Here is a 115343-nt window from a genome sequence, read left to right as displayed (position 1 = left end):
TCGGCTTCGACACCGCGGTCAACATCGCGATGGAGGCCATCGACCGGCTGCACACCACCGCCGAGTCGCACCACCGCACGCTGATCGTCGAGGTCATGGGCCGCCACGCGGGCTGGATCGCGCTGCACGCCGGCCTCGCCGGTGGCGCCAACGTCATCCTGCTGCCGGAGCGCGAGTTCGACGTCGACCAGGTCGCGGCGTACGTGGAGAAGCGCTTCCAGCACGAGTACGCGCCGATCGTGGTCGTCGCCGAGGGCGCGCAGCCGCTGGAGGGCCAGATGGTCCTGCAGAACCAGCAGCTGGACAGCTTCGGCCACGTCCGCCTCGGCGGCATCGGCCAGTGGCTCGCCGAGCAGCTGGAGGCGAAGACCGGCAAGGAGGCCCGCACGGTCGTGCTCGGCCACATCCAGCGTGGTGGCACGCCGACCGCGTTCGACCGGGTGCTCTCCACCCGCTTCGGCCTGCAGGCGATCGACGCGGTGAACGAGGGCGACTTCGGCAAGATGGTCGCGCTCCGCGGCACCGACATCGTGCGCATCCCGCTGATCGAGGGCACCGGCGAGCTCAAGACCGTCCCGCTGGAGCGCTACACCGAGGCCGAGGTCTTCTTCGGCAGCTGATCGACCACGTGGTGCGCGTCCCGGCCGGGACGCGCACCACGACCGTGTTCAGGGAGGTACGGGGTGAGCGAGCGGACCGTCGCGGTGCTGGGCGCCGGGACGATGGGTGAGCTGGTGCTGGCCGGACTGCTGCGCGGCGGTCACCCGGCCGGTCGTGCGCTGGCCACCGCGCGCCGCCCCGAGCGCGCCGAACAGCTGCGCGCCACGCACGGCGTCCGGGTGGTGGGCAACGCCGCCGCCGCGGCCGAGGCCGACGTGCTCGCGATCGGCGTCAAGCCGCAGGACGCCGACGCGCTGCTGACCGAGATCAGGGACAGCGTCCGGCCCGGCACCCTGGTGATCTCGCTCTGCGCGGGCCTGACCACCGCGTTCTTCGCGCGCCGGCTGCCCGAGGGCACGCCCGTGGTGCGCGTCATGACCAACACGCCCGCGCTGGCCGGCGCCGCGATCTCCGCGATCTCGCCGGGCGCGCACGCGACCGACGAGCACGTGGCACTGGCCGAGGAGCTGTTCCGGCCGCTCGGCGCCGTGCTCCGGGTGCCGGAGAAGCAGCAGGACGCGGTCACCGCGGTCTCCGGCTCCGGCCCCGCGTACGTCTACCTGTTCGTCGAGGCGATGATCGAGGCCGGGGTGCTGCTCGGCCTGCCCCGGGCGACCGCGCGCGAGCTGGCGGTGCAGACCGCGCTCGGCTCCGCGACCATGCTGCGCGAGTCCGGCGAACATCCGGTCACGCTGCGCGAGGCGGTCACGTCGCCGGGTGGCACCACCGCGGCCGCGCTGGCCGAACTGGAACGCCACGGACTGCGCGCCGCCGTGCTGGATGCTCTTGGTGCGGCCCGAGATCGCGCGACCTCGCTGGCGCAGCAAAACACCTGATCAGGTGGGTGTGGAACCTGCACGGCGGGAAGATGCACGACCATTCACCGGACCGTTTATTCATTCATCTGTGCGGGGCTATCGCACCCTCACTCCTCCCCGTTACGGTCAAATGACAGCGAGTAATTGACTGCTGACTGGGGAGGTGCACCATGCGAGCAACCGGACGATCCCTGGCCCTCGGTGGCGCGACCGTGGGCGCGACGGCCGCGATGCTCTGGGTGGCGACCCCGGCATCTGCGTTCGCCCACGACAAGGTCGCGAACCCCTACCTCCACACGCTGCTGGACGTGCTGAGCCTGGCCGTCGTGATCTCACCGGTCGTCTCGGCGTACCTCTGGGGCGCCCGGCGCCGGGGCCCGCTGATCGCCCTGGTCGCGCTGGTCCAGATCCCGGTGGCCGTCATCGCGTTCGTGCCGATCGTCCCGCCCGCCGTGCACCTGGTGCTGTTCGGCGTCGCGATCGGCCTCACCATCGGTTCCATCAGGTTCGTGCGCGGATCCGTCCCTTCCCCCGCGGCCGCGACCGAACCGTCCCGTGGGTGAGTGACCGGCTGCCACCGATCACTCACCGGCGAATTCCGGGGTTGAGGGTCCCGGAGTGAACCCCGCTGTCGGCTGCGGAGGCCGGCCAGTCCCTGGGCATCGGCTGGTCAAAAACCTCTGTGGCCGGCGGCGGCACGTCCGGACCGGAACCGCACCGGTCGGCGGCGGGCGAGTCACTGAGGTCCATGGGGAGCACGTGATCCCCGACCGTGAGGGCAGTGACCCGCCCGCCGTCCCGGTGCGCCCGGACCGGCGGGCACCCCGGCGCCGGCTCACCCCACCGGCCACCCGCGTCCCGGAACGCGGTGAAGCGGCAGTGCGCCTCCCCGACGTACCCCCAGGCCATGAAGATCGTCTCGCCCGCGTAGCTGTAGACGCCGACCGACTCGGTCCCGCCCGCCACCGGACGCCGGTGGAACTCGGCGCGCAACCCCGGCACGACCACCCCGTCGAGGTCCGCGTCCGGCACGACACGATGTGGGGAGAAGAGGGATAGATCGGGCAGCCGCATGTGCTGATCAACGAATGCCCCATACTGAGGGTCGTGTTCACACTGGCCGAGGCCCGGCAGCTGATCGCCACCCTGCGTCCCCGCATCGACGAACTGGTCACACTCCGCGCCGACCTGGCGGAGCTGAAGGCCGACCTGGCCGACGGCCTGGAGAGCCCGTTCGGCGGCGTCGCCGAGATCAAGGCACTCGACGCCCGGATCTACGCCACCGTCGAACTGCTCGAACAGCACGGCATCCAGATCAAGAACCTGGCACCCGTGCTCCTGGACTTCCCCGGCGAACTCGACGGCCGCCCGATCCTCTGGTGCTGGCTCGAGGGCGACCGCAGCATCGACTGGTACCACCGGCTCGAATGCGGCTTCGCCGGCCGCCGACCGACCGGAGCTTAAGGGCGGATATGCCCGCTTCCGGCGGGTGAAGTTCCGCATGCTCCCGCGGGCACCGGTCGTCGCTGGCGCTCCTCCCTGCGGGATCCGAGGCCGCACGATCCCGCCTCCACCCGCGTTGGTGGTGGCGTTTTCGAGCTGGGGGTTCGGGCTGCCTCCCGTTGGGTTGGTGGTGGGGTTTCGGGCTGCCTCCGGCGGGTCTCGGGCTCCGGTGCATAGCGGGGCTTGCTGGGTGTCGGGGGTCCGTGGGGCCGGCTGTTTTTTTCGTGGCGGGTGTGGGGGCCCTGCCGAAGATCTGCACCCCAAGGGTGGTCGACGGCAGACGGTGCATCCCGGCGATGCCGGTTCCGTGCTGGCGCACCTGAGCGAAATCGCCGCGACTCGCCGCTCGGTATGGCATCAATTCACCGAGTCGCGTCATCGGAAGTCTATCCGAGTCGTGGTGTGCAAGTAGGTGGAATGTGCGTCGGGTCGGGAGGGCCCCTTATCGCGAATGGCGCAATCCGATGTGGGCCGGCGCCCGCCGATCGGGGTCGGTGGTGATCTCCCTTTCGTGGGAGGCTTTCTCTATGCGTCAGGGGTCATTGTTCATGTCTTCGGAATTGGCCGTGCTGCGGGATCGGACCGCTTCCCGTAATTATTCTCCCGAGCGGGACGAATTTCGTCGTCTGCATCAGGCGCGCCGTTATTGGGGAAAGCGTCGTGGCCATATAGACCGCCTGCGCCGGATCAGGGGCTGCTCCTACGCCGAGGCGGCGGCCATCGTCGACGGCGTGAACCGCGAGGCGCCACCCGACCCCCACCACCCACTGACCCCGCCGCGGCCACCTTCACGCTCCTCACCCGCCCGGCCCTCCGCCACACCGCAGCCACCCTCACGTGACGACACGCCCACTACGCCGTCGACACCTCCACAGAGCGAGACACCTCCCGCACCGCCCATGTGTTCACATGCCGGAACGGTTCCCGCGCCGCCGGTGCTTGCGCGTGTCGGGACGGTTCCTGCGCCGCCGGTGTCTTCACGTGGCGAGGTGGCTTCCGCGCCGCCGGTGCCGCCACGTGAACAGGTGTTTTTCGGGTTCACGGGGCTTTCGTGTGACGGGAGTTCTGTCGTGCCGCAGAAGTCCGTGCGTGACCCGGTGCCGGTCGCGCCGGAGGTATCGCGTGACCGCGCGGCTGCCCTGCCGGAGACGCCTGCACGCGACCGGGCGGCCGCCGAGCCGCGGGTGCCTTCGCTCGTCCACATGCCCGTCACGCGCCGGGTGACCTCGCGAAGCCAGACGCTCATCGCGTTGCGAGTCCGGCCGCGCCGCTCGCGGTGGCCGCGTCGCTGCGGGCCGCGTCGCCCGCGGTGGCCGCACCGCCTTGATCGGCTGCCGGGAAAGGCGGTTCGTCGTGGGTTGTGCCGGGTGCAAGGAGGATGCAGAAACCGGATGCGTTCTGGCTGGGGATAAAGCGGTTGTCGTCACTCGGAATTCGACGTGCGTCGGCCATGTCGCATCAGCGCATGATGGCATCGTGTGACTTGACGTGATATGGCGTCGCCGGAGCCGGATTGTGGTGTGATGGCAAGGCCGCGCTGAACGGGAGCCTACCGGACAGAACCCATTGTGGCAGCTGTGCCGGAGTCGCACCGATGTGTGCCTGTTGGGTAGCTCGCGGCTGACATGCGTCGGTCGGCAGGCGGAGCGGAATTCGGGCGGCTGCGTCGCGTCGCCGTACCAAATGGTTCATTCATTGCTTGCGGGTGGCGCGAGGTCGAAAAGCGAATGTGTTTCGTTGTCGCATGCCGCGTTGTCGCTCGAACCAGCCCGCCTCGGTGTGGGTGGCGGGGAGCGTGGGTGTCGGCTCGGCGGGGTGGTGGGCTCAGTGGGGGAGTGCCTTCTCGATGGCCTCGCGGACCTCGGGGGCGTCCGGCCGGACCGGGGTGCGGAAGCGGGCGGCGACCGTGCCGTCCGGGGTGACGAGGAACTTCTCGAAGTTCCAGCGGACGTCGCCGGCGTCGCCGTCGGGGTCGGGGGTGCCGACCAACTCGGTGAAGAGGGGGTGTCGGTGGGGGCCGTTGACGTCGAGTTTCTCGGTCATCGGGAACGTGACGCCGTAGGTGGTGGCGCAGAACTCGGCGATCTCCTCGGCGGTGCCGGGTTCCTGGCCGCCGAACTGGTTGCACGGGGCGCCGAGGACCACCAGGCCGCGGTCGGCGAACTCCTCGGCGAGGGACTCCAGCGCGCTGTACTGCGGGGTGGAGCCGCACTTGGAGGCGACGTTCACGATGAGCAGGGCTTTTCCGCGGAAGCGGGCGAGGTCGGCGGGCTCGCCGGAGAGCGCGTTGATCTCCACGTCGAAGACGGTCATGGGACTGGACAATACGCCGAGTAGGCGGCCGGAACGTCCGTTGCCCTAAGAAATTGATAAATCCATGTATCCGCATCTTGACGGAAACCCGACACCGGCCTTCACTCTTAGGAAAGTTTCCTAATCGATCTGGAGACGCCATGAGAAGATCCGTCCGCCGCGGGCTGCTGGCGGGTGCGGTCGTCGCGGCCCTGGCCGCCACCGCAGTCCCGGCCGTCAGCGCGATGGCCGCGGGCAGCATCGCCGCCACCTTCACCGCCAGCTCCGACTGGGGGACCGGCCACGAGGTCGCCGTCAAGGTCGTGAACGGCTCCGATGCCGCCGTCGCGAACTGGAGCATCACGTTCACGCTGCCGGCGAGCACCTCCATCAGCAGCTCCTGGGACGCGGACGTGACCCGGAGCGGCAACACCTACACCGCCGTCAAGAAGAGCTGGGCCGGCAGTCTCGCGCCCGGCGCGTCGGTGACCTGGGGCTACGTGGGCACCGGCGCGTTCGCGGCGCCGACCGCCTGCACGATCAACGGCGTGTCCTGCGGCGGTGGCACCACGCCGCCGACCACGGCCCCGCCCACCACCGTGCCGCCGACCACGACGCCGCCGACCACCCCGCCGCCCACGACCCCGCCGCCGAACCCGGGTGGCAAGAAGGTCGTCGGGTACTTCGCGGAGTGGGGCGTGTACGACCGGCAGTACCACGTGAAGAACATCGACACCAGCGGGTCGGCGGCCAAGCTGACCCATATCCTCTACGCGTTCGGCAACACCACCGGTGGTCGTTGCTCGGTCGGCGAGACGTTTCCGGCGTACGAGAAGTCCTACACCGCGGACCAGAGCGTCAACGGGCAGGCGGACACCTGGGACCAGCCGTTGCGGGGGAGCTTCAACCAGCTGCGTCAGCTCAAGGCGAAGTACCCGCACCTCAAGGTGATCTACTCGTTCGGCGGGTGGACCTGGTCCGGCGGCTTCACCCAGGCGGCGCAGAACCCGGCCGCGTTCGCCGAGTCCTGCTACAACGTGGTCGAGGACCCGCGCTGGGCGGACGTGTTCGACGGCATCGACATCGACTGGGAGTACCCGAACGCCTGCGGTCTCACCTGTGACTCCAGCGGGCCCAACGCGTACAAGAACGTGATTGCGGCACTGCGGGCGAAGTTCGGCCCGAGCGCGCTGATCACGTCGGCGATCACGGCGGACGGCAGCAACGGCGGCAAGATCGACGCCACCGACTACGCCGGTGCGATCAACAACCTCAACTGGCTGATGCCGATGACGTACGACTACTTCGGCGCTTTCAACGCGCAGGGCCCGACCGCCCCGCACTCGCCGCTGACCGCGTACAACGGCATCCCGACCGCGGGCTTCAACTCCGACGCCGCGATCCAGAAGCTCAAGGCGAAGGGCATCCCGGCGGACAAGCTGCTGCTCGGCGTCGGCTTCTACGGCCGCGGCTGGACCGGTGTGACCCAGGCCGCACCCGGCGGCTCCGCGACCGGCCCGGCGCCCGGCAAGTACGAGCCCGGCATCGACGACTACAAGGTGCTCAAGAACTCCTGCCCGGCGACGGGCACGGTCGGCGGCACGGCCTACGCGTACTGCGGCGGCAACTGGTGGAGTTACGACACCCCGGCCACGATGACCGGCAAGATGACCTACGCGAAGCAGCAGGGTCTCGGCGGCGCGTTCTTCTGGGAGCTGTCCGGCGACACCACGAACGGCGAGCTCATCACCGCCGTGAAGAACGGTCTCAACTAGGTATTCCCTTCGCAAGGACGCCTGCCCTCACCACCGTCCACCCGGTGGTGAGGGCAGGCCCTTTTTATGGGGTGGCGGGTCGTCATTTCCCGCGCTAATGTCTTGCACATGTTCGGCATGAATGGGCTTGAGGTGCGCACCGGCGGTGGCCGGTCCTGCGCGCTCGCCGCCATGCCTCGACGACTGGATAGCTGACCCTTCTCCCGCTCCAGCAGGACCGGAGGAGAAGGGTGCTCTCGTCGTACCCCGGTGGCTCGTCATGAAGCCGGCATCGTTCGGTGCCGGGGTATCGCGCGGTTCTGGCGCGGAAATCACCATTTCCATTCTGTCGATGAATGGTGCGCGGAGTGGCGTCCGCCCGCGTTTTACTGCCTGCTTTCAAGTGCATTCTTGAGTCTTTGGGAAAGGTCATGGCGAAGAGCCAGTTCGTGCGGACGAAGCCGCACCTCAACATCGGGACGATGGGTCACGTCGACCACGGGAAGACCACGCTGACCGCGGCGATCACGAAGGTGCTGGCCGAGCGGTACCCGCAGGTCAACAGCTACGTGTCGTTCGACGGGATCGACCGGGCGCCGGAGGAGGTGCAGCGGGGGATCACCATCAACATCGCGCACGTGGAGTACGAGACGGCCACGCGGCACTACGCGCACGTGGACATGCCGGGCCACGCCGACTACGTGAAGAACATGATCACGGGGGCGGCGCAGGTGGACGGCGCGATCCTGGTGGTGTCCGCGCAGGACGGGTCGATGCCGCAGACGCGCGAGCACGTGCTGCTGGCCCGCCGGGTCGGCGTGCCGCACCTGGTGGTGGCCATGAACAAGGCGGACGCGGTCGAGGACGCGGAGTTGCTGGACCTGGTCGAGCTGGAGGTGCGGGAGCTGCTGTCCGAGTACGGCTTCCCGGGCGACGAGGTGCCGGTGGTCCGGGTCTCCGCGCTGCGGGCGCTGGAGGGCGACCCGCGCTGGACGCAGTCGATCGTGGACCTGCTCGACGCGGTCGACGGCTACGTGCCGGAGCCGCCACGGGACCTGGCGGAGCCGTTCCTGATGCCGATCGAGAACGTGCTCACCATCTCCGGGCGCGGCACGGTGGTCACCGGCGCGGTCGAGCGCGGCACGCTGCGCCTCGGCGAGCCGGTCGAGGTGGTCGGGCTCGGCGAGTCGATCCAGACGGTCGCGACCGGCATGGAGACGTTCGGCAAGAGCCTGCTCGCGGCCGAGGCCGGGGACAACGCGGCCGTGCTGCTGCGCGGCGTCAAGCGGGACCAGGTCGCGCGCGGCCAGGTGGTGGCAGTGCCCGGCTCGGTGCGGGCGCACCGGCGATTCCGGGCCGAGCTGTACGCGCTGACCGCGGCCGAGGGCGGGCGGCACACGCCGTTCCTGGCCAACTACCGCCCGCAGTTCTACTTCCGGACCGCGGACGTGGCCGGGGCGATGGACCTCGGCGACGCGCAGATGGTCATGCCGGGTGACACGGTGTCGCTCGGTGTGGTGCTGGACCGGCCGGTCGCGATGGCGGTCGGCCTGGGCTTCGCGGTGCGCGAGGGCAACCGGACGGTGGCCGCGGGCACCGTGACTGAGCTGCTGGATTAACCGACCGGGGCCGCGCTTCCCAGACAACAGGAAGCGCGGCCCTCCGTTTTCCGATGATCAACCGGCCGCCGTAATGTGGTCGCCATGCGCCAGGAGTGGCATCAGCTCAGTCATCCCGCCGTCGGCTCGGTCGCCCTGCAGACCAGCCGCCCCACCACCGACGCGGAGGAGGCCGAGGCGCTGGGTCTCGACCGCTGGCGCACGCTGCCACGCGTGCAGATGCCGCCGTGGCCGGACATGGACGAGGTCGCCGAGGTCTGCAAGGTCCTCGACACCGTGCCGCCGATCGTCGCGCCGTACGAGGTGGACGACCTGCGCGCCCGGCTCGCGCTGGTCGCCGAGGGCAAGGCGTTCCTGCTCCAGGGCGGCGACTGCGCGGAGACGTTCTCCGACAACACCGAGGCGCACCTGCTGGCGAACGCGCGGACGCTGCTGCAGATGGCGGTCGTGCTCACCTACGGCGCGTCGCTGCCGGTGATCAAGGTGGCCCGGGTCGCCGGGCAGTACACCAAGCCCCGCTCGGCCGCGCTGGACTCGCTGGGTCTCCCGGCGTACCGCGGCGACATGATCAACTCGCTGGAGGCGACGCCGGAGGCGCGCGTCGCCGACCCGCAGCGCATGATCCGGGCGTACGCGAACTCGGCCGCCGCGATGAACATGCTGCGCGCCTACCTCAGCGGTGGGCTCGCCGACCTGCACGCGGTGCACGACTGGAACAAGGACTTCGTGAAGTCGTCCGCGGCCGGTGAGCGCTACGAGGCCATCGCCCGCGAGATCGACCGGGCCATGTCGTTCATCCGCGCCTGCGGCCTCCGCGACGACGAGGCGCTGCGCACGGTCAACCTGGCCTGCTCGCACGAGGCGCTGGCGCTGGAGTACGACCGCGCGCTCACCCGCGTCTCGGACGGCAAGGCGTACTGTCTCTCCGGCCACTTCCTCTGGGTCGGCGAGCGCACCCGCCAGCTCGACCACGCGCACATCGACTTCATCTCCCGGATCGCGAACCCGGTCGGCGTCAAGCTGGGCCCGACCACCACGCCGGAGACCGCGATCGAGCTGTGCGAGCGGCTCAACCCGGACAACGTTCCCGGCAAGCTCACGCTGATCAGCCGGATGGGCAACCACAAGGTCCGGGACGCGCTGCCGGCCATCGTCGACAAGGTCACCGCGGCCGGCGCGAAGGTCGTCTGGCAGTGCGACCCGATGCACGGCAACACGATCGAGTCGTCGAACGGTTACAAGACCCGCCAGTTCGACCGGATCGTCGACGAGGTCCTCGGCTACTTCGAGGTGCACCGCCAGCTCGGCACCCACCCCGGCGGCATCCACGTGGAGCTGACCGGCGAGGACGTCACCGAGTGCCTCGGCGGCGCGCAGGGCATCGCGGACCTCGACCTCCCCAGCCGGTACGAGACCGCGTGCGACCCGCGGCTGAACACCCAGCAGTCGCTGGAGCTGGCGTTCCTGGTCGCGGAGATGCTGCGTGGCTGACGCCCCGGTGGTAGTCGACCTGCGCTCGGACACGTTCACCAAGCCCACGCCCGAGATGCGGGCCGCGATGGCCGCGGCCGAGGTCGGCGACGACGTCTACGGCGAGGACCCGACCGTCAACACGCTGCAGGACGAGGTGGCGGCGCGGCTCGGGCACGAGGCCGGGCTGTTCACGCCGACCGGCTCGATGGCCAACCAGATCGGCCTCCAGCTGCTCGTCCCGCCCGGCGAGGAGCTGCTGGCCGACGCGGACGCGCACGTGCTGATCTACGAGATGGGTGCGGCGGCGGTCTACGGCGGGATCTCGTCCCGTACCTGGCCGGCGGTGGGCGGTGGGCTCGACCCGGCGCTGGTCGAGCGCATGATCCGGGTGCCGGGCGGCTACGACACGAACGCGACCCGGGCGATCGCGGTCGAACAGACCCACAACCGCAGCGGCGGTACGATCATCCCGCTCGACACGCTCCGGCAGCTCCGCGCGCTGTGCGACCGATACGGCCTGGGCCTGCACTGCGACGGCGCCCGGCTGTGGAACGCGCACGTCGCCACCGGCGTGCCGCTGGACGTCTACGGCCGGCTCTTCGACTCGGTGTCGGTCTGCCTGTCCAAGGGCCTCGGCGCGCCGGTCGGCTCGGTACTGGTCACGAACCGGGCCGCGATCGCCCGGGCCCGCGTGATCCGCAAACGGCTCGGCGGTGGCATGCGCCAGGCCGGCATCATCGCGGCCGGCGGCCTGTACGCGCTGCGCCACCACATCCCGCGGCTCGCCGAGGACCACGCGCACGCGGCCCGGCTGGCGACCGCGCTGGCCCCGGCCGGCGTGGTCGACGCGGCCGCGGTCCGCACCAACCTCGTGCCGCTGGACCTGACCAAGACCACGTTCGACGCCGCCGGTCTGGCCGCGGCGGCGCGCGCACACGGCGTGCTGATCTCCCAGGTCAGCCCGCGCGCCGCCCGCCTGGTCACCCACCTGGGCGTGGACTCGGCCGGCGTCGACCACGCCGCCCAGGTCCTCCACGACCTGCTGATCTAGGTGTTCTGTCCCGTGAGGTGGGGAACGCGGCGGGTGGTTGGCCGGTGGTGCCGTCGACCGCGGACGGGTCCGGTGGTCAGCGCAGGGCGTCCGCGACCGGTTCCCGTGCCGCGGCCAGTGCGGGAGCCGCGGTGAGCAGGGCAATCACGGACAGCACCCCGGCCGCCACCGCGACCATCCAGGACGCCGGCGGATAGATCGCCGGGTAGGCCTCGTTGAAGAACCGGTACAGCCCCATCCCCGCCGGGATTCCGAACACCACGCCCGGCACGGCCGGCAGCAGTTGTGCCACGGCCAGCGCCACACCGGCCTGGCCCGGGGTGGCGCCGAGCGCGCGGGCGACCGCCAGGGGGCGGCGGACGTCGAGCGCGGTGGTCCAGGTGTTCACCACCGTGTTGAGGAGCGCGAGCGCGCACGCCAGCCCCAGGAGGAGCGACAACGCCCCGTCGAGGCGCGTGTGGGCCGGGTCCTCGATGATCATGCCGCCGATGTCGTCCAGTTCGGGAGCCTGCACCATGTGGCTGAGGACCGCGGCGAGCGCGATCGTGGTGATCAGCGTGTTCGCGGTGACCAGCCGGGCACGGCCGGGCCGGCGGGCGTGCAGGCGGACGCCGATCAGCAGCGGCGTGGGCAGCCGGCGGGACAGCCGGAGGCGCCACGGCCGCCGGCCGGGTGGTGTCGCGGCGTCGGTCAGCGCGCGCACGGCGTCGGTCGCGGCCGCCCGCAGCACCTGCCCGAGCGTGGCGACGAGCGCGACCGTCACCGCGACGATCAGCACGGTGAGCACCAGCCGGGCCGGTGGGGGCGTGGTGCCGACCGAGCCGATCAGCCCGACCGACGGCCGGAACAGCACGGGCGCGGCCAGCCAGCCCGTGACCAGCCCGAGCCCGGCGGAGACCAGCCCGATCACCAGGTATTCGGCGAGGTGGACCGCCGCGATCATGCCGGGCCCGGCGCCGACGGCCTTGAGCAGGCCGACCCGGCGGCGCTGCGCGATGACCCGCCCGCCCGCGATCCCGGCGACTCCGGCGACGGCGAGGCCGGTCAGCAGCCAGCTGCCGACCATCAGCGCCTCGAACACCGGGCCGTTGCGCCGGCCACCGGAGTCCACGAAGGACTGCCAGGGCCGGATGTGCCAGCCGCGGAAACTCGGGTCCTTCTCGCCGGAGGGCAGGCGCAGGAACTCGTACCCGAGCCGTGGGTCCTCGATCGTCAGGTTGAGCGCGTATGCGGTCGGCCGCCCGCCGGCCAGCGCGGGGATGTCGTCGCGATGGACCCAGACCGCGCCGCCCTTCTGCGTCGCGATGTCGCTCGGCAGGTGCCAGTCGGCGCCGGGGAACGGCGCCCTGGCGGCGGAGACCGCGACCCCGTCCACCCGCAGCTCGTGGCCGTCGATCGTGACCGTCTCCCCGACGGAGACGGCGAGCGCGTCCGCGAACGCCCGCTCCATCACCACGCCGCCGGACCGCACCCAGCTGCCCTCGGTCACCGCGGGCTGGTCGACCGTGGCCGGTGCGGCGTCCCGGCCCTGCACCACGACCCGGGCCGTCATCCCGTGCGCGCCCAGCGTCGAGAACACCAGCGGGTACGGCCCGCTGAAGCCGGTCACGCCCGGCCGGGTGGTCAGCGGCGCCAGCCGTTCCAGCGCCTCCGTGCCGGTGGAGGGCGGCTCGAGCACCAGGTCGGGTCCGGCGGTCGCCGCGCGGGTCCGCTCGTACGGCCGGGTGACCAGCTCGTTCAGCGTGAGCGCGAGCGTCAGCGTCGCGGTCGCCGTCATGATCGCGACCAGCAGCAGCGCGGTCTCGGCCTTGCGCCGTCGCAGGTCGCGGACCAGCAACCGGAGCAGGAGCAGGAGTCGGCCGGCCACGTCAGCGCGTCCCGGCCAGCATGCTGTCGTCCGCGAACGCGCCGTCGCGCATGGAGATCACCCGGTCCGCGACCGCGGCGATCCGCGCGTCGTGCGTGACGACGACCAGGGTCTGGCCGCTCGCGCGCAACTCGTCGAAGAGCCGCAGCACGTCCAGTGACGCGGTGCTGTCCAGGTTGCCGGTGGGCTCGTCGGCCAGCACGACCTGCGGGGAGTTGCTGAGCGCGCGGGCGATCGCGACGCGCTGCCGCTGGCCGCCGGACAGCTCGGACGGCAGGTGGTTGCCGCGGTCGGCGAGTCCGACCCGGTCGAGCAGGTGCACCGCGCGACGGCGGGCCGCCCGGGGTGACGTGCCGGCCAGCAGCGCGGCCATCTCGACGTTCTCGACCGCGGTGAGCTCGTCCATCAGGTGGAAGGACTGGAAGACCAGGCCGATGTGGTCGCGGCGCAGCCGGGCCAGCGCGCGCTCGCTCATCCGGTCGATGCGCCGGCCGGCCACCCACAGCTCGCCCTCGGTGGGGCGCAGCAGGCCGCCGAGCAGGTGCAGCAGCGTGGACTTGCCGCAGCCGCTCGGTCCCATGATCGCCAGGGACTGGCCGGCCGGCACGTCGAGGTCGACCTCGTCGACCGCGCGTACCAGCGAGTCGTTCCAGCCGTACCGTTTGGTCAGCCCGCGGGCTCGCAGCGCGATCATGCTCGCCGTCCGGTCCACATGCGCTCGCACGCCTCCAGCCACTCCAGGTCGGCCCGTAGCCGCAGCACCACCCCCTCCATCAGCAGCGCGGCGACGGGGTCGGCCGACCGGTCCAGTGCCGCGCGCTGAGCGTCGCGGATGCGGCGCAGCACCTCGCGCCGCTGCGCGTCGACCAGGTCCACCGGGTCGGCGAGCCGGGCCGCCGCGGCGGCCACCAGCTTGAGGTGGAACTCGGTGATGTCCGGTTTCGGCCAGGTCACCTCGGTCAGCCAGGCCGCGACGCGCTGCTGCCCGGCCGGCGTCAGGTGGTGCACGCGACGGTCGGGCCGGTCGGGCAGTCCGTCGTCGTGCTCGGCCGTGACCAGCCCGGCCTTGGCGAGCCGGGCCAGCGTCACGTAGATCTGCCCGGCGTTCATCGACTCGCCGAGCGGGCCGAGCGCGTCGCGCAGCCGGGCACGCAGCTCGTAGCCGTGTGCCGGTTCCTTGGCCAGCATGGCCAGCACCACGTCCTGCATGCGTCATAGATAACGGTTATCTAGAAAAACGTCAACTCGGCCGGGGGTACGCGGATCAGGTCAGGGGGCGGCGGCGGCGCGCAGCGGGCCGGCGGCGCGGCGGCCGGTGAGCCCGGTCGGGTCGACGCTCCAGGCGGTGGCGACGCGCAGCACGTCACGCTCGGAGACGATCACGGTGGTGTCGTCCTCCAGCTCGGCCGGGAGACCGGCCGCGCGCTCCGCCTCGTCCGGCGTGCCGTGCCAGGCCGTGACGTCGCCGGACTCGCCGATGTAGCCGAACGCGCGGACCAGCGTGCCCTTCACCGCGCGGCGCCACGAGTGCACCTCGCCGACCCGGTGGGTGGCGAACGACTGCACCTCAGTGCCCAGCGACTCGGACAGGTCGGCCAGGTCGAGCCCGGCGCGGGCGGCCGGCGTGAGCAGCCAGCGGCCGGTGACCAGCGTCCAGGCGGCGGCGTCCGCGCCGGGCAGCGGTGGCGTGATCACCAGGCGGTCGTCCGTCAGGTAGGCGAGGTCGACACCGTCGCGCCAGGGGACCGGACCGAGGTCGCGCAGCTCCATCGCATTGATGATCTCGGCGGCTTCGGTGTCGCGCACGGCCAGCCAGGCCTGTTTCGCGCCGAAACCGACCATGGTCTGGTCGCTCATGCCACCAACCGTACCGATCCGCGTGCTCCCGGGTAGGTCGCGTCCAGGTTCAGGCATTACGGTGTACCGAGAAATTCAAGCTATTCGCCGTACGGGCCGCAGCCGCGCCCTTGTCCATCGGGAGTCGACAGACAGATGAGCGATCCGGTCGGAACGGAGAAGTCCGAGACGACGGCGCCGAAGCAGGCGGACGTCATCGACACGGCGGACAAGGACCAGGCCGAGGGTGCGGCGCCGGCCGCGGCCGACGGCGACAGGGCTGCCACGGCCGACGACGCCGGTGCCGGCACCGCCGACAAGACCGTGGCCGCCGACAAGACCGCGGCCGCCGAGGGTGCCGACGCCGCGAAGGCCGACGTAGCCGGCGGGGCCGAGGACGCGGACGGCGAGAAGACCGCGGCCGGCGAGAAGGCCGCGGCCGGCGACGGCGAGACGGCCGAGGACGGCGACGCCGACAAGGTGGAGGGCGCTGACAAGGCGGAGGAAGCGCGTCCGCTGACCAAGGCGGAGAAGCGCGAGCTGCTGCGCATACAGACTCAGCGGGCGCGGGCGCGCAAGGCCGGCCGGCAGGCGTTCGGCCTGGCCGTGATCGGTCTGGCCGTGGTCGCGGTGATCGTCGGTGCGGTCTACTTCGCGGACAGCCGCTCCGAGGACCCGGTGGCCGAGGCGAGCGCCGCGCCGACCGCGCCGGCCGAGGAGCCGTCGCAGCCGCCGGCCGTGCCGTTCCCGCCGGTCCCGGCCGGTGCCGACCCGGCGCTGAGCACGAAGCCGGTGGTGGAGAAGGGCGCGGGCAAGCTGGAGGCGGGCAAGCCGAAGATCACCTACGTGATCAAGGGGACCGGCCCGGCCACCAAGGAGGGCGACCTGATCACCGCGAACTACGTGGGCGTGCTGTACGGCACCGGCGAGGAGTTCGACTCGTCGTGGAGCCGGCAGGAGGCGATCGAGTTCACGATCGGCATGGGCCAGCTGATCGACGGCTGGGAGCAGGGCCTGATGAACGTGCCGGTGGGCAGCCGGATCATCCTGGACCTGCCGCCGGACCTGGCCTACGGCGACCAGGACGACGGCAGCGGCCGGCCGACCGGCGACCTGCGTTTCGTGGTCGACGTGCTGAACGCGCAGGGGCAGTAACCCGGCGAACGGCGAACGGGCGGGGACTCATCGAGTCCCCGCCCGTACCCGTTGATGAGGTGTTATCCGGCCTCGGGGTGTTCCGTGACGTTCTGCAGGTAGAGCGCCTCGCCGAACTTCTCGATCAGGTGCAGCTGCGTCTCGAGGTAGTCGATGTGGTGCTCCTCGTCCGCGAGGATCTCCTCGAAGATCTTGGCGGACGTGATGTCGCCGATCGAGCGCATGTACGCGGCCCCCTCGCGCAGCCGGTCGACGGCCTCGCGCTCGATCTTCATGTCGCAGTCGAACTGCTCCTTGACGGTCTCACCGATCCGCAGCGCGAACAGCTTCTGGTAGTTCGGCAGGCCCTCCAGGAAGAGGATCCGGTCGGTCAGCACCTCCGCGTGCCGCATCTCGTCGATCGACTCGGCCTTGGTGTGCTTGGCCAGCACCGTGTAGCCCCAGTTGTCCTGCATCTTGGCGTGCAGGAAGTACTGGTTGATCGCGGTGAGTTCCGCGGTGAGCTGCTCGTTCAGGAATTCGATGACGCGTGCGTCGCCGTGCATGGCTTCATACCCCCCACGTTCGTTGCCGTGGAGGGGAGCCTAGCAATATGCCCGATTAAGGCGATTTATTAGGAAACACTATGTTAGGGCAGGGTTAGGAGGCCTGGCTGAGCACCTGCGCGCCGGTCTCCTCGTCGATGAGCTGGCCGATCCGGCGCACGCACATGCCGCAGCTGGTGCCGGCGCCGCACGCCTCGGCCACCGACCGCTTCGTCCGCGCGCCGCCCTGGATCACGGACCGGACCTCGCACTCGCGAACCCGCTTACATATGCACGCGAACACGTACGCCCTCCGGTCTGGTAAGCCTTGCCTTGGTTAGGGTGCCCTAAACACCCAGGCCAGACAAGGCCCATCACCCGAAGGACGCTCAAATTCCCTAAAGATCACACCGGGGTACGGAGGCGCTTGAGCGTCGCCACGTCCGCGGCGTGCCCGACCGTGCCCTCGGACGCGGTCTCCACGACCACCGGGACACCGGCGGTGGCCGGGTGGCGGAGCAGCTCCGCGAACGGGTCCTCGCCGATCGTGCCCTTCCCGATCGACTCGTGCCGGTCCCGGGTCGAGCCGCACGGGTCCTTCGAGTCGTTCGCGTGGACCAGCCGCAGCCGGCCCGGGCCCACGGTCGCGACCAGCGTGTCCAGCGTCGCGGTCATGCCGCCCGGCACGGCCACGTCGTGCCCGGCCGCCCACGCGTGGCAGGTGTCGAAGCAGACGCCCAGCCACGGGTGGTGGTCGACCGCCGCGAGGTACGGCCCGAGGTCCTCCACCCGGGCCGCGAGCGAACGCCCGCCGCCCGCGCTCGGCTCGACCAGCAGCCGCGGTCCGCCGGCCTCCGCCGCCGCGTCCAGCAGCGGCAGTAGCGACTCACGCACCTGCTTGAGCGCGGTCTCGGTGTATTCCGCGTCGACCGCGCTGCCGGCGTGGAACACCACGCCGGAGGCGCCGATCGCCCGGCCGCGCAGCAGCGCGTGATCCAGCGTCGCGACCGACTTCTCCACGGTCGCGGCCGTGGGCGAACCGAGGTTGACCAGCAGCGCCGCGTGGATGAAGACCGGCACGCCGCGCTCGGCGCACCCGTCCCGGAACAGCTCGTCCTGCGCCGGGTTGCCGGCCGGCAGCGCCCAGCCCCGCGAGTTCGACACGTAGACCTGGACGGCCTCGCCGCCGATCGCGTCCAGGTGCGGCAACGCGGCCTTGGCCAGCCCGCCGGCGGTCGGGGAGTGCGCGCCGATCGGGCGGTCTGTCAGAAGCACGTGAGCACAACCTCGGTGTTCGGATCGACCGGGGTGTTCTCCCCCGGGTTCTGGAAACGGACCGTCGCGTTCGGGTTGACGTCGGTGCGCACCCGCAGGCCCAGCGCCTCCAGCTGCGCCTTCGCGGCCGGGCAGGGCTGGTCGACCACGCGCGGCAGGGTGAGCTGCGGCGGGCCGTTGCTCACGGTCACCCGGATGTCCGCGCCCTCCTCGACGCCGGTGCCGTCCGCCGGGTCCTGCGCGATGACCTCGTCCCGGGCCCGGTTCGGGTCGTCCTTGCGCTCCTCCAGCAGGTTCAGCCCGAGCGCGGCCAGCTCGGAGCGCGCCTGGTTGACGTTCTTGCCGATCAGGCTGGGCACGGTGATCGGCGCGCGGCCCTTGCTGACCGTGACCGTCACCCGGTCGCCCGGCTTGACCTCGGCGTTCTCCTTCGGCTCTATCGCGACGACGAAGCCCTCGGGAATCGCGTTGTCGAACTTGTCCGGGCCGCGCTCGACCGCCAGCCCGCGGTTCTCCAGCTCCAGCTTGGCCACGGCGAAGTCCTTGCCGACCACGTCCGGCACGGTGAACCGCTCCGGGCCGAGCGAGAGGATCAGCGTGACGACCGAGCCCTTGGTCAGCCGGCTGCCGCTCGGCGGCTCCTGGGCGACGACCGAGTCCTTCGGCACGGCCGCGTCGTAGCGCCCCTCGCCGATCTGGACCACGAAGCCGGCCTGGGTCAGCGTGGTCTGCGCGTCCGCCTGGGTCAGGTTGGTCGCGGCCGGCACGCTCGTGTAGCGCCCGAAGCCGAGCCACCAGCCGCCGACCAGCAGCACGGTCAGCACGACCAGCGCGCCGGCGATCAGGGCGATGCGGGTGCGCTGGTTGTCGACCGGTGCCGGGCGCCGGGGCGTTCCGTACGCGTTGCCGCCGGACGCACCGGGCGCGCCGGACGAGTAGGTGCCGCCGGTGGACGCGTAACTGCCCGCCGAGTACGTCTGCGGTCGGGCCCGCTCCGGCTGGCCGGGCAGGCGCGACCAGGACGGGCGATCGTCCGTCACCGGCTGCTGGACCTGCGTGACCACCTGGGTCGGATCGGTGATCGGGCGCATGCGCGCGGTCGCGGCCTCGGCGGCGCGGTGCGATGCGGCCGCCGGCGGGACCGCGGGTGGCGCCGCCGGGGTGCTGCCGAGCTCGTCGCGCACCGCCTGCACCGCGGTGAGCAGCCGGCCCGCGTCCGACGGGCGGGCCGCCGGGTCGCGCCGGGTGGCGGACCGGACCAGCGCGTCCACGGACGCGGGCAGGCCCGGGACCAGCGAGGACGGTGCGGGGACGTCGTTGTCGACGTGTGCCCAGGCGATCTCGATCGGCTGGTCGCCGTCGTACGGCACGCGGCCGGTGAGCATCTCGAACAGCACGATGCCGGACGCGTAGACGTCGGTGCGGGTGTCCGCCTTGCCCTCGGAGACCAGCTCGGGTGCCACGTAGGCGACGGTGGCCATCAGCTGGCCGCCGCCGGACTCGTCCTCCGCGCTGGCCTCGACCGCGCGGGCCAGGCCGAAGTCCGCGACCTTGACCACCGCGTCCATCAACCCGCCGCTCGGCGGCTCGGCGACCAGCACGTTCTCCGGCTTGACGTCGCGGTGCACCAGCCCGGCGCGGTGCGCGGCGGCGACCGCGGCCAGCATCTGGTCCAGGATCGTGAGCGCCTCGCCCGGCTCCAGGCGGCGCCGCTGGGCGAGTATGTCGCGCAGCGTGCGGCCGCGCACGTACTCCATCACCAGGTAGGGCAGGCCGCGGTGGACGCCCTGGTCGTAGACGGCGACCACGTTGGGGTGGGTCAGCCGCGCTATCGTCTTCGCCTCGTCGGTGAACCGCTCCAGGAAGCGTGGATCCCGGCTCTGCGAGGGATGGATGATCTTGAGCGCTACCGTGCGCTCGAGGCGCTCGTCGGTAGCGGTGTACACGGTCGCCATGCCACCACGGGCGACACGACCGCGAATGCGGTAGCGCCCGTCGACAAGCGAGCCCAGAAGTTCGTCGGCGACCTGAGTATCCATCGGCCTGAAGTCTAAGTGTCGTTGTATAACCGGCAGACCAGGATGCCATAGCGAATACGTCACGGGCACCCTCCGTACGGAGAGTGCCCGGTTGATGACTCCGCTATGCCCGGTGTCGGCCGGCTAGTAGCCGCTGCCGCCGCCCGTCACATTCGCCCGTTGATTCATGATATTTCCGGAACTGCCGGGCGGATCCCCGATTGGGTCCGCGCTCCCCGGCCCGGTGTCGCCCACGCCCGGGGTGGGCGTCATCGACTCGGGAACCTCCGTGGGCGCGGTCGGAAAATCCGGCGGTTCCGGCCAATCGGGCCAGTCGGGAATCTGATCCGGCCCGTGACCGTGCCAGTGCGGCGGCCGGTCGTCCGGCGGTGAGGTCGGCGTCGGCACCGGCAGGTCCGGCCGGTCCGGCGCGCCCGGCGACCCGCTCGTCGACGGCGAGCCGGGCAGGCTCGGCACGCCGGGCGAGCCGGTCACGCCGGACCACCCCGGTGACCCGGTCAGCGACGGTGCGCCCGGCGTCGGCGCCGCCTCGACCGTGCGTCCCGGCCGGGCGGTGACCGGCGCGACGCCCCGCGCGGTCGCGGTCGCGGTGGTGACCTGCGGCGGCGGCACCGGCCGGCTCGCCGACGTGGTCCACGGTTGTGCGGTGTGCGGCGCCGCCGGCGCGGCCGGGAGCAGGCCCGGTCCGGGAGACGGCGCGGGCACCGGCCGGCCGGGGATCTCCGGCGAGTTCCGCCGCGCGGCCGCGTCCGTGTTCAGCACCGAGTCGAGGCTGTTCGCCACGGTGACGTAGGTGCCCGCGGCGCCGACCAGCGCGAGCACGCCGAACGCGCCCGCGGCCAGCAGGCGCCGCGGCGGACGGCCGTACCCGGAGAGGTCCTCGGCGTCCGGCTCGTGGCCGTACCCGACGTAGAACCGCGGCGCCTCCGTGCCGCGCCGGTCGAGGTCGTACCGCAGCGATCGCCAGGCGCCCGCCGCCTCGTCGCGGACGATCCGCAAGATGCTCACGTGTGGTTGCTTCCTTTCGCCGGGGCAGGGCGAGCCGGCCGGCCGATCCGGTGGGGGATCCGCTGACTCGCCGCGACCGCGGCATGCGAGGGTGGGGTGGTGACCGAACCCCGTGATGTGAATGCCGGTGAAACCCCGGGTCCCGCCGAGTGGCTGACCCTGCCGGACGTCGCCGAGCGCCTGGATCTGGGCATCAGCAAGGTGCACCAGATGATCAGAGACCGTGCGCTGCTGGCGGTCCGTCGTGACGGCATCATGCGGGTGCCCGCTGAGCTGGTGGCCAATAGCACCGTGCTCAAGCACCTCCCCGGCGTCCTCACGTTGCTGCACGACGCTGGGTACAACGACCAAGAGGCTTTGGAGTGGCTCTACGCCGAAGATGACACTTTGCCCGGTTCGCCCGCTTCGGCGCTGGCCGGACCGCGGGCGACCGAGGTCAAGCGGCGCGCCCAGGCCGCCGGTTTCTGAGGGGTCACCACCCGGTTCCCGGCGGTGCCCGAGACATGACCGAGGCGTCCCACGCGCTGCCGGAGCAGCGGGCGGGACGCCTCGGTCGCGAGGTCAGATCGTGCGGCTGGTGGCCGCGGCCGCGAGCGCGGTGAGCGTGTCGTACGCCTCCGGCTCCAGTGGCACGGCGGTCAGCGCGGTCAGCGCGGCCGAGGTCAACGTGGTGATCCGCTCCTCGGCCCGGGCCAGCGCGCCGGTCTCCGTGATGATCGTGCGCAGCCGGTCCACCCCGGCCGTGTCCAGCGCCGGGTCGCCGAGGCCGGTCAGCAGCGTCTCCCGGTCCGCCGGGCCCGCCTCGCGCAGCGCGGCCGCGATCAGGAACGTGCGCTTGCCCTCGCGCAGGTCGTCGCCGGCCGGCTTGCCGGTCTGCGCCGGGTCACCGAACACGCCGAGCACGTCGTCGCGCAGCTGGAACGCCTCGCCGAGCGGCAGACCGTACGCGGAGTAGGTGGCCAGCACCGGCGCGGGCGCGTCGGCCAGCGCGGCGCCGAGCAGCAGCGGTCGCTCGACCGTGTACTTCGCGGACTTGTAGATAGCGATCTTGGCGGCCCGGTCCGCGGACGTGTCACCGTCGTTCTGCGCCAGCACGTCGAGGTACTGCCCGGCCATCACCTCGGTGCGCATCTCGTCGAACGCGCCGCGCGCCCGGGTCAGCACCTCCGGATCGAGCCCGGCGCCGTGCAGCATCTCGTCCGACCAGGCCAGGCACAGGTCGCCGAGCAGGATCGCGGCGGAGGCGCCGAAGTCGTCCGGGTCGCCGTGCCAGCCGGCCGCACGGTGCCGGGCCGCGAACCGGCGGTGCACCGACGGCTCGCCGCGCCGGGTGTCCGACCGGTCGATCAGGTCATCGTGGATCAGCGCGCTGGCCTGCACCAGCTCCAGTGCGGACAGGCCGGTGACCACCGCGTCCGAGTCGATGCCGCCGGCGCCGCGGTAACCCCAGTAGCCGAACGCGGGACGCAGCCGCTTGCCGCCGCGCAGCACGAACGCCTCCAGCGCCTCGATCACGTCGTCGAGCGCGTCGTCGATGCCGTGCATGCGGGTGCGCTGGTGCGCGAGGAACGCGGCGAGGGCCTTGTCGACACGGGCGCGCAGACCGTGGCGGTCGACCGGGGAAGCGGTGCTGGTCACCACCAGAGGCTAGCGCCTGTGCCGAAGCGGGAGCCGGGCCGCGGTGCGGCCCGGGGCCCGGTGGGCCGCCCGATCGAGTGCCGGGCAGCCCACCGTGACCGGGCATGCGCGTCACGCAGTCGGCCGGACGTCCGCGAGGAGGTCGCGGGCCGCCGCGAACTCCTCGCGGTACCGCCGGGCGGCCGGGTGCCGCGGGTGTGCGCGGAGGCGGGCCTGCAGGCGGCGCACCTGCGTGGCGGCCCGCACGGACCCGGCCCGGATCGCGTCGTGCAGCGCGGTGGACCCGGCCGCGCAGGCGCGCTCCACGTCACCGCCGTCCGCGAACGCGCGGGCGAGCCAGGCGCGGTGCAGCGCGGCGGTGCGCGGGCCGGGTGCGGCCCGCGCGGCCAGCAGCAGCGGGCCCACCGCCCGCATCGGCCGGCCCAGCGCGGCCTGGCAGCGACCGGTCATGCCGGCCAGCTCCTCGGGAGTCAGCCAGTACAGCCAGGCGGGGTCGTGCCCGGGATCGGCCCGGTCGGCCGCGCGCCGGGCCGCGGCGAGCGCGACGTCGGCCTCCCGGTGCCGGCCGGACAGCGCGCAGGCCAGCGCGGCGCGGTGGAGCAGCAGCGCCCGGCCGGTCGCGCCGCCGGAGCGGGCGGCGCCGGACCAGGCGGTGCGGGCCAGCAGCAGGCCGGTGCCGGGATCGCCGGCCTCGGTGAGCAGGTGGCTCGCGGAGGACAGCACGTAACCGGCGAGCGGTCGGGCCCCGGCCACGTGCGCGGCCTGCAGCGCCACCCGGTGCGCCGCGACCGCGGTGCGCCACCGGCCGGCGTCCGCGGCCACCCAGCCGAGCAGTTGCGCGCCCTCGGCAACCGACGTGAGCCCGGCCGCCTCCGCCAGGCCGGGCTCGGCGTGTGCGGTGATCAGCCGTCGGCCCAGGGTGGCGGCCAGGTCCGCGCCGCCGACCAGATCGTCCAGCCGGCGCAGACCGGGCAGCTCGGCCGGGCCGGTCGCGCCCGGACCGGTCACCACGGCGCCGGCCAGCCGGAGCAGCCGTCGGCGCAGCGCCGGTGCGGCACGTGCGGCCGGAAGGTCCGCGCCGGACGGCGTGGCCAGCCAGGCGTGCGCGGCGCGGCGCAGCCGGGCGGTCTCCGCGGCCGGGGCCCCGGTGGACCCGGTCGGCCGGGTGACGGCGCGGCCCGGGAGCGCGGCGGCCGGACCGGGTTCGCCGGGCAGCGCGCGGCGGGCCGTGGCGGCGGACCGGGCCAGGTCGGCCGGGTCCGCGCCGAGGACGGTGGCCAGCCAGCGGCGCCAGAACTCGCTGGGCACCCGCTCCGCACGCTCCCAGCGGCTGATCTCGTGCCGGGTGACCGTGTGCCGACCGGACGCGGCGCAGAGCTGCTCCGCGACCCGGTCCTGACTCCAGCCGAGGCCACGGCGCAGCGCGGTCAGCAGCGGGCCCAGCGGACGGGCGTCGGGTGGGGGATCGACCATGGACATGTGCACTCCCTTGCCGGACGGAACCGATGGAGCTGACCCCCACCCGGGCGGGTGCCCGGGCTCGGCCGCACCGGGCCGGCCCGTCGCGGAGGACCGGGGACCGGTGCGGGAACGCGGGTGGTGGCGGGGTGCGTTCGACCGTGATTTATACGCTGGGGGTACGACGGTTCTGCGGGGGTGACGGTGTGGGGGAGACTGCATCCATGATCCCGTTACCGGTTGCTCCCCGGTTGGCTGCGCTGCGTGGTGTCCCGCACGCGATCCCGTACCAGGGGAGCAAGCGGGTTCTGGCCCACGCGATCGTGCCGCTGCTGCCGGAGGGGACCGCCGACCTGATCGAGCCGTTCGCCGGGTCCGCCGCGGTCTCGATCGCGGCGAGCCACCTCGGCATCCCGCGCCGGGTGCGGCTGCGGGACGTCAACGAGCCGCTGATCGCGCTCTGGCGGCGGATCCTGGACGAGCCGGACGCACTCGCCGACGACTACGCGGCACTGTGGGAGGCGCAGCGGCCGGACCCGGCCGCGTTCTACCGCCGGGCGCGCGACGACTTCAACGCCGGGCACGCGCCGCACCTGCTGCTCTACCTGCTGGCCCGCTGCGTGAAGGCGTCCGTGCGCTACAACCGGCACGGCGAGTTCAACCAGGCGGCCGACCGGCGGCGGCTCGGCGCCCGGCCGGCGCTGATGCGGGCCCGGATCCGGGCCACCTCACGCGCGCTGGCCGGCGCGGACGTCGCGGCCGGCGACTACCGGGCACCGCTGACCGGCGCCGCCGCCGCGGACGTCGTCTACCTGGACCCGCCGTACCAGGGCGTCTCGGCGAGCAAGGACCATCGGTACATGCGTGGCCTGCACCGGGACGAGTTCTACGCCGCGCTCCGGGACGCGGTCGGCGCGGGCGTGTCGTTCCTGCTCTCCTACGACGGCAGCACCGGCGGGAAGCGGTACGGCCCGGCCGTACCCCCGGATCTGGACCTTCTCGCCCTGGCCGTGCCGGCCGGGACGTCCGCGCAGGCCACTCTGAACGGCTGTCCGCTGCCCACGGTGGAGTCGCTCTACGTCTCACCGGCGCTGCGCGACCGGCTCGGCGGCACCGCGCGCGTGCTGGACCGGCTGTCGGGTGGCCGACCGCCGGTTCACCCGGCGCGAACCGGCGAGCCGGCCCGGGCGGCCGGTAAAGTGCAGGGGTGAGAGGCGCATGACCTGGGATGATCATGACCTGGGATGAGTACGCGACGGCCTGGGCCGGACTGCACGGTGGCTTCGACCCGAGGCGCGCCTCCGTCCTGGTGCGGGGCTGGCTGCGGCTGGCGTTCGTGCTCGGCCGCCCGCTCGGCCGGCTCGGCGTGCCGCCCACCGCGGTCACCGTCGTCGGGCTGCTGATCTGCGCCTGCGTGCCGTTGGTGGTGCTCGCCGACCGGACCGTCGGCCCGCTCGCCGGTGCCGCGCTGGTGCTGCTGGCCGGCGTGGCGGACAGTGTGGACGGTGCGGTCGCGGTCACGTCCGGGCGCGCGTCCCGGCTCGGTCACCTCTACGACTCGGTCGCCGACCGGCTCGGCGAGGCCGCCTGGCTGGCCGCGTTCTGGGCGGCCGGCGCGTTCGGCTGGCTGGTCGTGGTCGCGGGCGCGCTCTCCTGGCTGCACGAGTACGTCCGGGCCCGGGCGAGCGTCGCCGGCATGCGCGAGATCGGCGTGGTCACCATCGGCGAGCGGCCCAGCCGGGTCTCGATCGCGCTGGTCGGCCTGCTGCTCACCGGCGCCGGTGCGCTGATCACCACGGAGCTCGCGGCCGGGACCGCCACGCTCGCGACGGTCGTCTGGGTGCTCTTCGCCGGTTACGGCATCTGCCAGCTGCTGGCCGCGGTGCGCCGCGCGCTGGCCTGACGAACCCGCCACGGGACGGAGGGCGCGGATGCGCCGCATCGGAGCCTGCCTGCTCACGACCGGTCTGCTCGCGCTGGCCGCCTGCGCCTCGCCGACGGAGCCGGAGCCGGCGCCACCACCGGTCAACCCGCTGGCCGGCGTGCGGTTCTTCGCCGCCACGCCGAACGTGGCCACCCGGCAGGCCGACGAGTACGCCGCGGCCGGGCGCCCGGCGGACGCGGCCGCGATCCGGCACATCGGCGAGCAACCCACCGCGGTCTGGTTCACCGGCGCGTCCGCGGACACCGTGACCCGCGCGGCCACGCTGGTGGCGGACGCGCGGGCGGCCGGGCACCTGCCGGTGATCACCGTCTACAACATCCCGGGCCGGGACTGCGGGTCGTTCTCGGCCGGCGGCGCCGCCGGCCGGGACGAGTACACGGCGTGGGTGCGCGCGCTCGCCGGTGCGCTGGGCCGGGAACCGGTGCTGATCGTGCTGGAGCCGGACGCGGTCGCCCAGGCCGTCGACGGCTGCGCCGGGCCACCCGCCGAGCGGTACGCGCTGCTCGCGGCCGCGGTGGACGCGTTCGCGGCGAACGAGCGGGCACACGTCTACCTGGACGCGGGCAACGCCAGCTGGATCGCCGACCATGCCCGGCTCGCGGAAGCGCTGCGCGCGGCCGGGATCGATCGCGCGGCCGGGTTCGCGCTCAACGTCTCCAACTTCGAGACCACGGAGGCGTCGGTCGCGTACGGCACCCGGCTCTCCGAGGCGCTCGGCGGCACCCACTTCGTGATCGACACCAGCCGCAACGGCAACGGACCGAACCCGGCGTCCGGCGTCGCCCGCTGGTGCAACCCGCCCGGCCGGGCGATCGGCGCGGACCCGACCACGGACACCGGCGTGCCGCGGCTGGACGCGCTGCTCTGGGTGAAGCGCCCGGGCGAGTCCGACGGCGAGTGCGACCGCGGCGACCCGGCCGCCGGCGTCTGGTTCCCGGAGTACGCGCTGGCGCTGTCCGGCCGGTGAGCGGGCGGCCCGGCCGGCCGGTGTGCCGGTCGCGCCCGGGCCGGGTCCCTCGTGCGGACGTGGTGGGAGGGCCCGTGGCGTACCCTCGCGGCTATCGGGTCTTGTTGATCTGCGCCGCGGCGATCCGGGCGGAGAGCGCGACCATCGGCAGGCCGCCACCCGGGTGCGCGGAGCCGCCGACCAGGTGCAGGCCGTGCACGGGACCACGGTTCGCCGGGCGCAGCAGCGCGTGGTTCGCGGTGCCGTAGATCGCACCGCCCGGCGCGTGCGCGGACGCGGCCAGGTCCGCGGGCGTGCGGACCTCCCGGAACACCAGCCGATCCCGCACGTCGGCACCGCGCGCGGCCAGCAGGTCCAGGATCCGGTCCGCGTACGCGTCCGCCAGCCCGGGCCGCCGCCAGTCCACCGCGTCCGCGGCCAGGCCGTGCCGGGGCGCGTTGACCAGCACGAACCACGCCTCGTGTCCGTCCGGCCGGACGCTCGGGTCGTTGGCCACGGTCACGAACACGGTCGGGTCGGCCGGGGGCCGGGCCGGCACGCCGCGGCCCGGATCACCGAAGACCGCGTCGAACTCCGCGTCGTAGTCGCGCGGGAAGAACACCGTGTGGTGCGCCAGGCCGGACTCGCCACGCACGCCCAGCAGCAGCACGAAACCGGCCAGGCTGCGGTCGGTCAGCGCGGCCAGCCGGCGCGGCGACGGCAGCAGGTCACGGTAGAGGGTGAGCGCGTCCACGTTCGCCACCACGGTGGACACCGGCACCCGGTGCGCGGTGCCGCGCGCGCCGCGCACCCGGATCGCCTGCACCCGGCCGCCGGTCGCCTCGATCCGGGTCACGGTCGCGCCGGTCTCCACCACCACGCCGAGGTCCAGGCAGAGCGTGAGCAGCGCGTCGGCCAGCCGCCCGAGACCACCCCGCAGATACCAGCCACCGAAGGCCAGCTCCGCGTACGGGACCGCGACCAGTGCGGCCGGGGCGCGCCGGGGATCGGCGCCGGCGTACGTGGCGTAGCGGTCGAGCAGCATGCGCAGCCGCGCGTCGCGCAGGTACTCGCGGCCCAGCCCGCGCAGCGTGCGGCCGGGCGCGATCGCGGCCAGGTCGCGGACGTGCCAGGCGAGCTTCGCGAGGTCGGCGGGGCCGTCGAACGGGTTGCGCAGCACGTCGCGCCACGAGGCGTGCCAGACGCGCTCGGCGCGGGACCAGAGCCGGGACCAGTCCGCCGCGGCCGCCGGCCCGAACGCGGTGCCGATCCGCCCGGCGAACTCGGCCGGGTCGGCGCACGAGTCGAGCGCGGTGCCGTCCGGGAAGTGATGCCGCACGATCGGGTCGAGCCGCACCAGGTCGAGGTGGTCGTGCAGGTTCGCCCCGACGTCCGCGAACAGCTCCTCGAAGACCTGGGGGAGCGTGAACAGGCTCGGCCCGGTGTCGAACGTGAAGCCGTCCCGGGAGTAGCGGGCCAGCTTCCCGCCGACCGTGTCGGCCCGCTCGTAGATGGTGACGGAGTGCCCCGCCGCTGCCAGCCGGGCCGCGGCCGCCAGACCACCGACTCCCGCTCCGATCACCGCTACCGCCGTCACCTGCCCTTTATAGGGCATCGCCGTGCGCACGTGACCGGCGGCGTACCGCTCAGAAGGTGTTGTGCTGGGTGTTGTGGTCACCGATCTGCACACCCCGCGCACCACGCACGTCGACGCCCGGGACCGGGGCGGGGACGGGGGCGGGGCTCGGAGCCGGTGCCGGAACGGCGGCCGGGGCCGGCTCGGCGGGGGCGGGGCGGCGCCAGGCGAGCCAGGACACCGTGAGGCCGAGACCGCTCAGCACGACCGACGCGGTCACGCCGACGATCGACACCCACTTCTCGGCCCGGTCCAGGCCCTCACCGCCGAGGAGGACCACCAGGCCGGTGATCCCGGTGACGAGCAGCATCACTGCCAGGATCATCTTGACTGTCCGGCTCATCCGGTCATCATCGCGTGTGCCGGCAACCGCGCCAAGTCACCCGTCGATGAACGGGTTCCGGGCCGGTCAGCTGACGGTACGGCCGCGCCAGCTCAGCCGGCCGCGGCGGCGCAGGTGGTGGGAGCGGAGCGTCAACCAGGCGAGCAGCGCGATCGAGACCGGGTGCGCGAGCGCGTCCGGCCAGGCCCGGCCGCCGGTCGCGTGCGCGGACCGGACCCGCCCGGCCACGCCGGCCAGCGTGGCGAGCGCCGCGAGCCCGGCCGCGGCGGCGTGCCCGGTGAGCGCGGCGGCGAGCGCGGTCAGCGGCGACAGCGTGTAGCAGAACAGCAGGAACAGCAGCACGGGTACGGCCGTGGGCAGCGGCCCGAGCGAGGCCCAGAGTGACTTGCCGTACCCGTCGGCGAGCTCCCGCCAGCCGGTGTACATCCGGCACCGGGCCACCGGCGTACCGTCCGCCAGCGCGATCCGGCCGCCGGCCCGCTTGACCGCGCGGGCCAGCGCGATGTCCTCCAGGATCTCCGCGCGCACCGCCGCGTGGCCGCCGGCCCGGTGGTAGGCGGTCGCGTCCGCGACCAGCAGCTGACCGCCGGCGGCGGCGAGCGACGGCCGGCGCGAGCGCTCCATCGCACGCAGCGGCAGGAAGGTGAGCCAGGTCCACTGCAGCAGCGGCTGTACGAGCCGCTCACCGGCGCTCACCGCCTCCAGCCGGGGGTACGGGCTGAGCAGGTCCGCCCCGAGCCGGCGGAGCAGCGCGGCGACGCCGGTGATCGCGTGCGGGTGTTCCAGGACCACGTCCGCGTCGATGAAGACGATGACCGGCGCGTCCGTGGCGGCGGCGAGCCGGTGGCAGGCGTGCGGCTTGCCGAGCCAGCCGGGCGGCGGGGGCGCGCCGGTGAGCAGGCGGACCCGGGGGTCGTCGCCGGCGATCGCGCGGACCACGTCGGCGGTGCCGTCGGTGGAGCCGTCGTCCAGGACCACGATCTCGGCGACGCCCTCCTGGGCGAGCAGCGCGCGCAGGCAGGGCGCGACCCGGCCGGCCTCGTCGCGCAGCGGGAGCAGCACGGCGACCGGCTCGGCGGTCGCCTCGACCGTGGCCGGCTCCGCGGTGGTCTCCACCGTGGCCGGCTCCGCGGTCGCCTCCACCGTGGCCGGCCGGTGCAGCAGCCGCGCGTTGATCAGCGTGTGCAGGGTCAGCGCGCCGGCCGTGGCGGCCTGCGCGGCGGCGAGCACGAGCAGCGGATCGGGCACGGCGTCAGCGGCGGGAACCCGGACGGGCCCCGGGGACGCGCGCGTCGCCGGGTGTGGCCGCGTCGCCGGGCGTGGCCGTCTTGCCGGGTGTGGCCGCGTCGCCGGGTGTGCTCGTGGCCGGGCGCCGGCCGCGGAGGAGCGTGACCGCCAGCGGCACCGCGAGCACCGCCATGCCCACGCCGCCCCAGACCGCGGACGAGGGCAGGCCGAGGAAGACCGCGTGAGCCATGATCGAGGAGCCGTAGGTCCACAGGTAGAGCGCGTACATCGGCTGGTCCGCCGCCGTGACCGACCGGTCGGTCACGGCCGACAGCAGCGCGGCCACCACGACCGCGAACATCAGCCAGCCCAGGTAGTTCGTCACCGGGATGCCCGGCACCCCGGGCAGCGCCGGCTCCGGGTCGTGCCAGGACCAGTGCCCGGCCGCGACCATCTGCGGGTCGAGGAAGAGGTCCCACGCGGCCAGCCCGGCCGCGGCGAGCAGCACCCGCGGCACCGGTCGGGAGACCACCCGGCCGGCCGACAGCCACGCCGGCCACGTCATCCAGGCCCAGGCCAGCGGGATGATCAGGGGTACGCCGAGCACCTTCGGGCCGAGCTGGCCGGAGTAGTCGTACCCGCCGAACGGGAACCCGGTGTGCACGCCGGTCGCCTCGATCAGAAACCCGCCACCGGCCGCGATCGCCACCAGCGCCACCGCGGTCCGGGCGCCCCGGGTCGCGGCCGCGTGCCCCACGGAGATCACGAAACCGAGCACCACCGTGGCGACGGTCAGGCCGTTGCGCACGTCACCGCTGGTCAGCGGGTAACAGATCTGCGCCAGGACCAGGACGGCCAGCGGCAGCCAGCGGGCGATCACAGCTTCTGGTCGGCGGGCAGCGGCAGCTCCCGGCCGAGTACCGCGAACGCACGCTCGTCGCCCGGGAAGTGGAAGTCGCGCAGCACGTCCACGTACCCGAAGCGGCGGTAGAGCCGCCACGCGCGTGACTCCTGCTCCGGCGCCTCGGGCGTGGAGAGCAGCGTGGTGCCGCCCTCGGCCATGGTCAGCAGCGCGCGCAACTGGCGGGCACCGATGCCGTGGCCCTGCGCGGGCGGGCTGACGTGCAGCTCCACCACCTCGAAGCAGTCACCGAGCCAGGTCTTGCGGTCGGTGTCGGCGAGCGCGCCGCGCACCTGGTCGTGCCACCACTGACCGGACGCGGACGTGTAGCCGTAGCCGAACCCGGCGAGGTGCCCGTCCGTCGTGAGCGTCGCCACCGCGCGGAAGCCGGGGCGCCGGGCGTGCGTCGCCACGTAGCCACGCCGGGCCGCGAGCAGCTCCGCCCGGTAGCCCATCGCGTCGCCGTACACGGTGATCACGTCGTCGATCCGGCGAAGCAGGTCGTCCGGCGTCCACGGCACGAGCCTCATCGTCCCCCGCTTTCCTTCCCGCCGTCGTCCGCCCATCCCAGCACCGCACGGTCGCCGGCCAGGTCCAGCACCGCGAATCGGGCGAACAGTTCCTCCGCATACCACCGGGCTCCGGGGGTACGCGCGATCGCCGCGCGGTGCTGCGGGTGACGGTACGCGAATTCCAGGAGATGTGCCGTGCTCCGCCACACGCTGATGGTGCCCTGCCACCCGATCGGTGCCTCGCCGACGCCGAATCGGCTGAGCACGCCGTCCGCGTCGTGCAGCGCGGCGGTGACCGGCGGGATCGCGCGCCAGAACGTGAGCGCGCGGGCCGGGGCGAGCCGGGCGCGGGTCAGGGCCAGCACCGGGCCGTCCGTCTTGGAACCGTTTTCCACGGCGAAGGGGGTACGGCCGGACCACGTGCCCCGGCTGTGCAGCGGTCGCAGGTCCACCCGGACCGACGACGTGCTCACCCGGGCCCACGCGCGGCCGACCGCGGACGTGTCGAACGCCGCCGCGGCGGCCGGGTCGTCCCAGACGGTGACCGCGGCCCACCGGGTGAGATCGGCGTCACCCGGCCCGAACGTGGTGCCGGTCCCGGTGCCGAGCAGCTTCGCGAAGCGGACACCGGGCAGTGCGCGCAGCCGGCGCCGGTCCACGGCCATCCGGGTCAGCACGCCGCCGAGCGCCCGCCGGGGCACCCGCCAGACGTGCAACGTGGTCAGCGCCGTCAAGGCTCAGGCCGTCTGTGAGTAGAGGTTCGGGTCACTGGTGGAGAGCACCAGCCGGTCCCAGCCGCTGGTGGTCCGCAGTGTGCCGCTCGCGTCCACGACCAGTGCCTCGTACTCCTCCAGGCGCATCAGCCAGTCGAGGCCCTCCGCACCGCGGGCGACGGCCGCGATCGCGAACACGTCCGCCCAGAGCAGCGACGGCCCGGCCACGGTCACCGACCGCAGCTCGGTGGCGTCCTGCCCGGTGTACGGATTGACGACCAGCCCGCCCCGGTGCGCCGCGCCGGCGGTGGCGACCGCGCCGGTGGCGATCGCGCAGACCCGGAGCATCCGGTTCGGCTCGGCCGGGTCCTCGATGCCGACCCGCCAGACCGGGTGGCCCGGCACCGTGGTCAGCACCACGTCACCGCCGGCGTTCAGGCAGAGGTCGTGCCCGTCGAGGTCGGCCAGCCGGTCCGCGATCCGCTGCACCGCCCAGCCCTTGACCAGGCCGGACGGGTCGTACCGATAACCGCCCTTGGCCTCCGGGTCGGGCAGCCACGGGTTGAAGAAGCCGTCGGTGCGGGTGTGCGCCTCCTCGCAGAGGCCGTGCACGGTCCGGATCGCCGGGTGGCAACCGGAGAAGTCGATCTCGCCACGGTTGAGCCGGGCGATCTGGCTGTCCGGACGCGCCGGGTTGAACATCGCGTCCACGGCCCGCAGCTCCACGAAGACGCCGGCCACATGCTGGGCGACCTCGTCGGAGTCCACTCCCGGGCCGCGCAGATGGACGCTCACGGGCATGCCCATGATCTCTTCCACCCAGGCACGTCGCGGAGGGGTGCTGGTGCTCATCCCGCACACGATATGCGCCACGACCGCCCGCACAACAGGGGGCCGCCCCGGCCCCGTCCGGTGATCCAGGCGTTCCGCACGTCGTTCCGCCGGCATGCGGGACGGCTGGATCACCGGGTGCGGGCGGCCGGGTCAGACGGCGGCGCCGGTGATCTGGGCGATCACGGTCTTCGCGGTGTTGACCGGGATCGCGAAGCCGACACCGATGTTTCCGGTGGAGTCACCCGTGGTGGCGATCGCCACGTTGATGCCGATCACCCGGCCGGCCGTGTCGACGAGCGCGCCGCCGGAGTTGCCGGAGTTGATCGCCGCGTCCGTCTGGATCAGGTCGGAGAGCGTGGTGGTCCGCTGCTGGCTCTGCGCGCCGCCGAACGGGCTCTGCGGCTCCTGCTCGCCGGTGTCCTCGCTGGTCTCGCGGTGCAGCGCGGAGACGATGCCGGAGGTGACCGTGCCCTCCAGGCCGAGCGGGCTGCCGAACGCGAGCACGGTCTGCCCCGCGGTCAGCGAGTCGCTGTCGCCGAGCGCGGCCGCGGTCAGGCCGGAGACGTCCTGCAGCTGGATCACCGCGAGGTCGTGCGACGCGTCCGTGCCGACCAGCGTGGCGGACACGGTACGCCCGTCCGCCAGGTCCGCGGTGATCGTGCCGCCGTCCGCGACCACGTGGTTGTTCGTCAGCACCAGCCCGTCGGAGCTGAGGATCACGCCGGAGCCGAGCGAGGTGCCGCGCCCGCTCTGGATGTTGATCGTCACGATGCTGGGCGCGACCGCCTCCACCACGCCGCTGAGCGTGCTGATCGTCCCGGTGCTCGCGGCCGTCACGGTGGCCGTGGTGGCCGCGGACGTGCCGGCGGGCGTGCCGTCGGCACCGAGCGCGTTGCCGATCACGCCGCCGGTGGTGCCGGCCGCCAGGGCCAGCGCGAGCGCGGCGGCGGCCAGCGTGCGCCGGCGCCGGCGCGGGCGCCCGTTGCCGCCGGTCGAGCCGCCGTGCAGCGGCGGGTACACCGGCGGGGCTGGGGGCGCGGGCGGTGCCGGGGGCGCGGCGGGCAGCCCGAGCGGCGACAGCGCGACGGGCGCGTAGGCGGGCGCACCGGAGATCCCGCCGCCGTGGTGGGAGAGGCCGGCGGGGAACGCGCCACCGTAGGAGAGGCCGACGGAGGGCGCGCCGCCGTGGGACGGGCCGGCGGGGAGCGCGCCGCCGTAGGGCGGCCGGTGCGCGACCGGGTGGGCCACGTCGCGGGGGCCGGCGGGCGCCGTATGGGCGACGGGCGCCGGGTGGGCCACGTCGCGAGGGCCGGCGGGCGCCGGGTGGTGGGCGCTCTCCGCGTACCGCTGAGGGGTGTTGATCTGCTGCTCTGGGCTGTGCGTCGCGTCGGTCATGTCATTCACGGTGCGCCCGGAGGATCTGCCCCGGCTTGGTCTCGGCTGTGAGTAGTCTGAAGATGGTTGATCTAGAGGCGCGGGTCGGCCAGCCGGATGCCGGGCACCGCCGGGCGATCCATCGTGGTGAGCGCGTCCGCGGCCGCGGCCAGTCCCATCGTGTCCGCCACCAGCAGGTCCGGGCGCAGCGCACCGGACGCCACCAGCTCCAGCAGTGCGGGATACGCGTGTGCGGCCATGCCGTGACTGCCCCGCAGCTCCAGCTCCCACGCGATGACCAGATCCATCGGTACGGGCGGCGCCCCGGCCACCGCGGGCAACAGGCCGACCTGCACGTGCCGGCCCCGGCGGCGCAGGCTGCGCACCGAGCTCACGCAGGTCGCGGCGCTGCCCACCGCGTCGATCGACACGTGCGCGCCGCCACCGGTCAGGTCGCGGATCGCGGCCGCCACCGCGTCCTCGCCGGCCATCGCCTCCAGCACCACGTCCGCGCCGTGCCGCCGGGCCAGCTCGCGGGCGCCCGCCGAGGTGTCCACGGCGACCACCCGCGCGCCCGCGGCGTGCGCGATCATGACGGCGGACAGGCCCACGCCGCCGCAGCCGTGCACCGCGACCCACTCGCCGGCCGCGACCCGGCCCTGCGTGACCACGGCCCGGAACGCGGTGGCGAACCGGCAGCCCAGCGACGCGGCCGCGCTCGCGGACAGCTCGCCGGGCAGCCGGATCAGGTTGATCTCCGCGTTCTCGATCGCGACGAGCTCCGCGAACGAGCCCCAGCCGGTGAAGCCGGGCTGCGTCTGCCGCTCACAGACCTGCTGGTCGCCGGCGAGGCAGGACGCGCACCGGCCGCACGCGCAGACGAACGGCACGGTCACCCGGTCGCCGGGCGCCCAGCCGGTCACGCCGTCGCCGACGTGCGCGATCACGCCGGCGAACTCGTGACCGGGCACGTGCGGCAGCCGGATGTCCGGGTCGTGCCCGCGCCAGCCGTGCCAGTCGCTGCGGCACAGGCCGGTGGCCTCCACCCGGATCACCACGCCGCCGGCCGGGGGCACGGGGTCGGGGACCTCGTGCACCTCCGGTCGCGTGCCGAACTCCTCGAAGACGACCGCCCGCATGCGCGTGCCGTCAGACGGACTCGGCGGCCAGCGCGGCGGCGCCGATGATGCCCGCGTTGTTGAGCAGCTGCGCCGGGACCACCGGGGTGCGCAGGTCGATCAGGGGCAGGAACTTCTCCGCCTTCTTGCTGACGCCACCGCCGATGATGATCAGGCCGGGCTGCAGCAGCATGTCGATGTGCCGCAGGTAGCGCTCGACCCGCGCGGCCCAGTCCGGCCAGGACAGGTCCTCGGCCTCGCGGGCCCGGTCGGCGGCGCGGGTCTCCGCGTCCACGCCGTCCAGCTCCAGGTGGCCGAGCTCGGTGTTCGGCACCAGCGTGCCGTCGACGAAGAGCGCGGTGCCGATGCCGGTGCCGAACGTCAGCATCAGCACGGTGCCGGTCACGCCGCGGCCGGCACCGAAGCGCATCTCGGCCACGCCGGCCGCGTCCGCGTCGTTGAGCACCGTGACCGGGCGGCCGACCGCCTCGGTGAACAACCCGGCCGCGTCCGCGTCGATCCAGGACTTGTCCACGTTCGCCGCGGTCTTGGTGACGCCGCGGACCACCACGCCGGGGAACGTCACGCCGACCCGGTCGGTGTCGCCGAACTTCGCGGCGACCTCGCCGACCACGGCGGCCACCCGCTCGACGTCGGCGGGCTGCGGGGTCTCGATCCGGAAACGGTCCGCCAGCAGCGCGCCGGCCTCGATGTCGACCGGCGCACCCTTGATACCGGAACCGCCGATGTCGATACCCAAGATCACGATGACTCGTCTCCCACGATGCGTCAGTGGCCCGCGCGGGCCGAGCCGTGCGGGGTCTGGAACCCACAGCCTAGTTCTCCCGGGCATGCCCGTCGGTGCCCGCCGCTTAGTTTCAACCTGGACTTATATAAGAGCGTCTTGCTAGCTTTCGGTACGTGCACGCGTTCGACATCCTGGGTGATCCGGTCCGCCGCCGGATCCTGGAGCTGCTCGCGGACGGCGAGCGGGCCGCCGGTGAGATCGGCGCGGTGGTGCAGGCCGAGTTCGGGATCAGTCAGCCGGCGGTCTCCCAGCACCTGAAGGTGCTGCGGGAGCACGGCTTCGCCCGGGTGCGCGCGGAGGGGACGCGCCGGCTCTACGCGGTCGAGCCGGCGCCGCTGCGCGAGGTGGACGCGTGGCTGGAGCACTTCCGCGGCTTCTGGGCGCAGCGGCTGGACGCGCTCGGCACCGAGCTGGCCCGCGGGCGTCGTGCCCGCCGCCGCGAATCCGGGCCCGACGCCGGTTCCGAGGGCGGCGCTTCCGCCTGATCACGGCCCGGAACAGCCCGGCGCCGCACCGTTGCGTTTTTGTCGGACCCAGGGTGTACTGTCTCAAGGAGTTAGAACATGCGTTCTAACTTGATCGGGTGAGGCGATTCGCGGCGCCGATCCCGGTCGCGGTCCCGCGGAGACCGCGGCGATCCCGGAAGTCGCGAGCCGGGTTCGCAGCACAGGCAGGGCCGCCGTCCGACACCCTCGACCCCCGGGTGGCGGGCGGCGGACCAGCCGACGCGGGTGCCGGCCGGACGTGGTGTGGGGAAGCAACGCGTTCGGCCGGCTCGCCGGACCGGTGGTGCGCAGTCCGGAGCAGTGAGCAGGCGAGAGAGGTCGCGTCACTACACGCGGAGGTCAGACCCATGGCGAGCAACGCAGACCAGGTGCCCACCGTCCCGGCGCACATGCTGCCGCACCGCACTCCCGCACAGCTGCTGGCGACGGCGCGCCGCGGGCTGGCGGAGGCGGCGCAGACCCGGCCCGACGGCCTGCGTTACGCGGCCGCCCACCTCGCCGCGCTGCGCGCCGCCGCGGCCGTGCTCGCGGCCCGTGCCCGCCCCGCACCGTCCCGGCGCAACCGGGTGACCAGCGTGTGGGAGCTGCTGGTGCTGGTCGCGCCGGAGCTCGGTGAGTGGGCGACCTACTTCGCGCTCGGCGCGTCCAAGCGCGCGGCCGCCGAGGCCGGCATCCCCCGGGTGGTCACCGCCCGCGAGGCGGACGATCTGCTGCGGTCGGCCGAGCAGTTCGTGGCCGTGATCGAGGCGGCGCTCGGCATCGCGCACCAGCCCTCGCTCGACGGCTTGGCCGCGGCCTGACGCGCCGCACGGCACGCGCCGCACGGCACGCGCCGCACGGCACGCGCCGCACGGCACGCGCCGCCCGGCACGGGCCGGGCGGCTCCCGCCCGCGTACGGCCGCGGCGGGACGGACGAGTGACATGGGTGGGCCGCCGGCGGGGTGCGGTCCGGGAACGACGCGGAAGAACAGCTGAGGGTGACATGGCGGGCCGGATGGTGCTCGGGTCTGCCCTGGCGCAGCTGGTGCGGCCGGCCAGCGAGATGGACGAGTCCGGCGCGCACCGCCTGTTGCCGGTGGCGCCCGAATTGGGCGGATTGCTGCCGAATCGTGGGCTGCGCCGGGGCAGCACGGTCGCGGTCGGCACGGCCCGGTCCGCCAGCGGCGGCACCTCACTGATGCTGGCGCTGCTCGCCGAGGCGTCCCGGGCCGGTTCCTGGTGTGCGGTGGTCGGCGTGCCGGCACTGGGCCTGCTCGCGGCGGCCGAGGCCGGGATCGCGCTGGACCGCCTGGCGCTCGTGCCGTACCCCGGGGCGGAGTGGCCGACCGTGGTCGCCGCGCTGATCGACGGCGTCGACGTGGTGGTCGCGGCCGCGCCGGACGGCGTCTCCACCGTGGTCACCGACCGGCTCGCGGCCCGCGCCCGGCAGCGTGGCTGCGTGCTCGTCCCGTACGGCGCCTGGACCGGCGCGGACGTCACCCTGCAGATCACCGACGGCGCCTGGGACGGTCTCGGGCCCGGCCACGGTCGCCTCACCCGCCGCCGCCTCACCATCTCCGCCCGGGGCCGTGGCGCCGCCACCCGGCCGCGCGAGATCCGCGTCTGGCTCCCCGCCGCCTCGGACCGCTTCGCCGCGGTTGTCGCCGGCACCCCCGGCGCGACCACCGTCACGCTCGTCGACCCGCCCGCCACGGCCACGCCCCGCGCACCGCTCACGCTGGTCGGACCGTCGGCCGAGCCGGCATGAGCGGCGCGGACACGCTCCGGACGCTGCTGCTGTGGTGCCCGGACTGGCCGGTGGTGGCGGCCGAGATCACGGAGGGCGTGGCCGTGGGCGGGCCGGTGGCGGTGCTGAGGGCCAACCGGGTGGTCGCGTGCAGCGAGGCCGCCCGGGTCGAGGGCGTACGCCGCGGGCTGCGCAAACGGGAGGCGGAGAGCCGCTGCCCGGGCCTGACCGTGGTCGAGTGGGACGCCGGGCGGGACGCGCGCGCGTTCGAGCCGGTCGTCGCCGCGATCGAGGAGAAGGCGGCCGGCGTCGAGGTGCTGCGCCCGGGCGCCGCCGCGCTCGCCGCCCGCGGCCCGGCCCGCTACTTCGGCGGCGAGGAACCGGCCGCGGAGCTCATCGTCGAGCACGTCGCCGCGTCCTGCGAGGTGGAGGCGCAGGCCGGCATCGCCGACGGCACGTTCGCGGCCGGCCTCGCGGCCCGGCGCGGCGTCATCGTCCCGCCCGGCGGCACCCCGGAGTTCCTGGCCGGACTCGGCGTGGAGACGCTCGACCGGCCGCAGCTCACCGACATGCTGCGCCGGCTCGGCGTCCGCACGCTCGGCGCGTTCGCCGCGCTGCCCGCCTCGGACGTGCTGGCCCGCTTCGGCTTCGACGCGGCGCTGGCGCACCGGCTCGCCGCCGGCCGCGACCACCGGCCGCTCGCGGTCCGCCGGCCACCGCCCGGCCTGGAGGTCACCGACACCTACGACGAGCCGCTGGACCGGGTGGACGTGGCCGCGTTCGCCGCCCGGACGCTCGCCGAGCGCCTGCACGACCGGCTCGCCGCCCACGGCCTGGCCTGCACCCGCCTCGGCATCACCGCGGTCACCGAGCACGGCGCGGAACTGCACCGGGTCTGGCGCCACGACGGCCTGCTCACCACGGCCGCGATCGCCGAACGCGTCCGCTGGCAGCTCGACGGCTGGCTGACCGGCACCGGCCGCCGCACCGCCGCCGGCCTGCGCGCCGCACCGCCGCGCCCGACCTCCGGCATCATCCGCCTCACGCTGACCCCGGAGGGCATCCTCGCCCACGCCGGCCTGCAACCCGGTCTCTGGGGCGAGACCGGCGAGGAGCGCCGCCGCGCCCACCGCGCCCTCAGCCGCGTCCAGGGTCTCCTCGGCCCCGACTCCGTGGTCACCCCGGTCCTGGCCGGCGGCCGTTCCCCGGCGGACGCGGTCACCCTGGTCCCCTGGGGTGACGAACGCGTCCCGGCCCGTCCCGGCCCGCTGACCCCCGGCCCGGCCCCGGTGCCCACCCGCCGCCGGTCCCGCAAACCCCCGCCCCAGCCCGTCCCCGAGTCCCTCCGGCCGCCGGCACCCCTGTCACCCGCGTTCCGGCCCGCCGGGCCGCCGGGTTCCGCGTCCGTGCCGGTCGAAGCCGTGCCGGTCGAAGCCGTGCCGGTCGAAGCCGTGCCGGTCGAAGCCGTGCCGGGGGGTTTCGCGTCCGTGTCGGGTGAGGCCGTGCCGGTCGAGGCGGGGCCGGGCGGGGCCGTGCCGGTCGGTGACGCCGGTGCGGCCGCACGGGAGCCGGACCCCGCCTCGGGTGCCGGCCTGGCGGAGGTCGTGCCGTTGCGCCGCCGGGCCTCCGGAAACCCGGGCGGCTCCGTCGAGGCTCCGGCCGGTGCGGGCGCGCCGGCCGGAGCCGGGGGCGGACCGGTGGCCGGGCCACGGCGGCGGACCGCGCGGGACCGGACCCGCCCGGCGTGGCCGGGGAGCCTGCCGGCGCCGGCGCCCGCGTTGGTGCCGGTGCGTCCCGCCCCGGCGCGGGTCTTCGACGCGGCCGGCGAGGAGGTGCGGGTCAGCGCGCGGCTGGAGCTCAGCGGTGCTCCGGCCCGGCTGGCCGCCGAGGGCGACGAGCCGGCGGACATCGTCGGCTGGGCCGGTCCGTGGCCGGTGGACGAACGCTGGTGGGCCCCGTCCGAGGCGCACCGCCGCGTCCGGTTCCAGGTGACGCTGGCCGGCGGTGCCGCGCTGCTTCTCTCGCTGGCCGGCGGCCGCTGGTTCGTGGAGGCCCGCTACGACTGAGGACGCACGCCCCGCCCGCCGTCACGAGGGGCGCCCGCGGGGGACACGCCGGGAGCAGGAGGAAAAGATCGGAAAGGGTTTCGGGTGGGGTTCAGCAATCCGGATGTGCCGTGGGCGGAGCTGGAGCGGAAGCTGTCCGGCGGGTACGTCGTGGACCCACTGGCGGTGGAGCCGGACGGCGGTGACTCGCCGGCCTGGACGCGGAAGCGGCGCGGGTACGAGGCACCCGAGGGGATCGCGCGCGGCGCGGGCGAGGTCGAGTACGCGGAGCTGCACTGTCACACGAACTTCAGCTTCCTGGACGGGGCCAGCCATCCGGAGGAGCTGGCGGAGGAGGCGGTGCGGCTGGGGCTGAGCGGCCTCGCGGTGACCGATCACGACGGGTTCTACGGCGTGGTGCGGTTCGCGGAGGCGGCGAAGGAGCTGGGACTGCCGACGATCTTCGGTGCGGAGCTGTCGCTGGACCTTCCGGGGCCGCAGAACGGGGAGGCGGATCCGGCGGGGGAGCACCTGCTGGTGCTGGCGCACGGGCCGGAGGGGTACGCGCGGCTTGCCTCCTCGATCAGCCGGGCGCACCTGCGCGGTGGCGAGAAGGGACGGCCGGACTACGGGTCACTGGAGTCGGTGGCGGCGGAGCTGGCCGGGAACGTGCTGGTGCTGACCGGCTGCCGGAAGGGCACGGTGCCGTCCGCGCTGCGGTACGACGGCGTGGACGCGGCGCGCTGGGAGCTGGACCGGCTGGTGAGCAACTTCGGCCCGGACAACGTGGCGGTGGAACTGATCGACCACGGCGACCCGTTCGACGGCGTGCGGAACGAGGCGCTGGCGTCGCTGGCCGCCGAGCTGCACCTGCCGACGGTGGCGACGAACAACGTGCACTACGCGACGCCGGGCCGGCGGCGGCTGGCGACCGCGCTGGCGGCGGTGCGGGCCCGGCGCAGCCTGGACGAGATGGACGGCTGGCTGCCCGCGGCCGCGACCGCGCACCTGCGCGGCGGTGCGGAGATGGCGGCGCGGTTCCGGCACTTCCCCGGCGCGGTCCGCCGGACCGTGGACTTCGCCCGGGACCTCGCGTTCGACCTGAACCTGGTGGCGCCGGAGCTGCCGGACTTCCCGGTGCCGGCCGGGCACACGGAGATGAGCTGGCTGCGCGAGCTGACCTGGCGCGGGGCGCTGAAACGGTACGGCCCCCCGGAGGCGGCGCCGGACGCGTACGTGCAGCTGCACCGCGAACTGGACATGATCGAGCAGCTCGACTTCCCCGGATACTTCCTGATCGTCTGGGACATCGTGGACTTCTGCCGGCGCAACGACATCTACTGCCAGGGGCGTGGATCGGCGGCGAACTCGGCGGTCTGCTACGCGCTCTGGGTGACCAACGTGGACGCGGTGCGCTGGCAGCTGCTGTTCGAGCGGTTCCTGGCGCCGGAGCGGGACGGGCCGCCGGACATCGACGTGGACATCGAGTCGGACCGGCGCGAGGAGGTCATCCAGTACATCTACCGGCAGTACGGGCGGGAGCACGCGGCCCAGGTGGCGAACGTGATCTCGTACCGGCCGCGGTCCGCGGTGCGGGACGTCGCGAAGGCGTTCGGGTTCTCGTCCGGGCAGCAGGACGCGTGGAGCCGGCAGATCGACCGGTGGGGCTCGGTCGCGACGGTGGACGTGGCGGAGATCCCGGAGCACGTCGTGGAGTACGCGAACGCGCTGCAGACGTTCCCCCGGCACCTCGGCATCCACTCCGGCGGCATGGTCATCTGCGACCGCCCGGTGATCGAGGTGTGCCCGGTCGAGTGGGGGCGGATGGCCGGCCGCAGCGTGCTGCAGTGGGACAAGGACGACTGCGCGAGCGTGGGCCTGGTCAAGTTCGACCTGCTCGGGCTCGGCATGCTGTCCGCGCTGCACTACGCGTACGACATGATCGAGCTTGATCTTGATTTGAGCACGATGGCGCTGGACGACCCCGAGGTCTACGACATGCTGTGCCGGGCCGACTCGGTGGGCGTGTTCCAGGTGGAGAGCCGCGCGCAGATGGCCACGCTGCCGAGGCTGAAGCCGCGCGAGTTCTACGACCTGGTGATCGAGGTGGCGCTGATCCGGCCCGGGCCGATCCAGGGCGGGTCGGTGCACCCGTACATCCGGCGCAAGAACGGCCGGGAGAAGGTCGACTACCCGCATCCGCTGATGCGGAACGCGCTGGAGAAGACGCTGGGCGTGCCGCTGTTCCAGGAGCAGCTGATGCAGCTGGCGATCGACGTGGCCGGGTTCGACGCGGGCGAGGCCGACCAGCTGCGGCGCGCGATGGGCTCGAAGCGCTCGGCCGAGCGGATGGAAAGGCTGAGATCCCGGCTGTACGCGGGGATGGCCGAGCGCGGGATCAGCGGTGAGCTGGCCGACGACCTCTACGTGAAACTGTCCGCGTTCGCCAGCTTCGGCTTCCCGGAGAGCCACGCGATGAGCTTCGCCTACCTGGTGTACGCGAGCGCGTGGCTGAAGCGGTACCACCCGGCCGCGTTCTGCGCCGCGCTGCTGAACGCGCAGCCGATGGGCTTCTACTCGCCGCAGTCGCTGGTCGACGACGCGCGGCGGCACGGCGTGGAGGTGCGCCGGCCGGACATCAACGAAAGCGGCGCGATGGCGACGCTGGAGTCCACGCCGCGCACGGTCTGGGACGGCGGCGGTCCGGGCGCGCCACCGCACTCGTGGGGCCTGGGCGGCCCGGTGGTCCGTCTCGGGCTGTCCGGCGTGCGGTCGGTGTCGCCCGAGCTGGCCGCCGCGATCGAGGCGGAGCGCCGCCGCAACGGCCGGTACACCGACATCTCGGATCTGTCGCGCCGGGTGGGTCTGAGCGCCGGTCACCTGGAGGCGCTGGCCACGGCGGACGCGTTCGCCGGGTTCGGCATGGACCGGCGCGCCGCGCTCTGGGCCGCCGGCGCCGCCGCGCAGGACCGGCCGGACCGGCTGCCGATGGGCGCGCCCGAGGCCCCGCCGCTGCCCGGCATGGAGGCGGTCGACCGGCTCTACGCGGACGTCTGGGCCACCGGCCTCTCCCCGGAGAGCCATCCGGTGCGGTTCATCCGCGAGCGGCTGACCGCGGCCGGTGCGGTGCCGATCGCGCGGCTCAAGCGGATCGACGCCGGCACCCGCGTGCTGGCCGGCGGCATCGTCACCCACCGGCAGCGCCCGGCGACCGCGGGCGGCGTCACGTTCATCAACCTCGAGGACGAGACCGGCATGCTCAACGTCACCTGCTCGCCGGGGCTGTGGGCGCGGTACCGGAAGGTGGCCCGGACCAGCTCGGCGCTGCTCGTGCGCGGTGTCCTGGAGAAGGTCGAGGACGTGATCAACCTGGTCGCGGACCGTCTGGAGGCGGTCGAGGCGCCGGTCGCGCCGCCATCCCGCGATTTCCGGTAATAGACACATGCAACACAATCGCTGTCTCAGCGGTCTATATAGGTGAGGGCAACTGCCATCCACCTCTCGGGGGAGACCGCATGCGACGTCTGATCGCCGCGCTGTCCGTGTCCGCCGCGTTCGCCGCCGTGCTACCCAGCACGGCGGCGGCCGCCCCAGCCGAAGTTCCCGGCAAGTCCGGTAAGGCCGCACAGACCGTCACGCTGATCACCGGTGACCGGGTCACCGTCCACCCGGGTGACCGGCTGGAGCTGACCCGCGGCGCCGGCCGCGAGCACATCCGCTTCGCCACCCGCACCGTCGACGGGCACACCTCCGTCATCCCGTCCGACGCGGCGCCGCTGCTCGGTGCCGGCCGCCTCGACCCGCGGCTGTTCGACGTGACCACGCTGATCGACTTCGGCTACGACGACCGTCGCGCCGACCTGCCGCTGATCGTCGAGGGCGGCAGCCCGGCCGGTGCCCGCACCGCGCAGTCGCTGCCCGGCGGCCTGTCCGCGGTGCGCGCGGACCGGGCCGGCGAGACCTGGAAGTCGATCGCCGGCGCCGACGCGGGCGCCCGCCGGGCCACCGGCAAGGTCTGGCTGGACGGCATCCGCACACCGTCGCTGGACGTCAGCGTGCCGCAGATCGGCGCGCCGGCCGCGTGGCAGGCCGGGCTCGACGGCACCGGCGCCACGGTCGCGGTGCTGGACACCGGCGTCGACGCCACCCACCCGGACCTGGTCGGCCAGGTGGCGGCCGCGCAGAACTTCACCGAGGGTACGGAGGACGACCTCGACCGGGACGGCCACGGCACCCACGTCGCCTCCACCATCGCCGGCACCGGCGCGGCGTCGGACGGGCGCTACCGGGGCGTCGCACCCGGCGCGAAGCTGCTCGACGGCAAGGTGTGCGTGCAGGGCGGGGCCTGCGCCGAGTCGTGGATCCTGGCCGGCATGAAGTGGGCGGCCGAGCAGGGCGCGGACGTGGTCAACATGAGCCTGGGCGGCCTGGACCAGCCCTCGGTCGACCCGTTGGAGCAGGCCGTCCAGACGCTCACCGAGCAGTACGGCACGCTCTTCGTGATCGCGGCCGGCAACGCCGGCGGGGACCGCACGGTCGGCAGCCCGGCCAGCGCCGACTCCGCCCTCGCGGTCGGCGCGGTGGACAAGCGGGACGCGCTGGCGGACTTCTCCAGCCGCGGGCCGCGCACCGGCGACTCCGCGATCAAGCCGGAGATCACCGCGCCCGGCGTCGGCATCATCGCCGCGAAGAGCACGACCGGGCAGATCGGCGGGCCCGCGCCGGTGCCCGGCTACACGTCGCTGTCCGGCACGTCGATGGCGACACCGCACGTCGCCGGTGCCGCCGCGATCCTGGCCGGTCAGCACGACGACTGGACGGCCGAGCTGCTCAAGTCCACGCTGACCGCGTCCGCGAAGCCGAACCCGGAGATCGCGGTGGCCGCGCAGGGCGCCGGCCGGGTGGACGTGGCCCGCGCGATCAACCAGACCGTGACCACCAGCCCGGCCGCGCTCAGCTTCGGCCTGCAACGGTGGCCGCACGCGGACGACGAGCCGCGCACCCAGGAACTGGTGTACCGCAACGCCGGCACCGCGGCGGTCACGCTGAACCTCGCGCTCACGCCGGTCGGCGGCGAGATCCCGGCCGGGCTGGTCACGTTGTCCGCGACCACCGTCACCGTGCCGGCCGGCGGCACCGCCTCGGTGACCGTCACGGTCGACACGTCGCGCGAGATGCCGGACGCGTTCCACGGCGGCGAGATCACGGCCACCGCGGGCGACGTGGTGGTGCAGACGCCGTTCGGCGTGGACCGCGAGGTCGAGAGCTACGACGTCGACCTGAGCGTGCTGGACCGGACCGGCGCCGCCGCCACCGTCGGCTTGCTGGTCTTCATCAGCACCGACGGCCGGACCGGCGTCGACGTGGGCCTGCCGGTCACGGAGGCGCGGCTGCCGAAGGGCACCTACTCGGTCATCTCGCTGCTGTTCGAGGAGTCCGGGGCCACCACGATGGCCGTGCACGCGCGGTTCACGGTGGACGGCATGGAGACGTTGACCATCGACGCCCGGCAGGCGAAACCGCTGTCGATCCGGGTGCCGGACCGGCAGGCCGCGGAGACCGGCGTGGAACTCGTCGTGACCGGGCCGGCCTACGGGTTCGGTCTCGCCACGGACACGTTCACGAACCAGTACACGCTGGACCTCGGGCCGGGCGTGCCGGTCGAGGGCTTCTACTCGCACATCGCCGCGTCGTTCGCGCGGAGGGACGCGAACGGCACGTTCCTGGACAGCCCGTACAGCTACTCGGTGTTCTACCTGACCGAGGGCCGGTTCTTCACCGGGTACGACCGGACGGTGCGTCAGCGTGAGCTGGCCACCGTGCGCGCCACGCACGGCCGGCAGGCCACCACCGCGGACGCCGGCGCCAAGGGGGCGTACCCGGTGCACCCGGACACGTTCGGCGGCTTCTTCGTGCAGACGCCGTACTCGACGCTGCCGTTCGACCGCACCGAGTACTACAACGCGGACAGCGGCGTGGCGTGGATCCCGGTCTTCACCGAGCTCGCCGGCGGCGGTGAGACGGCCACGTTGCAGGAGTACGGCACGCGCACCGTCTACCAGCCGGGCCGCACGGTGCGGGAGCAGTGGAACCGGGCCGTGTTCGGTCCCGCGTTCCCGGATGCCGGGTTCACGTTCGCCGGCCGGTTCCAGGACATCATCTTCGCGGGCCCGTCGCTGTTCGGCGACGGCGGCGGCCGCGAGGGATACACGGTGGAGGGGCTCGGCGACGTGTCGCTCAAGCTCTACCGCGACGGGCAACCGGTCGGCGAGGCCGCCGGCACCTACGGCGAGTTCCAGGTGCCGCCGGGGAAGGCGACCTACCGCCTGGACGCCACGGCGGCCCGGGGCGCGCCGCACCGGCTCTCCACGTCCGTGGTCGCGAGCTGGACGTTCACCTCGGAGAACACCGGCGTGGACGCGATCGTGCCGCTGCCGCTCTCCGCGGTGGTGTTCACGCCGCCGGTCGACGCCACCAGCGTGGCGCCGAAGGGCCGGACGATCTCCGTCCCGCTGACCGTGGACGTGCAGGAGCGGTCGGCGGCGGCCCGCAACCGGTCGCTGACCGTGGAGGCGTCGTTCGACGACGGTGCCACCTGGCAGCGGGTGCAGGTCCGCGACGGCGCCGCGCAGCTGCGGCACCCGAACCGGGCCGGCTTCGTCTCGCTGCGGGCCACCGCGGTCGACCGGGCCGGTAACGCGGTGACCGAGACGATCATCCGGGCGTACGAGATCCGCTGATTCGACCCGGTACGGGTGGGGAGCTCCCCACCCGTACCGGCAAAATCTTTATATGGGAATTTGTCACCGGAAGCCGGGCGGACGCGTCTATCGGGCGTGAGACTACACATTCGGCGAGCGATCGCCGCGCTGTCCGTGTCTACCGCGGCCGTCGCCCTGCTTCCGGGCACGGCGACGGCCGCGCCGCTCTCTCCGGTCCACAGTGGCCGGACCGTCACACTGATCACCGGGGACCGGGTGACGGTCCACGGGAACTCGGTGGAGGTGCGGCGTGGCCCCGGCCGCGAGCACGTCCGCTTCGCCACCACCCGCCACGACGGGCACGTGTCCGTCGTACCGTCCGACGCGGCGCCGCTGCTCGGTGCCGGCCGCGTCGACCCGCGGCTGTTCGACGTGACCACGCTGATCGAGTTCGGCTACGACGACCGCCGCGCCGGCCTGCCGCTGATCGTGCGCGGCGGCACCGGCACCGCGCGGGCCACCGGGGCACTGCCCGACGGGCTGTCCGCGGTCGAGGCCGACCGCACCGGCGAGACATGGAAGTCGCTGACCGGCGCCGCTGCCGCGCGCCGGGCCGGCCACCCGGAGATCTGGCTGGACGGCATCCGCAAGCCGACGCTGACCACCAGCGTGCCGCAGATCGGCGCACCGGCCGCCTGGCAGGCCGGGCACGACGGCACCGGCGCCGTCGTCGCCGTGCTCGACACCGGCGTCGACGGCAACCACCCCGACCTGGCCGGCAAGGTGACCGGCGCACAGAACTTCACCGAGGGCGAGGAGGACGACGCCGACCACGTCGGCCACGGCACCCACGTCGCGTCCACGATCGCCGGGAAGCAGGGCGTCGCCCCGGGCGCGTCACTGCTCAGCGGCAAGGTCTGCGCGACGTTCGGCTGCAGCGACTCGTGGATCCTGGCCGGCATGAAGTGGGCGGCCGAGCAGGGCGCCGACGTGATCAACATGAGCCTCGGCGGCCCGGACACGCCCGGCCTCGACCTGCTCGAAGAGGCGGTGCAGACGCTCACCGAGAAGCACGGCGCGCTCTTCGTGATCGCGGCCGGCAACTCGGGTGAGCTGGGCGACCAGACCGTGGACAGCCCGGGCAGCGCGGACGCGGCGCTGACCGTGGGCGCGGTCGACCGGAACGACGGCCTCGCGGTCTTCTCCAGCAGGGGCCCGCGCCGGCACGACCACGCGCTCAAGCCGGAGATCACCGCGCCGGGCGTGGACATCGTGGCGGCCGAGGCCGGGACCACCGGGCACGTGGCCATGTCCGGCACGTCGATGGCCACGCCGCACGTGGCCGGCGCGGCCGCGATCCTCGCCGGGCAGCACGACGGGTGGACGGCCGAGCAGCTCAAGTCCACGCTGGTCGGGTCCGCCAAGCCGAACCCGGGGATCGCGGTGACCGCGCAGGGCGGCGGGCGGGTCGACGTGGCCCGCGCGGTCACCCAAACCGTGTCCACCTCGCCGGCCGTGCTCAGCTACGGCCGGCAGCTGTGGCCGCACCAGGACGACGCGCCGGTGGCGCAGACGCTCACGTACCGCAACTCGGGCACCGCCGCTCTCGATCTCGGCCTGTCCGTCTCGGAGGTCCCCGCCGGGCTGGTCACGCTCTCGGCCACGACCGTGACCGTGCCGGCCGGCGGCACCGCCACCGTGACCGTCACCGTCGACACGTCCGCGGAGATGGCGGACCGGTTCTACGCCGGCCACGTCACGGCCACGGCCGGTGACCTGATGGTGCGCACGCCGTTCGGCGTCGACCGCGAGGTGGAGAGCTACGGCGTGACGATCGGGGCGCTCGACCGGGCCGGCGCGCCGGCCGCGAACGGATACGTGACGCTCGCCGACCTGGACCGGCAGACCGCGCAGCGGATCTTCCTGCCGGTCACCGAGCCGGTGCGGCTGCCGAAGGGCCGCTACGCGCTGACCGCCACCATCAACGGCACGGCCGACACCACGTTCGCGGCGCACCCGCTCCTCGACGTGCGCGCGGCCGCGACCGTGACGATCGACGCGCGCGCCGGGAAGCCGGTGTCGCTCACCGTGCCGAATCCGGCCGCCGAGGCCACGCTGGCCGAGGCCGGGGCGGAGTGGCCGGAGGGGTACGGCGCGTCCGTCGCCGCCGACGACTTCGCGGCGCTGTACAGCCTCAACATCGCCCCCGGTGTCACCTACCGGGGCTTCCACTCGGTCGTCCACGGCAGCTTCGCCAAGCGGCACGCGGACGGCACGTTCACCGACAGCCCGTTCTCCTACGACGTGCAGTACCTGGTCGAGGACACGATGATCACCGGCTACCGGCACGCGGTCCGGCAGGCCGAGCTGGCCACGGTCAAGGCCCGGCACGCCCGGCACGGCGCCGGCGCGAACGCCGCGGTGAAGGGCGCGTCACCGCAGCACGACGCGGTCTCCGGCAGCTTCACCACCGCGCAGGAGTACCGGACGCTGCCGTTCACCCGGACCGAGTTCTACAACGCGGACCACGGTGTGCGGTGGGGGTCGTTCTTCCAGGAAGGCATCATGGAGGACGGCTTCCCGAGCCACTACTACCTGCAGTTCGGGCCGCCGGTGGCGTACCGGCCGGGGCACACCGTCACGGAGCAGTTCAACAAGGCGGTGTTCGGCCCGTCGTTCCCGGACATGGGCTACCCGCAGGCCGGGCGACGGGGTGACGAGATGTTCATCGCCCCACCGATGTACGGCGACGGCGCGGGCCGCGAGGGCTACTCCGCCGCGCGGACCGCGTCGAGGACCACGCTCTACCGGGACGGCCAGCCGGTCGGCTCGGAGGAGAGCACCGGCGGCGCGTTCCTGGTGCCACCGGCCGCGGCCGACTACCGCGTGGAGATCACCAGCACGCTCGGCGCGCCCGCCCGGCTCTCCACGTCACTGGCCGCGACCTGGACGTTCGCGTCCGCGCACACGGACCCCGCGACGTTCACCGCGCTGCCGATGTCCGCGGTGGTGTTCACCCCGGCGGTGGACGACGAGAGCGTGGCGCCGAAGGGCCGGGCGTTCTCCGTACCGGTGCGGATCGACCGGCAGGAGGGCTCCGCCGCGGCGGCGAACCGGTCGCTGACCGTGGAGGCGTCGTTCGACGACGGCAGGACGTGGACCCGGGTGCCGGTGCGGGACGGTGCCGTGCAGCTGCGGCACCCGGACCGGGCCGGGTTCGTCTCGCTCCGGGCCGTCGCGGTCGACCAGGCGGGGAACACGGTCAGCCAGACCATGATCCGCGCGTACGAGATCCGCTGATCCGCTTCTGATCCGCTTCCGGCGGGGTGCGGGGAGGGGCCGCGGTGGCCCTTCCCCGCTCAGAGCCGCTGCCGGACGTCCATCAGCGCGAAACCGAGCAGGTTCAGGCCGCGCCACCGCCGCGGGTCCGACGCGCGCGGGTCGTCCGCGGCCAGGCCGATGCCCCACACGCGGTCCAGCGGACTGGCCTCCACGAGCACGCGGTTCCCCGTACCCACGAGGTATTCGCCCATCGCCGGGTTCTGCCGGAACTTCGCGACGTTGCCGTCGACGACGATGCCCGTGCGCGCGGCGACCCAGGCCTCCTCGTCGAAGCCGCGCACCTGACGGCCGATGTCCTTGGCCTGCTTGGGATGCGTGGCGTCGAGCACCCGGGCGGCGGTCCGGTCGTCGCCGAACAGCATCGCCTTGCCCCACATCATGTAGTGCTCCGCGGTCGCGAACCGCACGCCGTCGACGGTGAACGGCGACGGTGCCCACTGACTCAGGCAGTCCGCCCCGTCCCGGCGCGGCTGATGCCCCCAGAAGAACACGTACTTCACCCGCTCACCCGCGGCCGTCCGGCGCTTCAGCTCCTCGATCACACGATCATTCTCCGCGCGGTGTCGAACCCTTTCCCGGTGCGAGCGTCTCTGCGGGTGCGAGCGTCTCTGCGGATGCGAGCGTCTTTCTGTGTACGAGCCGGTCCAGGCCGAGCAGGAGCGCCGCGAGGACCGCGAACTCGAGCGCGAGGATGCCGAACTGCTGGGCGACCCAGCCGTAGCCGTTCCGGGTGGGATCCAGGAAGAAGTAGGGGTACGGGTTCGGGTAGTCCGGGTAGACGAACGCGCGGAACTCGGCGAAGAGGCCGTAACCGAGCGGGAAGAGCAGCCAGAGCGGCAGCCGCGACCACGGGGTCACGCGGAACGGGCGGACCAGGAGCCAGTCGGCCAGCGCCAGCGCGGGGACCAGGTAGTGCAGCGCGAAGGTGCACCACTCGGCGATCAGGTCGTCGCCGCCGACCAGCGGTGGGAACGGGTTGGCGCCGTTGTTGAGCAGGAAGTGGGCGACCAGGCCGGTGATCGCCAGCCAGTAGACGACCGGACCGCGCAGGCGGGGCGCCGGTGACGTCACCGTGCCGGTGGTGATCATGTGGCGGACCGCCCACCCGTAGTAGGCGAGCGCGACCAGGTTGCTCTGCACGGTGAAGTACGTCAGCGAGTTGTCCATGAAGAACAGGCCGTACGCCGCGGCCAGCGCGATCGCCACGCGCAGCCACAGTTCCGGGCGTATCCAGATGGCCATTACCGCCGCCTTCCCTGATCACGGTGGTTCGCACGGTAGATCAACCGTGGGGAGGAGGCCATCCGGGGCAGCGGTGATCACATAATGTGGCGATGGACGGGATGCAGTTCGGCGACGCGCACGGCGTCGCCCTGGTCGGACGCGTGCTCGAGTCGGTCCGGGCGGACCCGCGGCGGTCGATGCTGAGCCACCGCACGGTGCCGTGGGTGGCCGGTGGCGACCCGCGGCCGGTGACGGATCCGCTCACCGTCCCGTCCGGGCGGCCGCTGTCGCCGAGCCTGCGGGCGTGGCTGGCGTTCGACGCGAGCCTGATGGAGCGCAACGACTGGTTCGACGAGGACGGCGGCCTCGCGCCCCGCACGCTGGCCGAACTGGTCGGCGACGAGCTCGGCGAGCCGTGGGGCACGCTGTTCGCGCCGGTCGCGGACCGGTTCCCGGAGTGCTTCCTGCTGCCCGGCGGCTCCGACTCGCGGCGGGTGCTGGTGGTGACGGAGCCGGACGCGGCCGGGGAGTACCCGGTCCTCGCGGTCGACGTGGACGACCTGCCGTGCGCGGTGCTGATGTACCCGGGGTTCGACGTCTACCTGGCCGCGACCGCGGAGCTGATCCCGGCGGTGGACGGCGGCGGATACGACGCGATCATGAAGGACCCGGTCTACGGCGACCGCATGCGGGAGCACGCGGAGCGGCTGTTCGGCGGCGCGATGTCGATCGGCTACCCGTTCGACTGAGGCGCCAGGCGGCTCGCGGCCGCGGTCAGGGCGTGCCGGGCGCGCTGCTCCGTGCGGAGCACCATCTCCGCGTCGGTCGGGGTCCGGCCCGGCTCGCCGGAGACCACGTCGTGCGCCTCCCGCACCGCGGTGAGCAGCGTGGCCACCCGGCGCGCGGCCGGCAGCGGGTCGGTGGCCGGGTCGGCCAGGCGGTCGCGCAGCTCACCCACGGCGGCGCGGCAGGCCGCGGTGACGGACTCCAGACGGCGTACGGCCGCGCGGTTGCGGATCAGCACGGCACCGGCCAGGCCGACCACGGCACCGAGCACGGTCAGCAGCAGCCGGTCGCGGACCAGGCCGGTGACGGGCGCGGGCCGGGCCAGCTCGCCGACCAGGATCGCCAGCGGCGTCACCGCCAGCATCGCCAGGCCGTAGTTGCGGACCACCAGCAGCTCCGCCGCCACCTGCAGCACCACGATCGCGGCGACGACCGACCACTGGCCGGGCAGGAGCAGGACCGCGGCCGCGGCCACCGCCACGCCGAGCACGGTGCCGACCGCGCGCTGCACGGTCCGGTGCACGGAGCCGAGCAGGTTCGGCGTCTGCAGCACCGCGACCGCGGAGACGGCGGCCCAGTAGGCGTGCCCGACGCCGGCCTCGCTCGCCAGCAGCGTGGCGAGCGCACCGGCGACCAGCGCCCCCAGCGTCACCCGCGCGGCGACCGGGATCGCCGGCCCACCGAGCCAGGTCTGTCGCGGGTCGGCCGGGTCGGGCCGCAGGAAGTGCGGGCGGCTGCTCAACCTCGCGGCGAGATGCCGTCCGGCGACCCGGGCGATCTCGGCGTGACTGCGGCGGATCCGCGGGATCGGCCCGCTCCGGCCCACCCGCGCGGCCAGCGCCCGCAGCTCGGCCCAGTCCACCGGCGCACTGCCGCCACCCCCGCGCGGCGTGCCACCGGGATCCCCGCTCGGCGGGCCGCCGGGATCTTCGCTCGGCGTACCGCCGGGATCTTCGCTCGGTATGCCGCCGCCGGGCGCCCAGGACGGTGCGCGCCGGGCCGCCTCGCCCTCCACGTGCACCGACGCGAACGCGCTCTCCGCGTGCGCGACCAGCGCTTCGAGATCGGCGATCAGCGCGCCGCGCGCACCGGCCGGCGGAATCGCCGGAAGCGCTCGCCAGGCCCGCTCCACCGCCACCGCCGCCCGGTGCCGCAACACCAGCCCGGACGTACGCGGCGCGACCTCCTCCAGCGCCGCGACCGCGCGCAGCGCCCGGGCCACCGCCAGCCGGCGTGGCGCGTCCCGGTCGACGACCGCACCGATCATCGCCACCAGCCACGCCCACGCCGCCGCACCCGCGGCCAGCGCCGCGTTGCGGCCGATCGAGTGCGACGTGACCGGCAGCGCACCGGCCACCGCCGCCGCGAACGCGAACATCAACCCGGCCGGTGGCCCGACCCGGTAGGCCGTGCAGAGCCACGTCGCGACGCCACCGACCAGCGCCACGACCAGGATCGGCGCGACTCCACCCAGCATCGCGGCCACCGTGCCGGCGACCACGGCCGCGACGAGGCCCAGCCCGACGAGCGCGAGCTGCCGGGCGCGCGGCCGGTAGAGCTCGTCCCGCGCGTAGAGCGCCGTGAACGACCCGAAAGCGGCCGTCGCCGCCCACTCCGGCCGGCCCGCAGCGACGAGCACGACCATCGGTACGGCCACCGCCAGCCCCGCCCGGCACGCGAACGCCCAGGCGGCATCGACGGACCGGACCCGCACCGCGTCGCGCAGCGCCGCGCCGACCGGGCTCGCGGGGGACGTCACGGCAGCTCTGAGCGGTTGTTCAGCGGCACCGGGCAAGCCTAGTCACGCGGCACCGCCGCCCGTCCCAGGGTGCGCCGCGCCCAACGCCCATAGGGATCGCGTCCGGGCCCCCGCACGGCCGCGGCGGCCGCCTCCGCGATGTCGACGGCGACACCGGCGAGCACGTACACCCTGGTCGTGGCGTTGCCCCTGGGTGCCAGCAGGCCCGCACGGCTCAACGCCTGGATGTCACGGACGGCCTGGTCGCGGCTGCCGACGACGCAAGTGGCGTGGGTGGCTCAGGAGTCGTCGCCGGACAGTTCCTCGAAGAGGGTCAGCTGCAGGCCGGCGGGGGCGGACAGCCGGGCGTTGCGGGAGTTCCACGGCGTGACCGTGGGTGGGGCGATCAACTCGGCGCCGGCGTCGGTCAGGGTGGTGGTCATGGCGGTGGCGTCTGTGACCTCGAAGGCGACCCGGATGTGGCCGGCGACCCGCTGACCCACCTCCACCTCGTCGATGTAGGCGGCGTGGCCCGGATCGGTGATCTCCAGGGTGGCGCGGCCGGCGTCCAGGATGGTGACGTGGCCGTCGGGGGAGGAGAACGCGGCCTGTTCGGGCAGGCCCAGCGTGTCCCGGTAGAAGCGGAGCGCCGCCTGGTAGTCGGCGGCGGTGACGACGAGACGGAGCTGGCGGACGGGCTGTCGGTCGGTCATCGGGCCACGGTATTCGTACCCTAGGCTCGGTGAGGTGGAGCGCACACCGACGATGACACCTCGCACCGCCGCCGTCTGGGAGGCGCTGCGCCGTGAGCTGGGCCGGGCCGACGGCCGCGAGCTGACCGTGCTGGACGTGGGCGGTGGCACCGGCGGGTTCGCGGTGCCGCTGGCCGAGCTGGGCCACCGGGTGACCGTGGTGGACGCGAGCCCGGACGCGCTGGCCACGCTGGTCCGCCGGGCCACGGACGCGGGCGTGGCCGACCGGGTGCGCGCGGTGCAGGGCGACGGCGACGCGCTGGCCTCGCTGATCGGTGACGAGTCCGCCGACCTGGTGCTCTGCCACGCGGTGCTGGAGGTCGTCGACCGGCCGGCGGCCGTGGTGGCCGCGGTCGCGGCGGCGCTGCGGCCGGGTGGCGCGGTGAGCCTGCTGGTCGCGGGCCGGGCCGCGGCCGTGCTGGGCCGCGCGATCAACGGTCACCTGGACGCGGCGGCCCGGGTGCTGGCCGACCCGTCCGGCTGTGCCGGGCCGAAGGACACGCTGCGCCGCCGGTACGACGCGGCGGGCGCGACCGCGCTGCTGGAGGCCGCGGGCCTGACGGTGGAGCAGATCCACGGCGTGCGCGTCTTCGCCGACCTGCTGCCCGCCGCGGTCGCGGAGGCGGACCCGCAGGCGCTGCTCGACCTGGAGCTGGCCGCGGCCGCCCACGCGCCGTACCGGGATCTCGCCGCCCAGCTGCACCTCTTCGCCCGCAAATGAGCGTCGACCCGTTCGGCGTGGTCCGGCCCGCCTACGGCCGGGCCAGCCTCGCGGACGTGCTGCCGTCCGCGCTCGCGGTCCTGGGCGTGCCCGGCGCGCCGGACCCGCTGACTCTCCGGGCACAACTGCCGGGGGTACGCCGGATCGCCGTGCTCCTGGTGGACGGCTTCGGCACGTTCCAGCTCCCGGCCGCGTCCGCGATCGGGAGCACGATCGCCGACCTGAGTGCCGGCCGGCTCGGCCGGCACACCCAGCTGACCTCGGGTTTCCCGTCGACGACGCCGGCCAGCCTGGTGACGCTCGGCACCGGCGCGCCGCCCGGTGAGCACGGCGTGCTCGGCATCTCGCTGCACGTACCCGGGACGGACCGGGTGTTGCAGCTGCTGCGCTGGGCGGACGACCCGGACCCGGCGACGTTCGCACCGATGCCGACGCAGCTGGAGCGCGCGGCCGCGGCCGGGGTGCGGGTGACGTCGGTGACCCGGCCGGAGTTCCGCGGCTCGGGCCTGACCACGGCCGCGAACCGGGGCGGCGTGTTCCGGGGCGCGTCGGAGGTGGACGAGCTGGTCACCGAGATCCTCGGCGCGCTCGCCGGCGACGAGCCGCCGGTGCTGGTCTCCGGGTACATCGCGGACCTGGACAAGGCCGGTCACCGGTACGGGCTGACGTCGCCGGAGTGGGCCGCCGCGGCCGCGGACGTGGACGCGCTGATCACCCGCCTGGCCGACGGCCTGCCCGACGACGCGGCGCTGCTGGTCACGGCGGATCACGGCCAGATCGACGTGCCACCGGACCGGCGGTACGACCTGGACGCCGACCCGCGCCTGGCGGCCGGCGTGCGTTTCGTGGCCGGTGAGCCGCGGGTCCGCTACCTGCACGTGGAGCCGGGCGCGGCGGACGACGTGATCGCGGCCTGGCGCGCCGTGCTCGGCGCGGACGCGGACGTGGTGTCGCGGGCCGAGGCGGTGGCGGACGGCTGGTTCGGCCCGGTGACCGAGGCGCACCTGCAGCGCGTCGGCGACGTGGTGGTGACCATGCGGGACCGGGCCGTGGTGCTGGCGACCGGGCACGAGCCGCCGGCGGTGTCCACGCTGATCGCGTTCCACGGCGCGAACACGGCGGCGGAGATGTCCGTCCCGCTCTTCGTGCTCACCAAGAAGTAGGGGCCGGGCGGATCCGCCCGGCCCCGACGCGGGACGTCAGTGCACCATCGACGGCGGGGCGGGCGTGTTGTTGCCCTCCTCGGCCAGGCGGTCCAGGCCGCTCGTGGTCTTGAGCGGCACCTCCTTGATGAAGATCACCGTGAGCAGCGTCAGCACCGCGAACGGCACCGCGACCAGGAACAGGTCGCCGATCGCGTCGCCGTACGCGTTCTGGATGATCGTCACCAGCTCCGGCGGGAGCGTGGACAGGTCCGGCACCGCGCCGTGTCCACCGCCGCCGGGCGCGGTCGCCGCGGCCGGGCCGAGCGCGTTCTCCATGTTGGCCGTGACCCGGTTGGCCAGGATCGCGCCGAGCACGCTGACGCCGACCGAGCCGCCGAGGCTGCGGAAGAACGAGATCACGGACGTGGCGGCGCCGAGCTCGTGGGCGGGCACGTCGTTCTGCGCGGCGAGCACCAGGTTCTGCATGAGCAGGCCGACGCCGACGCCGAGCACGGCCATCTCCGCGCCCAGCACCCACAGGCTGGTGTCCGCGCCGATCGTGCTGAGCAGCCCCAGGCCGGCGATCATGATGATGCCGCCGGCGACCAGGTACATCTTCCACTTGCCGGTCTTGGTGATCATCGCGCCCGCGATCGTGGACGAGACCATCAGACCGAAGATCATCGGCAGGCTGAGCAGGCCGGCCTCGGTCGGCGACTTGCCGAGCGAGAGCTGGAAGTACTGCGACAGGAAGACCGTGCTGCCGAACATCGCGACGCCGACCAGCAGGCTGCCCAGCGTGGCGAGGCTGACCGTGCGGGACCGGAAGATGCCGAGCGGGATGATCGGTTCGGGGACCCGGGACTCCACCACCAGCGCCACCGCGATCAGCGCCAGGCCGCCGGTGACCAGGCCCGCGGTCCAGGTGGACAGCCACTCGAAGTTGTTGCCGGCCAGCGTGACCCAGATGAGCAGCGTGGACACGCCCGACATGATCAGGAACGCGCCGAGGTAGTCGACCTTGACCTTGCGGCCGATCGTGGGCAGCTTGAGCGTCTTCTGCAGCAGGAAGATCGCGAGCAGCGCGAACGGTACGCCGAAGAAGAACGTCCAGCGCCAGCCGAGCCACTCCGTGTCGACCAGCAGACCGCCGATCAGCGGGCCGGCCACGGTGCCGGTGGCGAAGACCGCGCCGAAGATGCCGGAGTAGCGGCCCAGCTCCCGCGGCGGGATGATCGCGGCCATCACGACCTGCACGAGCGCGGTCAGGCCGCCGGCGCCGATGCCCTGCACGACGCGGCTCGCGATGAGCACCTCGGGGTTCGGCGCGAAGCCGGCCACCAGCGAACCCACCACGAACAGGCCCAGGCTGGCCTGGATCAGCAGTTTCTGGTTGTAGAGGTCGGCGAGCTTGCCCCAGAGCGGGACGGTCGCGGTCATCGCGAGGAGTTCCGCGGTGACCACCCAGGTGTAGACGGACTGGCCGCCACCGAGGTCGGAGATGACCCGCGGCAGCGCGTTGGCCACCACCGTGGAGGCGAGGATCGAGACGAAGATGCCCATCATCAGGCCGGTGAGGGCCTCGTTGATCTGGCGCTTCGTCATGCGCGGAGCGGGAGCGTCGCCGGTCTTGGCGACCGTCTCCGCGGGGACGGTGGTCATGGATTCTCCAGGTGCGGAATCGAGTGGCAGACCGCGGCGTCGAGGTCGGCGATGGTGATCGGAGGTTCGGTGATCGGGGTGTGACCGTGGGCGCGCAGGCCGTCCAGCGTGATCCGCAACTGGCGTCGCCACAGGCCGGGCCGGCCGGCCTCGGTGAGCTCGATGATCTTGCCGATCGCCATCATGGTGAGCGCGATGTCCGCCTCGCCCACGTCCGGCCGCAGCTCCCCGGCCGCGCGTGCCCGGTCGAGGAGCAGGTTGATCACCTCGCTCATCCGGGACCGGCAGTCGTCCAGCAGGGACGTGGTGGCCAGCACCCGGAACACGCCGTCCATCAGCGCGCGGTCCGCGCACTGCCGGGCCAGTGCGTCCTCCAGGAACGCCGCCAGCCCGGCCCACGGCTCGCTCTCCCGCGCGGCCTGCAGCGCCTCGTCCATCCAGGCGTCGAAGTCGGCTTTGATCACGGCGCCGAGCAGCTGGTCCTTCGTGGCGAAGTGCCGGTAGAGCGTGCCCATGCCGACGCCGGCGGCACGAGCGATCTCCCGCACGTCGACGTTGGCACCACGCTCGGCGAACGCCGCGGCGGCCGCGGACAGGATCTGCTCGCGGTTGCGTACGGCGTCCCGGCGCAGCGGCCGGGAGCTCGCGGTGGTCGGAACGGTCACGCGGCAACGGTAGCGGCCTACCGGAGCAAGTGCTCCGCATTTCGCAGTGAACCGGAGCACATGCTCCTGTTAAGAATCTGTCGGAGGGTGCGTCTAGCGTGTGCACCATGGGGCGAAGCCAGGCCGTGGGCCGCGAACGGGACCCGCGGTTCGGCGCGGACGCGGACGACACCGGTTGCCCGATCCTGCACGTCGACATGGACGCGTTCTATCCGTCCGTGGAGATCCGCCGGCGTCCCGCGCTGCGTGGCCAGCCGGTGATCGTGGGCGGCCTCGGTAACCGTGGCGTGGTCAGTTCCGCCAGCTACGAGGCCCGCGAGTTCGGCGTGCGCAGCGCGATGCCGATGGCCCGCGCCCGGGCGCTCTGCCCGCACGCGGTGTTCCTGTCCCCCGACTTCGAGGCCTACACGGCCGCGTCCCGCGCGGTCATGCAGATCCTGCGGGACACGACGCCGCTGGTCGAGCCGCTGTCGCTGGACGAGGCGTTCCTCGACGTCGGCGGCGCCCGGCGGCTGCTCGGCCGCCCCGTGGAGATCGCCGCGAAGATCCGTGCCCGGGTCGCCGGCGAGTTGGGGCTGACCTGCACGGTCGGCGTCGCGCCGACAAAGTTCCTGGCCAAGCTCGGCTCCACCCGGGGCAAGCCGGACGGCCTGATGGTCATCCCGTCCGCGCTGGTGCTGGATTTCCTGCACCCGCTGCCGGTCGCCGCGCTCTGGGGCGTGGGCGAGCGCTCCGCGGAGGCGCTGCAGCGACTCGGCCTGCGCACGGTGGGGGACCTCGCGCACGCGCCGGTGTCGCTGCTGCGCTCCGGGGTCGGCGAGGCGGCCGCGGCCCACCTGCACGAGCTGTCCTGGGGCCGGGACCCGCGCGGCGTCCAGCCCGAGCACGTGGACAAGTCGATCGGGGCCGAGGTGACGTTCGACACTGACTTGGTCGATCCCGACGGGATCCGGCGGACCCTGCTGGAACTCTCCGGCAAGGTGGCGTCGCGGCTGCGTGCCGCCGGGCACGCCGGCCGGACCGTCTCGATCAAGATCCGCCGGGCCGACTTCCAGACGCTCAACCGGTCCCGGACGATCGCCTCACCGACGGACGTGGCTCGGGAGATCTTCGATACCGCCTGGGCGCTTTACGCTGCTATGCCGCATACCGGGCCGCTCCGGCTCGTCGGGGTGCGGGTCGAGGGCCTGGTCGACGGCGCGTCCGCGGCCCGCCAGCCGGAGCTGGGCGCACCGGAGCACGGCTGGCGGGAGGCCGAGACCGCGATCGATGCGGTGCAGGCCCGGTTCGGTGGCGCGGTGATCCGCCCGGCCAGCCTTCTCGGCGGCGGCGATCCGCGGCGGCCGGAAAATCCCTCCCGACCGTGAGTCGTCCCGCTTTCCGCATCGCGACACCCCTCGTAGACTGGCGGGTAAGCAGCCCTACCGGGCTGCCACGGTCTGTCGGCCCACCCCGGGCCGGCACAGCTGACCGGGGAGGAGTGCCGTGCCGCTCTCGGAGCACGAGCAGCGGCTGTTCGATCAGATCGAGCGGTCGCTGGCCGAGGACCCGAAATTCGCCTCGGCGGTGCGCGCCAGCGATCCGCGCTTTCAGGCGCGACGTCGTCTGATCGTCGCCGCTGTCGCGATCATCGCCGGGCTCGCTTTGCTTGTCTATGGTGCGGTGAGCAAAGTTCCGCTGCTCGGCGTGGCCGGTTTTGTGGTCATGCTCGGTGCCGCGGCGTTCGCGATGACGTCGTACCGTAAGTCGCAATCGCCCGACCTGCACGTCGTTGGCGGCACCGCCAGCCGGCGGACCAGGCAACGACGTCTGTCGTTCATCGACCGGCTGGAGGAGCGCTGGCGTCAGCGCCCCGAGGGGCATCGCTGACCGACGCCCGACGACACCCGCAGGCGACGAGACCGGGCCGGTGCGAACCGGCCCGGACGCCTGTCCGGGCACGGCCGCACGGGTAGATCCGGCCGTGCCACGCGCGCCCGCCGCCGGATGCCGCACACCCGCGCCGTCGGATGCCGCGCGCCCGCCGTCGGATGCCGGGGCGGCCGTCGCGGTTCGGTCCACCGTTCTTGACTTCCGGTCATCACGCCTCTTGACTTCCGGTCATCACGCCGTGGATTCCCTGCCTGCCGCCGCCCGGTCGGTGTCGGTCGACGGTGGGCGGGATGACGTCCGGGCCGGGGGAGTGCGGGCGTGGCGGGGGAGTCCTTCGCGTACCCGTGTCATGGGATTCGTGGGTTGACGCCGATCATCCTGACGCACGCGGGCGTATCGCGGCTGACGGATGGCTGAAGTTCCGGAGACGTCGACGTTCCGGATACGACGAGGGCCCGGGTCGTCGGACCCGGGCCCTCGTCGCGCCTCAGCGGGAGCGGGCGAGCAACCGTCGTGGGCTGAGCCGCAGCGCGGCGTCGCGCCAGCGGCCGAAGAGGCCGACCACGGCGGCGTACCGGTCGCCGATCGCGGTCTTCCAGTGCCGCAGGACGGACGGCGGCATCAGCGCCGCCCGCAGGCGCGTCCGGCGGCCCGCGTGCACGGACAGGCCCTGCCGCAGCTGGGCCAGCGCGCCACCCAGGTCACTGCCGGTCAGCGGCGTCCGGGCGTAGCGGGCGTGCTCCTCCGCGCTGCCGAGCACGGCGGCGGCCGAGGCCGCCTCCGGGGACAGCGACTCGCTCCGGGTCAGCCGATCCACCGTGTTGCGCGGCGTCTCGGCCGGATTCACCTCGACCCGGAAGTCGATCATGGTGTCCAGCATCTCCGCCCAGGCCGCGTGCGCGTCCCGCCGGGACTTCTCCAGCTCCGGCGACGGGCCCAGGATGGTCATCCGGCCCGTCTCGTCCCCGGCGCCGCCGGCCGCCGCGACCGAGGCCACGGACGCCGGTGCGGAGCGCCGCCGGCGCGTCGCCGAGCGCAGCACCGCGGGCACCGCGAGCAGCGCCAGCAGCACGATGGTGGCCGCGGCCAGGTACCAGGGCCAGCGCGGGCCCGCCGGCGCGCTCGGAGCGCCCCCGATGGGGAGCTCGTCGGTCTCCCGGTCGCCGCGCTCGCCCGGTGCGGTGCTGGGCGCGGGTCCCGCCGACGTGCTGGTGGTCGGCGCGGCGGACGCGGTCGGCGTCTCCGTCGCGTCCACGTCCGGCGCCCAGTCGCCGCGCGCCGCACCGGCCACGTCCGAGGCCGGCGTGGCGTCGAACGGCACCCAGCCGAAGCCCTCGAAGTAGACCTCGGTCCAGGCGTGCAGGTTCTGGTTCGTCAGCGTGTACGTGCCCGGTTCGGCCGACTCCGCGCCCCGGGTGAACCCGAATGCGACCCGCGCCGGGATGCCCGCCTGACGCACCAGCCAGGCCAGCGCGGTGGCGTACTGCTGGCAGTAACCGGTCTTGTTGGTCAGGAAGTCCAGCAGGTCGGACCCGGTCGAACCGGTCTTGGTCTGCACGCTGTACGTGAAGCCGTTCTCCTTGGCGAAGTACTCGTACAGCGCACGGACCGCGTCGTACTGGTTGGTCGTGTTGCCGGTCCGGTCGTCGACGATGCGCTCGACCGCGGCCTGCTGCTCCGCGGTGAGGTCCGGTCGCTGCGTGTACTGCTGCCGGACGGTGCTCTCCGGCGCCAGGTCGGGCGCCCGGCGCAGCGCGTCCGCCGTGTACTCCGCGGAGATGTACGTGAACGAGTACTCCGCGTCCTCCGCCGTGCGCCGGTTGGAGTAGACGATCTGCAGCGACGGGTCGTAGAACCAGGCCGAGTCGACGTCCGCGACGGCCGTGGTGTTCGCGTAGACCGGCAGCATCGGCATCTCGAACCGCTCGGAGACCTTGATGCGCGCCGAGTACGTGTTCTGCGGCAGCCGGGAGCTGGCCACCTGCGGTGCCTGGATCTCCGTGTTCGCCGGGCGGCCGTTCGGCGCCTGGTTGCGGAAGCCCTCCGGCGTCAGGTTGTCGGCCACGCCGAACCGCAGGTAGTACGGGTTCGGGTCGTTCGTGGTGACGGTCAGGTAGGGGACCGTCTCGGTGCTCTGCAGCTGACCGCTGAGCGCGGAGAACAGGTCGACCTTGCCGGCGCCGCCCGCGCCGCCGGGACCGTTGCCCGGTCCCGCGCCGGTGGTCTGGGTGAGCCGGGTCAGCAGGCCGCCGCTGAACGTCGGCACGGCCAGCGGGATCGCCACGGCCGCGACGACGCCCACCACCGCGAGCCGGCGGCCGGCCGCGGCCAGCGGGGACGGCGCCCAGACGTCCACGTCCCGGCCGTCGCCGGTGAACCGGCGGCCGAACCGCCGGACCCGCTCGACGTTGTCCGCGACCAGCAGCCACAGGTAGCCGACCGCGCCGATCACGAACGGCAGCGTGGGGACGCTGTCCGGGTAGATCGCGACCGGCACCGAGTAGATCGCCAGCATCGGCAGGCCGGCCAGCGCGGGCCGGCGCAGGCCGACCGTGAGCAGGTCGACCACGATCGCGACGCCGCCGACGCCGAGCACGGTGAAGAACAGCAGGCCGTCGCGGTCCGGCACCGGGATGCCGTACCCGCGCATGTCCTCCACGGCCTGACCGCTGAGCGCGCCGAAGTGCGCGAACGTCTCCGGCGAGGGCAGCAGCCCGAGGAACTCGTCGCCGCTGCGGAACATCCACGTGGTGATCAGCAGCAGGCCGGCCGCCATCGCCAGGGCCTGCACCCAGACCGGTGCGCGCAGCGAGCGGGCCGCGGTCGCCGCGCCGCACACCACGCCGACCGCGACGACGCACTGGATAAGCCAGGTCCAGGACGCGTAGATGGTGGAGATCGGCGCGGCGGCCATCATCGTCGCCGCCGCGGCCACCAGTCCGAGTCGTCGCCGCCCGCTCATCGCCGTCCTCCCGCCACGGTCTCGGCCATCGTCGCCCGGTAGGCGAAGCCCTGCGTGCCGCGGCCGATCTGCGGCCACAGCCCGGCGAGCTTCGCGCCGTGGTGCACGCCGACCACCCGCCAGCCGCTGCGGGTCAGGCTGAGCGCGGCCGAGTTCTGCGCCGCGTCCGCCTCGGCCCGCGCCTCCGGCGGCAGGTTCACCCAGGTGGAGCTGTCCACCAGGAAGCCGATGCAGGTGGCGTTGCTGCCCCGGAGCCGGGCCAGCACCTCCGCCTCACCGGCGGTCAGCGAGCCGAGCAGCGCGATGACCAGGCCGCCGTCGGAGCGGCCGCGCACGTTCTCGATCAGTGAGGCGATGTCGCCGGTCTGCGGCTTGACCTCGGCCAGGTGGTCGAGCAGCACGCCGTCACCGGACGCCTCGGACGCGTCGATGTCCGCGCCGGCGCCGGTCACCAGCCGCAGCTTGTACCCGGCCTGGCGCAGGTGCAGCGCGATGCTGGCGGCCGCGGAGACCGCGAACTCGAAGCTGGCGGTCGGGCCCTCGCCCCGGTACGCGCCGGCGCGCGTGTCCAGCACGACCGTGGCCCGGCTGTCCCACGGCTGCTCCTCGCGGCGGACCATCAGCTCGCCCTTGCGCGCGGTGGACCGCCAGTGCACGCGGCGCAGGTCGTCGCCGCGCCGGTACTCCCGGGTGGCCGCGTCGTCCTCGCCGTGCACCGCGACGGACCGGGCGCGGCTCTCGCCGGTGCCCGCGTACTCCCCGGTCAGACGCACCGCCGGCAGCGGGGTGACCTGCGGGATCACGGTGAGCCGGTCGGTGCTGGGGAACGCGCGGGTCAGCTCGCACAGGCCGAACGGGTCGGTGAGCCGCACGATCAGCGGGCCCACCTGGTAGCGGCCGCGCAGGTCGGCGCGCACGGTGTAACCCACGGAACTGGCCTGGCCGGCCGCCAGCCGCTCCAGCACCACCCGGGGGCGGCTGCCCAGCGCGTACGGCAGCCGGTCCTCCAGCAGCAGCGTGCCGGTGGGCAGCCGGGACATGTTCTGCAGGCGCAGCACCACGCGGGCGTTGCCGCCGACCGGCGTGCGCTGCGGGTCGAGCGAGCGGGTGCAGGCCAGCCGGTACCGGTTGCGTCCCACGTAGACGGCCGCGATCAGCGGCAGGGCTATCAGCAGGATCGCGACCCGCAGCAGGTCCCGCTCGCCCAGCACCACGGCGGAGAGCGCCGCGGCGAGGCCGGCCGCCAGGAACGAGCGGCCACGCGTCGTCAGTCCGCGCAGGGCTTCGCGCATAAGCTACAGCCCTCGCGGTTCGTATCGGCTGCGGTCGTCGCCACCCGGCACCTGGGGGCGCGTGTCGTACGGCGAGCGGCCCCGGTCGTGCGGCAGCGGCAGCCGGCGGACCAGGTCGGCGAGGATCGCGTCGGTGGTGCGGCGGGCGAGCTGCGCGTCCGCGGTCGGGATGATCCGGTGCGCGAGCACCGGCACGGCCAGCACCTGCAGGTCGTCCGGGAGCACGAAGTCGCGGCCGTCCAGCGCGGCCACGGCGCGCGCCGTGCGCAGCAGCTGGAGCGTGGCGCGCGGGGAGGCGCCGAGGCGCACGTCCGGTGCCTCGCGCGTCGCGTTGACCAGGTCGACCGCGTACTGCTTGACCGCGTCGGCCACGTGGATGTTGCGCACGGTGGCGATCATGCGGCGGATCGTGTTCGCGTCCACCACGGCCTTGAGCGCGGACAGCGGGTCGCGGGCGCCGTGCCCGTCGAGCATGGCCAGCTCGGCCTTGGCGCTCGGGTAACCCATCGCGATCCGGGCGGTGAACCGGTCGCGCTGCGCCTCCGGGAGGGGGTAGGTGCCCTCCATCTCGATCGGGTTCTGCGTCGCGATCACCATGAACGGCGTCTGCAGCTCGTACGTGACGCCGTCGACCGTGACCTGGTGCTCCTCCATGCACTCCAGCAGCGCGGACTGCGTCTTCGGCGAGGCCCGGTTGATCTCGTCGCCGACCACCAGGTTCGCGAAGACCGCGCCCGGCTTGAACTCGAAGTCGTGCGTCTCCTGGTTGTAGATGCTCACGCCGGTGACGTCGCTGGGCAGCAGGTCCGGCGTGAACTGGATCCGGCGGACCGACGAGTCGATCGTGCGGGCCAGCGTCTTCGCCAGCTTGGTCTTGCCGACACCGGGGACGTCCTCGATCAGCAGGTGACCCTCGGCGAGCAGCACGGCGAAGGCCAGTCGCACGGTCGCGGTCTTGCCTTCGATCACCTGCTCGATATTGGAGACGATCGCCTCGCTGGCGATCTTGAACTCGTTCTTCGGCAACGGACCACCGAGCTCGTCCCAGGTAGGTGCGGACACGGGCAATCCTCCTCTTCGACGGGCCCTGTTCTGACCCCTAAGAGTCACCGGACCCGCGATCTGGTTCGCAGGCGCGAACGAATTTCGGTTCGCGGGAGCGAGGACATGGTCCGCCCGCATCACACAGGCTAGCCCGGTCGATGCGGATCGCCGAGACCTCCCCGTTATCGGACTCCCAGCCGACACCGTAATTACAGCGTGCTATCGGCAGGCGCGGCGCTATACTGCCGGTTATGACCGGGACCTTCCTGCTCCTTACCGAGCCGTGCTGATCCGACCACTGACGGATCGCACGGCCACCCCTCCTGCGTGAGGGGCTTTTTTATGCCCCGAGGAAGATGACTCCCGACATTCGTGACTTCTGAGGTGACTGACGATGAGTGAGCCAGCCGAGACCACGGCGGCGGATACCCCTCCGTTCCGGTACACGGCCGCGATGGCCGGCGAGATCGAGCTGCGGTGGCAGGACTTCTGGGAATCGCACGGCACGTTCGACGCGCCGAACCCGGTGGGCGAGCTGGCCGACGCGTCACACCCGCGCGCCGGCGCGCCCAAGCTGCACGTGCAGGACATGTTCCCCTACCCGTCCGGGTCCGGCCTGCACGTCGGCCACCCGCTGGGCTACATCGGCACCGACTGCTACACCCGTTACAAGCGGATGACCGGCTTCAACGTGCTGCACCCGATGGGCTTCGACGCGTTCGGCCTGCCAGCGGAGCAGTACGCGGTGCAGACCGGCACGCACCCGCGCGTCACCACCGAGGCGAACGTCGAGCGGTACCGGGCGCAGCTGCGCCGGCTGGGCCTGGCCTACGACAACCGCCGCACGTTCTCCACCACGGACGTGGACTACTACCGCTGGACCCAGTGGATCTTCCTGCAGGTCTTCAACTCCTGGTACGACCCGGAGCAGCGCAAGGCCCGGCCGATCGACGAGCTGATCTCGTCCTTCGAGTCGGGTACCCGCGCTCTGCCGGGCGGCGAGTCCTGGAGCGAGCTGGACGCGGCCGCCCGCCGCCGGATCATCGACGACCACCGCCTGGCGTACGTCTCCGAGGCGCCGGTCAACTGGTGCCCGGGCCTGGGCACCGTGCTGGCCAACGAGGAGGTCACGCCGGACGGGCGCAGTGAGCGCGGCAACTACCCGGTCTTCAAGCGCAGCCTGAAGCAGTGGATGATGCGGATCACCGCGTACGGCGACCGGCTGATCGAGGACCTGGACGGCCTGGACTGGCCGGAGCCGGTCAAGCTGATGCAGCGCAACTGGATCGGCCGCTCCCAGGGCGCGCACGTCGACTTCACCACCGAGTCCGGCGAGAAGATCACCGTCTTCACCACCCGGCCGGACACGCTGTTCGGCGCCACCTACATGGTGCTGGCGCCGGAGCACGAGCTGGTCCCGGCGCTGACCGCGGCGAGCTGGCCGGCCGGCACCCGGGACGCGTGGACCGGCGGGCACGCGACGCCGGCCGAGGCGGTCGCCGACTACCGGGCCAAGGCCGCGGCCAAGACCGACGAGGAGCGGCAGGCGGACGCGAAGGAGAAGACCGGCGTCTTCACCGGCGCGTACGCGGTCAACCCGGTCAACGGCGCGAAGGTGCCGGTCTTCATCGCGGACTACGTGCTGGCCGGCTACGGCACCGGCGCGATCATGGCGGTGCCGGCGCAGGACACCCGCGACTGGGAGTTCGCCGAGGCGTTCGACCTGGAGATCATCCGGACCGTGCAGCCCACCGAGGGCTGGGACGGCGGCGCGTTCACCGGCGACGGTCCGGCGATCAACTCGGCCCGCGCCGACGGCGACCTGGACCTGAACGGCCTGGGCGTCGCGGACGCCAAGGCCCGCATGATCGAGTGGCTGGAGAAGAACGGCCACGGCGCCGGCGCCACCACCTACCGCCTGCGCGACTGGCTGTTCAGCCGCCAGCGGTACTGGGGCGAGCCGTTCCCGATCGTCTACGACGAGACCGGCATGCCGGTGCCGCTGCCCGACTCGATGCTGCCGGTCGCGCTGCCGGAGGTCGCCGACTTCTCGCCGCGCACGTTCGACATGAACGACGCGGACAGCGAGCCGGAGACGCCGCTGTCCCGCGCCAAGGAGTGGGTCGAGGTCGAGCTGGACCTGGGCGACGGCCCGAAGCGCTACACCCGCGAGACCAACACCATGCCCCAATGGGCCGGCTCCTGCTGGTACGAGCTGCGCTACCTGGACCCGCACAACGACAAGGCGCTGGTCGACCCGGCCAACGAGGCGTACTGGATGGGCCCGCAGCGCGACGGCGACCCGGGGGGCGTCGACCTGTACGTCGGCGGCGTCGAGCACGCGGTGCTGCACCTGCTGTACGCCCGCTTCTGGCACAAGGTGCTGTTCGACCTGGGCCACGTGTCCTCGTACGAGCCGTTCCGGAAGCTGTTCAACCAGGGCTACATCCAGGCGTACGCGTACCGGGACGCCCGGGGCATCGCGGTCCCCGCGGACGAGGTCGTCGAGCGTGACGGTGCCTGGTTCCACAACGGTCAGCCGGTGACCCGCGAGTACGGCAAGATGGGCAAGGGCCTGAAGAACGTCGTCACGCCGGACGAGATGTGTGACACCTACGGCGCCGACACCTTCCGCGTCTACGAGATGGCGATGGGCCCGCTGGACGTGTCCCGCCCCTGGGACACCCGCGCGGTCGTCGGCTCGCAGCGGTTCCTGCAGCGCGCCTGGCGGCTGGTCGTCGACGAGGAGACCGGCGCGGTCCGGATCACCGAGGACCCGGCCGACGAGAAGACCCGGCGGCTGCTGCACAAGGTGATCGACGGCGTCCGCGGCGACATGGAGGAGCTGCGCTTCAACACCGCCATCGCCAAGCTGATCGAGCTGACCAACGGGCTGACCGGGCTGCCGGCCGCGCCGCGTGAGGCGATCGAGCCGCTGGTGCTGATGATGGCGCCGTTCGCGCCGCACATGGCAGAGGAGCTGTGGGGCAAGCTGGGCCACACCGGCTCGCTGACCTACGCGGACTTCCCGGTCGCGGACCCGGCGCTGCTGGTCGCGGAGACGGTCACGTACCCGATCCAGATCAACGGCAAGGTCCGCGGCAAGATCGAGGTCGCCGCCGACGCGGACGAGGCCACGGTACGGTCGGCCGCGCTGGCCGCGGTCGCGGAGAACCTGGGCGGCCGGGAGCCGCGCAAGGTGATCGTGGTGAAGGGCCGCATGGTCAGCGTCGTGCTGTAGTTCCTCCGTGGTGCTCGCGCCGGGCCGCCGGCGCGAGCACCACACCCCATGGCGTGGGCGGGGGATCCCGACCCCATGGCGTGGACGGGTGATCCCGCCGGCGTCCGGGCGGCCGGTGGGCGCCCGCACTCACACCGCGGTGAGGCGGTCGTCCCGCTCGGTGGCGTTCTGCTCGGTGGCGTTGGCCGGCCTGCCGGTGGTCTGCTCGTCGGTGCTGGCCCGCTCGTCACCGATGGCCTGCTCGTCGGTGGTGGTTCGCCCGCCGGCGGGGGAGGCCGCGGGTGCCGTGGGCAGGTCGCGGAGGTGCTTGAGCGGGCCGATGAAGAGCAGGCCGGTCGCGGCGACGATCGACGCCGCCATGATCCACATGGTGGGTCGCAGGCCCAGCGCGGTGCCGAGCGCGCCGCCGATCAGCGCGCCCACCGGGATCGCGCCGTAGTTCAGCAGCTGCATGCTGTTGATCACCCGGCCGAGCAGCCGGCGGGGCACGTACGCCTGCCGGAACGCGCCCTTGAGCACGTTGTTCGCCACCAGGCCGGTCGTCAGCACCAGGCCACCGACCACCGCCGGCGCCAGTCCAGCGCCCGGCCGGGCCAGCGGCACCAGCAGCGCGAACGGCGCGGTCAGCACCAGGACCGCGAGCATCGTGCGGGCGGTCCCGAACCGGCGGCCGAGCGGCCCCGCGACCGCGGCACCGGCGACGCCACCGGCCGAGATGATCGCGATCAGCAGACCGGCCACGCCGGGATCGGCGCCGTTCTCCCGCACCAGGAACAGCATCTGGATCGCGCTGTAGCCGTTCAGCGCCAGATTCGCGGCCGCGCCGTAGACCGTCATCACCCGCAGCAGCGGATCCCGCACCACGAACCGCAGCCCTTCGGCGATCGCCGCCATCCCGCTGTGCGCCGTGGCCTCGTCGCCCGGCGCGGTGCCGTCGTGTGACGTCGCCTCGTCGGTCGGCGTCGTCCCGCTGTGCGCCGTACCTCCGCCGGTCGTGGCCGCGTCGTGCGCCGTGGTTCCGCCGGGCGGCGTGGCTCCGCCGTGCGCCGGTGTGCTGGCGCCGCCCGGTGTGCCGGCGAGGGCCGGGGCGGTCCGCTGGGGTGTCGCCGGCTCGCGGTGCCGGACCGCGATCATGCAAGCCGCGGAGATCACGAAGGTGAGCGCGTCCACCAGCAGGCCGGCGACCGCGCCGAACACCTGCGCGATCAGGCCGCCGACACCGGGGCCGGCCACCTTCGCGGCCGAGTCCGCACCGACCAGACGCGCGTTGCCGGCGGCGAGCCGCTCGGCGGGCAGCAACTCGGCCAGGTAGACCTGGCCCGCGGTCTCGACGAACACCGACACCAGGCCGGTCAGCAACGCCACGACCAGCAGGTGGGCGATGGTCAGCACGCCCAGCCAGGCCGCGACCGGCACGCTGACGAACAGCGCGGCCGCCACCAGGTCGCTGGCGATCAGGATGTGCCGTCGCGACCGGGACCGGTCCACCAGCACGCCCGCCGGCAGCCCGGCCAGCAGCCACGGCAGCCACACCGCGGCCGCCAGCATCGCCACCTGGAACGTGCTCGCCTGCAACACCGTGATCGCGGCCAGCGGCAGCGCCACCGTGGTGACCGCACCGCCGAAGCGGCTCGTCGTCTGCCCGAGCCAGAACAGTCGAAAGTCCCTGGTCATCGGCCCGGCCGCCCCGGCACGCCGTGCGCGAAGACGTAGACCGGGCGTCGCTCCGCGCCGTCGTCCGGGATCTCCCGGGTGCGCCAGCGCTCGATCAGCCCGAGCAGGTCCGCCTCCAGCTCGGCCAGCTCGGCGGGCGTCAGCAGCAACCACTGGTCACCGCTGAACGGCGCCTCGCCCCAGTGCGCCCGCTCGTCGTCGCCCGCCGCGTACCACGCCCGGACGCGGGACACGTGGTAGTCCAGGTTCATCGACAGCGCGGCCTCCGCGACCGCCTCGGTCGCCGGGTCGTCCGCGAAGTCGGACGTGCTCCACCGCACCCCCCGGCTGACCAGCCGCCACCAGCGCTCCCGGCGGTCGCGGGCCAGCTCCGGCACCTCCTCGATCAGGCCGCACTCGCGCAGCACCTTGAGGTGGTGGCTGACGTTCCCGACGGCCTGACCGGTCGCCTCGGCCAGCACGCTCGCCGTGGCCGGCCCCTCCACCTTGAGCACGTCCATCAGCCGCCGTCGCAGCGGATGCGACAGCGCCGCCAGCACCCGTGGATCATCGACCTTCCGTACGCCATCGATCGTCATACCCCCACCCTGGCACGCACAAGAGCAGTTGTGCAAGACCTCTTGTGCATTAGACGGGTGCGCGTCCAGGAGAATCGGGGGCGCGGCGCTGGGGTTTTCGTGCCGATGTGGCGCGTTTTCGGCGCGGCCGATCGAGTACCTGAGCCGGCCAGGCTGGGAGCCGGCCGGGCCGGGATCCCGCCGGGCCGGAAGCCGCCGGGCCGCTAGGCGAGTCACGCTGGGAAGCCGGTCCGGCTGGGAGCCGGCCGGGCCGGAAAGCCGCCGACTGGGAAGATCGTCAGGCTGAAAGCCGGTCGAGCCGGGAGCCGGTCGAGCCGGTCGGGCTGGGAGCCGGTCGGGCTCGGAGCGGTCGGGCCGGTCGGGCTGGGAGCCCGTCGGGCTGGGAGTCGGTCGAGCTGATCGGGCTGGGAGCCGGTCGAGCCGGGAGCCCGGTCAGGTCGGGAAGCTCGTCGGGTCGGACGCCGTCAGGCCGGGACGGCGGCGCGGCGGGACGCGCGGCGCCAGCGGTAGACGATGGTGGAGGTGAGCAGGACGCCGCAGACGGCCGGGACGAACGTGACCGGGTTGACGTCGCCGGGCGTCATCACGGCGGCGCCGAGGACGGAGTAGCTGAAGGCGGACGGGGTCGAGGCGACCAGCGTGCCCAGCAGGTAGTGGTGGCGGCGTACGGACGTGGTGCCGTAGGCGTAGCCCATCAGGCCGAACGGGGCCAGCGGAAGCAGCCGAACCAGCAGGACGGCGGAGAAGCCGCGTCGGCTGAGCCAGCCGTCGAGGCGGTGCAGGCGGCCGCCGACCCGGGAGGCGAGGAGGCCGTGGCCGGCCCAGCGGCCGGCGAAGTAGGTGATCGTGGCCGCCAGCATCGCGGCGGTGATCGCGGCCGTGAAACCGAGCGCGGGACCGAGGAGCGCGCCGCAGGCCAGCGAGATCGCGGTCCGCGGCACGAGCACGGCCAGCAGCAGCGCGCCGACGCCGGCCATCACGAGCGCGGCGGCCCAGCCGAGCGAGCGGGCGGCGTCCTGGATCTCGTGCAGCGGGAGGGTGGCGGCCGAGGCGCCGAGCGCGGCGACCACCGCGACCAGTGCGGCCACGCGCAGTAGGCGCGCCTTCCGGCTGCGTCGCGGCGCGACCGGCACACCGGTCGGGGAATCCGTCGGACCGGCATCCGGCCCGGTCCGCGCGGAGGCCGGGAGACCGGCCGGAAGCGCGGCACCGGCCGGAAGCGCGGCACCGGCCGGAAGCGCGGAGTGCGCCGCAATCGCGGTATCGGCCGGAATCACCGCACCGGCGGGGAACGAGGAGTGCGCCGGAAGCGCGGCACCGGCCGGAGGCGAGGAGTGGGTCGGAAGCGCAGAGCCGGCCGGAAGCGCGGTGCTTTCGGTGCCCGGACGTGAGCGGGCGGACTGGAGCGGCATGGTGAGGCGTCGGCCGGTCTGCGGGCAGATCAGCAGGGGAGCGGCGGCGTCCGTCATGCAGTCTCCGATCGGTGCGTCCGGGGGCTGGGTGGGGCGTCGGGTCCGTAAAGCAGACCTATCGTCCGCCGGCCGTGGCTCCTGAGCGGAACCGCGACCGGCGGACGCCACGTCACTGCGGGTTCGGCCGGGCGGCCGCGAACCGCTCGTTGCGCAGGTTGTCGTGCCAGCTGTCGTCGACCGGCGGCAGCGTGTCGTAACCGGTCGCCCAGCGCAACAGTAGGTCGGCGATGGCCGGGTTGCGGGCCAGTGCCGGGCCGTGCGAGTAGGTACCGAGGATCTTGCCGCGCCAGGCGCCCTCGGTCTGGCCGTCGTTGCCGATGCCGACGCTGACCCGGGCCAGCGGCGAGACGGTCGGGCCGAGGTGGGTGCGGCCGCCGTGGTTCTCGAAGCCGGTCAGCCGCGGCAGGCCGAGGCGCGGGTCCACGTCGCCGGCGAGCTCGCCGACCGCGCGGCTCTCGCCCCGGTCCGAGTAGATGTCGATCAGCTCCAGGCCCTGGCACTTGGCACCCTTGGCGAAGAACGAGGTGCCGAGCAGTTGGTAACCGGCGCAGACCGCGAAGACCGCGGCGCCCTGGTTGACCGCGCGGTGCAGGCCGCCGTCGGTGTTCAGCCGCTGGGCCGCGAGCGCCTGCGGGCCGTCCTCGCCGCCGCCGATCAGGTAGATGTCCGCGTGCGTGGGCAGTGGCTGGTCGGAGCGCACCTCGATCGTCTCGACCGGGATGCCGCGCTGCTGTGCCCGCTTCGCCAGGATCAGCATGTTGCCGCGGTCGCCGTAGGTGGAGAGCAGGTCCGGGTACACCCACACCACGCGCACCACGCTGTCGCCGCCCGCGGCCTGCGGAGCCGGCTGCCCGCCCGGGACGACACCGCCGGATCCAGGACCCTGCTGCGGGTACGCCGTGGGCTGCGGCTGCCCGTAGACCGCCGGCTGCTGCGGCGGCGGCCCGTAGCCGGGCTGAGGCTGTCCATAGCCGGGCTGTGGCTGTCCATAGCCGGGCTGGGGCTGCCCGTAACCGGGCTGCGGCTGACCGTAGCCCGGCTGCTGCTCGTACCCCGGCTGCGGCTGACCGTAGCCGGGCTGCTGCGGTGGCTGCCCGTAGACCGGCTGCTGCTGCTCGTAGCCGGGCTGCGGCTGGCCGTAGGTGGGCGGCTGCTGCCCGTACCCCGGCTGCTGGGGTTGTTGTCCGTAGACCGGAGGCTGCTGGCTCCACTCCGGGTTAATTGACACGGTCAAGCTCCGCTCGGATGTCTTGGAAGGCGGTGTAGTTCGCGATGACCTCCAGGCGTCCCGGCGGCACGCTCGCGATCGCCTCCCCGAAGGTCTGTACGTGCCGGAACGGCACGTCGTTCACGTCGAGCCGGACCGCGAGGTCGTACGCCCGGTCGCCGGTGATCAGCACCTGGCGCCCGCGCAGCGGCGCGAAGTCGACGTCGAAGAGCCAGGACGTGTCCAGCCCGTCGGGGTCGCGCGCGTTGATGGAGAGCAGGGTGGGCGCGTTGTCCGCCATGTCGAACGCCTCCAGCCAGCTGGCCGGGTTCTTCGCCAGCAGCAGCCGGATGTTGCGCCCGTCCCGGTCGACCTGCGCGTACCGCCCGGCGACGGACGCGACCGAGGAGAGCGTCGGCACGGCCTGCAGCGGCCGGATGCCGAACGCGGCCGCGACCGCCAGCGCCGTGGCCGCGTTGCCGAGGTTGACCCGGCCGGGCAACTGCAGCCGGATCAGGTGCCAGGCGCCGGACGGATCCAGCACGCCGTCGTCCTCGACCACCCACTGCGGCGCGGGCCGGCGCAGCGGGCAGCCGGTGCACCACCACTGACCGTCCTGGCGCTCGATGGTGGAGCCGCACTCCGGGCACACCCAGGAGTCGTCCTGCCAGCGCTGGCCGGCGCTGAACCAGCTGACCGTGGGGGAGTTGCCGGCCGCCCAGACGATCATCGGGTCGTCCGCGTTGCCGACGATCGCGACCTCGGGGTGCTTGGCCAGCGTGGTGCGCCAGAGCTGGGCCATCATCGCCACCTCCTTGGCCCGGTCCAGCTGGTCCCGGGAGAGGTTGAGCAGCGCGATGACCCGGGGCCGGGTCTCCTCGATCACCTGGGGCAGGTAGTGCTCGTCCACCTCCAGCACCGCGTACGGCGTGTCGCCGGCCTTGGCCAGCGCGGAGGTGTGCCCGGTGGGCATGTTGGCGCCGAACGAGTTGGTCGCCACCGGGCCGAGAACGCCCAGCGCGGCCGCGGTCAGCCGGGTGGTGGTGGTCTTTCCGTTGGTGCCGGAGACCAGCGCGATGGCGCGGCCGGCGGCGAGGTGCTCGAGCAGGTCGGGATCGATCTTCAGACCGATCCAGCCACCGATCACGGACCCGTCGCCCCGCCCAGCCGCGCGGGAGAGCGCGGCGGCGGTGCGGGAGACCTGGGTCGCGACCTTGGCGCGGAGGGGCATGTTGCCTTGCGTCACCCGAGCGAGGTTACCGGACCGCGACCGCCGCACCATCGGCTCGTTCGGCCCCTTGCGGCCTGCCCGGTAGTACCTGTTGGGCACGCTGGCGTTATCCGCGGTGTGACCCTCGCCGGTGTGGGAAGCTTCACCGCGTTCGATATACGCAGAGTGATCAAGCGGGTCCGTGTGGTGCCGGAATATCGGGCACCCGACACGTCGGGGTCGAGGGCCGGGCATGCCAACCTCGGAGCGTGATCGGTCGATGGCCGGGGCGTGCTCCCGAGATCCGCTACAAACGATGAGCCGGTGCGCGATCCGCTCGCCGGCCGCGCCGACCGCGGGACACGCCGAACCCTGCCCGTCCCGGGCGACGCGACATTCCACCCAGCACATGGCATCGAGGGCAGGGACGGGGGAACCACCCGAAATCCGTACGACGGCTCGCTCGGCGGGCCTTGGGGTGAAGCCCGGCATCGCGCCGGGCCGGGCATCTTCGGCGCCCGAACCCGACAGCTAACCCCGCAGGCGCGCCGGAAGGAAACCTTTCGTGTCAGCGCACTCTCCGGTCCGGCCTGAGCGTCTCCGACAGCAGCCGGCCCGGCGCTTCACCCTGCCCGTGCGCGCCGCCCTGGCGGCCCTGGTCGGTCTCTGCGTCGCCGCGGGTCAACTGGCCGCTCCGGCACCCGCGGCCGCCGCGCCCGCGTCCGGGGCCGCCGCCGCGGTCGTGGCGCTCGCCAAGAGCCTCTCCGGCAAGCGGTACCGGGCCGGCGGTGCGAGCCCGAGCGGCTTCGACTGCTCCGGCTTCACGATGTACGTCTATCGCGAGGCGGCCGGGAAGAGGCTGCCGCACAACGCGAACCGCCAGCAGCGCGCCGGTGTCGCCGTGCCGAGGTCGCAGGCCCGGCCGGGAGACCTGCTGATCTTCCGCAAGGGCGCGCACGGCTACCACGCCGCGATCTACGCGGGCGGCGGCTACATGTACGACGCGCCCCGGCCGGGCGTCCGGGTGGGCAAGCACAAGATCTGGTCCCGCGCCTACGTGGTCCGCCGGGTCGTCTGATCCGCCGTGGTGAAGGGCTCCGCCGATGTCCGGCGGGGCCCTTCTCGTGTTTCACAGGGCACTGGCAGCCGGTCCGCAGGCGTCGCACAGCGCCCACGCACGGAGATCATCTCGCCACCCCACGTGTGCGCCCAATCCCTCCACTTCCCTCCACGCAATCGTCCGCACGCCTGCACGGCACGGGAAAACCACCCGAAAAATGCCGATAAAAGGTGCGCGAAGCGCGTCGATCCGAACGGATGTCGGAAAGCAGACGGCCCCGGAGGGCCAAAGCCCTCCACCTCGGGCAACCCTTTGTGACGTGCTGTTTTGCACTCCCGCACCCCTTGACTAGGCGCCGTTTCCGGTTGCGGGTGGAGGGAAGTGGAGTAAAGTGGGGCCACATGGCGGGGTCGTGGAGAGCCCGCCGGCCCGAGTGATCAGCGGCACCGCGAATGCCGCCGGCAAGGGCGAGGGGGTGACGCCGCGATGTTTCTCGGCACGCACACTCCGCGCCTGGACGACAAGGGCCGGCTGATCCTCCCGGCCAAGTTCCGGGACGAGCTGGCGGGAGGTGTCGTGATCACCAAAGGGCAGGAGCGCTGCCTCTACGTCTTCCCGATGCCCGAGTTCCAGCGGATCTCGGAGGAGCTGCGGGCCGCACCGATGACGCACAAGGCGGCGCGGGCCTACAGCCGGGTCTTCTTCGCCAGCGCGCACGACGAGGTGCCGGACCGGCAGGGCCGGGTCACCATCCCGGTGCTGCTGCGGGAATACGCGCAGCTCGACCGCGAGCTCGTCGTGATCGGCGCCAGCACCCGGGTGGAGATCTGGGACAAGCAGGCCTGGGAGACGTATCTCGCGGAGAGCGAGGACGACTTCGCCGACATCGGGGAGGGGGTGCTGCCCGGCGGGCTGTAGTCGACGGGAAACCCGTACTGCGAGATCTCCAGCCGCTCGGCGCTCCTGGCACCCCTTCCCCGGTGTCAGGCGCGACGGTGGTGACGCCAAGAGGGCGGATGGGGATCTGGCGGTACGGTCTTCGTCGCACTGCTGGCGGGCATTGCGTGAAACGAATCGTCACCAGGTGATGGGGGTCGACATGGGGGTGCCCGAGCCGGAGCTCGTGGCCGCGGGTCGCGAGTGGCAGGCACGGGGCACGCATGTGCCCGTGCTGCTGGAGCGGTGCCTGGCACTGCTCGCCCCCGCGCTGGCCGGCGACTCGCCGGTCTATGTGGACACGACCCTGGGTCTCGGCGGGCACGCCGAGGCGATCCTGACCGCGAACCCACGGCTGACGCTGATCGGCCTGGACCGGGACACGGAGGCGCTGGAGCACTCGCGCCGCCGGCTGGACCGGTTCGCCGATCGCACCCACCTGGTGCACGCGGTCTCCAGCGAGCTGCCCGACGTGCTCGAGCGGCTCGGATACGAGCAGATCGACGGCGCTCTGTTCGACCTCGGCGTCTCCTCGTTGCAGCTCGACGCGCCCGATCGCGGGTTCGCCTACGCCCAGGACGCTCCGCTGGACATGCGGATGGACCAGGGCCGCGGCCTCACCGCGGAGGACGTCGTCAACGACTACGAACCGGGCGCGCTGGTACGGGTGCTGCGGGTGTACGGCGAGGAGAAGTTCGCCACCCGCATCGTCTCCGCGATCGTCCGGGAGCGGGGGCGCTCCCGGATCACGTCCACGGCCCGGCTCGCCGAGCTGGTGCGGGACTCGATCCCGGCCCCGGCGCGACGAACCGGTGGAAACCCAGCCAAAAGAACGTTTCAAGCACTGCGTATCGAGGTAAATGGCGAACTCGCCGCCCTCGAAGCGGCGTTACCGGCGGCTCTCGACGTGCTGGCACCGGGCGGACGAGTGGTCGTCATGTCCTACCAGTCACTCGAGGACCGCATCGTCAAGCAGGCGTTCGCGGCGCGAGCCCGGAGCACCGGACCGATCGACCTCCCGGTCGAGCTGCCCGGCACCGGGCCCACGCTGCGATTGATCACCCGAGGTGCGGAGCCGCCCACCGAGGAGGAGGTCGCGGAGAACCCGCGGGCCGCCTCGGTCAAGCTGCGCGCCGCGGAACGCATCGCCGGTGCGGACACCGGGACCGGACGCGAACGGTCCAGGAGGTCACGCCGGCCCGGCGCGGGGGCGCCGGAGTCGTCTTAGGACGGCGCAGGCGGCGGGGACCGGGCAGGGCCCCCGCCGTCGAAGGGGAACGACGGGACGAAGACATCAAGGGGGAGGGACATGAACGTCAACAAGCGCGACCGGGGCGACCTCGGCACCGGGCGCGAGACGGTGCAGCGCGCACCGCGGTCGGGGGGCCGGACCGCGGCGCAGTGGGCACCGGCCGAGGGCACGCCGCGATCCGGCGGCCAGGAGGCGATCGTCCGTGGCATCGGGGCCGGGCGGCGCGCGGAGCGACTCAACGGGGCACGCGGCCGGGGGGCCGCCGCACCGTCCGTTCCGGATCGTGACACCGCGGACCAGGGGGGTCCGCACCGCATCGAGCGGCTGAGCTCGCTGGAGCGCATCGAGCGGCGGGAGCGGGCCGCCGCGGCGGAGTCCGCCGCGCCGTCCACCGTCGACCGTCCGGCGCGCCGGACCCGCGACGACCGCCCGGCGCGGGACGACCGTGCGGCGCGGGACGACCGTGCCGTCCGGGACGACCGCTCCGCGCGCGGCGAGCGTGCCGTCCGGGACGAGCGCCCGGCACGGGACGAGCGCCCGGCGCGCGCCGAGCGTGACCTGCGGGTCGAGCGGATCGACCGGGCCGACCGGGCCACGGGCCGGGGCGCGGGTGGCTCCCGCACCGCCGGCTCCCGTGCCGCCGGCTCGCGCGGTCCGTCGCCGCGCGTCCAGGCCGGTGCGCCGGCCCGCCGGCCCGCCCGGGCGACACCGTCGTCCGAGCCGGTCGACCTGTCGGCGGCGCGGGGCCGCCGGTTCGAGACCGAGGGCAGCGCCGCCCTGCAGCCCGAGGAGATCCACGTCCTGGTGGAGCCGGCCGAGCCGGTGCACGAGGAGCCGCCGGCACCCCGGCTGCGCGTCACGCCGCCCCGGCCGGTGGCGGTGCCGCGCGCGCCGTTCATCGCCGGGATCCTGGTCACCGTGGTGGCGGGCGTGGTCGGCATCCTGCTGATCAACACGCAGACGAACCAGAACGCGTTCCGGCTGGACGAGCTGCAGAAGCAGCAGGCCGCGCTCGACGTGCAGCAGCAGGAGCTGGAGAAGCAGATCGAGGAGTACGAGTCCCCGAACTACCTGATCGCCCACGCGAAGAAGCTGGGGCTGGTCCAGGCGGAGGAGCCGGCCTTCATCGAGCTGCCGAACGGCAAGATCATCGGAGTGCCGAAGCCGGCCGGTGGCGAGCCCGCGATCACCAGCCAGGAGAGCGGACGGTAACGAGTGCCGCCACGGGATCAGCCTCCCGCCCGCCGCGGCCGGGGTGCGCGGGACGACCGCGACTCCGGCCGCGGCGGCGCGCGGGACCGGCGTCAGACGCGGGACACGGGGGACGACGGGCAGCCGTCGTCCCCCTCGTCGCGTGCGCACAGCAAGATGTCCGAGGCCCGCGCCTACACGCCGCGCGGGCGCACGGTCCGCGAGGGCATGCCGCGCCCGCAGCGGCCGGTCGAGGAGCCGCGCGCACGACGTACCCCCGCGGGGTCCGGTTCCGGCTCCGGCCGGACGAAGGGTGACCGGCCCGCGCTGCGGGTGCTCGACGGCGGCCGCCAGGACGAGCGGCGCGGCGGCTCGGCGCGCGGACGCGGGACCGCCGGGCGGGATCGTGACCGGGACACCGTGCCCGCGCCGCGCCGGACGGGGGCCGCGGCCCGCAACGCCGCGCCGGCCCGGAACCGGCCGGCGCCGATCCGCAAGCCACGGCCCCCGCGCCGGCCGCCGAAGCTGGGCGATCCGGGCCGGCGGTTGCGGGTGGCGTCGCTGCTGGCCATGGTCATGCTGGCCACGGTCGGCGTACGGCTGGTGGTGCTGCAGTTCGGGGACACGCCCGAGTGGGCCCGGCAGGGCCTGAACGACCGGCTGCAGGTGGTCACGCTGCCCGCGGCGCGCGGCGCGATCTACGACCAGAACGGCGCGGTGCTGGCGCACAGCGTGGAGGCGCGGTACATCGCGGTCGACCCGGAGTTCGTGAAGGACGCGAACCGGACCGCGTCGCTGCTGGCGCCGATCCTCGGCCTGTCCAAATCGGAGCTGCTGGACCGCATGCAGAAGCGCATCCGGCCGGACGGCCGGCCGTCCCGCTTCGAGTGGCTGGCGCGCGCGGTGAGCACCGGCGACGCGAAGAAGGTCGAGGCGCTGGAGCTGCCGGAGATCGTGATCGGCCGGGACGAGAAGCGCGAGTGGCCGGGCCGCGACCTGGCCGCGAACCTGATCGGTTTCACCGGCGGCGACATGAACGGCCTGGAGGGCATCGAGGCGCGGTACGACGAGCTGCTGCGCGGCGTCAACGGCGAGCGCCGGTTCGAGGTCGGCAAGGAGGTCGACGGCACGGACCTGGCCAAGGAGATCCCCGGCGGCTACTCGCAGGAGACGCCGGCCAAGGACGGCAGCTCGCTGACGCTGACCATCGACCGGGACATGCAGTACGAGGCGCAGCGCATCATCGGTGAGCAGATGACGAAGGTGGACGCCAGCATCGGCGCGGCGGTCGTGCTGGACGCGCGCACCGGCGAGGTCTACGCACAGGTCAGCTTCCCGACGTACGACCCGGTGGAGTTCGCCGAGGCGGACCCGGAGGACCGGCAGGACGTGGCGTCCGCGGTGGTGGTCGACCCCGGCTCGGTGCACAAGGCGCTGATCTACGGCGCCGCGCTGGAGGAGGGCGTGATCACGCCGGATACGGTGCTCCAGGTGGGGCCCACGATCCGGAAGGGCGGTGTCACGTTCCGGGACACCCACCCGCACCCGGAGGGTACGAAGATCACCATGGCGGGCGCGCTGGCGTACTCGTCCAACGTGGCCGCGATCCAGGTCGCGGACCAGCTCGGGCCGGAGAAGGTGGTCGAGTACCAGAAGCGGTTCGGGCTCGGGCAGTCGGTGAACGAGGGCGTGGCCGGTGAGGCGTCCGGCAAGGTGCTGGAGGCGAGTGAGTGGAGCGGGTCCGGCTACGGCTCGGTCCCGATCGGCCACAGCGTCGACGCCACGCTGCTGCAGATGGCGGCCGCGTACGGCGCGATCGCGAACGACGGCGTCTACGTGCAGCCGCACCTGATCAAGGACACGATCGCGCCGGACGGCACGGTCACGCCGAACACGGACGTCAAGACGCACCAGGTGATCAGCGCGGAGAGTGCCCGGCAGCTGCGGACGCTGCTGGAGTCCGTGATGGTGATCCCGGACGGCAGCGGCCGGGACGCCCGGGTGAACGGCTACCGGGTGGCCGGCAAGACCGGCACGTCCAGCCGCCTCGCGGAGGGTTCCTACCTGCCCGGCGAGGTGGCGTCGTTCATCGGCATGGCTCCGGCGGAGAACCCCCGGTTCGTGGTGGCGGTCTTCGCGCACACGCCGAAGGGCGGCGGGGGTGCGGTGGCCGGCCCGGCCTTCAAGGAGATCATGGGATTCGCGTTGCGGCACTTCAAGGTGCCGCCGAGCAGCACGGAGCCGCCGGAGTTCAAGGTCTTTCCTTAGGCACTCTTTTTCGCCGTGCGGACACCGAATGGCCGCACTTCAGTTATGACTGGTGTGCGCGCTGTTATGGCATTAGTGAATCTTGTGGCCGATGTAAACGGGTCCCGTGGACCGGGTAGGGTCTGACGCCGTGCCCGGCAAAACGTCCCCGCCGACCTCGCCGCCGCGGCCCGTCGTGCCGACCGGACGGACGCTGTCCTCGCTGGCCGCGGTGCTGCGGACCGAGGTGCGGCAGTCCGGTGCCACGTCCGATCCGATCCTTACCGGGATCACCCACGACAGCTCCGCGCTGCGTCCGGGTGATCTCTTCGCGGCGCTGCCCGGCGCGGCCCGGCACGGCGCCGAGTTCGCCGCGCGCGCGGCCGAGGCGGGCGCGGCCGCCGCGCTGACCGACCCGGCCGGTGCCGCCGCCGTGGCCGCGGCCGGGCTGCCCGCGCTGGTCGTCGACGACCCGCGCGCGGTGCTCGGCACGCTGGCCTCCGCGATCTACGGGCACCCGTCCGCCGCGATGCTGGTGCTCGGCGTGACCGGGACGGCCGGGAAGACCTCCACGGCGTACCTGATCGAGGCCGGGCTGCGGGCCGCCGGGCACACCACCGCGCTGTTCGGCACCGTGGAGACGCGGCTCGGCGACCTGACCGTGCCGAGCACCCGGACCACGCCGGAGGCGACCGACCTGCACGCGATACTGGCCGTGGCGCGCGAGCGTGGCGTGACCGCGGTGGTGATGGAGGTGTCCAGCCATGCGCTGGCGCTGGGCCGGGTCGGCGGCGTGCGGTTCGCGGTCGGTGGCTTCACCAACTTCGGCCGTGACCACCTGGACTTCCACGACACCGCCGCGGACTACTTCGCGGCCAAGGCGCGGCTGTTCGACGGGCGCTGCGCGGTCGACGTGCTCAACCACGACGACCCGGCGCTGGCGCCGCTGCGCCACGATGCCACCGTGACGTTCTCCGCGGCCGGTGACCCCGCCGCCACCTGGCGCGCCGAGGGCGTGCGGGTGGACGGCTACCGGCAGTCCTTCACCGCGGTCGGGCCGGGCGGCCCGGTCGAGGCGACGGTGTCGCTGCCCGGCCGGCACAACGTGGCGAACACGCTGCTCGCGATCGCGGCGCTGGCCGCGGCCGGGGTGGACGTGAAGGAGGCGGCGGCCGGCATCGCGTCCTGCGCGGGCGTGCCCGGCCGGCTGGAGCGGGTGGACGCGCCGGGCGGCATCGTCGGCGTCGTCGACTACGCGCACAAGACGGAGGCGATCGTGGCGGCACTGGACGCGCTGCGCGAGCTGAGCGAGGAACAGGGTGGCCGGTTGATCTGCGTGCTGGGTGCCGGTGGAGACCGGGACCGGGGCAAGCGGCCACTCATGGGTGCGGCCGCGGCGCGCGGCGCGGACCTGGTGGTGGTGACGGACGACAATCCACGCAGCGAGGACCCGGCGGTGATCCGCGCGGACGTCCGGGACGGTGCGCGCGCCGCGGGCGCCGTCGGCGTGGAGATCATCGAGGTGGCCGGGCGGCGTGCCGCGATCGACGAGGCGGTCCGGCGGGCCGTCCCGGGCGACGTGGTCGCGGTGCTCGGCAAGGGACACGAACGTGGTCAGGAGGTGAACGGCGAGGTGTTGCCGTTCGACGATCGGGTCGAGCTGGCCGACGCGCTGCGAGAGGTGGCGGCCGCATGATCCCGCTCACCCTGGCCGAGATCGCCGAGGCGGTGGGCGGGCGGCTGGTGCATGCCGACCCGGCCGCGCAGGTGACCGGCCCGGCCGAGTACGACTCCCGCGAGATCGTGGCGGGTGGACTGTTCGTGGCGTTCCCCGGCGAGCACGTGGACGGGCACGACTTCGGTGCCCGTGCGGTGGCGGCCGGTGCCGCGGCGGTGCTGGCCACCCGGGACATGGGCCCGGACGTGCCGGCGATCCTGGTGGACGACGCGCAGGACGCGCTGGCCCCGCTGGCCCGCCTGGTCGGCCGGCGGCTGATCGAGGCCGGGCTGACCGTGGTGGGGCTGACCGGCTCGTCCGGCAAGACCACCACCAAGGACATGGTGGCGCAGCTGGCCGCGACGCTCGGGCCGACCGTGGCCACGGCCGGTTCGCTCAACAACGAGCTGGGCTTCCCGGTCACCGCGCTGCGGGCCACCGCGGAGACGAAGTACCTGGTGCTGGAGATGGGCGCGAGCGGTCACGGCCACATCCGGTACCTGAACGAGATCGTCCAGCCGCGGATCGGTGTGGTGCTCAACGTCAGCATGTCGCACCTCGGCGGGTACGAGTCGGTGGACGGGATCGCGCAGGCCAAGGGCGAGATGGTCGAGGACCTTCCGGCCGGCGGCGTGGCGGTGCTGAACGCGGACGACGCCCGGGTGGCCGCGATGGCGTCCCGGACCGGTGCGCGCGTGGTGTTCTTCGGCGAGAGCGCCGGCGCCGATGTGCGCGCCGAGGACGTGACGCTGGACGAGCGTGGCCGTGCGTCGTACACGCTGGTCACGCCGGACGGCCGGGTGCCGGTGTCGCTCGGCATGACCGGCCGGCACATGGTGTCCAACTCGCTGGCCGCCGCCGCGGTCGCGCGCGAGCTGGGCCTGACCGGCACCGCGCTGGCCGACGCGCTCGGCGCGATGCGCACGGTCTCCACCCGCCGGATGGACGTCTTCGATCGCGCGGACGGCGTCACCGTGATCGACGACTCGTACAACGCGAACCCGTCGTCGACCGCCGCGGCGCTGCGTGCGCTGGCCACGCTGGCCGGCGACGGCCGCCGCCGGTCGATCGCGGTGCTCGGCCAGATGCGGGAGCTCGGCGAGCACTCCCGCGACGCGCACGCCGAGGTCGGCCGGCTCGTGGCCGAGCTGGGCGTCGACCGGCTGCTCGTCGTCGACCCCGAAGCCGCGCCGATCGCTGACGGCGCCCGATCCGAACAGATGTGGAAGGGAGAGTCGGTGCTCCTAGCCGACCAGTCGGCGGCCATCGCGGCGCTGCGGGACGATCTTCGTCCCGGCGACGTGGTGCTCGTCAAGGCGTCCCGCTACCGGACGTGGAAGGTAGCAGACGCTCTGCGCGCGGCCGAGGCTGACGGCGTGCCGTTGACAGGGGAAACTGCTCTGCGCGCGGCCGAGGCTGACGGCGTGCCGCTGACCACGGGGGACGCCGACGCATGAGGGCAGTCATCGTCGCGATCGGCGTCGCGTTCCTGGTCTCGCTCTTCCTCACGCCGGTCGGCATCCGCGTCTTCACGGCGCTGAAGGCCGGGCAGCCGATCCGGACCATCGGCCCGCAGACGCACCTGGGCAAGAAGGGCACGCCGACGATGGGCGGCGTGGTCTTCATCATCGCCACCGTGATCGCCTACGTGGCCGGGCACGCCGTGCTGACCACGCTGCCGTCCCAGCAGATCGCGCAGGACCGGCCGACCATCACCGCGCTGGTGCTGCTCGGCCTGTTCGTGTTCTGCGGCGCGGTCGGCTTCCTGGACGACTTCATCAAGGTCCGCAAGCGCAACAGCGGTGGCCTCTCCGCCCGCGGCAAGCTGATCGGTCAGATGCTGGTCGGCGGCATCTTCGGCGTGATCGCGCTCTACTTCCCGAGCACGATGGTCGGCCTGGAGGGCCAGCGGATCAGCGACGAGACGGTCGGCAGCGAGACGATCTCGTTCATCCGGGACATCGAGTGGGCGCAGGTCGGCAAGGCCGGCTCGGTGATCATATTCATCTTTGTGATCATGTCGATGTCGAACGCCGTCAACCTGACGGACGGCCTCGACGGCCTGGCCACCGGCGCGTCCGTGATGGTGCTCGGCGCGTACTCGATCATCGGCTTCTGGCAGTACCGGCACTGGTGCGCGGACCCGAACTACACCATGGACTACTGCTACTCGGTGCGGGACCCGCTGGAGATCTCGATGATCGCCGGAGCCGCGGCCGGGGCCTGTGTGGGATTCCTGTGGTGGAACACCTCGCCGGCCCGGATCTTCATGGGCGACACCGGCGCGCTCGGCCTGGGCGGCCTGATCGGCGGCCTGGCGATGGCGAGCCGGACCATGCTCCTGGTGCTGATCCTGGGCGGTCTGTTCCTGATCATCACCATGTCGGTCGTCATTCAGATCATCTCGTTCAAGACCACCGGTAAACGTGTGTTCCGGATGTCGCCGCTGCAGCACCACTTCGAGTTGGCGGGCTGGTCCGAGGTCAACATCGTGGTCCGCTTCTGGATCGTCGCGGGCATCGGCGTCGCCATCGGTCTGGGCATCTTCTACAGCGAGTTCCTCGCCGCCACGTCGTAGAGAACGGCGAACGGCCATCAGGGGGTACGGGTATCCGTACCCCCTGATCGTTTTGTGGAATGTGAGCTTTTCGCACCTCGACACGCCCGGCGTGGAGCGCACTCCCGGCGGTGCCGGCGCACATGATGGGGCCATGGCGGACGGCGTGAGCGAGGCGAAGGCGGCGGCGCCGCGGGCGAGCGTGGACGTCGGCGGCGGGCTGGCCGCGCTGCGCGGGCTGCTGGCCCGGCCGCTGGCCTCCTACTACCTGCTGCTGGCGAGCTCCGGGCTGCTGCTGGTGATCGGCCTGACCATGGTGTTCTCGGCGACCAGCGTGCGGGCCTACGCGGAGAACGGCAACGCGTTCGCGATGATCAGCAAGCAGGCGCTGTTCGCGTTGATCGGCCTGGTCGCGTTCTGGGTGGTGCAGCGCCTGCCGGCCAGCACCCTGCGCCAGGTGGGATTCCCGGTGATGGTGGTCTCGCTGATCCTGCTCGCGGTGCTGGACATGCTCGTGGTGCTGGACGGGTTCGGCGTGATCGCGTCCCCGAAGATCGGCCCGGTCTCCGCGAACCTGCTCTGGCTGTACATCGGCCCGGTCCAGTTCCAGCCGTCCGAGCTGGCCAAGTTCGGTCTGGTGCTGTGGGGCGCCGACATGATCGCCCGGAAGGGCGCGGCGATGGGTTGGTGGCGCGAGCTGTCCATGCCGCTCGGCCCCGCGGTCGGCCTGCTGTTCGTGCTGGTCGGCTACAACGACACCGGCACCATGCTGCCGCTGCTCGGCATCGTGGTCGGACTGCTCTGGACGGCCGGCGTGCGGCTGCGCGTCTTCGCCGCGCTGTCCCTTGTCGGGCTGGGCGGCATCGGCCTGCTGATCGCGGCCGCGTCCCAGGGCGCCGGTTCCGGCGAGGCCGGCGCGCCCAACTACCGGCTGGACCGGATCACCTCGTTCCTGGCCTCGCCGGAGGAGTGCGCGCAGGCCGGCTGCTACCAGATGATGCAGGCGCGGTACGCGATCGCGGACGGCGGCTGGTTCGGCACCGGGCTCGGCAAGAGCAGCCTCAAGTGGGGCTGGCTGCCGTCCGAGCACAACGACTTCATCTTCGCGGTCATCGCGGAGGAGCTGGGCGTGGTCGGCTGCGCCGTGGTGCTCGCGCTGTTCGCCGTGCTGGCCTACACCGGCTACCGGATCGCCCGCCGGGTCCAGGACCCGTTCCGCCGGCTCGCGGCCGCGTCCATCACCACCTGGCTGGTCATCCAGACCATCGTCAACGTGGGCGGCGTGGTCGGCCTGCTGCCGATCACCGGCCTGCCGCTGCCGTTCATCTCCGACGGCGGTTCCGCGCTGGTGGTGACGCTGGCCGCGATAGGAGTGCTCGCCTCGTTCGCCCGTGCCGAGCCGGACGCGGCCCGCGCGCTCAACGCCCGCCCGCCGGCCCGCTGGGTGCGGCTGCTCTGGGCGCCGCTGCCCCCGCTGCCGCCGTCGGCCCGTGAACCGGAGGCGCCGGTCGCCCGGCGTGCCACCACCCGGGTGCCGGCCGGCCAGGAACGACAGGCGGCGCGGCTGGCCCGGGCCGCCACCCGGGACCGGGTCACCCGGCTGCGTGGAGGGCCGGAGCGCAGGGGATGATGAGGGCTCTCCCGACCATGACCCGCGCGCGAGAGGGTTGATCAAGACATGAACACGCCGGACGGCGCACTCACGGCCGAACAGCTGGGGACGGTGCACCTGATCGGGGTCGGCGGCGTCGGCATGAGCGGCCTGGCCCGCCTGCTGCTCACGCGGGGCATCAAGGTCAGCGGCAGCGAGCTGCGCGAGTGGCCGTACCTCGCGGCACTGCGCGCGCTGGGCGGCACGATTCACATGACGCACACCGAGTCGAACCTCGACGGCGTCGACACCGTCGTCTACTCCACCGCGATCCCGCAGGACCACCTCGAGCTGCGCGAGGCGCGCAAGCGGGGCCTGCGCGTGCTGCACCGGTCCGAGGCGCTGGCCGCCACGATGACCGGCCGGCAGGCGATCGCGGTCGCGGGCACGCACGGCAAGACCACCACCACGTCGATGCTCACGCTGATCCTGCAGCACGCCGGCGAGGACCCGTCGTTCGTGATCGGCGGCGAGATCTCCGAGGTGGGGTCGAACGCGCACCACGGCTCCGGGCAGTACTTCGTGGTCGAGGCGGACGAGAGCGACCGGTCGTTCCTGCGCTACCGGCCGCACGTCGCGCTGATCACCAACATCGACGCGGACCACCTGAACACGTACGGCGACCTGGCCGGCGTGGAGGCCGCGTTCGGGGAGTTCGCCCGGCTGGCCGACTCGCCGGTCAACGGCCGCGGCGACGGGTTCGTGATCGCCTGCGCGGACAACGAGGGCACCCGCCGGATGGCCGCGACGCTGCGCGCGGAGGGGCACACGGTCTACACGTACGGCGAGGCCGAGGACGCGGACCTGCGCATCTTCGACGTCCGCTCGTCCGCCGCCGGGGTCCGCTACCGGGCCGAGCTGGACGGGCTGTCGCTCGGCGAGATCTTCCTCCCCACGCCCGGCCGGCTGCTCGGCCTGAACAGCTCCGCCGCGGTGCTGACCGCGCTGCGGCTCGGCCTGCCGATCGAGAAGGTGGTCGAGGCGCTGGCCTCGTTCCCCGGCGTGCGCCGGCGGTTCGAGCGCAAGGGCGAGGTCAACGGCATCCTGGTGTACGACGAGTACGCGTACCACCCGGTGTCGGTCAAGGCCGCGATCGAGACGCTGCGCGAGGTGGCCGGCGAGGGCCGGCTGATCGTGGTCTTCCAGCCGTACCGGGTCTACCGCACCCGGGACCTGGAGGCCGAGCTGGCCGAGGCGCTGTCGATCGCGGACGAAGCCGTGATCATGGAGGTCTTCGGGCCGGGCGAGACCCGGCTGCCGGGCGAGGGCGGCGTGTCGCTGACCGCCGCGATCGACCTGCCGGCCGACCGCAAGGTGTTCGTGCCGGACTGGGACGGCGTGGCGGCCGAGGTGGTCCGCCGGGCCCGGCCGGGCGACGTGGTGGTCACCATGGGCGCGCCGCCGAGCTCGATGCTGGGCGACGAGCTGATCGCGGCCCTGGGCGCCCCGGGGACGGCGGCCCTGGGCGCCACGGAGACCGCGGCGGGATGAGCGATCCGGGCGGCGTGCGGCGCTGGCGGCTGGTCCGGGCGGACCGGGACGCGGTGCCGCCGTCCGTGCGGCGGTTCATGCGCCGTGCCCGCCAGCGCCGGATCCGGGCGGCGCTGCCCTGGGCGATCGCCGTGGCGATCCTCGCGGTCGCGTCCGGCATCGGCTGGATGATCTACGGCACCAGCGTGCTCGGCGTGCGCCGGGTCGAGGTGACCGGCGCGGCGCTGCTCGACCCGCCGCAGGTGCGCGCCGCCGCCGCGGTGCCGGACCTGACGCCGCTGGCCCGGGTCGACGTCGGCGCGGTCGCGTCCCGGGTGGAGGCGCTGGCGCCGGTGGACCGCGCGGTCGTCTCCCGCCGCTGGCCCGGCACGCTGCTGATCGAGGTGATCGAGCGCACCGGCGTGGCCGCGGTCCCGCGGGGTGACGGCTTCGCCGTGGTGGACGACGAGGGCGTGGCGTTCCGGACGCTGCCGGAGCGTCCGGACGGGCTGCCGCGCCTGGAGGTCGTGCAGCCGGGCCCGGACGACGTCAACACGCGCGCCGGGCTGGAGGTGCTGGCCTCGCTCAGCGCCGAGCTGAAGGCGCAGTTGATCTCCGTGACGGTGGAGGCGCCGGCCCGGATCCGGCTCAACCTGGCGGACGAGCGGACCATCGTCTGGGGCGACTCCTCGCAGAACGCCGTGAAGTCCTCGGTGGCCACGGCGCTGCTGGACCGCGAGGAGAAGACGATCGACGTGAGCGCGCCCGAGGTCGTGTCACTCCGCTAGACGGCCGCCGTCGTCCTCGGCGGGCGACGTTCGACACATGCGGCGTACGACACCACCGACAATGCGGCCTTTTCGGGCAAAGACGCATCGGCGTCGCCCGAAATGGCCTGTATGGTGCTGAAGTGCGGCGTCGCGTCGCACACCGGGCGGGACGACCAAAAACACGACACGCCGCGTCGGTTCTTGGTTGCGGCCTCACGTCCGCATACGTTGCCGGAGAGGTTGCGTGGTTGACATAACTCTCGACCTCTAGTAGAGGGTGAGGGTTCCGCCTCAACCTCAACGTTCCGGAGCATAAGTCGACACGGCCTGACCGGGCCTTTGTCGCCGATGCCCGTCAACCTCGGGGAAGGGAAGGCAGACCGATGACTCCTCCGCACAACTACCTGGCGGTTATCAAGGTCGTCGGTATCGGTGGCGGCGGCGTCAACGCCGTCAACCGAATGATCGAGGTTGGGCTCAAGGGTGTCGAGTTCATCGCGATCAATACCGACGCGCAGGCGCTTCTGATGAGTGACGCCGACGTGAAGCTGGACGTGGGTCGCGAGCTGACCCGTGGTCTTGGCGCGGGTGCGAATCCCGACGTCGGCAAGAACGCGGCCGAGGACCACCGCGACGAGATCGAAGAGGTCCTCAAGGGCGCGGACATGGTGTTCGTGACCTGCGGCGAGGGCGGCGGCACCGGCACCGGTGGCGCGCCGGTCGTCGCGAACATCGCCCGCAAGCTCGGCGCGCTCACCATCGGCGTGGTGACCCGGCCGTTCTCGTTCGAGGGCAAGCGCCGGCAGGTGCAGGCCGAGTCCGGCATCGACGAGCTGCGCAACCAGTGCGACACGCTGATCGTGATCCCGAACGACCGGCTGCTCGCGCTCGGTGACCGCGGAATAAGCATGATGGACGCGTTCCGCCAGGCCGACCAGGTCCTGCTCTCCGGTGTCCAGGGCATCACCGACCTGATCACCACGCCGGGCCTGATCAACCTCGACTTCGCGGACGTGAAGAGCGTCATGTCCGGCGCGGGCAGCGCGCTGATGGGCATCGGCAGCGCCCGCGGCGACAACCGCGCGGTCGAGGCGGCCGAGGCGGCGATCTCCAGCCCGCTGCTGGAGCAGAGCATGGACGGCGCGCGCGGCGTGCTGCTCTCCATCGCCGGCGGCTCGGATCTCGGCCTGTTCGAGATCAACGACGCGGCGCAGCTGGTGACGGACGCGGCCCACCCGGACGCGAACATCATCTTCGGCGCGGTGATCGACGACGCGCTCGGCGACGAGGTGCGGGTGACCGTGATCGCGGCCGGCTTCGACGGCGGCGCCCCGGCGTACAAGCCGGTGGACTCGGTGCGCAAGCCGCAGCCGGCCCCGCTGCCGACCACGCCGGCCAACCCGCTCCCGCCGCCGCCGCAGGAGCGCCGCAAGGTGCTCTTCGACGACGTCGACGTGCCGGACTTCCTGAAGAACGGCTCCTGAGCATCAGAACCGGCCCGGGACCCCCGGGCCGGTTCTCTCATCAGAGGGAAATCAGTGAGCGACGCGGGAGAGCAGTGAGCGACGCGCGGCGGGACGAGATCGCCGGCAACCTGGCCGCGGTGCGTGCCCGCATCGACGCGGCCTGCGCGGCGGCCGGGCGGGACCCGGCCGACGTGACGCTGATCGCGGTGACCAAGACCTACCCGGCGTCGGACGTGGCGCACCTCGCCGCGCTCGGCGTCACGGACGTGGGGGAGAACCGCGACCAGGAGGCCGCCCCGAAGGCGGCGGCGGTCACCGCGCCGGTCCGCTGGCACTACATCGGGCAACTGCAGCGCAACAAGGCCCGTTCGGTCGCCCGGTACGCGGACGTCGTGCACTCGGTGGACAGCGAGCGGCTCGTCGAGGCGCTCGCCACCGCGGCCGGCCGGCAGCGCGACACCCCGATCGAGGCGCTGGTCCAGGTCAACCTGGACGGCGAACCGCACCGCGGCGGTGCCGTGGGCGCCGACGTCGACCGGGTCGCCGACGCGATCGCCGCCCGCCCGGAGCTGACGCTGCGCGGCGTGATGGCGGTGGCGCCGCAGGACTGGGAGCCGGCCGCCGCGTTCGCCCGGCTGGCCGAGGTGGCGGCGCGCATGCGGGCCGCGCACCCGGGTGCGGACCTGGTCTCCGCGGGCATGAGCGGCGATCTGGAGGCGGCGATCGCGCACGGCGCGACACACGTGAGGGTGGGCGGCGCGTTGCTCGGCATGCGCGCACCGCTGCGGTAGCCTGACCGCGGAACCGAACTACATGAGTGTGATTCAACCGCGATGGGGGATTCACGAAGGTCCAGCGGGGGTATCAACCGGCCCTCGCCGGTCCGGGGAGGGACTGATGTCGACGGTTCCACCGCAGGGCAGCGGCACGGCAGGGGGCGGTGCCGTCACGGCGGAGGCGAGGTGGGGGCAGGCATGAGAGGGCGTAACGGTACGAGGTTCGGCGAGCACGCTCGGCGGACGCGGGAGGGGCTCGCGGTGCTGCGTCACGCTGTCCGCCTCCGCGGCGCGGAGGTGATCGGATGAGCGCCCTGCGCCGGGCGGGTGTCTGGCTCGGTCTCGTCGAGGAGGACGACGACCCCCGCTACGACGACTCGCGCTACAACGACGACGGCTACCGGTCGAACTACCGCGGGCGTGACCACGACCGCCGGCGGTACACCGAGGACTTCGAGGACGAGGACGAGGAGATCGACGAGCCGCCGGCGGTGCCCCGCACCCGCGGCCGGTCCGACGTCCGCGACCGGACCTCGCGCATCGACCGGGAGCGGCACGAGCGGCCGTCCCGCTCCTCCGTGCGCGAGGAGATGGAGCGCATCGAGGCCGAGCGTGCCGAGCGCGAGCGTGAGCAGCAGGAGCAGCAGTCCGCGACGGTACGGCCGATCACCCGAACGGGTGGCGGGGTCTCCGCCGCGCTCACCTACCCCACGCAGGAGAGCCTCGCGCTGGCGCCGCCGCTGCCCGCCCCGAGCCGGGTCACGGTGCCGGAGGAGGAGCAGCGCTACCAGATCACCACGCTGCACCCGACCACGTACCGGGAGGCGCGGACGATCGGCGAGCACTTCCGGGACGGTGTGCCCGTGATCATCAATCTCACCGAGATGGATGAGGGTGACGCTCGCCGTCTCGTCGACTTCGCGGCCGGACTGGCGTTCGGTCTTCGGGGTACGATCGAGCGAGTGACCAACCGGGTTTTCCTGCTCTCGCCGGCCAACGTTCAGGTCACCGCGGAGGACAAGGCCAAGATCGCCGAGGGCGGGTTTTTCAGCCAGACCTGACCCGACCCTGTCTACCTGAGCTACATAGGGGCCCCGCTCGCCGTGCTGTCGATCCCGTTGCAAGTCCTCTACCTGCTGCTGTACGTGTTCTTCCTGACACTGCTGGCACGGTTCGTGCTGGGCGCGGTGCTGCAGTACGGGCGGCGATGGCAGCCGAGCCGGGGCGCGGCCGCGGCACTGGAGTCGGTGTGGAGCGTCACTGATCCACCCCTCAAGGCGTTGAGGCGTGTGATCCCACCACTGCGAATTGGTACCGTGAGCTTCGACCTGGCCTCCCTTGTGCTGCTGGTTATCCTGATCGTGCTGATGGAACTCGTGGTACGGCCGTTGATCATCAGGTGAACAACGTGCAAAGGGTTGAGAACCTGACGACCAGCGCGCCACGCGGCCGCAACTGACCCGAGGAGTTTCGATGCCGCTGACCCCGGCCGACGTCCACAACGTCGCCTTCAAAAAACCCCCCATCGGCAAGCGGGGGTACGACGAGGAGGAGGTCGACGCCTTCCTCGACGAGGTCGAGCGCGAGCTCGCCCGTCTGATCGAAGAGAACAACGAGCTCCGCGCTCAGGTCGAGCGTGGTGGCGGCCGCCCCGTCGCCCCGGCCGGTCCGGGCGCCGACCCGCGGATGGCCGCCGAGCTCAACGACCTCAAGGCGCAGCTCGACCGCGTCCAGCGGGACAAGGCCGCCGCCGACCAGGCCGCTCGCGCCATGCAGGCCGAGCTCGACCAGGTGCGCGCGCAGGGTGGTCCCGCCGGTGGCATGGGTGCCGGCACCAACCCCGACGGCGAGCAGCAGGCGCTCCGCGTGCTGATGATGGCCCAGCGCACCGCCGACGACCACGTCGCCGACGCGCGCCGGGAGGCCGACAAGCTGCTGACCGACGCCCGCACCAAGGCGGAGGAGGTCACCCGCGAGGCGCGGGCCAAGGCGGACGCGCTCGAGCGTGACGCCCGCCAGCGTCACCAGGAGGCCATGGGCGGCCTGGACGCGAAGCGGTCGGCGCTGCAGAAGCACATCGAGGAGCTCAAGCAGTTCGAGCGCGAGTACCGCACCCGGCTGAAGGCGTACCTCGAGAGCCAGCTGCGCGACCTCGACGGTCGTGGCCAGGGGCTCGAGGCGGAGCTGACCCGCAGCGAGGGCAACCGCGCCGTGGGCGGATCCGGCGGTCTCGCCGCGGCGGGCCTGGCCTCGTCGTACGGCGGCGGTCGCAGCGGCTCCTCGATCGAGTCCGGCCGCTAGTCCTCGCGACGGGGGTGAGCCATGATCGTCATTAGCCTGCTGCTCATCCTCGTCGCGATCGCGCTGCTCGTGCTCGGGTTGATGAGCGCGTCCAGCCTGCTCCTGATCGGCTCGATCGTGGGCAGCCTGCTCGCGGCCGTGACCCTGGTGGTCGGCATGCGGCAGGCGGCCGCCGCACGCGCCGAGATGGTCGACAACGCCGACGTGATGGCCGAGGCCGACTCGAAGAACGACGAGTACGGTGCGCCCGCCGAGGAGTACCTCGACGAGGAGTTCGCCGGTTACGAGGGCCGTCGGCAGCGACGGGAGGGCACCTCGTCGACCGTCACCTCCACCGAGTTCCGGGACGAGGCCTACCCGGGGTACGGCGCCGCCGAGCCGGAGGCGCCGAGCTACCGCGAGGCCACGGTCCCGCCGCCGCGCGAGCCGGTCGACGACCCGGAGGACGAGCCGGAACCGCAGCTGGTGCCGGCCGCCGAGACCGCGCGCGTCGCCCGGATGACCGCCGACGTGTACGTGGTGGACGGCCGCCCGCGGTACCACCTCGCCGGCTGCGTCCACCTGATGGACAAGGAGGCCGAGCCGCTCCCGGTCAACGAGGCGGTCGAGCTCGGCTTCACCCCCTGCGGCCTGTGCGAGCCGGACAGCGCGCTGCTCGCCGACGCCCGCCGTGTGTGATCTTCACAGTCGCGTAACCGGTCCCCCGCAGGTCCGTTCGACAGAATGACGGGCATGGACTTTTCCGTGCCCGTCCGGGTGAAGCCCGGTGCATCCCGCGCGCGCGTCGGTGGCCGGCACGACGGACCGCACGGCCCCGCGCTGGTCGTCGCCGTCAACGCGCCGCCGGTCGACGGCCGCGCCACCGAGGCCGCGCGCAAGGCCCTGGCGAGCGCGCTCGGCGTGCGGCCCGCGTCCGTCACGCTGAAGCTCGGCGCCGCCAGCCGCGACAAGGTCTTCCTGGTCGCGGGCGCGCCCGAGGCGCTGTCCGCGGCCGTGACCGAGCTGCGGGACGGCGGGTGAGCGGCGACATAGACCTGGCGCTGCTGCTCGGCGCCGCCGTCGTCCTGATCGCGGTCGCCGCGGTCCGCATCTCCACCCGCTTCGGCTTCCCCAGCCTGCTGATCTACCTCGGCATCGGTCTCCTGATCGGCGAGGACGGGCTCGGCATCCGGTTCGACGACGCGGAGCTGACCCGGGTGCTCGGCTTCTGCGCCCTCATCGTGATCATCGCGGAGGGTGGCCTGACCGCGCGGGTCAGCACGCTGCGCCCGGTACTCGGCCTGGCCGCGCTGCTCTCCACGGCCGGCGTCGCGGTCAGCATCGTCACGGTCGGCGTGGTCGTGCACCTGCTGCTCGGCCTGGACTGGCGGCTCGCGCTGCTCTACGGCGCGGTGCTGTCGTCCACGGACGCGGCCGCGGTCTTCGCCACGCTCCGCCGCCTGCGGCTGCCTCCGCGGCTGGTCGCCACGCTGGAGGCCGAGTCCGGCATGAACGACGCGCCGGTGGTCATCGTCGTGGTCCTGCTCTCCACCACCGGCTTCGGTGCCCATCCCTGGTGGTACGAGCTGCTGGTCGTCGCGTACGAGCTGGTCGCCGGTGCCGTGATCGGCTACGCCGTGGGCGTCTCCGGCCGCTGGCTGCTCCGGCATGCCGCGCTGCCGTCCGCCGGGCTCTACCCGATCGCGGCCGTGGCGCTGACCGTGCTGGCGTACGCGGCCGGTGCGGTCGCGCACGCGTCCGGCTTCCTCGCGGTGTACGTCGCCGGGGTGCTGCTCGGCAACGCGCGGCTGCCGCACCGGGCGGCGATCCTCGGCTTCGCGGACGGCCTGGCCTGGACCGCGCAGATCGGCCTGTTCGTGCTGCTCGGCCTGCTCGCGGCGCCGGACCGGCTGCCCGGCGCGATCGACGAGGCGCTGGTCGCCGGCCTCGCGCTGGTGCTGCTGGCGCGGCCGCTGTCGGTGGTGGTGTCCGCGCTGCCGTACACGCTGCTGCGGCCGCTGCGCCGGCGGATCCGGCTGGGCTGGCGCGAGCAGACGTTCCTGTCCTGGGCCGGGCTGCGCGGCGCGGTGCCGATCGTGCTGGCCACGATCCCGCTCTCCGAGTCCGTACCCGGTGCGCGGCGGCTCTTCGACGTGGTCTTCGTGCTCGTGGTGATCTTCACGCTGGTCCAGGGCGGGACGCTGGCGCCGCTGGCCCGCCGCCTCGGCGTGGTGGCCGGCGCGGAGCCGACCGAACTGTCGGTGGAGACCGCGCCGCTGGACCGGATGGGTGCGGACCTGCTGACGCTGGCGATCCCGGCCGGGTCGCGGCTCAGCGGCGTGCACGTGGACGAGTTGCGGCTGCCGGTCGGCGCGTCGGTGACGCTCGTGGTGCGCGACGGCTCCGGGTTCGTGCCGGCGCCGGACACCCGGCTGCGGTCCGGCGACAGCCTGCTCATCGTGGCGACCGCGGAGGTCCGCGAGGTCGCGGAGCGGCGGCTGCGCGCGGTGAGCCGGCGCGGCCGGCTGGCGCGCTGGTTCAACGAGTACGGCGCGGACGGCGGTGCTCCGGACCGGTGATGCAGACGCTAGTCGATCTCACGAGGCCTCTGTCGGAATTGCGATAAATTACCCGGACAGATGTGGTGAAAACGGTTCACCACGGTGCGCCCTGTTGTCGGATTCGCTTACGGTCCGTATTCTTGCGAACCTCCGGAGTGCACGGCGACCGCCGTGTGCCCGTTTTTTGCACGTGGGGGGCGCCATGGTCAGGCGGGCGGACATGGCTAAGAAAGTTACTACTGGCGACCAGGCGGCCACTGGCCGTAAGGTGTCGGGACGGGCCGGCACGGCCGCGACCATGGCGACGACGGCGACGGCCGCCAAGCCGGGGAATCGTGGACGTGCCGGCGTCGCGGCGAAACCGGCCGGACCCGCCACGACGGGATCGGTCAGCTCGCCGAACCGCGGGCCGGCACGTGGCCGGACCGAGGCGAAGCCGGGCAGCCCGGCGGCGCGGAAGAACAGCACAGCGAGGACGGCGACCGGCGCACCCGGCGGGAATCCCGGGGCGGACACGGCGGCCACCGGGACGTCCCGGGCCGGAAAGGCGGCCCGGTCCACCGGCGCGGTGTCGACCGGCACGGGCAGGGGAGCGGCGAAGGCGGCACCGGCCAAGGCCGGCCGAGCCAAGGTTGAGTCGACCAAGGCCGAGTCGACCGGGGGCGGATCGGCCCGGACCGTGTCGGCCAAGGCCGCATCGGCCAAGGCCACGCCGGCCGGGACCGCGCCGGTCAAGACCGCATCGGCCCGGACCGTGTCGGCCAAGGCTGCACCGGCCAAGGCTGCACGGGCCAAGGCTGCACCGGCCAAGGCCGGGCCGGCCGGGACCGCGGCGGCCAAGGTTGCATCGGCCGGGACCGCGGCGGCCGAGGCCATGCCGGTGAAGGTCGCGCCGGGGAAGGCCGCGGCCGAGGTTGCGCCGGTGAAGACCGCGCCGGCCGGGAAGCGCGCGATCACAGCATCTGGTGAAAAAACGGCGAAAGCCACCAAAACGGTACGGGCGGACGCCGGGAAAGCCACGAAGACCACCTCGGGGAGGAGTGCCGCCCCGACCGGGAGCACGGAGACGAACCGGGCCAGGCCGGCCGCCACCCGGGCGGCACGGACCGACACGACGCGGGCAGACACAGCACCGCCGACCGCCGCGACGAGCGCGGCCGAGGGAGCGACGACCATGGCGAAGGCAGCCGAGACCAGCACACCGGCGCGCAAGACCGCGCCCGCGAAGAGCGCTCGCAGCGCGGCGGAGACCGAGAAGATCCGGGCCGCCCTCGCGGGCCGCCGGGACGAACTGCGCCACGAGTACGATCAGACCCTGATCGAGATCGCCGGCCTGCAGCGCGAGAGGCTGGGGGACTCGGCGGGCGACGACCAGGCGGACACCGGCACCAAGACGTTCGAACGCGAGCAGGAGATCACGCTCGCGAACAACCTCCTGGAGCGGATCAACCAGGTCGAGCGTGCGCTGGAGCGGCTGGACGAAGGACACTACGGGTGGTGCGAGCGGTGCGGGAACCCGATTCCCGTCGAGCGGCTGGCCGCGTTCCCGTCCGCCACCCGGTGTGTGAAGTGCAAGCAACTGGAGGAGCGGCGCTGACTTCCGCGCCGCCGGGGAGGACGGACCGGTGACGGTGGAGGCGCAGCAGCCGCCCGCAGAAGCTGGGGCGAGCAGGCCCCGCAGTGTCCGGCGGGCGGTCACCGTCCTCGGTGCGGTCGCGTCGGTGATGGTCGCGGCCGACTTCGCGACCAAGGAGATCGCGCTCGCGACGCTGAACTACCGCGACGACGTGACGGTGATCCCGGGCGTGCTCTACTGGAGCCTGATCCGGAACAGCGGGGCCGCGTTCAGCCTCGGCGAGAACTACACCTGGATCTTCCCGATCGTCGCGATCGTGGTGGCCGGCTGGATCGGCTGGATGGCCCGCACGCTGCGGTCGATCCCGTGGGCGATCTCGCTCGGCCTGGTGCTGGGCGGCGCGGTCGGCAACCTGATCGACCGCGTCTTCCGCGAGCCGTCCCCGTTCCAGGGCCACGTGGTGGACTTCGTCAGCGTGTTCCAGCCGGGTGGCGGCGCGTTCCCGATCTTCAACTGGGCGGACAGCTCGCTCAGCATCGGCGTGGTGCTGGCGGTGCTGCTGGAGCTGACCGGACGGCAGCGCGACGGCTCCCGGATATCCTCGGACGGCGGCAAGAAGCCCGCCCCCGGCAGCAGTGACGAGAAGGACAACCCGAGCGCGTGACGCAACCCCCCGGTGACACCCGATCCCTCCCCGTACCCGACGGCCTCGACGGCCTGCGTCTCGACGCCGCCGTCTCCCGCCTGTTCGGGCTCTCCCGCACCGCGGCGGCCGCGATCGTCGAGGCCGGCGACGCCTACGTCGACGGCACCCGGCGCGGCAAATCAGACAAGGTCTCCGGCGGCTCCTGGCTGGAGGTGACGCTGCCCGCACCGGCCGCGCCGCCCACCGTGGTCGCGGAGACCGTGGACGGCCTGCGGGTCGTGCACTCCGACGACGACATCGTGGTGGTCGACAAGCCGGTCGGCGTCGCGGCCCACCCGAGCCCGGGCTGGACCGGCCCGACCGTGATCGGCGGCCTCGCCGGTCTCGGCCACACCATCGCGACCAGCGGCGCCGCCGAGCGTCAGGGGGTCGTGCACCGGCTCGACGTGGGCACCACCGGGCTGATGGTGGTGGCGAAGAGCGAGCACGCCTACACGGTGCTCAAGCGCGCGTTCAAGGAGCGCGAGGTGGAGAAGCGCTACCACGCGATCGTGCAGGGACACCTCGACCCGCTGCGCGGCACGATCGACGCGCCGATCGACCGGCACCCGTCCTCGGACTGGAGGTGGGCCGTGATGACCGGCGGCAAGCCGAGCATCACGCACTACGACACGCTCGAGGCGTTCCGGTCGGCCAGCCTGGTCGACATCCGGCTGGAGACCGGGCGCACCCACCAGATCCGGGTGCACATGTCCGCGATGCGGCACCCGTGCGTGGGCGACCTCACCTACGGCGCCGACCCGACGCTCGCGCAGCGGGCCGGCCTGCACCGGCAGTGGCTGCACGCGCGCGAGCTGAGCTTCACGCACCCGGGCACGTACGAGGAGGTGCGGTTCGTCAGCCCCTACCCGGACGATCTGCAGCACGCCCTCGACGTGCTGCGCGCGGCGAGTTGACCGGACTGCTGCGGCGGCTCGACGAGCGGCTCCTCCCGCCGCTCGGCCGGGGCCTCGCGCGGGCCGGCCGTACCCCCGGGCGGTTGCGGTTCCTGACCGCCGCGGCCGTGGCCGCCTCCGTCGCGGTGCTGCTGACCGTGGTCTGGGCCGCGGACCGGCCACCGCCGTCCGGCGACGACACCGTGGGTGACGTGGTGCGCGTCGGCGTGGCCGAGGGCGGTTCGATCCCCGGGTACGCGGACGCGTCCGCCGCCGAGCTGGCCGCGCTGGACGGCGGTGCCAGCACGTTCGCGCTGGTCACGTTCACCGAATACCTCGCGCCGGACCGGCTGGCGGCCGCGCTCGACGGCCGCGCCACCGCCGTGGTGGTGGGCCGGGTGCCGCTGCCCGGGACCCAGACGGAGATCGTCCGGATCGCGGTGCAGCGGCTGCCGGCCGACCTGATCGGTGGCATGGGCGTGATCGCGGAGCGCAAGGACCGGGAGGCCGAGGACTATCGCCGGCTGAGCGCGAAGCTGACCGGTGACTCCGCGCCGGAGACGGAGTTGCGCACCGTGTACGACAGCGGCGCCACGGTGGCGGCGGCGGAGGCGACCGCGTACCGCGAGGCGTGTTCGTGTCTCTACGCGGCCGTGATTCGGGCCACGCCGGCGGAGCTGACCGCGGTCGCGGAACGGCCCGAGGTCCGGGTCGTCGATCCGGCCCCCGAGCTGTCCCGCCTCGACCGGGCCGTGCTCCTGCCGCCGCTGCCGGAACAGGACGACGTGGTCACACCGCCTGTGGACGGGCTCACAGAATCCATGGCTCCGGTCGGCACACCCGTGACGCCGGGCGGCCGATAGGGGAGAATGGCAGCATCCCGGCGCGGCCCCACGCGTTGAACCATCCGGCAGCGCGGCAGCCCCGTACCGACGGTCAGGTTCGGCGATCGGGGCGGTGGCCGCACGATCAGGCACGCATCGTTAGGGTCTGCGGAGTCCGGCGGTTTTGGGTAGTTCGCCGGACGATTGGGATGAGGATGCGGGTGTGGCCTGAAGCGGGTTTCCTTCGTAGCCTGTCAGGCAGACCATTGGCGCTGGGAGGATGCATCCGTGGAGGGCACCGAGACCGACTGGGGTCGGGCGCAGGAACCGCCGCCGCGATGGCGCGCGCTTCTTGACCGTGCCCTGCTCGGTGGCCGGACCGGGGAGCATGCCCAGGTGAACGCGGACCGGGCGGGCCGCGGCGAACCCGGCTACCCGGCGAACGGACATAACGGTCATACCGGTGCGAACGGCTATCCGGAGGCGAACGGCTACCCCGAGGGCGGAAACCGGTACGAGGCGGAGCCGCGCCGCGGCTACTTCGAGCCCGGCGCGCCCGGTGGCAACCCGTTCGACGCTCCGGTGCCGCCGCCGGACAGCCCGCTCCCGCGCCGCCCGCAGCGCACCCCCGCGTCCCCGTCCTACGGCGCTGCCGTGAACGGGCGCCAGCAGGAGCCGGTGCAGCCACCACCGGCGCAGCAGCCACCGGCGCGGCCCGCACCGGACGGTCCCGGCGTCGCGCGCCGCCAGCCGTACCCGCCGTCCGGCGGTGCCTACGGCACGCCGTCCGTGCAGCCGCCGCCGCTCGGGCCGGACGAGAGCGGGTTCGAGTCCCGCTACGCCGCGCTGGACCCGCGCTACTCGCCGGTCCAGCCCGGTCGTTACCCGCCCGGCCCGCCGACGCCCCCGGCAGCCGCTCCGGTGCCCCCACCGGTGCCGCAGGCCGCCGCGCCGGCGCCACCGGTCCCGCAGGCTCCGCCGATGCCGCCCGCGTCCGCTCCGGCCCCCTCGGCCGGTGGCTACGGTGGCGCGCAGCAGCCCTACGCACCCGAGCGCGACTATCCGCAGCCGTCGCGCTACTCGATCCTGTCCCCGCCCGGGTATGTGCCGCCGCCGCTGCCGCCCACGGCCGAGCCACCCGCGCCGCCGGCCCCACCCGCTCCGGCGGTCACCGCGGGCCGGTTCCAGGAGAAGAACGTCGGCTTCCTCGGCGGCGCCGCGCCCGAGCCCGCGGCCCGCTCGGCGACGGACGTGGAGACCGAGCGCGCGATCAGCGTGCTCAAGCGCGACCTCGGCGGCCCGCGGGTGATGGCGTTCGCCAACCCGAAGGGCGGCGTGCACAAGACCACCGCGACCGTGCTCGCCTCGGCCGCGGTCGGCAGCGTGCGCGGCAAGGGCGTGCTCGCCTGGGACGACAACGAGCTGCGCGGCACGCTCGGCCTCCGGGCCGGCAGCGCCCGGCACGCGCGCACGGTCCGGCACCTGATCGCGGAGCTGGCCCAGATCGAGATCGCGCACGGCGCCGAGCTGCTCGACCGGCTCGACGACTTCCTCCGGCACGCCTCCGACGGGTCGTACGACGTGCTCGCCGGCGAGGAGAACCCGCGCTTCGCCCAGCGCCTCGACCAGCACACGGTGCGCCGCGTGCTGGAGCTGCTGCGCCGCACGCACGACGTGATCTGCGTGGACACCGGCAACAACGTGGAGAGCGTGAACTGGCAGACCGTGCTGCAGGCCGCGGACCAGCTGGTGGTCACCACGGTCCCGCGCGAGGACGCCGCGTTCACCGCGGACTGGATGCTCGACCTGCTCGACGACGTCGGCATGGGCGACCTGGTGTCGAACGCGGTGACGCTGATCTCCTGTCCCACGCCGGGCAAGTCGCCGCTGCTCGACGACCTGGAGAAGCACTTCAAGACGCGGACCCGCGCGGTCGCGATCGTGCCGTACGACCCGGCCCTGGAGACCGGTGCGTCCATCGAGTACCACCAGCTCCAGCCGGAGACCCGCAACGCCTGGCTGCGCGCGACGTCGATGATGCTGGAGCCGTTCGCCCGCTGATCCGGGTCCCGGCGGCGAGCCCGTGGCGCGCCTGAGAGGATCGAGGCGTGAGCGCGTCCAGTTGGCAGCCCGGCGTCAGCGGTGTCCCGTCGTCCGAGGATCAGGACCGAGGCGCGGAGCCGGCACCGGTGTCCGCGCCGTCACCGCACCCGCTGCCCGCGCCCCCGCCGGGCGGACCGGAGATGCCGGGCGGACCGGAGATGCCGGGCGGACCGGAGATGCCGGGTGCGCCGGTGCCGCCGGGGCCGCCGCTCGGCCGGGAGATCGTCGCGTCGGTCGTCGCGGCACTGGTCGTCGCGGCGCTCGGCATCCCGCTCGGGCTGCTCTGGGCCGTGCTGGCGCCGGACGTGCCGGTCGTGCAGGGCGAGAACGGGCCGCTGCTCACGTCCGCGCAGCCGGAGCAGTTCGTGGCCGCGGACGGATGGTTCACGTTCCTCGGCATCGCGTTCGGCATCCTGATCACGGTGGCGGCCTGGTTCGTGCTGCGCCGCTACCGGGGCGCGATCGTGCTGGCCGCGGTCACGCTGGGCACGATCGGCGCGGCGCTGCTCGCGTCGTGGGCCGGCAGCAAGATCGGGCTGAGCGAGTACGAGCGGCTCAAGGCGACCGCGGCGATCGGCGAGCGCTTCACCAAGCCGGCCGAGCTGCGGGCCGGCGAGGTGCACCTGTTCCTCGGCTTCCTGCCGGGCATCCGCGGCGACCTCCTGGCCGGCCCGCTGGCCGCCGCCGCCACCTACACGCTGCTGGCCGGCTGGTCGCCCTGGCCCTCGCTCCGCCCCGAGCCCTTCGCCACCGACTCACCGGACGCGCCGGCCGGCCCCGGTCTCGCCACACCGCCGGCCGGCCCCGGTCTCGCCACACCGCCGGCCAGCCCCGGCTTCGCCACACCGCCGGACTTCACGGGACCGCCGGCCGACTCGGCGTTCACCGAATCGCCCGCCGGCGCGGGCGTCAGCGCATCGCCCACCCGCGATCTTGCAGCGCCGCCCACCGACCGGCCGTTCATGGCTTCGCCCGCGGGCCCGGAGGTCACCGCACCACACGCGGGCCCGGAGGTCACGGCGCCGCACGCGGGCGCGGAGGTCACCGTGCCGCACGCGGGCGCGGAAGTCGCCGTGCCGCACGTGGGTCCGGAGGTCACCGTGCCGCCCGCCGGGACCGGCACGCCGCCGGAGTCCACGGGGACCGGCCGAGCGCGGGACGGCGGGGATGACCAGGACCGCGATCGGTCGGCATCCGGCGGGTAGCGGTGTCCGGCGGCGGGGGCGGACCGTCGGTCTGCGTGACCACCCGCCGGCCGGCAGGGAGGCCGCCCGCGGCCGACCGGTGCCCGCGGGAGCACTCGGAACGTGCCCACGCCGGAAGCGGGAACATGGGTGTCGGAATGCGCCTTCGGCGCGGGGTGGCACGGCCGCCGGCGAGTGTCCGCCGCCCGCGCCCCCTAGTTCTGGCTGGACGGGGTGGCGTACTCGGAGAGCGGGACCGGGACCGCGCGGACCGTGCGGAACAGCGCGGCCTCGCGGGTGAGGAGCTTGAGCTCGGCGCGGAGGCGGGCCGCGGTGTCGGTCGCGGCGAGCAGCGCCTGGCGGTCCTCGACCGTGAACGCGCCGGTGGCGGCGACCAGGTGGGAGAGCGTGGTCGGGTCGTCCGGCAGCTGCTCCGGCACGTCCGGCGACTCCGGGCGCATCAGCTGCAGGTACTCCCGGAAGGTGGCGAGCACGCGCGGCGCGAGCAGGTCGGCGACGTCCTCCGCGCCGGACGGCTCGGGCAGCCACTCGACCTGGGCGACCAGGTACGGCGCCGGGTCCGGCATGACCTCGGTGATCCGGAAGCGGCGGCGGCCCACGGTGAGCAGATCGTACTGCCCGTCGGGGAGCTCGGTGACCTGGCGCACCTCGGCGGTGCAGCCGATCTCGTGCAGCGTGACGCGGGCGGCGGCGGAGTCGGGGCCACCCGGACCGGCGGGCAGCACCTCCCAGCCGCTGCGGATCGCGACGACGCCGAACTCGCGCGGCGTCTCCCCGGGGCGGGCGACCAGGTCACGGACCAGCTCGCGATAGCGCTCCTCGAAGATGTGCAGCGGCATCACCAGGCCGGGGAAGAGCACCGTCCCCAACGGGAACACCGGCAACCGCGTCACCACGCCACGAGCGTAGCGGAACCGCCCCGGCCCGTGACCCCCGCGGCCTTCCCGATCGTGCTTATCCATGAGAGCTCACTCAGTCATCGTGGCGCACCGGGGCCGGTTCCGCTGCGTTATCGTCCCGGCAGCCGGACGGCCCCGGCCGGGGCCGGAGCGCGCCGAATAGACTCGCAAGGGTGTTGAACCGGATCGACCTGCGGAGCGCGGCCGACGCCGCGGTGCCGCGTGGCCTGCTGCCCCGTGCCCAGCTCGACGTCTCGGTCGCGACCGAGACCATCCGCCCGCTCGTGGAGGCGGTCCGTGAGCATGGTTTCTCGGCCATCCGCGAGGCGACCGAGCGGTTCGACGGCGTGCGTCTGGAGCGACTGCGGGTGCCGGCCGAGGCGATCGCGGCGTCGCTGTCCGCGCTCGAGCCGGACGTGCGCGCCGCGCTGGAGGAGGCGATCGCCCGCACCCGGAAGGTGCACGCGGACCAGCGCCGGCACGACGTGACCACGCAGGTCTCGCCCGGTGGCACGGTCACCGAGCGCTGGCTGCCGGTGTCCCGCGTGGGCCTCTACGTGCCCGGCGGCCTGGCGATGTACCCGTCGACCGTGGTGATGAACGTGGTGCCCGCGCAGATCGCCGGCGTGGACGCGCTGGTGGTGGCGAGCCCGCCGCAGAAGGAGAACGGCGGCCTGCCGGACGCCCGGGTGCTGGCCGCGTGCGCGCTGCTCGGCGTGGACGAGGTCTACGCGGCCGGCGGCGCGCAGGCGATCGCGATGCTGGGCTACGGCTCGACCGGCGCGGTCGACGGCGACGGCTGCGCGCCGGTGGACGTCATCACCGGCCCCGGCAACATCTGGGTGACCGCGGCGAAGCGGCTGCTGCGCGGCGTCGTCGGCATCGACGCGGAGGCCGGGCCGACCGAGATCGCGATCCTGGCCGACGACACCGCCGACCCGGTGCACGTCGCGGCCGACCTGATCAGCCAGGCCGAGCACGACCCGCTGGCGGCGAGCGTGCTGGTCACGCCGTCCGAGGCGCTCGCCGGCGCGGTCGAGGAGGCGCTCGGCCGGATGGTCGCGGCCACCAAGCACACCGACCGGATCACCACGTCGCTGACCGGCGAGCAGTCCGGCATCGTGCTGGTGCGCGACCTGGAGCAGGGCCTGCGGGTGGTCGACGCGTACGCGGCCGAGCACCTGGAGATCCAGACCCGGGACGCGCGCGCCTGGGCGATGCGGGTGCGCAACGCCGGGGCGATCTTCGTGGGGGCGTTCGCGCCGGTGTCGCTGGGCGACTACTGCGCCGGCTCCAACCACGTGCTGCCGACCGGCGGCTGCGCCCGGCACCAGTCCGGCCTGTCCGTGCAGTCGTTCCTGAAGAACGTGCACATCGTCGAGTACGACGAGCCCGCGCTGCGCGAGGTCGCGGCGCACGTGGTCGCGCTCGCCACGGTCGAGGACCTGCCGGCGCACGGCGAGGCCGTGTCCGCCCGTTTCCCCGGGGGTCTGTCGTGATCGACCTGCCCATCCGCGACGACCTGCGCGGGCTGAGCCCGTACGGCGCGCCGCAGCTCGACGTGCCGGTCCGGCTGAACACGAACGAGAACTCGTACTCGGTGCCGGACGAGGTGGTCGAGGCGATCGGCAAGGCGCTCCAGGCCGAGCTGCGCGACCTCAACCGCTACCCGGACCGGGACGCGGTGGCGCTGCGCACCGCGCTCGCCGACTACCTCGGGCACGGGCTGACCGTCGCGCACGTCTGGGCGGCGAACGGGTCGAACGAGGTGCAGCAGCAGCTGCTGCAGGTGTTCGCGGGGCCGGGGCGGACCGCGCTCGGCTTCACGCCGGCCTACTCGATGCACCCGTTGCTCGCGGTCGGCACCGGCACCCGCTGGGTGGACGGCCGGCGCGACGAGGACTTCGGGCTGGACGCGGCGCACGCGGTCGCGCAGGTTCGTGAGCACGCGCCGGACGTGGTCTTCCTCTGCTCGCCGAACAACCCGACCGGCACCGCGCTGGACCCGGCCGTGATCGCGGCCGTGCTGGACGCCGCGCCGGGCATGGTGGTCGTCGACGAGGCGTACGCGGAGTTCGCCCGCCCCGGCACGCCGAGCGCGCTGGAGGTGCTGCCCGGCCACCCGCGGCTGGTGGTGACGCGCACGATGAGCAAGGCGTTCGGGTTCGCCGGTGGCCGGCTCGGCTACCTGGCCGCGCACCCGGCCGTGGTGGACGCGGTGCAGCTGGTTCGGCTGCCGTACCACCTGTCCGCGCTGACCCAGGCCGCGGCGCGGGCCGCGCTGTCGCACCGGGCCGCGCTGCTGGGCACGGTCGAGGCGATCAAGGCCGAGCGGGACCGGATCGTGTCGGCGTTGCGCGCCGCCGGGCTGGGAGTCGCGGACAGCGACGCCAACTTCGTGCTCTTCCACGTGGGCGGGGACCAGAAGGCCGCCTGGCGCGCGCTGCTCGACCGTGGTGTCCTCGTGCGGGACGTCGGACTGCCCGGCTGGCTGCGCGTCACGGCCGGCACCCCCGACGAGACCGACGCTTTCCTGAACGCGATGAAGGAGCTTGACCGATGAGCCGACGGGCGCGGATCGACCGCACCACCAACGAGACCAAGGTGCGCATCGAGCTGGACCTGGACGGGACCGGTAAGGGCGACATCAGCACCGGCGTGGGCTTCTTCGACCACATGCTGAACCAGATCGCCAAGCACGGCGGCTTCGACCTGACCGTGCACACCGAGGGCGACCTGGAGATCGACGCGCACCACACCATGGAGGACACCGCGCTCGCGCTGGGCACCGCGTTCGCGGAGGCGCTCGGCGACAAGGCGGGCATCCGGCGGTACGGTTCGGCGACCATCCCGATGGACGAGGTGTTGGTCCGGGCCGCGCTCGACCTGTCCGGCCGGCCGTACATGGTGCACGACGAGCCGCTGCTCACGCCGTACATCGGGCCGGTCTACGCGACCAGCATGACGCGGCACATCTGGGAGTCGTTCGCGCAGACCGCGAAGATGACGCTGCACGTCTCCGTGCTGCGCGGCGCGCGGGAGGGCGGCCACCCGGACGCGCACCACGTGGTGGAGGCACAGTTCAAGGCGGTGTCCCGGGCGCTGCGCGAGGCGGTGGAGATCGACCCGAGGAACGCGGGCGCGATCCCGTCCACCAAGGGCACGCTGTGACCGCGATCCTGCTGCTGGCGTTCGCGGGGGTCCTGGCCGGTGGGGCGTTCTCGCTCCACCGGCAGGAGGCGAGCACGTTCTCGATAGTGATCACCGGGCTGCTCGCCGCGCTGGCCGCGGCGGGCGGCATCCTCTGGCTCATCCCGGAATAGGGAGCGATCATGACAAAGCGTGTGGTGATCCTGGATTACGGCTCCGGCAACCTGCGCTCCGCCGAGCGCGCGCTGGAGCGGGCCGGCGCGGACGTGACCGTCACGCCGGACCTGACCGCGGCCGCGGACGCGGACGGCCTGGTGGTCCCGGGCGTCGGCGCGTTCGCCGCGTGCATGGCCGGTGTGGAGGCGATCGACGCCGGCCCGATGATCGCGGAGCGGGTGGCGGCCGGCCGGCCGGTGCTCGGCATCTGCGTCGGCATGCAGATCTTCTTCGAGTACGGCGACGAGCACGGCACCGTCACCAAGGGCCTCGGCCTGCTCCCCGGCGGTGTGACGCGGCTCAGGGCCGGCCGCATCCCGCACATGGGGTGGAACACGGTGACCGCGCCGCCGGAGAGCCGCCTGATGGACGGCATGCCGGACGACGCCCGGTTCTACTTCGTGCACTCCTACGGCGCTTCCGGCCTGGACGCGCTGCAGGACGCCGTGGTGACCACGGCCGCGCACGACGAACCGTTCGCGGCCGTGGTCGAGCACGGCCCGCTCTCGGTCGCGCAGTTCCACCCGGAGAAGTCCGGGGACACCGGCGCTCGACTGCTCCGGAACTGGATCGCGGGGCTGTGAGCAAGGACCGGGCCATCCGGCGGGCCGCCCGGCTGCTGGAGGCGGAGCAGAAGCGCGCCGCCCGCGCGGCCGTGGTGTCCCGCCGGCAGAAACGCAAGGACATCACGGGCAAGCTGGTGCCGAAGCTGCCGGACCGGCGCACCGGCCGGCTGCAGCCGCGGCGCACCGCTGCCCAGCGGGCCGCGATCGTGATGCTCAGCGTGCTCGCCGTGATGCTGACCTGGTACCTGGTGGACGACCTGGTGATGCGCCTGATCATCGTCCTGGTGCTGATCCTCGCTCTACCAGCGCTGATCGTGATCGCGCTGGGCCGAAGAAACTCATGATCAAGGAGAATCCGTGACCCTCGAACTGCTTCCCGCCGTCGACGTCGCCGACGGTCAGGCCGTCCGCCTGGTGCAGGGCGCGGCCGGCAGCGAGACCGCGTACGGCGACCCGCTCGAGGCCGCGCTCGCCTGGCAACTCGACGGCGCCACCTGGATTCACCTGGTCGACCTGGACGCCGCGTTCGGCCGTGGCTCGAACGCGGAGCTGCTGGCCGAGGTCGTCGGCCGGCTCGACGTGAACGTGGAGCTGTCCGGCGGCATCCGCGACGACGAGTCGCTGGAGCGCGCGCTGGCCACCGGCGCGACCCGGGTCAACATCGGCACGGCCGCGCTGGAGAACCCGGAGTGGTGCGACCGGGTCGCCGCCGAGTACGGCGACCGGGTCGCGATCGGCCTGGACGTCCGCGGCCGCACGCTGTCCGCGCGCGGCTGGACCCGGGACGGCGGCGACCTCTACGAGGTGCTCGCCCGCCTGGACAAGGCCGGTGCGGCCCGCTACGTCGTCACCGACATCACCAAGGACGGCACCATGCGCGGCCCGAACCTGGACCTGCTCCGTGAGGTCTGCGCCGCCACGTCCGCGCCGGTGATCGCCAGCGGCGGCGTGTCCACGCTGGACGACCTGCGCGCGCTCGCCACGCTGGAGTCGGTCGGCGTCGAGGGCGTGATCGCCGGGAAGGCGCTCTACGCCGGCGCGTTCACCGTGTCGGAGGCGCTGCGGGTCCTGTTCGAGAGCTGACCCTCGGACCGGTGGTCCCGGGACCATCGGCCCTGCTGCACGTCCCCTCCCGCCAGCGAACATGAATGTGACGACAGAGGATGGGAACACCGAGGGAGTTCCGCCGGTCGTCGGCTGATCCGGGAGGGGATCACAGTGGTGACCGTTGCGCACACCAGGACCGCCGTTGCTTCGAAGACCGTCGCCGACCACGCGCTCGGCGAGGTCACCTGGGCCGTCACCCGCGTCGGACTGGGTTTCGTCTTCTTCTGGGCGTTCCTCGACAAGCTGTTCGGCCTCGGCCGGTCGACGCCGAGCGAGAAGGCGTGGCTGAACGGCGGGCAGCCGACCAAGGGCTTCCTGGCCGGTGTCGAGGGACCGTTCGCCGGTGTCTTCAACGCGATGTCCGGCAACGTGCTGCTCGACTGGCTGTTCATGGCCGGCCTGGCCGGTATCGGTGTCGCGCTGATCCTCGGCATCGGGATGCGGATCGCCGCGGTCTCCGGCGTGCTGATGATGGTGCTGATGTGGGCCGCCAGCCTGCCGATCGCGACGAACCCGTTCCTCGACGACCACCTGATCTACGCGCTGGTCATCGCGGGACTCGCGGCCACCGGCGCCGGCCTCCGCTACAGCCTGGCCGCCACCTGGGCCGCGCTCCCGGTGGTCGCCAAGGCCCCCTGGCTCAAGTGACGCCACCGATCGACGGCCCCGGAGAGCGGTAGCTCTCCGGGGCCGTCGCATGGCGTACCGGCTCTTTTCCCGCTTCCGGCTCGGGACCGGGGCGGCGGCGGGTCCCGCGGGCACCGATCGTCGCCGGCGCTCCCGCACGGTTCGTCGCGGCCGGGTTCAGGACGCCAGGGCGGCGCGCAGCTTCGCGGTGGCGTCGACGAACGCGCCGGCCGCGGTGACCCGGTCCAGCAGCCGGTGGGCCGCGGCCATCGCGGCCTCCGTGTCCGGCGGATCGGCCTGGGTCGCGGCCGCGATCGCGTTCACGTCGCGCAGCGCCGCGTCCGGGTCGGGCAGCGCCTCCGGGACCGTGTCGATCGCGATGTGCAGCCGGCGGGCCGCGGACAGCACCGGCGCGAGCGGGTCCGGCCGGCGCTCGCCGACGATCGCCCGCGCGTGATCACCGGCCGCGGCCGCGCCGTGGTTGTCGCCGTGGATGTGCACGCCGCCCATCAGTCGTCCGCCCCCTTCTTCGCCCCGTCACCGTCGTGCCGCACGGCCTGCGACTCCGCGCCCGCGGCCGCCGCACCGTAGTTGTCGCCGTTGATGAAGACGCTGCTGTTGTTGTAGACGTTCATCCGCCGCTCGTACTCGGACGTGTCGATCCCGGCGTCGCGCAGGTAGCCGATCACCGCCTCGCTGATCCGGCGCTCGATCAGCTTCGTGTACTTCTCCGCGTCCAGCCGCTGCAGGTAGGTGACCGGCCGGGCCGCGGACGTCGCCTGCCGCAGGTCGAACCGTGCGCCGAAGTCGCCCAGGTCCTCCTCGGTCACCTCGGTCTCCGCCCGGCGCATCGCGCGCGCCAGCACGGCCATCCGGTACAGCGTCACCGCCATCCGGAACGGTGCCAGCGCCAGGTTCTCGCCGACGTCGCGCAGGCTCTCCAGCACCGCCCGCCCACCGACGGCGCCGCCGGCCGGGTAGCCGTCGATCCGGCGGTAGCGGCGGCCCAGCGGTCCCAGCACGGTCGAGACCGTCTCCACGTAGAGCATGCCGCCCTCCACCGCGATGTGCGTGAACGTGGAGACCGCGATGCTGTGGTGCTCGCCCGGGATCAGCATGCGCCCGTCCGCGGAGTGCACCGGCGTCACGTTCGCGCCGACCGTGGCCCGCAGGAAGTGCCGCACGCTGGCCTGCGGGTGCCGGATCACCGACTCCATCGCGGCCGGCGTCGCGTGCGAGTACGGCACCAGCGCGCCCGTGTCGACCAGCGGCCAGCCCTCGCCGCCGACGCCCGCGGAGACGATCTGGTCGCGCAGCGTCAGCCCGGACATCTGCTCCGCCTCGCGCAGGTCACCGGCGCGCAGCGCGGCCAGCCGCCGTTTGACGTACCGGTTCAGCTCGACCGGGTCCACCGCGACCGGCCGGTCACCGTCCCCGTCCGGCTTCAGCTCCATCGCCATCGACCAGGCACGCAGCACGCCACCCGCGCCGAGGAACGGGTTGTCGCCGGAGTGCAGCAGGATGTTGCCGCGCTGGGCCAGCGACAGCCGCGCGATCCGGTCCTCCACCCGCGGGCTGGGCACGACCGCGCCCCGGTCCGCGTGGCCCGGGCTCAGCTCGACCGTGAGCGCGCGCAGGATCGTGTGCCGCACCGCGATCGTGACGATCAGGACCGCAACACCGATCAACAGCGTCATCAGGTACGGCGAGCGCGTGCCCCCCTGGTCCGTGGCCGGGTACTCGGCCGGCGTGGCCGGGTACCCGGTCGGTGCCCCGCCGGGGCCGTAGAGCAGCGAGCCGGCCAGCCCGTAGAGCAGCGGCAGCGCGACCAGGCCGGCCAGCACCAGCTGCCAGGCCTTCGGGCGCCAGCCGCCGATCCACCGCGCGGCACCGGTCAGCAGCAGGCCGAAGCAGACCAGGCCGAGCGCCGGGCCGGGCGCGATGACGAACGCGAGCAGCAGGATCGCGCAGACCGCGGCGTGCTGCGTGAGCCACAGCCGGCGCGCCCGGAACGCGTGCCGCAGCACCGGTTCCACGTCGTAGTCGACGGCCGGGGAAATAGCGCGATGACGATCCCGGAGCAATTCCGTGATCACCCGGTCCGCGAATCCCGGAACGGTGTAGACCGCGCCGCTCAGGCATCGGGTGATCGCGGACAGCGGGCCCCGGCGAAGCGCCGTTTCCGGCTCGCCGTGATGGAACCGCGCGGCCGGTGCCGGGGCCGTGACGGGGCTGGCTTCCTCGACGTACATAAGCTCCCACCAGTGCCGACAGTGGTTTATGGACCCCGACGGTACGGACTCGGCAGTCGATGTGACATGGGCTTTTCGTCTTGCCGGGGTGTTCCTTCGGACTGAGTGGACCGGCGTCCGGTGCGCGTCGTCACCGGTCCGGGTCCACCCGTTACCGGGTCCGGTGAATTGTCCGATAACGCGTTGCCCGACGACCCGGGGACGCTATTCAATGCGTTGGCGAATGGTCGAGGAATGCGCGCGTCTGCGGAGGCAATTGATGATCGAATGGCGATGCCCCGAATGCGGTACGGCGAATGACGCGTCCGTGCCGCGCTGTCTGGTCTGCGACGGCACCGCGCCCGCGCTCCCGCCCTCGACCCCGGCGCGGGTGGGCCGGCCGGCCGCGTCGGCGTTCGTCCCCGGCGGACGCCGCCGGGCCCCGGCACCGGCCGGGCGGGGGCGGGTGGCCGCGATCGCGCTGGTGGTGCTGGCCGGGCTGCTCGGCGCGGGCTACCTGCTGGTCGACACCGGCGCGGAGCCGGCCGCCGGGACGACCGCGGTCTTCACCGAGCCCTCCGTCGCGCCGGAGCAGTTCTACCTGCCGCAGCAGTCGTACCAGCCGGAGTTGTCCGACCTGCCGGAACCGTCCGCGGTGGCGGAGCCGTCCGCCGCCGCGGAGCCGGTGCCGTTCGACGAAGGACTGCCGGAGCCGGCGCCCGGCAGGATCGGTCTCGTCTCGATCGCGCCCGCGGCCGCCGGCGACGCCCGGGTGGTCGAGATCGCCACGCTGTTCGACACGTACTTCACCGGCATCAACGCGCACGACCCCACGGTCGCCACCCGGGTCTTCGCCGCCGGCGGTGTGGTCGACCCGCACGACGCGGCCCAGGTCGCGACGTTCAACGCGGACACCGCCACCACCCAGGACGTCGACGTGCGGCTGCTGGCCGTGGCCGGCGACGTCGCGACCGTCTCGTTCACCAGCAGCCAGGCGCCCGGCTTCGGACCGCCGGAGCGCCCCGGCGAGACCTGCACGAACTGGCGCCTCGACTTCCGGCTGACCAGCGACCCGCTGATCATCGGCACCGCCCCCGGCGCGGTCTCCAGCCCGTGCGCCTGACCCCGGACCCGCGGCGCTCCCGCGCCCGGCGGCCGGCTTCGCGGTGCGGCGGCTCCGCGCGCCGGATCATGCCGGGGTGCGGGCCGTGTACGCGGTCCAGGCCTCGCGGAGCGCGGTGATCACCGCGCCGATCGCGGGCCGGGCCGAGGAGGCCTCGCGCCAGGCCAGCACCACGCGGCGGGTCGGCGGCGGGGTCACCGGCACCACGCGTACGCCGGACGGCAGCGTGGTGCGGGCCAGACGCGGGACGACGGCGATGCCGAGGCCCGCGGCGACCAGCGTCAGCTGCGTCTCGAACTCGCCGACCA

At 73.4% G+C, this 115343-nt stretch carries 103 protein-coding genes and 1 riboswitch (2 of these 104 running past the window's edge); of the genes, 60 read left to right on the top strand and 43 right to left on the bottom strand.

What is annotated here, in order from left to right:
* The 3 genes from J2S44_RS09405 to J2S44_RS09395 form a co-directional block, all read left to right on the top strand.
* A protein-coding gene (locus J2S44_RS09405) for a 6-phosphofructokinase (protein ID WP_310410779.1) crosses the window boundary here: on the top strand, positions 1 to 620 show its 3' portion. The gene continues 409 nt to the left of window position 1, outside the view; the window shows 620 of its 1029 coding nt (coding positions 410-1029); its start codon lies off the left edge, out of view; the stop codon is at positions 618 to 620.
* Positions 621 to 683: 63 nt separating this feature from the next.
* Positions 684 to 1496 (top strand): pyrroline-5-carboxylate reductase, encoded by an 813-nt coding sequence (gene proC / locus J2S44_RS09400; protein WP_310410777.1) that lies wholly within the window; start codon positions 684 to 686, stop codon positions 1494 to 1496.
* A gap of 152 nt (positions 1497 to 1648) precedes the next feature.
* The gene (locus J2S44_RS09395; RefSeq protein ID WP_310410775.1) at positions 1649 to 2041 is read left to right on the top strand and encodes a hypothetical protein; all 393 of its coding nucleotides are present in this window, start codon (positions 1649 to 1651) and stop codon (positions 2039 to 2041) included.
* 22 nt (positions 2042 to 2063) lie between these two features.
* Here the strand turns inward: J2S44_RS09395 and J2S44_RS09390 are convergent, their stop codons facing one another.
* Positions 2064 to 2510, bottom strand: a complete 447-nt coding sequence (locus J2S44_RS09390) for a hypothetical protein (protein ID WP_310410773.1) — start codon at positions 2508 to 2510, stop codon at positions 2064 to 2066.
* Positions 2511 to 2585: 75 nt separating this feature from the next.
* Between J2S44_RS09390 and J2S44_RS09385 the strand changes: the two genes are divergently transcribed.
* Positions 2586 to 2942 carry a DUF2203 domain-containing protein gene (locus J2S44_RS09385; RefSeq protein WP_310410771.1) on the top strand — a complete coding sequence of 119 codons (357 nt, stop codon included), beginning with the start codon at positions 2586 to 2588 and terminating at the stop codon, positions 2940 to 2942.
* A 1281-nt stretch (positions 2943 to 4223) separates the two neighbouring features.
* On the opposite strand, the gene J2S44_RS09380 is transcribed toward J2S44_RS09385, so the two are convergent.
* Both J2S44_RS09380 and J2S44_RS09375 read right to left on the bottom strand, forming a co-directional pair.
* Complete coding sequence (locus J2S44_RS09380; protein WP_310410769.1) at positions 4224 to 4433, bottom strand: hypothetical protein; 210 nt, start codon at positions 4431 to 4433, stop codon at positions 4224 to 4226.
* Between the two features lie 372 nt (positions 4434 to 4805).
* Positions 4806 to 5294: a glutathione peroxidase gene (locus J2S44_RS09375; protein ID WP_310410768.1), complete on the bottom strand. Its 489-nt coding sequence runs from the start codon at positions 5292 to 5294 to the stop codon at positions 4806 to 4808.
* A gap of 140 nt (positions 5295 to 5434) precedes the next feature.
* Here J2S44_RS09375 and J2S44_RS09370 point away from each other — a divergent pair, with 140 nt between their 5' ends.
* The 4 genes from J2S44_RS09370 to J2S44_RS09355 all read left to right on the top strand — a co-directional run bounded on the left by J2S44_RS09370 (position 5435) and on the right by J2S44_RS09355 (position 11170).
* Positions 5435 to 7048, top strand: a complete 1614-nt coding sequence (locus J2S44_RS09370; RefSeq protein ID WP_310410766.1) for a glycosyl hydrolase family 18 protein — start codon at positions 5435 to 5437, stop codon at positions 7046 to 7048.
* Between the two features lie 410 nt (positions 7049 to 7458).
* Positions 7459 to 8646, top strand: a complete 1188-nt coding sequence (gene tuf / locus J2S44_RS09365; protein WP_310410765.1) for an elongation factor Tu — start codon at positions 7459 to 7461, stop codon at positions 8644 to 8646.
* An 84-nt stretch (positions 8647 to 8730) separates the two neighbouring features.
* Positions 8731 to 10137 carry a class II 3-deoxy-7-phosphoheptulonate synthase gene (locus J2S44_RS09360; RefSeq protein ID WP_310410763.1) on the top strand — a complete coding sequence of 469 codons (1407 nt, stop codon included), beginning with the start codon at positions 8731 to 8733 and terminating at the stop codon, positions 10135 to 10137.
* Positions 10130 to 11170, top strand: a complete 1041-nt coding sequence (locus J2S44_RS09355) for a threonine aldolase family protein (RefSeq protein WP_310410762.1) — start codon at positions 10130 to 10132, stop codon at positions 11168 to 11170. Before J2S44_RS09360 ends, J2S44_RS09355 begins: the two co-directional genes overlap by 8 nt.
* Before the next feature lie 76 nt (positions 11171 to 11246).
* On the opposite strand, the gene J2S44_RS09350 is transcribed toward J2S44_RS09355, so the two are convergent.
* The 4 genes from J2S44_RS09350 to J2S44_RS09335 are packed head-to-tail and all read right to left on the bottom strand — an operon-like array spanning position 11247 to position 14894.
* Complete coding sequence (locus J2S44_RS09350) at positions 11247 to 13037, bottom strand: ABC transporter permease (RefSeq protein WP_310410760.1); 1791 nt, start codon at positions 13035 to 13037, stop codon at positions 11247 to 11249.
* Position 13038: 1 nt separating this feature from the next.
* Positions 13039 to 13731, bottom strand: a complete 693-nt coding sequence (locus J2S44_RS09345) for an ABC transporter ATP-binding protein (RefSeq protein WP_310410758.1) — start codon at positions 13729 to 13731, stop codon at positions 13039 to 13041.
* Positions 13728 to 14246 (bottom strand): PadR family transcriptional regulator, encoded by a 519-nt coding sequence (locus J2S44_RS09340; protein ID WP_310410756.1) that lies wholly within the window; start codon positions 14244 to 14246, stop codon positions 13728 to 13730. Before J2S44_RS09340 ends, J2S44_RS09345 begins: the two co-directional genes overlap by 4 nt.
* 60 nt (positions 14247 to 14306) lie before the next feature.
* Complete coding sequence (locus J2S44_RS09335) at positions 14307 to 14894, bottom strand: hypothetical protein (RefSeq protein ID WP_310410755.1); 588 nt, start codon at positions 14892 to 14894, stop codon at positions 14307 to 14309.
* 135 nt (positions 14895 to 15029) lie between these two features.
* Here J2S44_RS09335 and J2S44_RS09330 point away from each other — a divergent pair, with 135 nt between their 5' ends.
* Complete coding sequence (locus tag J2S44_RS09330; protein ID WP_310410753.1) at positions 15030 to 16028, top strand: FKBP-type peptidyl-prolyl cis-trans isomerase; 999 nt, start codon at positions 15030 to 15032, stop codon at positions 16026 to 16028.
* 62 nt (positions 16029 to 16090) lie between these two features.
* Here the strand turns inward: J2S44_RS09330 and bfr are convergent, their stop codons facing one another.
* The 5 genes from bfr to J2S44_RS09305 all read right to left on the bottom strand — a co-directional run bounded on the left by bfr (position 16091) and on the right by J2S44_RS09305 (position 20874).
* The gene (bfr, locus tag J2S44_RS09325; RefSeq protein WP_310410751.1) at positions 16091 to 16573 is read right to left on the bottom strand and encodes a bacterioferritin; all 483 of its coding nucleotides are present in this window, start codon (positions 16571 to 16573) and stop codon (positions 16091 to 16093) included.
* A gap of 94 nt (positions 16574 to 16667) precedes the next feature.
* A complete protein-coding gene (locus J2S44_RS09320; protein ID WP_310410749.1) occupies positions 16668 to 16856 on the bottom strand; it encodes a (2Fe-2S)-binding protein in 189 nt (62 codons plus the stop codon).
* A 101-nt stretch (positions 16857 to 16957) separates the two neighbouring features.
* Complete coding sequence (locus tag J2S44_RS09315; RefSeq protein WP_310410746.1) at positions 16958 to 17827, bottom strand: deoxyribonuclease IV; 870 nt, start codon at positions 17825 to 17827, stop codon at positions 16958 to 16960.
* Positions 17818 to 19866, bottom strand: a complete 2049-nt coding sequence (pknB, locus tag J2S44_RS09310; RefSeq protein ID WP_310410745.1) for a Stk1 family PASTA domain-containing Ser/Thr kinase — start codon at positions 19864 to 19866, stop codon at positions 17818 to 17820. The genes J2S44_RS09315 and pknB overlap by 10 nt, the downstream gene beginning before the upstream one ends.
* A 123-nt stretch (positions 19867 to 19989) precedes the next feature.
* Positions 19990 to 20874, bottom strand: coding sequence for a hypothetical protein (locus J2S44_RS09305; protein WP_310410743.1), 885 nt, complete (start codon positions 20872 to 20874; stop codon positions 19990 to 19992).
* Positions 20875 to 20970: 96 nt separating this feature from the next.
* Between J2S44_RS09305 and J2S44_RS09300 the strand changes: the two genes are divergently transcribed.
* On the top strand, positions 20971 to 21342 hold the full coding sequence (locus J2S44_RS09300; RefSeq protein ID WP_374727823.1) for an Rv2175c family DNA-binding protein: 372 nt from the start codon (positions 20971 to 20973) through the stop codon (positions 21340 to 21342).
* Positions 21343 to 21435: 93 nt separating this feature from the next.
* Here the strand turns inward: J2S44_RS09300 and J2S44_RS09295 are convergent, their stop codons facing one another.
* Together J2S44_RS09295 and J2S44_RS09290 are read right to left on the bottom strand one after the other, a co-directional pair.
* Complete coding sequence (locus tag J2S44_RS09295; protein WP_374727967.1) at positions 21436 to 22518, bottom strand: polyprenyl synthetase family protein; 1083 nt, start codon at positions 22516 to 22518, stop codon at positions 21436 to 21438.
* Between the two features lie 105 nt (positions 22519 to 22623).
* A complete protein-coding gene (locus tag J2S44_RS09290; protein WP_310410739.1) occupies positions 22624 to 23991 on the bottom strand; it encodes a helix-turn-helix domain-containing protein in 1368 nt (455 codons plus the stop codon).
* Positions 23992 to 24194: 203 nt separating this feature from the next.
* Between J2S44_RS09290 and J2S44_RS09285 the strand changes: the two genes are divergently transcribed.
* The 3 genes from J2S44_RS09285 to J2S44_RS09275 are packed head-to-tail and all read left to right on the top strand — an operon-like array spanning position 24195 to position 26882.
* The gene (locus tag J2S44_RS09285) at positions 24195 to 25181 is read left to right on the top strand and encodes a DNA adenine methylase (RefSeq protein WP_310410737.1); all 987 of its coding nucleotides are present in this window, start codon (positions 24195 to 24197) and stop codon (positions 25179 to 25181) included.
* A 23-nt stretch (positions 25182 to 25204) separates the two neighbouring features.
* Entirely contained in the window at positions 25205 to 25873 is a 669-nt protein-coding gene (locus J2S44_RS09280; protein ID WP_310410736.1) for a CDP-alcohol phosphatidyltransferase family protein, read from the top strand.
* A gap of 28 nt (positions 25874 to 25901) precedes the next feature.
* Positions 25902 to 26882: a glycoside hydrolase family 6 protein gene (locus J2S44_RS09275; RefSeq protein ID WP_310410734.1), complete on the top strand. Its 981-nt coding sequence runs from the start codon at positions 25902 to 25904 to the stop codon at positions 26880 to 26882.
* Between the two features lie 91 nt (positions 26883 to 26973).
* Here the strand turns inward: J2S44_RS09275 and J2S44_RS09270 are convergent, their stop codons facing one another.
* The 10 genes from J2S44_RS09270 to ppgK form a co-directional block, all read right to left on the bottom strand.
* Positions 26974 to 28458, bottom strand: coding sequence for a phytoene desaturase family protein (locus tag J2S44_RS09270; RefSeq protein WP_310410732.1), 1485 nt, complete (start codon positions 28456 to 28458; stop codon positions 26974 to 26976).
* Between the two features lie 49 nt (positions 28459 to 28507).
* Complete coding sequence (locus tag J2S44_RS09265; RefSeq protein ID WP_310410730.1) at positions 28508 to 28840, bottom strand: hypothetical protein; 333 nt, start codon at positions 28838 to 28840, stop codon at positions 28508 to 28510.
* Positions 28841 to 28906: 66 nt separating this feature from the next.
* Positions 28907 to 30088, bottom strand: a complete 1182-nt coding sequence (locus J2S44_RS09260; protein WP_374727822.1) for a glycosyltransferase family 2 protein — start codon at positions 30086 to 30088, stop codon at positions 28907 to 28909.
* Between the two features lie 4 nt (positions 30089 to 30092).
* On the bottom strand, positions 30093 to 30947 hold the full coding sequence (locus J2S44_RS09255; protein ID WP_310410728.1) for a carotenoid biosynthesis protein: 855 nt from the start codon (positions 30945 to 30947) through the stop codon (positions 30093 to 30095).
* On the bottom strand, positions 30944 to 31498 hold the full coding sequence (locus J2S44_RS09250) for a GNAT family N-acetyltransferase (protein ID WP_310410726.1): 555 nt from the start codon (positions 31496 to 31498) through the stop codon (positions 30944 to 30946). The genes J2S44_RS09255 and J2S44_RS09250 overlap by 4 nt, the downstream gene beginning before the upstream one ends.
* The gene (locus J2S44_RS09245) at positions 31495 to 32214 is read right to left on the bottom strand and encodes a monooxygenase (RefSeq protein ID WP_310410725.1); all 720 of its coding nucleotides are present in this window, start codon (positions 32212 to 32214) and stop codon (positions 31495 to 31497) included. Before J2S44_RS09245 ends, J2S44_RS09250 begins: the two co-directional genes overlap by 4 nt.
* A 3-nt stretch (positions 32215 to 32217) precedes the next feature.
* Positions 32218 to 33045 (bottom strand): FAD:protein FMN transferase, encoded by an 828-nt coding sequence (locus J2S44_RS09240; protein ID WP_310410724.1) that lies wholly within the window; start codon positions 33043 to 33045, stop codon positions 32218 to 32220.
* Positions 33046 to 33177: 132 nt separating this feature from the next.
* Positions 33178 to 34422: a S1C family serine protease gene (locus J2S44_RS09235; protein ID WP_310410722.1), complete on the bottom strand. Its 1245-nt coding sequence runs from the start codon at positions 34420 to 34422 to the stop codon at positions 33178 to 33180.
* A 71-nt stretch (positions 34423 to 34493) separates the two neighbouring features.
* Entirely contained in the window at positions 34494 to 35540 is a 1047-nt protein-coding gene (locus J2S44_RS09230) for a zinc-dependent alcohol dehydrogenase family protein (RefSeq protein ID WP_310410720.1), read from the bottom strand.
* A gap of 10 nt (positions 35541 to 35550) precedes the next feature.
* Positions 35551 to 36285, bottom strand: a complete 735-nt coding sequence (ppgK, locus tag J2S44_RS09225) for a polyphosphate--glucose phosphotransferase (RefSeq protein WP_310410719.1) — start codon at positions 36283 to 36285, stop codon at positions 35551 to 35553.
* A 155-nt stretch (positions 36286 to 36440) separates the two neighbouring features.
* Between ppgK and J2S44_RS09220 the strand changes: the two genes are divergently transcribed.
* The 7 genes from J2S44_RS09220 to J2S44_RS09190 all read left to right on the top strand — a co-directional run bounded on the left by J2S44_RS09220 (position 36441) and on the right by J2S44_RS09190 (position 50606).
* Positions 36441 to 36812, top strand: coding sequence for an ArsR/SmtB family transcription factor (locus J2S44_RS09220; RefSeq protein WP_310410717.1), 372 nt, complete (start codon positions 36441 to 36443; stop codon positions 36810 to 36812).
* Between the two features lie 368 nt (positions 36813 to 37180).
* The gene (locus J2S44_RS09215) at positions 37181 to 37633 is read left to right on the top strand and encodes an SAV_6107 family HEPN domain-containing protein (RefSeq protein WP_310410716.1); all 453 of its coding nucleotides are present in this window, start codon (positions 37181 to 37183) and stop codon (positions 37631 to 37633) included.
* Positions 37634 to 37816: 183 nt separating this feature from the next.
* Positions 37817 to 38581 (top strand): DnaE2-dependent mutagenesis accessory factor ImuA', encoded by a 765-nt coding sequence (imuA', locus tag J2S44_RS09210; RefSeq protein ID WP_310410715.1) that lies wholly within the window; start codon positions 37817 to 37819, stop codon positions 38579 to 38581.
* Positions 38578 to 40626: a Y-family DNA polymerase gene (locus J2S44_RS09205; RefSeq protein WP_310410713.1), complete on the top strand. Its 2049-nt coding sequence runs from the start codon at positions 38578 to 38580 to the stop codon at positions 40624 to 40626. Before imuA' ends, J2S44_RS09205 begins: the two co-directional genes overlap by 4 nt.
* An 84-nt stretch (positions 40627 to 40710) precedes the next feature.
* A complete protein-coding gene (locus J2S44_RS09200; RefSeq protein WP_310410711.1) occupies positions 40711 to 44040 on the top strand; it encodes an error-prone DNA polymerase in 3330 nt (1109 codons plus the stop codon).
* An 80-nt stretch (positions 44041 to 44120) separates the two neighbouring features.
* A complete protein-coding gene (locus J2S44_RS09195; protein WP_310410709.1) occupies positions 44121 to 47345 on the top strand; it encodes a S8 family serine peptidase in 3225 nt (1074 codons plus the stop codon).
* A 237-nt stretch (positions 47346 to 47582) separates the two neighbouring features.
* Complete coding sequence (locus J2S44_RS09190; RefSeq protein WP_310410708.1) at positions 47583 to 50606, top strand: S8 family peptidase; 3024 nt, start codon at positions 47583 to 47585, stop codon at positions 50604 to 50606.
* A gap of 59 nt (positions 50607 to 50665) precedes the next feature.
* On the opposite strand, the gene ybiA is transcribed toward J2S44_RS09190, so the two are convergent.
* Positions 50666 to 51190 carry a riboflavin biosynthesis intermediates N-glycosidase gene (ybiA, locus tag J2S44_RS09185; RefSeq protein WP_310410706.1) on the bottom strand — a complete coding sequence of 175 codons (525 nt, stop codon included), beginning with the start codon at positions 51188 to 51190 and terminating at the stop codon, positions 50666 to 50668.
* A gap of 4 nt (positions 51191 to 51194) precedes the next feature.
* Complete coding sequence (locus J2S44_RS09180) at positions 51195 to 51890, bottom strand: Pr6Pr family membrane protein (protein WP_310410704.1); 696 nt, start codon at positions 51888 to 51890, stop codon at positions 51195 to 51197.
* Between the two features lie 92 nt (positions 51891 to 51982).
* Between J2S44_RS09180 and J2S44_RS09175 the strand changes: the two genes are divergently transcribed.
* The gene (locus J2S44_RS09175) at positions 51983 to 52621 is read left to right on the top strand and encodes a hypothetical protein (RefSeq protein WP_310410703.1); all 639 of its coding nucleotides are present in this window, start codon (positions 51983 to 51985) and stop codon (positions 52619 to 52621) included.
* Here the strand turns inward: J2S44_RS09175 and J2S44_RS09170 are convergent.
* On the bottom strand, positions 52606 to 54417 hold the full coding sequence (locus J2S44_RS09170; RefSeq protein ID WP_310410701.1) for an FUSC family protein: 1812 nt from the start codon (positions 54415 to 54417) through the stop codon (positions 52606 to 52608). The genes J2S44_RS09175 and J2S44_RS09170 overlap by 16 nt on opposite strands.
* Positions 54418 to 54695: 278 nt before the next feature.
* Complete coding sequence (locus tag J2S44_RS09165; RefSeq protein ID WP_310410699.1) at positions 54696 to 55109, bottom strand: VOC family protein; 414 nt, start codon at positions 55107 to 55109, stop codon at positions 54696 to 54698.
* Between the two features lie 52 nt (positions 55110 to 55161).
* On the opposite strand from J2S44_RS09165, the gene J2S44_RS09160 reads away from it, so the two are divergent.
* Positions 55162 to 55869 (top strand): methyltransferase domain-containing protein, encoded by a 708-nt coding sequence (locus J2S44_RS09160; protein ID WP_310429545.1) that lies wholly within the window; start codon positions 55162 to 55164, stop codon positions 55867 to 55869.
* Positions 55866 to 57032, top strand: a complete 1167-nt coding sequence (locus tag J2S44_RS09155; RefSeq protein ID WP_310410697.1) for an alkaline phosphatase family protein — start codon at positions 55866 to 55868, stop codon at positions 57030 to 57032. Before J2S44_RS09160 ends, J2S44_RS09155 begins: the two co-directional genes overlap by 4 nt.
* 36 nt (positions 57033 to 57068) lie before the next feature.
* Here J2S44_RS09155 and J2S44_RS09150 read toward each other — a convergent pair whose 3' ends face one another.
* Together J2S44_RS09150 and J2S44_RS09145 are read right to left on the bottom strand one after the other, a co-directional pair.
* Entirely contained in the window at positions 57069 to 58676 is a 1608-nt protein-coding gene (locus J2S44_RS09150) for an MDR family MFS transporter (protein WP_310410695.1), read from the bottom strand.
* Positions 58673 to 59341, bottom strand: coding sequence for a TetR/AcrR family transcriptional regulator (locus tag J2S44_RS09145; RefSeq protein ID WP_310410693.1), 669 nt, complete (start codon positions 59339 to 59341; stop codon positions 58673 to 58675). The genes J2S44_RS09150 and J2S44_RS09145 overlap by 4 nt, the downstream gene beginning before the upstream one ends.
* A 107-nt stretch (positions 59342 to 59448) precedes the next feature.
* On the opposite strand from J2S44_RS09145, the gene J2S44_RS09140 reads away from it, so the two are divergent.
* Together J2S44_RS09140 and J2S44_RS09135 are read left to right on the top strand one after the other, a co-directional pair.
* Positions 59449 to 60708, top strand: a complete 1260-nt coding sequence (locus tag J2S44_RS09140) for a DNA polymerase IV (RefSeq protein WP_310410692.1) — start codon at positions 59449 to 59451, stop codon at positions 60706 to 60708.
* A 118-nt stretch (positions 60709 to 60826) separates the two neighbouring features.
* Entirely contained in the window at positions 60827 to 61210 is a 384-nt protein-coding gene (locus tag J2S44_RS09135; RefSeq protein WP_307238760.1) for an SCO2097 family morphological protein, read from the top strand.
* 490 nt (positions 61211 to 61700) lie between these two features.
* Here J2S44_RS09135 and J2S44_RS09130 read toward each other — a convergent pair whose 3' ends face one another.
* Genes J2S44_RS09130 through J2S44_RS09120 form a run of 3 tightly spaced genes read right to left on the bottom strand, consistent with a single transcriptional unit; the run spans position 61701 to position 66529 of the window.
* On the bottom strand, positions 61701 to 64175 hold the full coding sequence (locus tag J2S44_RS09130) for a transglutaminase TgpA family protein (protein WP_310410690.1): 2475 nt from the start codon (positions 64173 to 64175) through the stop codon (positions 61701 to 61703).
* Positions 64172 to 65467 carry a DUF58 domain-containing protein gene (locus tag J2S44_RS09125; RefSeq protein WP_310410687.1) on the bottom strand — a complete coding sequence of 432 codons (1296 nt, stop codon included), beginning with the start codon at positions 65465 to 65467 and terminating at the stop codon, positions 64172 to 64174. The genes J2S44_RS09130 and J2S44_RS09125 overlap by 4 nt, the downstream gene beginning before the upstream one ends.
* Before the next feature lie 3 nt (positions 65468 to 65470).
* Entirely contained in the window at positions 65471 to 66529 is a 1059-nt protein-coding gene (locus J2S44_RS09120) for an AAA family ATPase (protein ID WP_310410685.1), read from the bottom strand.
* 376 nt (positions 66530 to 66905) lie between these two features.
* On the opposite strand from J2S44_RS09120, the gene leuS reads away from it, so the two are divergent.
* Positions 66906 to 69752 carry a leucine--tRNA ligase gene (gene leuS, locus J2S44_RS09115; RefSeq protein WP_310410683.1) on the top strand — a complete coding sequence of 949 codons (2847 nt, stop codon included), beginning with the start codon at positions 66906 to 66908 and terminating at the stop codon, positions 69750 to 69752.
* A gap of 129 nt (positions 69753 to 69881) precedes the next feature.
* On the opposite strand, the gene J2S44_RS09110 is transcribed toward leuS, so the two are convergent.
* The 5 genes from J2S44_RS09110 to J2S44_RS09090 all read right to left on the bottom strand — a co-directional run bounded on the left by J2S44_RS09110 (position 69882) and on the right by J2S44_RS09090 (position 75914).
* Positions 69882 to 71426 (bottom strand): MFS transporter, encoded by a 1545-nt coding sequence (locus J2S44_RS09110; RefSeq protein ID WP_310410681.1) that lies wholly within the window; start codon positions 71424 to 71426, stop codon positions 69882 to 69884.
* Positions 71423 to 72004, bottom strand: coding sequence for an ArsR/SmtB family transcription factor (locus tag J2S44_RS09105; RefSeq protein ID WP_310410680.1), 582 nt, complete (start codon positions 72002 to 72004; stop codon positions 71423 to 71425). The genes J2S44_RS09110 and J2S44_RS09105 overlap by 4 nt, the downstream gene beginning before the upstream one ends.
* 464 nt (positions 72005 to 72468) lie before the next feature.
* On the bottom strand, positions 72469 to 73092 hold the full coding sequence (locus J2S44_RS09100) for a TVP38/TMEM64 family protein (RefSeq protein ID WP_310410678.1): 624 nt from the start codon (positions 73090 to 73092) through the stop codon (positions 72469 to 72471).
* Between the two features lie 493 nt (positions 73093 to 73585).
* Positions 73586 to 74293: a type 1 glutamine amidotransferase gene (locus tag J2S44_RS09095; RefSeq protein WP_310429544.1), complete on the bottom strand. Its 708-nt coding sequence runs from the start codon at positions 74291 to 74293 to the stop codon at positions 73586 to 73588.
* 400 nt (positions 74294 to 74693) lie between these two features.
* Complete coding sequence (locus J2S44_RS09090) at positions 74694 to 75914, bottom strand: MurT ligase domain-containing protein (protein WP_310429542.1); 1221 nt, start codon at positions 75912 to 75914, stop codon at positions 74694 to 74696.
* A gap of 368 nt (positions 75915 to 76282) precedes the next feature.
* A riboswitch (cyclic di-AMP (ydaO/yuaA leader) is annotated at positions 76283 to 76453 on the top strand.
* Positions 76454 to 76527: 74 nt separating this feature from the next.
* Here J2S44_RS09090 and J2S44_RS09085 point away from each other — a divergent pair.
* The 19 genes from J2S44_RS09085 (at position 76528) to J2S44_RS08995 (ending at position 97845) form a co-directional block, all read left to right on the top strand.
* Positions 76528 to 76971 carry a C40 family peptidase gene (locus J2S44_RS09085; RefSeq protein ID WP_310410676.1) on the top strand — a complete coding sequence of 148 codons (444 nt, stop codon included), beginning with the start codon at positions 76528 to 76530 and terminating at the stop codon, positions 76969 to 76971.
* 468 nt (positions 76972 to 77439) lie between these two features.
* Complete coding sequence (gene mraZ, locus J2S44_RS09080; protein ID WP_307238742.1) at positions 77440 to 77871, top strand: division/cell wall cluster transcriptional repressor MraZ; 432 nt, start codon at positions 77440 to 77442, stop codon at positions 77869 to 77871.
* A gap of 169 nt (positions 77872 to 78040) precedes the next feature.
* A complete protein-coding gene (gene rsmH, locus J2S44_RS09075) occupies positions 78041 to 79117 on the top strand; it encodes a 16S rRNA (cytosine(1402)-N(4))-methyltransferase RsmH (protein ID WP_310429540.1) in 1077 nt (358 codons plus the stop codon).
* An 81-nt stretch (positions 79118 to 79198) separates the two neighbouring features.
* Positions 79199 to 80353 (top strand): cell division protein FtsL, encoded by a 1155-nt coding sequence (ftsL, locus tag J2S44_RS09070; protein ID WP_310410673.1) that lies wholly within the window; start codon positions 79199 to 79201, stop codon positions 80351 to 80353.
* 3 nt (positions 80354 to 80356) lie between these two features.
* Positions 80357 to 82600, top strand: a complete 2244-nt coding sequence (locus J2S44_RS09065; RefSeq protein ID WP_310410671.1) for a peptidoglycan D,D-transpeptidase FtsI family protein — start codon at positions 80357 to 80359, stop codon at positions 82598 to 82600.
* 130 nt (positions 82601 to 82730) lie between these two features.
* On the top strand, positions 82731 to 84275 hold the full coding sequence (locus J2S44_RS09060; RefSeq protein WP_374727821.1) for a UDP-N-acetylmuramoyl-L-alanyl-D-glutamate--2,6-diaminopimelate ligase: 1545 nt from the start codon (positions 82731 to 82733) through the stop codon (positions 84273 to 84275).
* Complete coding sequence (locus J2S44_RS09055; protein WP_310410667.1) at positions 84272 to 85753, top strand: UDP-N-acetylmuramoyl-tripeptide--D-alanyl-D-alanine ligase; 1482 nt, start codon at positions 84272 to 84274, stop codon at positions 85751 to 85753. The genes J2S44_RS09060 and J2S44_RS09055 overlap by 4 nt, the downstream gene beginning before the upstream one ends.
* Positions 85750 to 86874, top strand: coding sequence for a phospho-N-acetylmuramoyl-pentapeptide-transferase (gene mraY / locus J2S44_RS09050; protein WP_307238730.1), 1125 nt, complete (start codon positions 85750 to 85752; stop codon positions 86872 to 86874). The genes J2S44_RS09055 and mraY overlap by 4 nt, the downstream gene beginning before the upstream one ends.
* Positions 86875 to 87007: 133 nt before the next feature.
* The gene (locus tag J2S44_RS09045; RefSeq protein WP_310410665.1) at positions 87008 to 88483 is read left to right on the top strand and encodes an FtsW/RodA/SpoVE family cell cycle protein; all 1476 of its coding nucleotides are present in this window, start codon (positions 87008 to 87010) and stop codon (positions 88481 to 88483) included.
* 48 nt (positions 88484 to 88531) lie between these two features.
* On the top strand, positions 88532 to 89995 hold the full coding sequence (gene murC, locus J2S44_RS09040) for a UDP-N-acetylmuramate--L-alanine ligase (RefSeq protein WP_310410663.1): 1464 nt from the start codon (positions 88532 to 88534) through the stop codon (positions 89993 to 89995).
* Complete coding sequence (locus tag J2S44_RS09035; RefSeq protein ID WP_310410661.1) at positions 89992 to 90762, top strand: cell division protein FtsQ/DivIB; 771 nt, start codon at positions 89992 to 89994, stop codon at positions 90760 to 90762. The genes murC and J2S44_RS09035 overlap by 4 nt, the downstream gene beginning before the upstream one ends.
* A 365-nt stretch (positions 90763 to 91127) precedes the next feature.
* Positions 91128 to 92228 carry a cell division protein FtsZ gene (ftsZ, locus tag J2S44_RS09030; RefSeq protein WP_310410659.1) on the top strand — a complete coding sequence of 367 codons (1101 nt, stop codon included), beginning with the start codon at positions 91128 to 91130 and terminating at the stop codon, positions 92226 to 92228.
* 74 nt (positions 92229 to 92302) lie between these two features.
* Positions 92303 to 93001: a YggS family pyridoxal phosphate-dependent enzyme gene (locus tag J2S44_RS09025; RefSeq protein WP_310410657.1), complete on the top strand. Its 699-nt coding sequence runs from the start codon at positions 92303 to 92305 to the stop codon at positions 92999 to 93001.
* Positions 93002 to 93291: 290 nt separating this feature from the next.
* Entirely contained in the window at positions 93292 to 94047 is a 756-nt protein-coding gene (locus tag J2S44_RS09020) for a cell division protein SepF (RefSeq protein ID WP_310410655.1), read from the top strand.
* Positions 94048 to 94089: 42 nt separating this feature from the next.
* The gene (locus J2S44_RS09015; RefSeq protein WP_310410653.1) at positions 94090 to 94389 is read left to right on the top strand and encodes a YggT family protein; all 300 of its coding nucleotides are present in this window, start codon (positions 94090 to 94092) and stop codon (positions 94387 to 94389) included.
* Between the two features lie 70 nt (positions 94390 to 94459).
* Positions 94460 to 95287, top strand: coding sequence for a DivIVA domain-containing protein (locus J2S44_RS09010; protein ID WP_310410651.1), 828 nt, complete (start codon positions 94460 to 94462; stop codon positions 95285 to 95287).
* Between the two features lie 21 nt (positions 95288 to 95308).
* Positions 95309 to 95965, top strand: coding sequence for a hypothetical protein (locus tag J2S44_RS09005; RefSeq protein WP_310410649.1), 657 nt, complete (start codon positions 95309 to 95311; stop codon positions 95963 to 95965).
* 45 nt (positions 95966 to 96010) lie between these two features.
* Positions 96011 to 96307 carry a DUF167 domain-containing protein gene (locus tag J2S44_RS09000; RefSeq protein ID WP_374727820.1) on the top strand — a complete coding sequence of 99 codons (297 nt, stop codon included), beginning with the start codon at positions 96011 to 96013 and terminating at the stop codon, positions 96305 to 96307.
* On the top strand, positions 96304 to 97845 hold the full coding sequence (locus J2S44_RS08995) for a potassium/proton antiporter (protein WP_310410646.1): 1542 nt from the start codon (positions 96304 to 96306) through the stop codon (positions 97843 to 97845). Before J2S44_RS09000 ends, J2S44_RS08995 begins: the two co-directional genes overlap by 4 nt.
* Positions 97846 to 97893: 48 nt before the next feature.
* Here the strand turns inward: J2S44_RS08995 and J2S44_RS08990 are convergent, their stop codons facing one another.
* Entirely contained in the window at positions 97894 to 99003 is a 1110-nt protein-coding gene (locus tag J2S44_RS08990; RefSeq protein ID WP_310410644.1) for a hypothetical protein, read from the bottom strand.
* On the opposite strand from J2S44_RS08990, the gene J2S44_RS08985 reads away from it, so the two are divergent.
* From J2S44_RS08985 to J2S44_RS08960, 6 genes are all read left to right on the top strand, one after another.
* On the top strand, positions 99002 to 99424 hold the full coding sequence (locus J2S44_RS08985; RefSeq protein WP_310410643.1) for a TraR/DksA family transcriptional regulator: 423 nt from the start codon (positions 99002 to 99004) through the stop codon (positions 99422 to 99424). The genes J2S44_RS08990 and J2S44_RS08985 overlap by 2 nt on opposite strands.
* 28 nt (positions 99425 to 99452) lie before the next feature.
* Complete coding sequence (gene lspA / locus J2S44_RS08980; RefSeq protein WP_445343957.1) at positions 99453 to 100067, top strand: signal peptidase II; 615 nt, start codon at positions 99453 to 99455, stop codon at positions 100065 to 100067.
* Positions 100064 to 101005 (top strand): RluA family pseudouridine synthase, encoded by a 942-nt coding sequence (locus J2S44_RS08975; RefSeq protein ID WP_310410641.1) that lies wholly within the window; start codon positions 100064 to 100066, stop codon positions 101003 to 101005. Before lspA ends, J2S44_RS08975 begins: the two co-directional genes overlap by 4 nt.
* On the top strand, positions 101002 to 101847 hold the full coding sequence (locus J2S44_RS08970) for a hypothetical protein (RefSeq protein WP_310410639.1): 846 nt from the start codon (positions 101002 to 101004) through the stop codon (positions 101845 to 101847). Before J2S44_RS08975 ends, J2S44_RS08970 begins: the two co-directional genes overlap by 4 nt.
* A gap of 249 nt (positions 101848 to 102096) precedes the next feature.
* Entirely contained in the window at positions 102097 to 103869 is a 1773-nt protein-coding gene (locus J2S44_RS08965; protein ID WP_310410638.1) for a MinD/ParA family ATP-binding protein, read from the top strand.
* Between the two features lie 47 nt (positions 103870 to 103916).
* Complete coding sequence (locus J2S44_RS08960) at positions 103917 to 105116, top strand: DUF2567 domain-containing protein (RefSeq protein WP_310410636.1); 1200 nt, start codon at positions 103917 to 103919, stop codon at positions 105114 to 105116.
* Between the two features lie 194 nt (positions 105117 to 105310).
* On the opposite strand, the gene J2S44_RS08955 is transcribed toward J2S44_RS08960, so the two are convergent.
* The gene (locus J2S44_RS08955; protein WP_310410634.1) at positions 105311 to 106012 is read right to left on the bottom strand and encodes an LON peptidase substrate-binding domain-containing protein; all 702 of its coding nucleotides are present in this window, start codon (positions 106010 to 106012) and stop codon (positions 105311 to 105313) included.
* Positions 106013 to 106188: 176 nt separating this feature from the next.
* Between J2S44_RS08955 and hisD the strand changes: the two genes are divergently transcribed.
* From hisD to J2S44_RS08915, 8 genes are all read left to right on the top strand, one after another.
* On the top strand, positions 106189 to 107514 hold the full coding sequence (gene hisD, locus J2S44_RS08950) for a histidinol dehydrogenase (RefSeq protein WP_310410632.1): 1326 nt from the start codon (positions 106189 to 106191) through the stop codon (positions 107512 to 107514).
* Complete coding sequence (locus J2S44_RS08945; protein WP_310410630.1) at positions 107511 to 108578, top strand: histidinol-phosphate transaminase; 1068 nt, start codon at positions 107511 to 107513, stop codon at positions 108576 to 108578. The genes hisD and J2S44_RS08945 overlap by 4 nt, the downstream gene beginning before the upstream one ends.
* Complete coding sequence (gene hisB, locus J2S44_RS08940; RefSeq protein ID WP_033346090.1) at positions 108575 to 109186, top strand: imidazoleglycerol-phosphate dehydratase HisB; 612 nt, start codon at positions 108575 to 108577, stop codon at positions 109184 to 109186. Before J2S44_RS08945 ends, hisB begins: the two co-directional genes overlap by 4 nt.
* Positions 109183 to 109338 (top strand): CG2302 family histidine operon protein, encoded by a 156-nt coding sequence (locus tag J2S44_RS08935; RefSeq protein ID WP_310410628.1) that lies wholly within the window; start codon positions 109183 to 109185, stop codon positions 109336 to 109338. The genes hisB and J2S44_RS08935 overlap by 4 nt, the downstream gene beginning before the upstream one ends.
* A 9-nt stretch (positions 109339 to 109347) precedes the next feature.
* Positions 109348 to 109965 (top strand): imidazole glycerol phosphate synthase subunit HisH, encoded by a 618-nt coding sequence (gene hisH / locus J2S44_RS08930; RefSeq protein WP_310410626.1) that lies wholly within the window; start codon positions 109348 to 109350, stop codon positions 109963 to 109965.
* Positions 109962 to 110291, top strand: coding sequence for a hypothetical protein (locus J2S44_RS08925; RefSeq protein WP_310410624.1), 330 nt, complete (start codon positions 109962 to 109964; stop codon positions 110289 to 110291). Before hisH ends, J2S44_RS08925 begins: the two co-directional genes overlap by 4 nt.
* Before the next feature lie 13 nt (positions 110292 to 110304).
* Entirely contained in the window at positions 110305 to 111030 is a 726-nt protein-coding gene (priA, locus tag J2S44_RS08920) for a bifunctional 1-(5-phosphoribosyl)-5-((5-phosphoribosylamino)methylideneamino)imidazole-4-carboxamide isomerase/phosphoribosylanthranilate isomerase PriA (RefSeq protein ID WP_310410621.1), read from the top strand.
* Between the two features lie 138 nt (positions 111031 to 111168).
* Complete coding sequence (locus tag J2S44_RS08915; protein ID WP_310410620.1) at positions 111169 to 111702, top strand: DoxX family membrane protein; 534 nt, start codon at positions 111169 to 111171, stop codon at positions 111700 to 111702.
* A 156-nt stretch (positions 111703 to 111858) separates the two neighbouring features.
* On the opposite strand, the gene J2S44_RS08910 is transcribed toward J2S44_RS08915, so the two are convergent.
* Together J2S44_RS08910 and J2S44_RS08905 are read right to left on the bottom strand one after the other, a co-directional pair.
* Positions 111859 to 112191, bottom strand: a complete 333-nt coding sequence (locus J2S44_RS08910; RefSeq protein WP_310410618.1) for a hypothetical protein — start codon at positions 112189 to 112191, stop codon at positions 111859 to 111861.
* Positions 112191 to 113933 (bottom strand): AbeC-like domain-containing protein, encoded by a 1743-nt coding sequence (locus J2S44_RS08905; RefSeq protein ID WP_310410617.1) that lies wholly within the window; start codon positions 113931 to 113933, stop codon positions 112191 to 112193. Before J2S44_RS08905 ends, J2S44_RS08910 begins: the two co-directional genes overlap by 1 nt.
* 307 nt (positions 113934 to 114240) lie before the next feature.
* Between J2S44_RS08905 and J2S44_RS08900 the strand changes: the two genes are divergently transcribed.
* A complete protein-coding gene (locus tag J2S44_RS08900; RefSeq protein WP_310410615.1) occupies positions 114241 to 115035 on the top strand; it encodes a hypothetical protein in 795 nt (264 codons plus the stop codon).
* 66 nt (positions 115036 to 115101) lie between these two features.
* Here the strand turns inward: J2S44_RS08900 and J2S44_RS08895 are convergent, their stop codons facing one another.
* Positions 115102 to 115343, bottom strand: the 3' portion of a protein-coding gene (locus J2S44_RS08895) for a LysR family transcriptional regulator (protein ID WP_310410613.1). Its footprint extends 664 nt past the window's final position; 242 of the gene's 906 nt are visible here — the last part of the coding sequence; the start codon falls outside the window, past its right edge; it ends in the stop codon at positions 115102 to 115104.

Origin of the sequence: Catenuloplanes niger (assembly GCF_031458255.1) — a bacterium.
Taxonomy (GTDB): domain Bacteria; phylum Actinomycetota; class Actinomycetes; order Mycobacteriales; family Micromonosporaceae; genus Catenuloplanes; species Catenuloplanes niger.
This window is presented reverse-complemented; position numbering and strand designations above follow the sequence as displayed.

Coding starts and splice junctions, on each gene's coding strand:
- J2S44_RS09395 (WP_310410775.1), top strand. CDS start 1,649: ATGCGAGCAACCGGACGATCCCTGGCCCTCGGTGGCGCGACCGTGGGC.
- J2S44_RS09380 (WP_310410769.1), bottom strand. CDS start 4,433: ATGGCCGACGCACGTCGAATTCCGAGTGACGACAACCGCTTTATCCCC.
- J2S44_RS09375 (WP_310410768.1), bottom strand. CDS start 5,294: ATGACCGTCTTCGACGTGGAGATCAACGCGCTCTCCGGCGAGCCCGCC.
- J2S44_RS09370 (WP_310410766.1), top strand. CDS start 5,435: ATGAGAAGATCCGTCCGCCGCGGGCTGCTGGCGGGTGCGGTCGTCGCG.
- tuf (WP_310410765.1), top strand. CDS start 7,459: ATGGCGAAGAGCCAGTTCGTGCGGACGAAGCCGCACCTCAACATCGGG.
- J2S44_RS09360 (WP_310410763.1), top strand. CDS start 8,731: ATGCGCCAGGAGTGGCATCAGCTCAGTCATCCCGCCGTCGGCTCGGTC.
- J2S44_RS09345 (WP_310410758.1), bottom strand. CDS start 13,731: ATGATCGCGCTGCGAGCCCGCGGGCTGACCAAACGGTACGGCTGGAAC.
- J2S44_RS09340 (WP_310410756.1), bottom strand. CDS start 14,246: ATGCAGGACGTGGTGCTGGCCATGCTGGCCAAGGAACCGGCACACGGC.
- J2S44_RS09335 (WP_310410755.1), bottom strand. CDS start 14,894: ATGAGCGACCAGACCATGGTCGGTTTCGGCGCGAAACAGGCCTGGCTG.
- J2S44_RS09330 (WP_310410753.1), top strand. CDS start 15,030: ATGAGCGATCCGGTCGGAACGGAGAAGTCCGAGACGACGGCGCCGAAG.
- bfr (WP_310410751.1), bottom strand. CDS start 16,573: ATGCACGGCGACGCACGCGTCATCGAATTCCTGAACGAGCAGCTCACC.
- pknB (WP_310410745.1), bottom strand. CDS start 19,866: ATGGATACTCAGGTCGCCGACGAACTTCTGGGCTCGCTTGTCGACGGG.
- J2S44_RS09290 (WP_310410739.1), bottom strand. CDS start 23,991: ATGTCCATGGTCGATCCCCCACCCGACGCCCGTCCGCTGGGCCCGCTG.
- J2S44_RS09285 (WP_310410737.1), top strand. CDS start 24,195: ATGATCCCGTTACCGGTTGCTCCCCGGTTGGCTGCGCTGCGTGGTGTC.
- J2S44_RS09280 (WP_310410736.1), top strand. CDS start 25,205: ATGACCTGGGATGAGTACGCGACGGCCTGGGCCGGACTGCACGGTGGC.
- J2S44_RS09275 (WP_310410734.1), top strand. CDS start 25,902: ATGCGCCGCATCGGAGCCTGCCTGCTCACGACCGGTCTGCTCGCGCTG.
- J2S44_RS09265 (WP_310410730.1), bottom strand. CDS start 28,840: ATGAGCCGGACAGTCAAGATGATCCTGGCAGTGATGCTGCTCGTCACC.
- J2S44_RS09250 (WP_310410726.1), bottom strand. CDS start 31,498: ATGAGGCTCGTGCCGTGGACGCCGGACGACCTGCTTCGCCGGATCGAC.
- J2S44_RS09240 (WP_310410724.1), bottom strand. CDS start 33,045: ATGAGCACCAGCACCCCTCCGCGACGTGCCTGGGTGGAAGAGATCATG.
- J2S44_RS09235 (WP_310410722.1), bottom strand. CDS start 34,422: ATGACCGACGCGACGCACAGCCCAGAGCAGCAGATCAACACCCCTCAG.
- J2S44_RS09230 (WP_310410720.1), bottom strand. CDS start 35,540: ATGCGGGCGGTCGTCTTCGAGGAGTTCGGCACGCGACCGGAGGTGCAC.
- J2S44_RS09215 (WP_310410716.1), top strand. CDS start 37,181: ATGGCGAGCAACGCAGACCAGGTGCCCACCGTCCCGGCGCACATGCTG.
- imuA' (WP_310410715.1), top strand. CDS start 37,817: ATGGCGGGCCGGATGGTGCTCGGGTCTGCCCTGGCGCAGCTGGTGCGG.
- J2S44_RS09205 (WP_310410713.1), top strand. CDS start 38,578: ATGAGCGGCGCGGACACGCTCCGGACGCTGCTGCTGTGGTGCCCGGAC.
- J2S44_RS09195 (WP_310410709.1), top strand. CDS start 44,121: ATGCGACGTCTGATCGCCGCGCTGTCCGTGTCCGCCGCGTTCGCCGCC.
- J2S44_RS09180 (WP_310410704.1), bottom strand. CDS start 51,890: ATGGCCATCTGGATACGCCCGGAACTGTGGCTGCGCGTGGCGATCGCG.
- J2S44_RS09175 (WP_310410703.1), top strand. CDS start 51,983: ATGGACGGGATGCAGTTCGGCGACGCGCACGGCGTCGCCCTGGTCGGA.
- J2S44_RS09165 (WP_310410699.1), bottom strand. CDS start 55,109: ATGACCGACCGACAGCCCGTCCGCCAGCTCCGTCTCGTCGTCACCGCC.
- J2S44_RS09160 (WP_310429545.1), top strand. CDS start 55,162: ATGACACCTCGCACCGCCGCCGTCTGGGAGGCGCTGCGCCGTGAGCTG.
- J2S44_RS09155 (WP_310410697.1), top strand. CDS start 55,866: ATGAGCGTCGACCCGTTCGGCGTGGTCCGGCCCGCCTACGGCCGGGCC.
- J2S44_RS09150 (WP_310410695.1), bottom strand. CDS start 58,676: ATGACCACCGTCCCCGCGGAGACGGTCGCCAAGACCGGCGACGCTCCC.
- J2S44_RS09140 (WP_310410692.1), top strand. CDS start 59,449: ATGGGGCGAAGCCAGGCCGTGGGCCGCGAACGGGACCCGCGGTTCGGC.
- J2S44_RS09130 (WP_310410690.1), bottom strand. CDS start 64,175: ATGAGCGGGCGGCGACGACTCGGACTGGTGGCCGCGGCGGCGACGATG.
- J2S44_RS09125 (WP_310410687.1), bottom strand. CDS start 65,467: ATGCGCGAAGCCCTGCGCGGACTGACGACGCGTGGCCGCTCGTTCCTG.
- leuS (WP_310410683.1), top strand. CDS start 66,906: ATGAGTGAGCCAGCCGAGACCACGGCGGCGGATACCCCTCCGTTCCGG.
- J2S44_RS09110 (WP_310410681.1), bottom strand. CDS start 71,426: ATGACCAGGGACTTTCGACTGTTCTGGCTCGGGCAGACGACGAGCCGC.
- J2S44_RS09105 (WP_310410680.1), bottom strand. CDS start 72,004: ATGACGATCGATGGCGTACGGAAGGTCGATGATCCACGGGTGCTGGCG.
- J2S44_RS09090 (WP_310429542.1), bottom strand. CDS start 75,914: ATGCCCCTCCGCGCCAAGGTCGCGACCCAGGTCTCCCGCACCGCCGCC.
- mraZ (WP_307238742.1), top strand. CDS start 77,440: ATGTTTCTCGGCACGCACACTCCGCGCCTGGACGACAAGGGCCGGCTG.
- rsmH (WP_310429540.1), top strand. CDS start 78,041: ATGGGGGTCGACATGGGGGTGCCCGAGCCGGAGCTCGTGGCCGCGGGT.
- ftsL (WP_310410673.1), top strand. CDS start 79,199: ATGAACGTCAACAAGCGCGACCGGGGCGACCTCGGCACCGGGCGCGAG.
- J2S44_RS09055 (WP_310410667.1), top strand. CDS start 84,272: ATGATCCCGCTCACCCTGGCCGAGATCGCCGAGGCGGTGGGCGGGCGG.
- mraY (WP_307238730.1), top strand. CDS start 85,750: ATGAGGGCAGTCATCGTCGCGATCGGCGTCGCGTTCCTGGTCTCGCTC.
- J2S44_RS09045 (WP_310410665.1), top strand. CDS start 87,008: ATGGCGGACGGCGTGAGCGAGGCGAAGGCGGCGGCGCCGCGGGCGAGC.
- murC (WP_310410663.1), top strand. CDS start 88,532: ATGAACACGCCGGACGGCGCACTCACGGCCGAACAGCTGGGGACGGTG.
- J2S44_RS09035 (WP_310410661.1), top strand. CDS start 89,992: ATGAGCGATCCGGGCGGCGTGCGGCGCTGGCGGCTGGTCCGGGCGGAC.
- ftsZ (WP_310410659.1), top strand. CDS start 91,128: ATGACTCCTCCGCACAACTACCTGGCGGTTATCAAGGTCGTCGGTATC.
- J2S44_RS09020 (WP_310410655.1), top strand. CDS start 93,292: ATGAGCGCCCTGCGCCGGGCGGGTGTCTGGCTCGGTCTCGTCGAGGAG.
- J2S44_RS09010 (WP_310410651.1), top strand. CDS start 94,460: ATGCCGCTGACCCCGGCCGACGTCCACAACGTCGCCTTCAAAAAACCC.
- J2S44_RS09005 (WP_310410649.1), top strand. CDS start 95,309: ATGATCGTCATTAGCCTGCTGCTCATCCTCGTCGCGATCGCGCTGCTC.
- J2S44_RS09000 (WP_374727820.1), top strand. CDS start 96,011: ATGACGGGCATGGACTTTTCCGTGCCCGTCCGGGTGAAGCCCGGTGCA.
- J2S44_RS08985 (WP_310410643.1), top strand. CDS start 99,002: ATGGCGAAGGCAGCCGAGACCAGCACACCGGCGCGCAAGACCGCGCCC.
- J2S44_RS08990 (WP_310410644.1), bottom strand. CDS start 99,003: ATGGTCGTCGCTCCCTCGGCCGCGCTCGTCGCGGCGGTCGGCGGTGCT.
- hisB (WP_033346090.1), top strand. CDS start 108,575: ATGAGCCGACGGGCGCGGATCGACCGCACCACCAACGAGACCAAGGTG.
- hisH (WP_310410626.1), top strand. CDS start 109,348: ATGACAAAGCGTGTGGTGATCCTGGATTACGGCTCCGGCAACCTGCGC.
- J2S44_RS08910 (WP_310410618.1), bottom strand. CDS start 112,191: ATGGGCGGCGTGCACATCCACGGCGACAACCACGGCGCGGCCGCGGCC.
- J2S44_RS08905 (WP_310410617.1), bottom strand. CDS start 113,933: ATGTACGTCGAGGAAGCCAGCCCCGTCACGGCCCCGGCACCGGCCGCG.